This window comes from Candidatus Marinarcus aquaticus (assembly GCF_004116335.1).
Lineage (GTDB): Bacteria > Campylobacterota > Campylobacteria > Campylobacterales > Arcobacteraceae > Marinarcus > Marinarcus aquaticus.
In genome coordinates, this window is sequence record NZ_PDKN01000010.1 from 1 (window position 1) to 99,146 (window position 99,146).

A 99,146-nucleotide genomic window follows, 5' to 3' on the forward strand; every position below is an offset into this window, starting at 1 on the left:
GTGTTACAAAAGATATATTAAACTTTAAAAATACCAATAGGGTTAATAGTGAAGACAAAGTACTTGAATTAAATAGTTTTGATTTTGAATTGTTTTCTGAAACAGGAAATACCAGTAAAAAGATGACAACTAAAATAATACGGTTTAACAATTTTTTATTTGTCTCTATCCCTGCTGAAGTTAATTCAAGATATTATGTAGAGTTATCGAACAGATATCCTAGCTTTTCAGTCTTTCCTTTAGGTTTAGCAGAAGATATTATAGGTTATTTGCCATATTATACTGAATGTGATGAATTTGGATATGAAGTTAATTCATCGATAAATTATAATTGGGATAGTATAATTGATAAAAATTCTTTAAAAAAATATTTTGATACTTTAATTGATTCTATTGATCAAACAATCACATCTAAAAGGCTTAAATGTGCAAATATATGATTATTTAAAAAATGATTTGCAAAGTTTAGGAATAAAAAATGGGGATACTGTTTTAGTAAGAGGAAACTTGGCGAAAGTTGGTAGAATAAAAAAAGATCTTTTTATCAACACTTTATTAGAAACTGTAGGAAAAGAAGGAACTATTGTTACATTAGCTTTTACAAAATCATTTGCATTCTATAAGTTGAACAAACAATATATCTTTGATGTTGATAGTATTCCTACTACAGGTGCCTTGGGAAAAGCATTTTTAGAACATCCATCATCAGTACGTAGTTCTCATCCAACAAACTCCTTCTTAGCTATAGGGAAAATGGCTGACTTTATAATGAAAGACCATAATGAGGAAGAACTATCTTATGCACCTATGAAAAAACTTCTATCATTAAATGCAAAATTACTAAACTTTGGTATTATAAGTGAAAGTCCAGGCTTTACAACGGTACATTTAGTTCAAGAGGAACTGGGATTAACAAAAAAATCTTTGTTGAAAAATTTCTTAAGAGTATATTATAAGGCTTCAACTAACGAAGTAAAACTATTTAAACGAAAAGATTTAGGAGGTTGTAGTGATGGCTTTAGTAAATTTTATAAATACTATATGGATGAGGGAAAATTAACATATGGGAAGCTTGGAAAAGCTGCAGCAATTATGATTAATGCGCAAGATAGTTATAATATTGAATTAGACTTAATGAAAGAGAATCCTTCTTTTCATTTTTGTGATAATCCATTATGTTTCACTTGCAGATGTACATGGAAATATGATTTAAAATATTTACCTAACTATTTGATACTAAAAGTTATAAGTATGTTTAAAAAGGAAAAGAGATAATGATAAAAATACTTACAATATTAGGTGCACGGCCACAATTTATAAAAGCAAGTAGTGTTAGTCGTGAAATAGCAAAACATGATGAAATAAAAGAAGTTATAGTCCATACTGGACAACACTATGATGCGAATATGTCAGATGTTTTTTTTGATGAGATGCATATACCAAAGCCTGACTATTTTTTAGGTATTGGAGGAAAATCTCATGGTGCAATGACGGGGCAGATGATAGAGAAAATAGAAGAAGTAGCACTTAAAGAAAAACCTGACTGGATGCTCGTATATGGTGATACTAACTCTACATTATCAGGTGCTATAGTAGCAAGTAAACTTCATATAAAACTGGCTCATATAGAAGCAGGGTTAAGAAGTTTTAATATGTATATGCCAGAAGAAGTGAATAGAATACTTACCGATAGAGTAAGTTCTATTTTATTTTGTCCGACTGATACAGCAATCGATAACTTAAAAGTTGAAGGTTATGATAAATTTAATTGCGAAATAATTAAATCTGGCGATGTAATGCAAGATGGTGCAATGTTTTATAAAGAGTTTGCAAAAATACCTTCTCTTTTAAATATTAAATCTAATAACTTTATCTTGTGTACAATACACAGAGCTGAAAATACTGATGATATTGCTAAATTAAGTCAAATTATTGATGCATTAAATACGATACATAAACAGCATCAAGTTATTTTACCCCTACATCCAAGAACTAAAAAGATTATTGAAGAAAATTTTATACCTGTAGATTTTTCTATTATAGACCCAGTAGGATATTTGGAAATGGTATGGTTAATTGAACATTGTAGTTTTGTGATGACGGATAGTGGTGGTTTACAAAAAGAGGCTTTTTTCTTTAAAAAGCCATGTATTACCTTAAGGGAAGAGACAGAGTGGATTGAGCTGGTTGAAAATAATTTTAATATTTTGGTTGGTTCAGATAGAAAAAAAATTATTGATGCTGTTCAAAAAGTTGATTCTATGAATTCGAATTATGAATTGAATTTATATGGAAAAGGAAAAGCAAGTGAGAACATTGTAAAGGAACTATTAAAATGATATATATATTATTGCCTGCATATAATGAAGAAGAGTCATTGGATTATCTTCTTCCAAAAATTGATAAAGCTTTTAAAGAGGATATGAAACAGGAGTATCATATTATTGCCTGTGATGATGGTAGTAAAGATAAAACAGGAGAAAAACTAAGATTTTATTCTAATAGCTTACCTTTAACAATTATTACACATAAAATCAATAGAGGCTTGGGGGAGACATCTCGAGATCTTTTTGAAAAAGTTGCAGAATTATCAAATGATGAGGATATTGTTATTAGAATGGATTGTGATGATACACATGAACCAGAGTTTATACCTGGATTATTAGAAAAAATAGAAGAAGGGTATGATGTTGTGATTGCTTCTAGATTTGTTGAAGGTGGAGGGCAAGAAGGATTAGATAGTTACAGAGCTACAATCTCAAGATTTGCCAATTTATTTATGAAATTCTTTTTTCCTATTGATGGATTAAAAGAGTACTCAAGTGGTTTTAGAGCTTATCGGGCATCAACAATTAAACATGCAATTAATACATTTGGAAATCAATTTATACAACTTAAAGGTTTGGGATTTACTGCTACCTTAGAAAAAATAGTAAAGCTTAAGATTATAGGTGCAAAGTTTGGTGAATCACCATTTATATTAAGGTATCAGCAAAAACGAAGCGAATCAAAAATGGTTAGCTCTATAACAACTTTTGGATATGGAACTTTAGCTTTGCTTTATCATTGGCCTTGGGGTGGATGGAGAAGAAGCTATAAAAATATAAAAAAATTGCATGATGAGTAAATAATGTGTGGTATTGTTGGTTTTTTATCCGAACGTGAAGATAAAATAGGTATTCTTAAAAAACAATTAGAAACACTTTATCATAGAGGTCCTGATGATCAAAGAACTTATATTGATAATAAGGTGGCTTTTGGACACTCTAGACTTGCTATCATTGATATAAACCATGCACAACAACCTATGCAAAGTCTTGATGAAAGATATGTTCTTGTTTTTAATGGAGAGATATATAACTATTTAGAACTTAGACAACATCTTGTTTCAAAAGGAATACAATTTAAAACATATTCAGACACAGAAGTGTTGTTGAATATGTATATTGTCTATGGTAAAGAGTGCGTTAATAAGCTTAATGGAATGTTTGCATTTGCAATCTACGATAAGCACAAAAAATCATTGTTTTTAGCACGAGACCATTTTGGAATTAAGCCACTGTATTACACATATAAAGGAAATGATTTTATATTTGCTTCTGAAATAAAAGCTATTTTAAAATATCCAGAAATTAAAAAAGAAGTGGATCAACAATCTTTAAATGAGTATATGACTTTTCAAGTTATGTTAAAAAAGCATACACTCTTTAAAAACATACACTCTTTAGAACCAGGAACATTTCTTTACTTAGAAGAAGGAAAGATAAAAGAGAAAAAAAAGTATTGGGACTTTAATTATAATATTGATGATTCAATAAGCGAAGAAGAATATACAACAGAACTTTTACATTTACTTGAAAACTCGCTAAATATCCAAACGCGTTCAGATGTTCCTGTCGGAGCATATTTAAGTGGTGGAATAGATTCTAGTTTAGTTTCAACTTTGGCATCGAAAAATTATTTTGGCGATTTTCATACTTTTAGTGGAGGGTTTAAGGAGTCTCCTGACTTTGATGAAACACAATATGCAAAAATAGTGCATCAATCAATTCATAGTGTACATCATGAAATTTTTCCTACGTCTAAAGATTTTTTAGATAATTTTGAGAATATTGTGTATCATATGGACTATCCAGAAGCAGGTCCTGGAGTTTTTTCTCAGTATATGGTATCAAAACTTGCATCTGAACATGTAAAAGTTGTACTTGGAGGACAGGGTGGAGATGAGATATTTGGAGGCTATACTAGATATGCAGTAGCATATCTTGAGCAAGCACTTAAGGGAGCTATTTTTGAAACTTCAGAAGAAGGAAAACACTTAGTTACTTTACAATCTATTATTCCTAATATGTCTCAAATGAAAAATTATGTACCACTCTTAAAAGAGCAATTCAAAGAAGGACTTTTTGAACCTATGGATGAGAGATATTATCGTATGATGAATCGTTCTCATAATTTACACAAGATTTATAATCAAGGGTTTTTGTCTACCTTTGAGGAAGGACAACTTCTAGATAAGTTTAAACAAGTTTTTAACCATCCTGATACTAAATCATACTTTAATAAAATGACCCATTTTGATTTAAAGACACTCTTACCTGCTTTATTACACGTAGAAGATAGAATGAGTATGGCAGTGTCAATAGAGTCAAGAGTTCCTATTTTAGATTATAGAATAATAGAGCTTGCATCTAAAATGCCCCCATCAATGAAGTTTTCAGGCGGAAAAACAAAAGCAATGCTTATAAAATCAGTAAAAAATATATTACCAAAAGAGATAATAGAGAGAAAAGATAAAATGGGTTTTCCAACTCCTATAAACAATTGGCTTGCTGGAGACCTAAAAGAGTATGCCCTTGATATACTGACATCTCAAAAAGCAAAACAAAGAGGCTATTTAAATACTCAAGCAATAGAAAAACAGATAAATGAAAGTGGAAAATTTAGCCGTGATCTATGGGGTGCCCTAAATCTTGAGATGTGGCATAGAAAGTATATAGACTGATGATAACTATTAAAACAAACCTCAAAAATACAAACTGGCTTAAATATATAATAGAGCAATTTAAAACTATTAATCTAGTTAATTTTGATATAGAAGTTATAGGCTTTGAAGCGAAAGCAAGATTTGATAATATTATATATTATACAGATACTTATATACAAAACTCTCTAAATATATTTAACTCAAATGAAATCTTGCCAAATGGAAAGATAGAATACATAAAAGAAAATTTATATATTTTGGAAAATACTAATACACAAGACGATAATTTTGAATTAAACTATGATATTTTTTGGAATGCATTCGTTTTTTTATCAAGATATGAAGAGCATTTGAGCGAAAAAAATGGTAAACATATATACAGCTATAGCCTAAATCATCCAAGAGTAGATAAATCAAGTTTTGATATACCAATTGTCAATATACTATTTAATGAGTTAGAGATTTTTTTGAAAAATAATTTTCCAAATTTGGATTTTTGGGACGCAAAAAAGCCAATTATTGACTTGTCTCATGATGTTGACTATATAAATAAAACTTTTCAGTTAAGACTTAAGCAAACAGCATTTAATAGTTTTAATACTATTAAATCAATACTAAAACCAGAAAAATTTTTAAAAAATTTAAAAAAAACAATAAAATTTGCATTTTCAAATCCATCATATTGGTGTTTCGATTATTGGCAAAATTTAGAGAAATCACATAATAAAACTTCGACATTTTATATCTATGTAAAAAATGAATCAAAAAGTTTTAAATCGTGGCTTATAGATCCTTCTTATGATATAAAAACTAATACTAAACTTCAAAATAATCTAAAAGAACTCTATGTAAATGGATTTAAAATAGGATTACATGGAAGTTATGATAGTGCAAAGAATTTTAATAGACTAAAAGAAGAAAAAGAGATACTTGAAAAAACTCTTGGGATTAAAGTGACAAAGACTAGACAACATTGGCTAAACTATTTTGAAGCAATCACTCCAAAGTCTCACAGTAAATTATTTGAGCACGATTCTACCCTTGGATGGAATGATAGGATTGGTTTTAGAAGTGGGTGTGCTAGTTCGTATCATCCTTATGATTTTGAAAATCAAAAAGGATATGGGTATCAAGTCATACCACAGATTATAATGGATTCTAATGTATATGACTATACTGATGATGAAAAAATATTTCAAAAAGCCAAAGATATGCTTACTACATCAAAAGAAGTATCAAAAACTACACATGTATCTATATCTTGGCATCAAAGAGTTTGTAGTAGTGATTATAAGTGGCATAAATTTTATGAGGAGATTTTAGATGATATATAAGTATTTACCATATTTTATGTTCAAGCCATTGTTTGGGGATAGAAAAAAATGGGGACTGAAAGCAGATTTTTCTGATGAAGAGTATATTGAGGCATTAAAAGAGGAAAATGTACAAAAATTTTATCAAGATAATCAAAAAGGAAGTATTGGTACAACTGTGAATCATTTTGGTTTTAAAATTATGGAACAGATTGATTTAACGGATAAAGTAGTTCTTGAAGTTGGTCCTGGAAGTATTGATCACTTGGATTACAATTCAACAAAACCCAAAAAATATATTTTAGCAGATATAAGAAAAGAATTTTTAGAAATATCTCAAAAAAGACTTGAAGAATACTTTATTGAGGATATTGAAACTATAGAAGTGAGTGGTATTAAAATAGGATTAGAAGATAATAATGTCGATATACTTATAACTTTTCATCAGTTAGAACATATTTATGAGCTAGAAGAGTATTTACAGGAGTTAAAACGAATATTAAAGCCAAATGGTATTTTAATAGGTGCTGTTCCTACAGAGGGGGGGGTAGCCTGGGGATTCGGAAGATTTCTAACATCAAGACGATATGTGAAGAAAAATATGGATTTTGATTACGATAAAATCATTTGTTGGGAGCATCCAAATTTTGTAAATAAGATTAAAAAACTACTTGATGAAAATTTTACAAATGTTCAGTCTATAAAAAACCCTTTTGGTATATTGCCAATGGACTTTAACCTATCTTGGTCGTTTATTTACAGGAATGATAAAAAGTGAACATCTATAAACAAGTCTTAAAGCAAAACTTACATAAGCTTTTAAATCTTTACAATACTGATAAGTTTTCTACTACTTATGGTTATGCAGACCGTGAGTTTTGGGGTTGGAAGACAAAAGATTTTGCAAATGCAACTTTACAAGGTGGAGTGCATAGTTTAGCTATTGCTCTTAAACTTGACTTATTCCAAAATAAAGAAGAATCTATTGTTTTAGAGATGATAGATTCAGCTATTATGGCAATTGATAAGATAAAAGATAAAAATGGTTCAGTAATAGAAGCATATCCTAGAGAAAATTCATTTTGTGTGACTGCATTGGTCGCTTTTGATGTACTTTGGGCTATAAGATATCTCGAAAATATCCTAGATAATGAAACTAAGCAAAGATATTTAAAAGTTATAAAGCCACTGATTGAGTTTATTACAAATAATGGTGAAGAACATGCAATTATTTCAAACCATTTAGCAACAGGTGTTGCCGCTATAACTTTATGGAATGAGATGAGTGGTGATGATAGCCCAAGAGATAAAGAGTTACTACAAATCATTTATGATAACCAATCAGATGAAGGATGGTACAAAGAGTATGAAGGGGCAGACCCTGGATATCAAACATTATGTACTTATTATCTATCTTGTGCTTATGAGATAACAAAAGATCATAAACTATTAGAATCACTTAAAAGATCAGCCAACTTTTTAAGTCATTTTATCCATCCGGATGGAACTATTGGTGGACTATATGGCTCAAGAAATACTGAGGTTTTTTATCCTGCAGGTATAATCACTCTTAGTGGTGAGATAAAAGAGTTTGCTATGATGGCAAAATATTTAGAACCAAAAGAACAACATTTACTGCCTCAAAATATAGATATCGGAAACTATATACCTTTATTAAATGCATATGCAGTAGCAGCTTTGAAGTATGATGATGTAAAAGAAAATATAGAAAAAACAAAAATCTACCCTTTTTATATGAAAACTGAAATAAAAGATTTTAAACAAACTGGTATTCACCTTAATTCAAATGAAAACTATTTTGCAATACTTAATTATAAAAAAGGTGGTACGTTAAAAGTATTCAATCTAAATAATTGTAAATTGGATATTGAAGATGGTGGTTTATTTGGAACCTTAAATGACAGTCAAAAGTTTTCTACACAGCAGTTTGATGAAAAGATAGTTTTTAAAGATAATGTCATCCAAGCAAACTTTTATAAAATAAATGAATCTTTACCAAACCCTTTAAATTTCATCATCCTAAGAGTACTATCTTTAACAATTTTTAGATCAGTTTATTTAGGAAACCTATTTAAAAAGTTCATAGTAAATATGCTAATGACAGGAAAAAACAGAATAGATGGAAGTGTCAAAAGAGAGTTTGAATTTTTAGAAGATAAAATTATAATAAAAGAAGAGATAGCTCAACCAAAAAACTGCAAAGAGATAAAACATATCGGTAAATCAAAATCTATTCATATGGCATCTAGTGGATACTTTATATCTCAAAACTTTGAAAATAAAAACACAAAATTAGTGGAGTTTAAAAATGTTTAAGTTAACCCCTAGACTTAAACCTAACTACACTTTTAGTGACTGGATAGCAGCATTAAATATATTTCAAAAAAACCCAATAGACTCTTATGAAAAAGAGTTTGCAAATAAGTTTCAAAATTACTATGGGGTTATGTTTCAACATGGTCGAACAGGACTTTATGCTCTTTTAAAAGTATGGGAGCTTGAAAATGATGAAGTGATATGCCCTGCTTATACATGTGTAGTTGTTCCAAATGCTATAGTGCTTAGTGGAAATATACCAGTGTTCGTAGATAGTAGTAAAGAGAGTTTCAATATGAATTTAGAACTTTTAGAAAAAACTATAACTGAAAAAACAAAAGCCATAGTTGTAACACATATCTTCGGTTATCCTATGGATGTAGTAAAAGTACAAGAGATAGTAAAAAATGCAGAGCAAAAGTACGGACATAAAATATATGTGATACAAGATGCAGCTCATAGTTATGGAGCTAAATGGCAAGAGAAACTTGTGACTAAATATGGTGATGCGGCAATATTTGGCTCAAATATCAGTAAAGTTATCAATTCTATATTTGGTGGTATGGTTAGTACAAACTCTAAAGAAACTTATGAAAAACTAAAGTCTTGGAGAAAAAGCAATTCAAAAGCATCAGGATTTTCAAAATCGATAAAAAGATTTATCTATTTTGTAGCTGTAAATATTGCATTTAACTCTTATGTGTATGGGTTTGTTAATTGGTTGGAACGAATAGGTGCTTTAGATAGATTTGTAAAGTATTTTGAAGAAGATAAAATATATTTTCCTACTGATTGGGATATGATGCCTTCATCCATAGAAGCAAGAGTAGGACGAAATCAGCTCAAAAAATATAACTATATAATGGAAAATAGAATTAAAAATGCTAAAAATTGGATAAATAAACTTCAAGATGAAGAGTGTCAGTTTATGCAAGATATGCAAGGCTCTACTTATAGTCACTGTGTGGCATTAGTTGAAAACAGGGATGAGTGGCTTGAAAAGTATAGAAATGAGGGGATTCAGCTAGGCATACTTATAGAATACTCTATACCATATATGAAAGCGTATGAGAGTTATAAGCGAGGGGAATATCCTGTAAGTTTAGAATACAGTAAAAAATCTATAAATTTTCCAAATTGGGTGTAAAACAAAAAAAAGATAAAATTACGGATAGCTTTAAAGGACAAAAAAGAATGTATCAGAATATTGAGTATTTAAAAATAAAAATTTATGAAAGTTCATCATTTCAAAAGAAAAAATTAGAACTTTTTTTTGAATCGAGAGAGAGTACTTTTCTAGATGAATTTGAACTGTTTCTAAAAGATTATATAATGTATTTAAATAAAAATAATATGACCATAGAGTATGGCATAGATGCTTATTTAAAAATGGTTAATGATATGTTTAAATCACAAGTAAAGTTTATGAGAACAGGTAAATACCCTGTATCTAAAACCAGTGAAGCCATTGATAATGTTTATAATGATAAAAAAGAGATGTTATCTTATATGATAGGACTTGCACTATCTCAATATTTGTGGAGTACTCATTACGAAATGTTTAATCATCTAAAAGATGAGTTAGAGAAAAATAAAAAAAGTATAAAAAACTATTTAGAAATTGGTCCAGGTCATGGATTATTTCTCAAAAATGCAATCGACATCTTAGATAAAGATACAACAATGACTGCTATAGATATATCTCCTATATCTTTAGAAATTTCAAAGTCTATCATTGAGTATTTTTATTCAAGTAAAAATATAGAGTTTATAAATGAAGATATGTTAAAACTTGAGTTAGATTCAAATTGTGATTTTATAGTTATGGGTGAAGTTATTGAGCATGTTGAAACACCAGAACTTTTATTGAAAAAAGTTTCAAGATTATTGAGTCAAAATGGAAAAGCATTTTTATCAACTTGTGTTAATTGTCCTGCAATAGACCATGTGTACCATTTTCATACAGTAGATGAAATACGAAATATGTTTAGTAAATGTGGATTAGAAATAGTTTCCGAAAAAGTTTTGCCTGTTGAAAACTTACCAATGTGTGAAATCGTAGATAAGAAAATAACTATTAATTATTCAGCAATAGTGAAAAGGGCTTAAAATGACTAGATATGAAAAAATCAATATTGGTGATACAGCAGAGATAAAACATACTATTTCAGAAGAGGATATAAAAAAATTTGTTGATTTAAGCGGTGATGATAATAGATTACATATAGATAAAGAGTTTGCAAGTAAAACATCATTTAAAAAACCAGTTGCCCATGGCATGATAGGAGCTTCATTTATATCTACAATAATTGGCACTAAAATACCAGGTGATGGTGCATTATGGTATGCACAAAATTTGGAGTTTTTATTGCCTGTTAGAGTTGGTGATAAGCTTACAATTATGGCAAAAGTATTAAAAAAGATAGATAGACAAAATAGTATTGAGCTCCAAACAGATATATTTAATCAACACAAACAAAAAGTTACTGCAGGTATTGCAAAAGTAAAGATTATAGAAGATGAGAAAAAAGAAGACATAGAAGATCAACAGGTTGAAAAAGTTGCTTTAATAGTAGGTGCAACTGGCGGAATTGGTTTTGAAACTGCAAGAACTTTAGCAAAAGATGGTTTTGAGTTAATCCTTCATTATAACTCCAACAAATCAAAAGCAGAGCAGCTTAAAGTTGAACTTGAGAATCTCACAGATCAAAAAATTATTTTAGTTCAAGCGAACCTTTTAAACGAACAAGAGACAAATGAAATGTTTTTTGAAATAAAACGATACTTCAATTCAATAACTTCGTTTGTAAATGCTTCTACTTTGCATTTTGGAAATATTAAAGTAAACAGTTTAGAATGGAGCGATATGTCTTCTCAAATTGATATAAATATTAAATCAAACTTCAATTTAATAAAAAAAATTATCCCATTTATGGAGGTAAATAGTTATGGTAAAGTTGTTTTTATAACAACTCAAGCAACAGAGCAATTTAATAGCGAATGGTTGCATTATATTACTGCAAAATCTGCTTTAAATGGATTTGCTAAAGCATTGGCTATTGAACTAGCTTCAAAAGGTATTAGGGTAAATTTAGTTTCTCCTGGGATGACAGATACAGAGCTTATTTCTGATATTCCAGAAAAAGTCAAACTTTTAACCTCTGCAAAAACTCCTTTAAAAAGACTTGCAAAACCTCAAGATATAGCAAATACTATAAGCTATTTAGTATCCGAAAAATCTGATTTTTTAACAGGTGAAACCGTTAGAGTCAATGGTGGGCAGGTGATGATATGATGGAGATGAAATATAGTGAAATAATCAAAGAAAATAAAAAATTAGAACAAACAGATAAACATTCATATAAGATAGCTATTCTGTCAAATATTATGGTGCATCAATCAAAAGAGATATGTGAATACACTTTGAGAAAAAATGGCATCAATGCAGAAGTTATTTTAGGAGATTATGACAATATAGTTCAAGATAGTCTTAAATATCAAAAAGTTAATGCCGTTTTAATTTTTTGGGAATTGTGGAATTTTATAGATGGTTTACAGTATAAAATAGAATTATTGAGTGATGAGGAATTTAGTGCAATAATCAATAAAACTAAACAAGAGGTTGATATGGTTTTTAATAACTTGTCAAAAGTATCATTGGTGGTAGTAAATAGATTTTCATCTATAGTATTTAATCATCTTAGTTTAAAGGAAAATAGGTTAAATATTTTAGTAGCAGAACTGAACCAATATTTAGAATTAAAAAAAAATATTAAATTAATAGATATTGATAAAGTTATTGCTTCACTTTCTATTGGTAGATCTATAGATTTACGATACTACTACTCTTCAAAAACACTTTATAGTATTGATTTTTATAAAAAATATTTTGAATATATAAAACCTGTGTTTTTATCTGCAAATGGCAAGACAAAAAAAGCATTAATCTTTGATTGTGATAATACATTATGGAAGGGCATTTTGGGAGAAGATGGATTTGATAAAATCAAAATGTACGAAGAAGTTCAATACTTAGCTGTTCAATTAGCAAAAAGAGGAGTTATAATAGGACTTTGTAGTAAAAATAATCTTCAAGATGTAGATGAAGTCTTAGAAAAACACCCAGATATGATTTTAAGAGATGAACATATTGTCATTAAAAAAATAAATTGGGAAGATAAAGCATCAAATTTAAAAGCAATAGCAAAAGAGCTAAACATTGGACTTGATAGCTTGGTATTTATAGATGATTCTAATTTTGAGGTGAACCTTATAAAAGAAAAATTTCCAATGCTTAATGTCTTTCAAGTACCTAAAAAAGAGTACGAATATGCAATGATGATGAGAACAATAAGTAATCTTTTTTATAATTCAAAAGAGACTAAAGAAGATTTAGAGAAAGTCAAAATGTATAAGGCTCAAGTTGCAAGGACAGAAGTGGAACAAAGCATAGGAAATATAGAAGAGTATCTTAAGTCATTAGAATTACAGATTACAATCTATGTGGATGATTTAAAACTGGTACCAAGAATATCACAAATGACGCAAAAAACAAATCAATTTAATTTAACAACGAAAAGATATACTGAAACAGATATAAAAAATTTCATCAATAGCTCTAAACATATCGTTATAGCTATAGGGGTTAACGATAAGTTTGGTGATAATGGAGTCGTTGGGCTTGTAATAATAGAATATAATGATGATTTTGGTATAATTGACACTTTACTTATGAGCTGTAGGATTTTAGGCCGAAATATAGAGTATAAATTTATGGATACTATTATTGATATTTTGAAAGAAAAAAATATTTCTAAAATAGAAGCACAATATGTGAGAACATTGAAAAATGAGCAAGTAGTAGACTTGTATGATAGGTATGGATTTGAGATAGTAGAAAGAAATGACAAAAATATTAAATATCAACAACATATTAAAGAGTATAAAAAGAGAGATTTAAATTATATAGGAGTGAGAAGTGGAAGCGAAAATTAAACGAGTTATGAGCGAAGTGTTAGGGATTGATGAGACACTAATTACAGATAATACTTCACCCGAAACAATCGAAAGCTGGGATTCATTGAAGCAGATGAACTTAATAGTTGCATTTGAAGAGGAGTTTGATATAGAACTAAGTGATGAAGATATATCTGAAATGCTAAACTATAAATTGATTGTAGAAGTAATTAAAGAGAAATGAGTTATTTTTTTCATACATTAAAACAATACAGTATTAAACAACTATTCAAACGATTGATTGAAGAGTATGTTTGGTGGATTGTTCGAAATTGGCCTGGGTATGAGGGAATGCTACTTCGTTATTGGATTTTGAAATTTTTAGTAAAAAAAATTGATGGAATGTGCTATATAAGTCAAGGATGTACAATAACTAATTGTAGAAATATTATAATTGGTAAAAATTTTGCATGTAATCGCAATGTTATCATAGATGGTACAGGAGGGCTTACAATTGGAAATGATGTAGGATTTGGCCCAAATTGTGTATTGTTAACTCATGAACATACCATGTTTACCTCAAAAGGGTATTTTGTTGATCAAAATTATAAAAGTAAACTTACTAGTATTGGAAACAATGTTTGGATATCATCAAATTGTTTTTTAAAAGCAGGAGTTAAAATAGGAGATAATGTTGTTATTGCAGCTAATTCTCATCTGATAGATGATGCTCCAAACGGTTCAAAATGGATAGGAAATCCAGCAAAAAACTATTATAAAGTTATGAGAGAACATATTAAAAAATGATTTCATATATAGGTCCCCAGTTTACTATTAGGCAATGGGTAACAAGCTTGGTAAACTATAGAAAGAATAGTCAAAACTTAGGAAAAGATTTAGCTAAAGATGGCAACTTAATATTAAAAATAAAACAACGGTATGTGTTGTATGAGATAATTAAAAAATTGAATTTGAATGAAACTTATATATTGCTACCGACTTATACTTGTCATTCCCTGTTGGAGGTTATTAAAGAAACAAAAAATAAGCCTTTATTCTACTCGGTAAAAGATTTTACTGTAGATGGGAACGAAATACATAAATATATTAAGAAATATAACATTTCAATCATGATTGTTTCTGATGTCTTTGGTATTAAAGTAGCAGTCCCTTCAGGGCTTTATTCTGAGGATATAATTTTCATTGGTGATTTTGCTCACCATATTAACTTTATACATAAAGATGATGAAAGAAAGTTTGATGTAGCTATGTATAGTTCATCATTTTATAAGCCAATGATATCTAATGGAATAGGTATAGGAATTGTTTTAAATCAAAAAAAAGTAAATATTGATTCGGTAAGCATATTGAAAAATAACTTTTTTAGTGTTCTAGGTAGTTTTTCCCGTTTATTTTTAATACAACTATTATTAAATTCAAATTTTTTAAAATTTTTTATTAATGATAAAAAAGAAAATTCAAGTATCATTTTTGATGTTAAAGAATGCAAAAAAATCCCATCAGTATATGATTTTTCTTTGTTATTTAATTACAAATTAAATGAAAGAAAAATTCTTAATCATTTAAGTAGAAAAAGACAAAGAATGACTGAGAAATATAAAAATTTAAGTTTTTTGAGACTATATGCAGAGGAAGAAAAATCAACCTATTTTAATGTTTTAGTAAAAAATAAAAAAAGATTTCAAGCATATTTACTCAATAAGAAAATTTTTACTGGAAGTGTTTTTACAGATTATGCTGGAAAAGAGTATGTTGAAAATACGGATGCAAAACAGTTGTCTGATGCAGTAATTAATTTGCCTTTTATAAATGAACATGATGAAGAATATATTTACAATGTAATTAGGAAATATAAAAATGTTTGATTATAAAATATATCAAAATCAAGAATTTTTACAAATTTTAGAAGATGTTTATCAAATTGAAAAAGTAAAAATTTTTGAAGATGAACAGCTAAATAATATTACCACTTTTTATCAATCTAAAAAGAAAAAGGGTAATATCTTTAATATGCCTTTTAATTTTTATTACACTCCACATTTTTCTGAAGAGAATAAAAATGTGTTTTTTGATCAATTGAATAAATTTTCAATTCAAAATAACAGTAATATAGTAATTAAATCTTTAATAAAATATGATGATTTCCATTATGTAAGTCAAAATATGAATAGTATTTTAGATGTTTCGAAAGTTAATTCATATGAAGCTTATTTTAACTCATTAAGAAAAAACTTTAGACAAAACATAAGGACTTCTTACAATAAATTACCTAATGATATTGAATTTAAAATCATTAACAATATTAATGAACTAGAATTATTTTACATTACTCTTTCTGAATTATATATTGATAAACACAAAATGGTTTTTCAACCATTTGATTTGTACCGAAAATTGTTTGAATCTGGTATTGCCAAGTATTTTGTCTATAAAAAAAACAATCAAATTTTATCAGCCATAGTGATTATTGAAGATGAAAATAAAGTACATTATAATTGGGGAATTACTCACAATGATTATTATAAATATTCGCTTAACACATTATTAGTTAATGAAATGATAAAACATTACTTTGATAAAAATATTCAATATGTTGATTTTGGGGCAACACCAAATAGTGATGAAAAACTTTTATATTTTAAATCAAGATGGGGTTGTGAACATTATTCAGTTTATGAATATTACACACTCAATAAACCTTTAGAAATAGATTTAAATAATAGCTATAAGTTGCCTAGAAATATATATTCTAAATTTCCAAAACCATTTTTAAGATGGTTAATGCCAAAGATAGTTCCATGGTTAGTGCATTAGTGTATAGGAATTTGAAATGAAGTTAATAAAAATATTGTTCTTTATATTAGTTCTATTTCTAATTTACTTTAGTATAAAAAATATTGATATAGAATTGTTTTTTAATAATTTTGATCGAGATTTTATTAATGCTTTGTTATTTGCTCAAATTCCAATATTTATTTCATCAATTTTCTTTACTCTCAGGCATATGTTTTTTATTGATAAAGCGTTGAGGTTTTCTATAGCTTTTAACGCTATGCTTTTAAGTGTAGGTTTAAACTATATAGTTCCTGGTAGGATTTCTGAATTAATTAAAGCCACATATATAAGAGATAAGTCTAATATTGGTTTTAGTATAGGTATTGGAGCTGTATTTTTAGAAAGATTTGCAGATTTAATAGTTTTAGCTTCCATAGCACTTGCAGGTTTAACTTTTTTTGCTATGGATATTCAAGGTAACTCATTAATAATTGTTATGTTCTTAATATGTTTGATTGTAGCAGTGATTTATTTTGAAAAAAATATTTTATTTCTTTTAAATAAGTTAGTTCTAAATAAAAAGTTAAATAACTTTTTAAATACTACATATCAACATATAAAGAGTCAAGTTTTTACAAAAAAATTTATTATAGGTCTTATATATACTTTTGTAATATGGTTTTTTTCTTCTTTGACGATATTTGTTTTTTTAAATATAGCAGGAGAAATAAAACTTTCTTCATTAGAAATTCTTATGATTTTACTTGGTGGAGCCATCGGTTTGGCTATACCAGCATTACCAGGTGGTATAGGTACTTTTGAAGCTATAGTAGTAACTATTTTGATAAAATACGGATATGACTTTAACTCTGCACTGGCATTAGCAATAGGTCTTCGAATAAATAATATGCTGTTTGTATTACCTTATGCACTCATTATAGCGTTTAAAAATGGTACAGGGCTTAATAAACTGTATAAAGATTTAAGAAAAAAAGGTTGATAAAATATGAATAAACAAAAAGAATTTTATAATAATAAACTTAGAATTTTAATATATATAGTTCTTTTTTTATTATCAATATTTGCATGGTATCAATATACATATGATTTAGATATAAAAAATGCACTGTGGGGTTCATCTCCATTTGAATTTCTTGAGACCAGAAAATCTTATATTCATGTGTTAGGCTATCCTTCTGGTATTGAAGCAATGGTTGGTTCCTTCTTTATGTATATTTATATATTTTTATATGATATTCTTCATATTGATGGATTGATAGCTGAAAAAATAGTGATTTTTTTTGAAATATTTTCAAAAATCATTGCAGCTTATATTATCGTGAATGTATTATTTAAAGATGAGCAAACTGTAAAAAAAGATACTATTTTTTTTATTTTAGCTCTTTTTTGTATCAGTGGATATGCATTGTATTCTGATTTATCACGATTTGCCAATCCTTTTTTTGTTGGTTTATATTACAATATTGCAGATTCTTTTCGGTTAATTGCAATCGCATTATTTTTAAAAAGAAAGTTTTTATTAGGTGCGGTTATATTATCCTTGTCTTTATTAACACATCCTTTGTATGCCGTGATTGGTGCATTCTTTATTTTCTCTTGTTTTGTATTTGCTTTTAAACATTTTACAAAAAAAGAGTATATTCAAATATTTTTAAGTAGTTTAATATTTATTATAACTTTAGTAGTTGTCTATTTCAATATTTCTTTAAATGATTATCTAGAAGTTACTCAAAAAGTATCAAAAGAAGTATTTATACAATGGTCTCTTTTTAATAATTTCCACTGGTATCCAATAGAATATGGTCTTTTTGGAGTGTATCATTATGAAAGATTTTTGGGATTTATTACAATAAGTCTATTGTTTTTGTATTCTTTATATGCTAAAGAGAAATTGACCTTTATAGATAAACAAGTTTTTATTGGTTGGTTATCTATGATATTTTTGACTATACTAGGAGTATACTTCTCTTGGTCAAAAGAGAGTGTATTTATGATTAAACTTTCTCTAACAAGGGCCAGTTTATTGGCACTTGAAATATCTATACTATATATTGTATATCGATTTGTCTCTGATATATTTAATGTAAATAAAAGCATTATTATAAGAAGTTTGTCTTTTGTACTATTGATCTCTCCTTTTTTAATTAAAGCCCCGTTTTCCTACGGAATTTCTATTTTGCTTATAGTATATCACTCTTTTTATAATCGAAAAAATTTGCAATATAACACTCTTTTTATAATGTTATGGTTATTAATAGTAAGTTCATTTATACTTCTTGTGTATTATAGTAGGGCAGGTTTAATAGATTTAAATTATTATGAAAATTATTTTGGAACATATTTTTTAGTAAAGTTGTTTATTGTAGTTACTATTGTTTTAATTATGGGTAACATCATTAAACTTAAATTACTAAAAGTAATCGGTCTTTTGGGAATGATTTCTTTTATTTCTTTTTTATCCTATGCTTGGCTTAGTTCAAGAGTATTACTGAAAGAAAATATTCAGTTGTATGCTAAAGATTATAAAGCAGTACAATTGTGGGTAAAAAATAATACAAAAAAAGATGCAAAATTTTTATTGGATCCTTCGTTAGGATCAGGATGGCGGTTATATTCTCAACGTGCATCATTTGGGACATATAGAGAATGGACACACAATGCATGGCTATATACCCAAAATTTTGATTATTATGAAGAGGGAATAAAGAAATTTAATGAATATAATGTAAACTTAGAACAGGCACGATATAATATTCAGCCAAGATTACAACACTATAAAAATCTTGAGCAAGACTTACAAACTTATTTTTATAGTTTTGATAAGCTATGGTTTGATAAAGTTGCTCAAAAATATGATTTAGATTATATTGTAATGATAAAAAGTCAAATAAAAAAAGAATTGAATTATAATAATGTTTATGATAATGATTCTTTTATTGTATATAAAATAAAGTAAAGGCAAAAATGTTACAAAACTTTAAGGAAGTATATGTCTTAGCACCACATACAGATGATGGAGAATTAGGTGCAGGTGGTACAATAAGTAAACTCGTAGAAGCTGGAGCAAATGTATATTATTTTGCATTTTCAACTGCAGAGCAATCTGTTCCAGAGGGATTTCCTAAAAATATTTTAAAAAAAGAAGTTATTGAGGCTACTTCTAAATTAGGTATAAAAAAAGAAAATGTCATAATTTATAATTATGAAGTAAGAAAATTAAATTATGTTAGGCAAGAAATTTTAGAAAGTCTTATAAAACATCGACAAGATTTAAAGCCTGATTTAGTTCTAATGCCCTCACTTAATGATATACATCAAGACCATAGTACAATAGCGCAAGAAGGATTAAGAGCCTTTAAAAATACTACAATTTTAGGATATGAACTTATTTGGAACAATCTTACATTCAATACTACATCCTTTATTAAACTTGACAAAAAACATGTACAGATGAAGTGTGATGCACTTAAAGAATATAAATCACAAGGAATTAGGGACTATATGAGTGAAGAGTTTATTTTTTCATTAGCAAAAACGAGAGGAGTACAAATAGGTACACAATATGCTGAAAGTTTTGAGGTAATAAGATGGGTGATTTAATTTTAAAAGAAAATTTTGATTTAGAATCAATTAAGTTGAAAAATGATTTTTATAGTGATAAATATTACGATATAAAAATGTTTGACGACCTTCCTTTAACCACGAAAGATGAATTACTTAAAAACCAAGTAAAGTATCCACCTTATGGAAATTTTAGAGATAATGACATTTTGATTGAACAGATTTACAGAACAAGTGGAACTACTTCTAAACCATTAATGCTTTCATTTTCAAAATACGATATAGAATATATTACTGATATTGGTGCAGATTGTTTTCGGTATTCAGGAATGGGAAGCATTGGTAATAAAGAGATTGTTATTAATTGCTTAAATCTTTCAATGTGGGCGGGAGGTTTTTTTGATGCACAATCGATGATGAAAACGGGAGTGCAGGTTATTAATTTTGGTACAGGAAATACAAATGAACTTATAAAACTCATTCTTGATTTAAGTTTATCATTTAAAGTTTCTCTTCATTGTACCCCTTCTTATTTGCCAATCATTGAAAAAAGGTTTTATAGTGAATTTAAAAAATATCCTAGAGATCTAAATCTTTTTAAATTATATTTAGGAGCTGAAGGTGGCATTCAAAATAATGAATTTAGAAATAATTTAATAAAAAAATGGGATTGTGGAATATATAATGCTAACTATGGTATGAGTGAGATATGTTCTATTATGGCATCTGCGAATGATGAAAATATGTTAAAGTTTTCTGAAAAACTTTTTGAGAGTTATTATGTTGAGTTAAATATTGATAATAGATTAATTAATATTTTAGATGCCAATATTGATGAGCAAGGAGAGTTGGTAATAAGTTCATTCAATAAAGAAAGCCAACCCTTAATTCGATACTCTACAAAAGAAAAAATTAAAATAGTTAAAAAAGAAAATAAAAGTATATTTTTTGAGGTTATAGGTAGAAGTGATGATATGATTGTAGTCAAAGGGATTAATTTTTTTCCTGAGCAATTAAGAAGTGTAATCTCTGAGTTTAAAGAGTTATCTGGACAGTATCAATTACAAATTCATAAAAATAATAATAATGAAATCACTGATGTTAATTTAATTTGTGAGTTAAGTAATGAAGAACATAAATTAGATAATAAAACACTTCGTGATAAATTAATCTATAAGATAAGGAATGAATTAACAGTGAGTGTAGATGTTAACTTTACTTATAAATTTGAGATTTTAGGAAATAAATTAAAACTAATTAATATAGTTAAAGGATAAATATGTATTTATTAAAAGAGTTTGAATTTGAAGCATCAGAAATTGCTAAAATAGTTTCAGGAAAATTAATTGGTGAGGATATTGTTGTCAATTCAATTAAAAGTTTAGGAGAACAAGAAACAGGAAGTATTACAGTATGTTATCCTAAATTTAAAGACAAATTAGTAAGTATCACAGAAAAGTGTCTGGTTTTTTGTACTGCAGATACAGTAGTAGAAAATAGTAAATTATCTTTTATTGTATGTGAAAACCCAAAGTTTTCTTTTTTTGACTTTGTAAATAATTATGTAGTTACAGAAACAAATTACTCAAATTTTGAAATTGTTTCTAAAGTTTCTGATAACTTTCCTGCTGTTGAATTTGGATATAACGTTAAAATAAATAAAAATGTTGTAATCGCTCCAAAGACAAAAATAGGCTCAAATGTAATTATAGGAAATAATGTAGTTATACGAAGCAATGTAACAATAGGAAATAATGTTATTATTAAAGATAATACAATAATTGGTTCAGAAGGTTTTGGTTTTGTCAAATCTGAAAATGAAGTGATACATATACCACAACTAGGTGAGATAAGAATAGATGATAATGTAATTATTGGGTCATGCTGTACTATTGAAAAACCAGCATTAGGGAGTACTATTATTGAACATTCAGTTAAAATTGATGATTTAGTACAAATTGGACATAATCAAGTAATAGGTGAAGGTACAATGATAACTACAGGATTTAAAGCAATTGGTGGAGCAAAAATTGGTAAAAATTGTTTTATAGGTATGGGTGTTACTGTAGTTAATAAAAAAGCTAATATAGGTGATAATTGTTTTATTGGTGCAGGAACAATATTGACAAAGTCAGTAGAAAATAATAGTACAGTTTACAATAAAATAGAAACAATATTTACTCCAAATACACATTTAGATGAAATGTTAACAACACCAAAGAAAATTAAGTAGGAATTAAAATGGCAGGATTATTAGAAAAAATTACAAAAAATCAAAAACCTAAAACAAGTAGATATATTAAAGATTTATTGGAATTAGCAGAAAAGAATCATGGTGTAAATTCTTCAGAGTATAAAGGTATTTATAATCAATATTTTAAAATGCCAGAGATTGAAGATAAATATTTAGTTAATAGAAGGCATTATGAAGCAGAAATGGGAGAAGGTCTACCTAAAGGATTAGAGAGACTATATAAAAGAACAGTTGTAATTGATCTGCTATCAAGTTGTGCAGCTGAGTGTGTATATTGTTTAAGAGGATATTATGAAAGTTTTGCATTAACTAATAAAGATATGGAAGATATAGCAATATATTGTGGCAATGATGAAAATCTAAAAGAAGTCTTAATAACAGGAGGGGATCCTTTAATTTCATTTAAAAAATTAAAAACTTTGATTTCTGAACTGGCAATACATGCTCCAAATATTAAGTTTGTACGAATAGGAACAAGATTACCAGTCCATGATCCTTATAAAATAAATGAAGAATTATTTGTATTTTTCAATTCTATGAGAGAGAGGTTTGTTTTTGAAATTGCCTGTCAAATCAATCATCCTTTTGAAATACAGGAAAAGACAATAGAAGTTTTAAATGATTTGCAAAAAAGTGGTTGTAGAATTTATAGTCAAAATGTCTTACTTAAAGATGTAAATGACAATGTTGACACATTAATTGAGCTATATGATAAATTAAGATATTTAGGAGTTACACCACATTACTTCTTCCATGCAGTTCCTATGAAAGGTACGAATGGGTTTAGAACAACAGTTCAAAAAGGTATAGAACTCATTAAAAAGCTTACAACGAAAGGTGAAATTAGTGGAAGAGCTAAACCCCAATATGCACTAATGACTGATATTGGAAAAGTAACATTATATGAGAATACTATACTTGGTAAAGAAGGAAATTATGTTATTGTAAAGACAGAGTATACATTAGAAGATAGAAAAAAATGGAATCCAAATTATACTTTACCTGATACCGCGTTTGAAAATGAAGATGGAACATTGAGTGTTAAATATTTAGATGCTATAGAAGAGAAATAAATGTCTAAAAAAGTTATTTGGCTGATTAATCATTATGCATTTCCTTTTGAATATGGTTTTCACACTAGACAACACACTATCGCAAAAATGCTTAATGATTTAGGATATAAAGTAATTGTATTTACATCATCTTTTAATCATTTAAAAGTAAAGAGGGTTGAGGTAGAGAATATATATAAAGAAGAAAAACATGATAATATAAAATACATTTGGATTAAAACTCAAGAATATGAAGGAAATGGATTCAAAAGAGTTAGAAATATATATGAGTTTTCAAAAAAGTTAAATAAAATTTATAAAAGTTTTACAGAGAGACCTGATTTTGTTTGGGTATCTTCACCTCACCCTTTTAGTATCTATAATGGGATAAAAATAAAAAAATATTTTCAATGTAAGTTTCTTTTTGAAGAGAGAGATATTTGGCCTTTAACTTTACAAAGTATAAATGGAGTTAGTAAATATAATCCTTTAATAATCTTATTTAGATATCTACAACTCCAAGCATATAAACATAGTGATTTAATAATAACTCCACTGGATAACTTAAAAGAGTTTGTAGAAAAAAGTGGTTATAAAAATAAAACTATAGAATATTTCCCTCAACCTTTTATACCATTTCAAATAGAAAAATTCGATTTAGATTTACCTAGAGATAAGTTTATTGTAGGCTATGTTGGTAGTATAGGGCACTCTAACAGTGTAATGAACCTTGTAAAAGCTGCGCATTTATTAAAAGATAGAGCTGATCTTTATTTTATTATGGTTGGTAGCGGGCCACAACTTGATGAATTAAAAGTATACGTAAATAAGAATTCTATGAATAATATAAAGTTTTTCGGAATGTTAGAAAAAAGAAAGGCTATGTATATTTTATCGCAATCAAATATTCTGTATATTGGAAATCCTAATATAGAACTTTATAAGTATGGTATTGGATCAGTTAAATTAGTTGAATATTTATGGTGTAATAAACCAATTATTAATGCAACTAATATATCAAATGACTTGGTTTCTTTATCAAATAGTGGAATAGTTATAGAGTGTGATAATGAAGAAAAATTGAGAGATGTTATTTTGAAGTTTAAAGACGATAATAAGATATATGAAAATTTTTCAAATAATGGTCAAAAATTTGTTAATCAAAATTTTCTTCAAGAAAAACTTCAAAAAAAATTAAAGTCTATTATGGATAGTTTATGATTTATATTATTTTTTTACTTATATCTTTTACGCTTACATTTTTTATAAAATATTATGCTATAAAAAAATCTTTGATGGCACAAGTAAATGAACGAAGTTCTCATACTGTTCCAACACCTCATGTTGGAGGTATTGCTATTGCAGTTACTTGGTTTATAGGTTTATTTTATTTATATCTTAATTATGAAATAGAAAGTAATCTTTTTTACGCTTTATTAGTAGGGTGTATTATAAGTATAATAAGCTTTTTTGATGATTTATATGAATTGAGTCCAAAGATAAGGCTGACTGTACAAGCTTTGGTTGCAATCTTTGGGCTTTCTTTTTTAGGTGGTTTTGAAACTTTAACTTTTGGTTTGTTCGATATTTCAAATTCTATTGTTACAAATGTTTTTGCTTTTTTTCTTATTGTTTGGTTTATAAACCTTACAAATTTTATTGATGGCATTAATGGATATGTTGGAAGTGAATTTGTCTTTTTATCACTTGCTGGGTTTATTTTATTTGCTGATGCACATTTTTTAGTACTAGGTGTTTCTGTTTTAGGATTTTTGTTTTGGAATTGGAACAAGGCAAAAATTTTTATGGGTGATGTTGGAAGTACACTTCTTGGATACAACGTAGCAATTTTTACCTTATATTATGCCAATAATGAACCGAATAACTTTTGGTTGTGGATTACACTTTTTTCTCTTTTTTGGTTTGATGCAACTATTACATTAATAAGGAGAAAATTGAATAAAGAGAAGCTAAGTCAAGCTCATAAAAAACATGCATATCAAAGGCTTACACAAGCTGGATGGAGCCATTATAAGGTTACAAATTACTCAATTATTATTAATATATGTATATTTAGTGTAGTCTATCTAATATCAAATATATTAATTTCTTTCATATTTGTAATTTTGGTATTATTTTGTACAATGCGTTTTGTTGATTTCAAAAAACCATTTAATTAATGTAAGATACAATGATAGAAATATTAAAAACCCCTTCTCAAATAGTCCAGAATAAAATTACTCTTTGGTTAAACCATCTTTTAGTGTTGTATACATTTTTAATTTCCATTAATAATAATGCAAAAAGTTCACTTTTTTTTGTAATATTAGTGCTTTTTTTATATCGACGTGATTATATTAAATATACAAAAGAAGTTTTTTCAAATAAGATTGTTCAAGCATGTTTATTGTTTTATGCTATAAATGCATTTGGTATGTTATATACTGATAATATTGAGTATGGGAACGATCATATGGATCGTGTCAAATATTTACTTTTTCCATTAATATTCCTCTCTTTTCTCGATATAAGGTTTGTGAAGAGAATTATAGCTGCTTGTATTCTAGGAATGTTTGTTTCTATCAGTTTTTCTTATTTGGTACATCTAGGAATATTTCCATATGAATTGTCAATTGGTAAATATGAAATTTGGAAGACATTTGCATATAGTCCAGCACCATTTCTATCTCATGGAGAACATGGTGTTGGTATAGCTTTAGTAATAGCCTTTCTATTTTATTACATATTAAATATTAAAGATAATTTTGTATGGAATAAAGTCATTGCAACTTCAATGATTTTGATAGCATTGATTAACATGTCATTTATAGCAAGTAGAACAGGGTATATGACACTAATAGGAGTAATTGTAATAACAGTTCTTCTTACGTATAAAGAAAATATTAAATATCTTGTAATATCACTTTTTCTATTTTTTATTGCATGCTTTTTGTTATATTCTTTTTCAACGACAGTTAATCTTAGAGTGGATAGAGCAATAGATAATTTTGAAAAAGGTATGACCTCTAAAAAATTTTATGAGAATGGTTCAACGGCACAGAGAATAGGCTTAACTTTGTATTCAATGGAAGTGATTAAAGAGAATCCTATATTTGGAGTGGGAACAGGTGACCATATGGATGAATTGAGAAAAAGAATACCCGAAGAAGAAAAAAGATTACGCGAAATTTCAAAACCGCATAACTTGTATGTACAAATTCCGATGCAAATAGGAATATTTGGTTCATTAAGTTTTATTTATTTAATCTATATAATTTATAGTTATAAAAATACAACCAGAGAGAAAAAAGATATATTAATAATAATGACTACTGCCGTGCTTGTATTTATGGCTGGTGGTATGTTGTATGGTACATTTGAGTTACCACTTTTTATGGTTATTATCACAGCTATGATAGCAACAAAGACACAAAATATTGAAGTAAAACCTATTGATAGATATTTAATGCTTAAATATTTGGGCTGGATAGTTCTATTTTTGATTATAGGCATTACGCGTTAGTATAACAGTGATATTTTTATTACTTTTTAGTATAATGAAGTTCATAGATTCAAAAAAGGCATTCAGCTAGTGTTTAAAGTCGATAAACGAATACTTAATTTTCTTGTTATTATTTTTCTTACAACCATCACATTTACATGGACATTTTTTATCTTTCATCAAGAGATTATTTGGAGTGTTGTAGGATTTGTTATCTCCTTACGAATCATAGCTTCTGTTCTTATATTTAAAGATTATAGTCTCAGTTGGAGTAAAGTAACCCAACGCACCTTTTTAATCAAGTGTGTGGTTTATTTGGCTGCATTTATTGTTTACTTACCATTTCTATATGGAAAAGTGCGTTTTGCACTTTTAGCCAGTGAGTTTGCATTTTATCTTTTAGCAATCACTTTTTTTATGTATGCGTATCACTATTTTGTAAATCGCTCTCGTGTGAGTAAAACGAAAACAGTTGTGATTTATGGTGCAGGACAAGCAGGAACAAAACTTGAAAATGAATTCCGTAACAGTGAATACAAAGTAAAATATTTTGTAGATGACAGTAAAATTTTACAAAAAAGAAGTATTGATGGTGTGCGTATTGTCTCAAGAAGTCGTTTGAAAAAATACATGGGTAGTGAAAAGTTTGATTTACTCATTGTCGCTATTCCCAGTGCCAGTAAACGACGAGTTCAATACATCTATGAAAAGCTGAGCCCTCATTTTAAAAATGTTAAAATTCTTCCTTCTTTAGATGAAATTTTACGAGATAAAGAGTTTACAACACAATTAAAAGATATCTCTGTAGAAGATCTATTAGCACGACATCCTAAAGATTTAGATAAGAGTTTGATTCAATCCTTTATTAAAGACAAAAAGGTACTTATCACAGGTGCAGGTGGAAGTATTGGCAGTGAAATTTGCAGACAGTGTGCTTCATATGAAGCAAAAGAGTTAATTCTGCTTGATCACAGCGAGTACAATCTCTACTCTATTGCAGAAGAGTTATGTGCATATAAACCCAAACTGGTCATGCAATCAGTAGTCAATAAAGAGTTACTTGATAAGACCTTTGAAAAGTTTAAACCTGATATTGTTATTCATGCTGCAGCTTATAAACATGTGCCTTTGGTTGAAGACAATATCACGGAAGCCATTTTAAATAATATCATTGGAACTAAAAATAGTATTGATTGTGCTATTAAGCATAAGGTACAAAAGTTTGTACTTATCTCTACAGATAAAGCAGTTAGACCCACAAATGTAATGGGTACGACCAAACGTATTTGTGAGCTGTATGCACAAAATGTTGATGCTTGTCATACAGAAATTGTGGCTGTGCGATTTGGTAATGTATTAGGAAGCAGTGGAAGTGTTATTCCTAAATTTAAAGCACAAATTGCATCAGGTGGTCCTATTACAGTAACGCATCCTGATATCACACGATACTTTATGCTCATACCAGAAGCCTGTGAATTGGTACTTCAAGCAGCCAGTATTGCAAAAGGTGGAGAAATCTTTATTTTAGATATGGGTTCACCCATTAAAATTGTGGATTTGGCTAAAAAAATGATTGAACTCAGTGGTAAAGATGAGGTTCAAATTGAGTTTTCTGGATTAAGACCAGGAGAAAAACTCTATGAGGAACTTCTTATAAATGACAGTGATAAAACCACACAGTATGAGTCTATTACTGTTGCAGGTGATACTCCATATGAAATTTCAAAACTCAATCATGATATTTTTGAACTCATTAATACAAAAGATAAACTCTCAAAATTAAAAGAGATAGTCCCAGAGTTTAATCACCAAATCAATTAACTTACTGCTTACAAATAAACTCAAAAAGGGTGTCGATGTACTCATTGACCTCTTTTTGTATCTCACAGCACTCTTTACTCAAAGAAGAGAGTAAAAATCCCACATATGTATTTAAAATACCATTGATTAAATGAGAACTTTTACTTTTTAGTTTTTCTGTATGTATGGCATTGTCTAAAATTGTTTGAAGATGCTCTGTGTTTTTTTCATACCAACGCTCTTGAAATGCAATCAACTCGGAGTTTGTTTTGTAGTATGAGATACCAATAAATATTTTTAGAACCAGTCGGTAATGTTCATATTTATCTTCATAAAGTGATAAAAAAAATATTTTGAGTTTCTCTTTGAAAGTGGCTTGCTTTTCTATACGCACAAGTACATCTTGCATGTATTGTTCTTGTAAAATATACATCAGTTCCACTACAATGTCCTCTTTGCAAGTGAAGTATTCATAGATGGTACCTTTGCCTATATTGGCTGCTTGGGCAAGTCTTGAGATGGATATATCAGTAAGATTGTGTTTTAAAATAAGAGGTAGACACGACAGGGCAATGGCCTGTCGTTTTTTAGCTTTGTCTACGATTGGTGACATGGTTATTCAGATTTCTCTTTACTCAACTTTGAGATTAAGATATAAAAGAGTGGAATGAATAAAATGGCAATAAAGGTTGCCGTTAACATTCCTCCAATAACACCAGTACCAATTGAGTGCTTACTTGCAGCACCTGCACCACTACTAATTGCAAGTGGTAAAACCCCAACGGTAAATGCCAATGAGGTCATAATAATTGGACGAAGTCTCACTTTTGCTGCTTCTAATGCTGCATCCACTAAGTTAAACCCTTCTTTTCGTTTTTGCAGAGCAAACTCGACAATCAAAATGGCATTTTTAGCAGCAAGTCCAGCAAGCACAAGCAGTCCAATTTGGAAGTAGATGTTGTTATCTAAGCTTCGTAAGTTCGTTGCTAAAATTGCCCCAAAGATTGCAAATGGTACGGCTAAAACAACGGAGATTGGGAGCAACCATCTCTCATAGAGGGCACACAGAATTAAGAATAGGAATACAACCCCAAAAATAAACGCTTGTGCTGAACTTCCACCAATTTGTTTCTCTTGATATGCCGTACCTGTCCAACTGATGGTATACCCTTCAGGTAAAATTTCATTGGCAACCTCTTCAATGGCATTCAGTGCATCCCCTGAACTGTATCCCGGAGCTGGTTGTCCAGAGACTTTTGCTGCTTGAAAAAGGTTAAACCTTTCAATAATATCTGCCCCCACCACTTTTTTATAGGTAATAAATGAGTTAATAGGGAGTAACTCTCCATTGCTTGAACGTACAAACACTTTTTGAAAATCATCAATATTGTTTCGGTACTCATCGGTTGCTTGTAGGTTTACTCGATAGGTTCTTCCATACAGTGAGAAGTCATTGACATAGTAACTTCCAAAAGTGGCATTAATGGTGCTGTAAATATCATTGATACTTACCCCTTTTGCTTTGGCTTTTTCAATGTCTACATCCACTTTAAACTGTGGAATGGTGGCAGAAAGTGCTGTTCTGACACCCACAAGTTCTGGTCTTGTTCGAGCCTTTTCCAAAACCTTATTCACCACATTACCTAAATCTTCAATGCTTCCACCTGTACGGTCTTGTACATACATATCAAATCCACCCGTAACACTCATCCCCATAATAGGTGGTGGTACAACGGCAAAAGAGAACCCTTCACTCGTACCCATGAGTTGTTTACTGAACTTTTGCAACAGTGCTTGTGCCTCTTGTTCTGGATTGGGTCGCTCATCCCAATCTTTAAGTTTAATAATTGTTGCAACCGTGTGCGTTCTTTGAGCTGAGGTTGTAAAGTCATAACCTGCAAGCGTAATAATATTTGCTACGTTTGGATCTTTTTCAATGATGGCATTGATCTCTTCAGAAAGCTCCAATGACTTTGATAAAGAGTATCCCGGAGGGTTAAATCCAAAGATGAAAATCGTCCCTTGGTCTTCATCAGGCAAAAGCCCTGTTTTCATCGATTTGAACATATCGTATGAAATAAACAATAAGCCCGCATAAAGCAACACAGAGATTAAAGAGAAGCGTATGGTTTTTTTAACCAAATAGGAGTACCCTTGTGTTGCTTTTGCAAACATTTCATTGAACCATTTGAAAAATCCTTTGGGTTCATGTTTTTTGTTTTTTAAAATCTTTACACAAAGAGCCGGGGTCAGTGTTAATGCTACAAATCCTGAAATCAACACAGAGATAACAATGGTAATAGCAAACTGTCGATACATCTCACCAGAGAGACCTCCCATAAAAGCAACCGGAATGAAAATGGCTCCAAGAACTAAGATAATTGCAATTAAGGCACCTGTAACTTCACGCATGGCAATAAAGGCTGCTTCTTTGGGTTTGTGCCCCTCTTCCATGTGACGTTCGATGTTCTCAATAACAATAATGGCATCATCTACAACGATTCCAATGGCCAGAACCAGACCAAACAGCGTCAGTAAGTTGATACTGAATCCTAAGGCATACATACCTGCAAAGGCACCCACAATTGATATTGGTACAGCAATAAATGGGATAATGGTTGCTCGCCAACTTTGTAAAAACAAGAAGATGATTAAAATTACTAAAATCAAGGCTTCAACGAATGTTTTAACCACTTCTTCAATGGACGCTGAAATAAACTTTGTACTGTCGTATGGAATACTGTATGTCATATCTTCAGGGAAGTTTTTTTGTGCTTCCTTTAAAGCTTCTGAAATGGCATTGGCGGTATCTAGTGCATTCGCACCACTTTGTAAAAAAATACCAATGGGAATAGATGCTGCGTTATTCAGTCGTGTTTGCATACTGTAATCACCTGCTCCTAAGTCGATATTGGCAATGTCTTTGAGTTTTAGGCTACTTCCATCTTCATTGGCTCGAATGACAATATCACCAAACTGTTTAGGGTCTTCGAGTCGTTTAGGTGTTTGAATGGTATACGTATACATTTGCTTATTAGCAATGGGTTCAGCTGCAATTTTACCTGCAGCGTATTGGTTATTTTGCTCTTGAATCGCTGTGATAACATCCGTCGTAGCTAATTCATATTTAGAGAGTTTTAACGGGTCCATCCAAATTCGAATAGAATAATCTTTAGCACCAAAAATTCGAGCATCCCCGACACCTTTTACACGTTTTAATGACTCAACCATATTGAGTAAGGCATAGTTTGATAAATAGATGCTGTCATAGGTATTGTTGGGTGATTGAAGCATAATAAACTGCAAAATACTTGGACTTCTCTCCCCTACCACAACACCCAATCGTTGGACTTGTTCAGGCATTTTTGCCAACGCTGCTTGAACACGGTTATTGACATCAATCTTCGCTGAATCAGGGTCGGTTCCTACTTCAAAGAAGATGTTGATACTTAATCGTCCACTGTCTTCTGCAACTGAGTTCATGTAAAGCATGTTTTTAGCACCATTGATTTGTTCTTCAAGGGGTGCTGCAACAGTCTTAGCAATCGTATCGGCACTTGCTCCTGGGTAAGAGGCACTTACAATAATTTGTGGAGGCAATACTCTTGGATACTGTTCAATGGGAAGATTGAACATGGCAATCAGCCCCGTTAAAAAGATAACAATCGATAAAACTCCTGCAAAAACAGGTCTTTTAATAAAAAATGAAGATATCATAGCTGTTTCGCTTTATTGACTATTTGAACTTTTGTGTCAGGTCTGAGTTTTGCAAGGTTACTTATAACAATTTGTTCATTGGCTTTGATACCATCTTTGATTACTATACCTTTCGTAACTAAATCACCGGTGAGGACAGGTCGTACTTTGGCAATACCGTTGGCATCAATCACATACACAATATTTGCTTGGGCTGTTTTTAAAACCGCATTTTCAGGAACTACAAAAACATCGCCTAAAGAGAGATTGGAGATCTCTACTTTCGTGAAATTCCCTACAATCAGTTCATTATTTGTGTTTTCAAACTTTGCTCTTAAAAGTAAGGTATCCGTTTGAGAATCCAGTTTTGGAGCAATATAATCAATCATTCCACCTGTCACTTTGTGACCACCATTTTCAATAGCAATTTCACTTTTCCCTGCTCGAATTTGAGATAAAAAGCTTGAAATATCATCTTTAGTCAATGAAAATTCAACATGCACAGGATCAATGGCTGTAATGGTTATAAGCAGAGAATTATCATCATTGCTTCCAACTAAATCTCCAATATCACTCTTTTTAATACCTGCAATTCCATCAATAGGAGAGGTGACAGTGGTATACCCGTACTCAATTTTTGCTTGAGTGAGTTTCGCTTTGGCATCTTCATAGGTATAAACATACGCATCATAATCTTGTACACTGATGGCTTTACTCTCTAAAAGGGCTTGGGCTCTTTTATAATCTTTATTGGCTTTGTTATAATTGGCTTGTGCTTGGTCTAAATTGGCTTTGTATGTATCTTGCTCAATGGTATAAAGCAGTTGGCCTTTGTGAACGAATTCACCCTCTTTAAAATGTTTTTTCTTTAAGATACCTTGCACTCGGGCATTCACATCTGCTTCTTCAAAAGGTTTGATTAAAGCTGGGTAACTTTTTGTTGTTGTCACCTTTTCATTTTTGACACTGAAAACCTGTACAGGCAGTCCAGCATTTTGTGCTGTTGCATTTTGCGGTTTTTTTTGTTCATCGCTGCATGCAGTGAACCCTAAAATAAGTGTGGTTGTAATTAATAATTTTGAACCTACTAAAAGGCACTTCTTCTGTGTTATCATTGTACATAATCCTTTAAATTTTCTCCACTGTGATAAAAAATGGTTGCTTTTTTTACTTCTAAATCATACTTGGCAGCTTTTAAAGTACTAATAGCGTCATACTTCTCTGTTAATGCTTCTAAATAAGCTACATTATCAATTAATCCATTTTGGAATTTTGATTTAATCACTTCATAAGCCGTTTGAGCAGCTTCTAAACCTGCTTGAGCCGATTTAATTTTCATTTTTGCAATTTCATATGCTCGATTTGCCAGCTGTAAATCAACATTTGCTCTGTTCTTTTCATACTCATATTGAGATTTCAGACTCAAATATTTTTTGTATTTGGATTCTGTTTTATTCATTGTTTCACCAAATGAGAAGATGTTCCATGTTAAGTTAACTGAAAAAACATTTTGTTCATCTATAGAGCTCTCATAAGCACTGTTTTCATACTTCAAATCATAGTATGTGTAGGTGTCATTAAGAGTGATCGTTGGGAAATAATCCCCTTTTTCAATATCTGCAGCATTGTCTGATGCTTCTACATCATACTCCAACGCTTTGATATCCGCACGATTCATTGTGAGATTGTTCTTAGGTGCTTCTAAAACGGCTCCGGCTTCAATCTTAACAGGTTGACCTGTAATATACTCCAAATTATGTGTGATGGTTTCAAGTTGTAACTCAATTTCATGTAGGTCAACATTGGAACTTTGCACACGTGAAATAATTTTTTGCAGTTCATCTTCTGTTGTACTGCCTACTTCAAAGAATTTTTCCAGTCGTTTGTATTGTGCTTGAAGTTGTTCAATCTCTTTTTGTTTGGCCTCTTGTTGAGCTAACAAGGAGAGATAGTTGTAGTAGTATGTTACCACATCCAAGGCAATTTGGTTTTTGACGGAATTTAAAGTCTGTTCTGAACTCTTGATGTCACTTTGATATTTAAAAAAGGTATTCTCTCTTTTTCCTCCATCAAAAAGTGTCAAGCTCACTTTCCCATATGCTTGAGAACCTTTGTCAGGTACTGAAGCCGTCTCTTTATTGGTTGATGAGTAACTGGCACCTACATCCACACTTGGGTAGTAACTGCTTTTGACTCCTTTATATTCATATTGCAAAGCTTCTAAGTTGTATTGGTAAGCGTTTACCATTCTATTTTGCAGTGATAAATCCAATAATTCGTTTAATGTATGCCCCCACATAAAAAGGGGAGTTAAAAAAATAAAATATATTTTTTTCAATTGCGCTCCTTTATCTTGCTGGAAAGATAACAAAGTTTCTCTTAAAATTGTCTTACTAGAAAGATATATTATTTTAACTTTATTTTTGTTATACTTCTCTTATGGATAAACATTACTTAGAACACTTTTTCGAACGCACGGGCAAACTTAAAGGGTATGAAGTAGCAAATTTCACCCTTCCTTTGACACTGATTTATAAAAATATGTTCAATGAAACGGAGCATCTTCTAAAAACCAAGTTCAATATGATTCACTCTGAATTGGATGTGTTAGCAGCACTTTATTTTAATGGCAAAGTACTCTCTCCAACAGAGCTTTATGCTGCAACTGTATTCTCTTCAGGTGGAATGACAAAAGTGCTTAAAAAGCTTGAAGCTTCAGGTCTAATCAGTCGGGTGCCTTGTGCCAAAGATAAACGTAGTACACTCGTTAAAATTGAGAAACAAGGTGAAGAGTTAGTTGAAGATTCATTGCAAGAGGTGTTGCAAACACGAAAACCAATGTTCGATATTTTAAGCCATAAAGAGCAAGAAGATTTGAAAAAAATTCTTAAAAAGTTAACCTTACATTTAAGCGATAAATAGTATCTTGACACTATTTTAACATAACTAGAAAGTGAAAGATGGTATGATAGGTTTCATATCGTTTTGAAATTCTTTTATTCAAGTATCAATCAAATGAAAAAGAGGTTATATGCATATTGTTATCATTGGTGGAGGAATCGCAGCAGTATACGCTGCTAATCATATCAAAGCACTTGACTCCTCACATGAAATTACACTATTGAGTAATGAAGCGTATGTTCCTTATGATCGTATACATCTGTGTCGTCTTATCAATCACAAATCTACTTTAGACAATATTGCTTTGTCTTTACATCATGAAGTCAAACTTCTTTTAAATCAAGTCGTTACGAATATTGATACTAAAAACAATACCATCAGCAGTAACGAACAAACCATCCATTATGACAAACTCATTCTTGCCACAGGTTCCACTCCTCTTTCATTAATTGATGTAACACAACATAAAAATTGTGCTGTCTTTCGAAGTGCATCTGATGCACAACTTATAAGAGAACACACAAAAGAACAAGAAGTGGTGATTGTGGGAAGTGGATCCATTGCTTTAGAGCTTTTAGAGACTCTAAAAGATATGCAAGAGATTAAAGCTATTACTCTTTTAGTGCGAGCGCATCATCTCTACAGCAAAGAGTTAAGTAAAGAAGCACAAACCATCATTGAAAAAAGCTTTTTGCAAGACCCGCGTGTACGAATACTCTATGATGATGAAATCATCAATTATGATATTGAGTCACAAACCATTAAAGCCATTGAAACTAAAAGAATCAAAATAAACAACCCTTTTGTGGTGTTTGGTATTGGAATTTCTCCTGCTGTAGAGAGCTTTAAACCGTTTGTAGAAGTTGAAAAAGGCATTGTTGTTAATGCTTTTATGCAAAGCAGTCATCAAGATATTTACGCCATTGGAGAGTGTGCACAAGTTAAAGAGTATGACTATATTGCAGGACATGTGAAACAGTGTACCCAACAAGCTCAAATTGCAGTGCAACATATGCTTGATAAAGAGTGTGAACCTTTTAGTTTAGGTGTATCTACAGATATGTTAAAAGTGGGTGAGTTTGATTTAGTAGAAGTGTGCAGTGCAGACTTTGAATCGCCATTTGAAAAAGTGGTTATTCATTCAAAAGAGCACAATCGAGTGGATGAATACTTTCTAAAAGGTAAACAGCTCGTACGATTTATTGGTATCAATTCCAATGTGGACATCGCATATTTAGAAAATATGATGGATTCAAACAGCAGTTTGGATTTGAATTATGTGTATGACAATCGACTCATAGGCGAGCGTGGACGTTTGATTTGCTCGTGTGAACATCTCTATTATCAAGATTTGGTGGATTTGGTGGTGCAAACAGGTGTGGATGGTTTTGAAACCTTTAAAGAGTTCAGCTCTGCTGGAAGAGTGTGTGGTCGTTGTAAAACGATGATTGAAGATGTGATTGCATCTTCGCAAGAACTCATTGATCCTCTTATGCCACGAAAAACAGCTCAACAAATCAAACAAGAAAAAGAGCTTAAAGAGGTTGAACAAAGACTCAATAAATTTAAACGACTGCATCCTTTAAACCAATTGGATGAATCCAATTTAGACGCCGCAATGAAAATGGTGGATGTCGCACAAGATGAACTGAACAGTTGGGTTTCAATGGTCACAGCCAACATGCAACTGCATCCTGCGTTTGAACCGTTGGTCAAACAGAGTGTTAAAACACTCAATAAAGTACCCATTATTTGGTTGGAACTCTCTGATTGCAGTGGTAACAGTGAAGCGTTTATTAAAACCACCAATCCCACTTTGGAGGATTTGATTTTTGACTATATCTCTTTGGATTATCACGAACTGCTTATGAGTGCCAGTGGTAATCAAAGTGAAACGGTTTTAGAAGAGGTGATTCATCAATTTAAAAATGAGTATGTACTTATTGTAGAAGGGGCCATTCCTTTAGGTTTGGATGGAAAGTATCTTCGAATAGGACCTAATGGGGAGACAGGTTTAGCGTTGTTGCAACGATGTGCCAAAGATGCAGCACTGATTTTAGCTGTAGGAAGTTGTGCATTTGATGGTGGAGTCGTAGCTGCAAGTCCCAATCCCACCAATGCCGTAGGCGTTGCACAAGCACTTCACAGAGAGGATGTGATTAATATCACGGGGTGCCCAACGAATCCTGTGAACATTGTAGGAACCCTGCTTTCATATTTGATGTTTGAAGAGCTTCCTAAGCTTGATGAGTTTAATCGACCTTTGTGGGCGTATGAGGGAAGAGTGCATGACAATTGTGAACGACGAGGGCATTATGAGTTGGGAGAGTTTGTCAAACAATGGGGCGATGAAGGGGCTAAAAAAGGGTGGTGCTTGTTTGAGATGGGATGCAAAGGGCCATATGCCCATGTGAATTGTCCTACCATGAAGTTTAACCAAGGTACCAGTTGGCCTGTTCAAGCAGGACATGGATGCATGGGATGTACTGAAAAAGGGTTTTTTGATAAGTTTGCCAATGAACGACCCATACAAGAGGGACAAGAAGCATGAAGAAAATAGTCATTGATCCTATTACAAGAATTGAAGGGCATTTACGAGCAGAAATACAGGTCAATGAAAAAGGCATTGTCCAAGAAGCGTATGTGAGTGGACAACTCTTTCGTGGTATTGAACTGATTTTAAAAAACAGAGACCCAAGAGATGCAGGATTACTTGCAGGAAGAATTTGTGGAGTGTGTACCAATTCACACTTTAGAGGTTCCATTCAAGCTGTTGAAAATGCCTATGAGATAAAAACGCCTAAAAATGCCAGTTTAATACGTGATCTTATGAGCATGGCTCTTTTTATTCAAGACCATGTGGTGCATTTTTACCAATTGCATCTGTTGGATTATGTGGATGTGACCCGTGCTTTACAGGCCAATGCAAAACAGACCAGCAAAGAGGCACACTTGTATTGTAACCGACCTTTTAGAAACTCACACACTCATTATGAAGCGGTATTGCAACGTGTTGAGAATTTTGTACAAGCGGGGCGGTTGGGACCCTTTAGTAATGGTTACTGGGGACACAAAGCGTACAGACTTTCAAGCGAACAAAACCTTTTATTGCTTTCGCACTATTTTGAAGCCTTGAAATTTCAAGTGAAGATTTCTAAAGCCATTGCTATTTTTGGTGGGAAGACGCCTCATCCTCAAAGTTTGGTTGTAGGTGGAGTCACGAGCGTTGCAGATATGTTAAATCCTCAACGACTCAATGACTTTTTGTTTATCATGAAAGAGGCGAGTGATTTTGTCAATCGAGCCTATATTCCTGATATGAAACTTTTGGCCAAAGTCTATAAAAAGCAGATGAAAAGAGGGGAAGGCAGAGCCAATGGCAACTTTCTAAGTGCGGGTGGTTATGACATTGATGAGCAGACACAACTCTTTAGTTCAGGTGTCATCTACGCACACGATTTTGATAACATTGAAGTCTTTGATGCTTCAAAAATCAGTGAAGAGGTCAAACAAGCATGGTACAACAATGAAAATCCCAATCAGGTAGAGTACACCGATTTAAACCCTGATGGCTCTTTAAAAACCACATATCATAATGACAAATACTCTTGGGTAAAAGCACCACGTTATGGTGGCCAGACAATGGAGACGGGACCACTGGCGAGAGTTTTTATAGGTTATGCCAAAGGCAATGAAACCATAACGCATTTTACCCATGAGTTTTTAGAAGCATGCCAGTTAGAGTTAATGGATTTAAGCAGCAGTGTGGGAAGAAACTGTGCCCGAGCGATTGAGACACAAATCATTTGTGAATATATTTTTAAACTCATCTCTAATTTGATTCAAAATGTGAAGTATTATGATACTCAAACATGGCAAGCATATGATATGGATGTGTATTCACAAACAGCTGGAACGACTTTTTTAGAAGTACCTCGTGGCATGCTGATGCATCACGTTCAAATCAAAAATCAACGCATTCAAAACTATCAAGTCATTGCCCCTACGACGTGGAATGCCAGTCCTAAAAATGGGGATGATAAAAGAGCAGCTTATGAAGAGGCACTCGTAGGATTACAATTGCACGATGTGAATCAACCGTTAGAAGTATTACGTGTATTACACTCTTTTGATCCCTGTTTGGCGTGTGCGGTACATGTGATTGATTGCCAAGGAAACAGCATGGCACACTATAAATTAACAACAGGCTAAAACCATGATACTTCTTTTAGGATTGCCTCTTTTAACGGCTCTTTGTGCGTTTGTTTTTAATCACTTATGGCGAAATGTTGTGGTAATATTATGCGTGATTGTGGTCACCTTTTTGTCCATTGATATTTATTTAAATGCAGATATTGTGGCACTCTCTTTCTCTACTTTGATGCATCAGTTTTTCCGTATTTTAGATGTATTGGTTTTACTCTTTTTTTTGGTTGAAGGGGTACGGCATTTGCACATGCCCACGATGATATTGGCAATCATTCAATTGATTTTATACTCCTTTGTTTTATTGATGCCCTCAAATCATGGTATTGATATCATTATGGATGATTTAAGTGCAGTGATGTTTCTTATTATTAATATTGTAGGGGGCTTGATTACTCTGTTTGCTTTAGAGTATATCAAAAGAGAAAAATGCAGTCCAAAAAGAAAAGGGTATTTCATCGCGTTACTTCTGTTTTTTATCGCTGTGATGAATCTGTTGGTGGTGTGCAACTCTTTGGAACTGCTTTTTTTATGTTTTGAACTCACCACACTGTGTTCATACTTATTGATTCAATTTCGGCAAGACAGTGTGAGCAAAGCCAACGCATTACGAGCATTGTGGATGAACCAAGTGGGCGGTATTGCGATTCTATTTTCATTGTTGAGTGCGTTGTATTATTATGAAACACATTTTTTCAATGAACTGTTTGTGCAAGTGGAACCTTCCATGTTACTTCCTATCGCACTGTTGGTGTGTGCAGCGTATGTCAAAGCAGCATCTTTGCCCTTTCACAGTTGGCTTTTAGGTGCCATGGTCGCGCCCACACCAGTGAGTGCTCTTTTACACAGTGCAACGATGGTGAAAATCGCTCCATTTTTTATCTTAAAACTCTCAGTGGTTTTTACCTATGAAATCAGTATGAGTGTGGCACTGTTTGGGGCATTTGTTTTTTTTGCTGCTTCTGTTTTGGCCTTGAGTAAAACGGTTTTTAAAGAGATTTTGGGTCTCTCCACGATTGCTCTTTTAGCACTGATGATGTCGTTGGCCAGTTTGGATTCTGAGGAGGCTAAAGAGGCGGCATTGTGGTTGATGCTCTTTCACAGTATTGCTAAAGCATTGCTTTTTTTACAAGCAGGGGTTTTAGAAAAAATCAATGGCATAAAAGATATCAATGAGTTTGATGAAATGGCGACCAAAACACCGATGGTACTTTTCTATATGGTATTGGGATTTGCCTCTTTAACCCTGCCTCCATTTGCAGCATTTTTAGGAAAATTTATGGCCATTGAGTCTTTGGCTGCATTGATGTTTGAACACATGAGTTATTTGGTTGTGTTGCTCTTTATTCTTTTGGGCAGTGTGGTATTGACACTTCTTTATTTCAAACTTATGAGCAAAGCATTTCTACAAAAAGCCTTTACACATAACGAGTCAAAAAAAATACCTCTGTTGTTTACTTTGCCTTCATTATTGCTTGCATTGATGTTGTTTGCCAGCATGTTTTTGGTTCTGAAACTGCAATTTTTAAGTCAAATACAGATGTGGTTGCCATTAAGTTTGCTTCTTTTAGTGCCTCTTTTGTTGCTGGTGATGAAGTTTAAAAAAGCAACGTATGTGGGAGAGTATAATTGTGCAGAAAGAGAGAGTTTTGTTGTAGGGTGTTATTCATTTGAGATATCAAATAACATTACTCAACTTTTAAGTGCCATTGCCATTGGTTTGATACTCATTACTTTGGTGTTTGGAGTCTTTGCATGATAGAGTCTGTTTTCATACTTTTAGCACCCATCATAGGAGCGTTGCTTTATGGTTTTGAACGCATTGTCAAAGCACGCATGCAAAACAGAATGGGACCACCTTTATTGCAACCTTTTTATGACATGTTTAAATTGATGCAAAAACGCTTGTATTTGATTCATGCACCACATGCTTTGTTCGCTTTACTACACTTTATCACTTTGTGGATGGTGGTGGCCTTTATTATTTTAGGTGACAATCTTTTATATAGTATCTTTTTACATCTGTTGGCCACTATTTTTTTAATCATGGCGGGTTTCAGTGTACGAAGTGCCTACTCTCATATGGGTGCAAATCGAGAGCTTTTAGCACTGTTAGCCTATGAACCCATACTCATTTTAATGGCTGTAGGTTTGTATTTGTATACAGGCAGTTTTAATATCTCGATGATTCGAACGTTTTCAAGCAGTTTGCCTCAGTTGTTGTTGCTCTTTTTGTCTTTGGCTTTAATCATCCCCGTTAAGCTAAAAAAATCACCTTTTGATGCAACTTCTGCACACCAAGAGATTGTGGGTGGTGTGGAGATTGAGTACAGCAGTTGGATGTTTGAATTTTTATACATGGCCAAATGTTTGGAGTATGTTTTTGTTTATTTATTGGTGGCACTTTTTGCGGGTAACTCTTTGAGCTTGGCTCTCCTGTTAGTAGCCACTGTTTTTTTAATGGTAAACTTAGTGGATAACAGTACTGCCAGAGTTAAAATACAAGATTTGATGAAAATGGTGTTGGGATTTGGTCTGATTTTAAGTATTATGAATATTGTAGGACTCTATTTTGTTTAGTTTTAAATGGTTTAAGAAAAAATCCCCTTGGATATTGCACTACAATGCAGGCAGTTGTAATGGGTGCGATATAGAAATACTCGCATGTCTCTCTCCCAAATATGATTTAGAACGCTTTGGAGTGATAAATTGTGGTAACCCTAAACAAGCTGATATTTTTTTAGTCACTGGACCTGTGACCTATCGTTCAAGAGAGCGTTTGATACAACTCTATACCCAAATACCTGAACCCAAAGTGGTGATTGCAGTTGGAAGTTGTGCGTGCACGGGTGGGATATTTAGAAGTATGTACAACGTTGAAGATGGGATTGACAGATATATTCCCGTGGATGTGTATACGCCCGGGTGTGCGAGCAGTCCAGAGTTGATTATGGATGCAGTTATTCAAGCCGTTGATATCTTTGAACACAAAAATCAACAACTGCAAAGTGCGAAAAAATTGTACCGACAACCTGTTTTTGAACAAGGACGTTTTTGTGTAAGTAATGTGGCAAAGAGTTTGAAGGATAAAGATGAATAAAATAGCTGTTGAATTAGATGAACTTTTTAGTATGATAGAGCGTTTTTATGATAAAACAAAACACTCTTTTTTAACCTTAAATGCATTGAGTGTCGATGAAGATACGATTGAAGTACAGTGGATATTTTCACACTATTATGAAAAAGAGCATATCACGCTGTTTTATGCACTCATCAACCCCAATCAAACCATTCCCAGTATTACTTCCCTTATTCCATCTGCTGTGATTTCTCAACGAGAGATTGTAGATATGTTTGGAGTGAAAGTGGAAGATACACAAGCAGGTCTTTATTTGGATGAGGACAGCGTGAAAGCACCTTTACGAGTAGGATATGGGCTATGAAAAAAAATATTCAAATCCCTTTAGGTTCGCAACACATTGCTTTAGTTGAACCTGTGAAGTTTCGTTTTGAGTGTGAAAATGAACGCATTAAAGAAGTGAGCAGTGATGTAGGGTTTGTACACAGAGGAGTCGAACAAGCGTGCGTAAGCAAGTTTAAATTTGATGCCATACCCTATGTGGTTGCACGTGTGTGTGGTTTGTGTGCCATTACGCACTCTTTGGCGTATACTCAAACCATTGAGGAGATGCTTGAAGTAGAACTTAATGATAAGATTCAATACTTACGAACCTTGATGATTGAATTGGACAGAATTCATTCTCATATGCTGTGTCTTGCACATGTGTGTGAAAATGCAGGTTTTGAAGCAATGTTTATGGATATCATGGCCAAACGAGAACCCATTATGACACTTCAAGAGCTCATCAGTGGAAACCGAATACAGTTTGATTATATCTCTATTGGAGGAGTGAACAGAGATATTACTCCTGAAATACAAAAACGAGGTTTAGAGATTTTAGCTGCATTAAAAGAGGAGATTCTACTTTATATTCATGAGTTTCAAAACAACTGGTCATTGTCTTTAAAGTATAAAGGCGTAGGTGTATTAACGTTGGATGAAGCAATGAGTTATAATGCCATTGGTCCCTTAGCTCGTGCAAGCGGATTGGCTACTGATGTGCGAGCAGAGACAAGTCGTTTACCGTATGATAAAATAGGGTATGAGATGGTACTTGAACACACAGGGGATGTGTTTGCAAGAAACCAAGTACGACTCAAAGAGATTTTAAACTCCATTGCTATGTGTGAGAATATTTTTGAGGGCTTACCTCAAGGAGAGATTCAACAAAAAGTCAAAGGCAAACCCAATGGGGAGAGTTTGGTACGTTTGGAAGCACCTCGTGGAGAGTTGATGTATTATGTCAAAGGCAATGCCAAACCGATGTTAGAGCGTGTGCGTATTAAGACACCGACCTTTTCATGTATTCCAGCATTTATGGAAGTATTTAAAGAGGAAGTGTATGCAGATGCTCCTGCGATATTGGCCTCTTTTGATCCTTGTTTATCGTGTACGGCGAAGTAAATAATGCGTTGGTTTTTTGAACGATTTTTAAACCTTTTTAGAAAACCTCAAACGGTGAACTACCCCAAAGAACCGCTTGAAAAAATAAAGAACTCTCGAGGTTTAATTGAGTATGGGGAAGAGCACTGTATTTACTGTTTAAAGTGTGAAAAAGCATGCCCACCCAATGCGATTCTTTTTGTTCCCACAAACCATCCAACCAGTAACGAGCACAATAAAAAATCGCTTACATATGAGTACAATCCTTGGTTGTGTATCTATTGTGGAGAGTGCGTACGAGCTTGTCCTAAACCACAAGAAGCTTTATGGCAAAGCAATAAAAAACCCTCCATTGCATTGGGGCATCAAGAAGTGAATGAAAAATGGTTTGAAATTGAAAAATTAAAGTCAAAATGATGGTGTTTTATAAATAATATCTTTTTTGTTTTTTCCTAATATTAATGGGAGAATACCCAAAATGTTTTTTAAATACAGTACTAAAATGACTTATATTTTTATACCCTACTAAATAAGCAGCCTCGGATATATTTATATCATCTGTTTCTAAAAGTTTTTTTGCTTTATTCAGTCTATACTCTTGTAAAAGTCCATAAACCGTATTGCCAAAAAGTTGCTTGAAACCTTTTTTTAATTTGAATTCATTTATAGCTGATTTATGTGCTAATTCTTTTAATGAAGGAGGATTGTTAATGTTTTCAAAAAGTATCTCTTTTGCTTTATGTAAAGCCTCTATATCCTTTTTATTTAAAAAGTGTAAACTCTTAGATGAAGATTCATTTAGATTATTGATAGTATTATATGTTAGTTCTAATATTTTTGATTCATAATACAAGTCTCTAATGTTCTCTTCTATTAATGTAATTTCACTAAGTTCTTTTAATAAAATATTTTGCTGTAATAAAATTTGGTTACTTAAATTTAAAGATAATTTATTTTCATCTTTAATAAGAGATTCTAATAAGTTATCCTCAAAAACTAAATAATGAAAAATATATTTTTTATTTTTTTGATATAATGCTTTTTCTTTTAAACCATTAAATCTTTGCCCTTTATAATATGTATTTGTGTTTAAATCTAAACTACTTGAATAATTATTAGATTCCATTTTAATATTTGTACTTGTATTAAAAATCAAATAAGAAATATTTTTATTGTATTGTCCTTCTAAAATAGTATCTTCGTGAAAAGTTGCAACACAAGAAGAATAATTTATTCCTGAACCTGTATTAAAAAAATTCAAACTCATATTTCCAAAATCTTCTTCCAAAATAATACTTCCGCTATTTCTTTTTTCATAAGGAGAAAATTCTTTTTCTATTCTATCCCATAATTGACTTGTGCTTATATATGTACCCATTAAATACCTTTAACAAAAATATTAATCCCTAAAAGAAAATATTAATATTGATAACTGTTTTCAATTAAATTATAATTCATCTTAATTTTTCATTAAGGAGACAAGAATGAATATAAAAAAGATATTAAAACTATCAATAATATCTCTTATGGCAAGTCAATATTTATATTCTGAAGAGCTAAAAGAGGATACGAAAGATACAGTCAGTCTACCATCTATCACAATAAATGCGAGAAAAGAAACCGAAGATGCACAAGAACTACCTTTTGGAATTTTTGTAATAGATGGAAAAGAGATCAGAGAAAAAGGTTTTTTCAGTACAGAAGAGATATTGCGAACAACACCAGGTGTAAGTATCAACACTTCAGGTGGAGCAAATGTTTCAAGTGTATCTATTCGTGGTGTAGGAGCACTATATCCACTTAGTATGGATGATGCTTCTGTCGCTGTTAATATGGATGGCTCACCTATAAGCTCTAGGCATTTGTCATTAGCTACTTTTGATATAGAACAAATAGAAATATTAAAAGGTTCACAAGGAACACTTTTTGGAGGGTTAGGTGGTGCAGGAGCAATCAATATTACAACAAAAAAACCTACTCAATATACTGAAGGCTATTTTCAAAGTGAATTTGCAGAAGAGGAACATAAAGTAGATTTAGCAATAGGAGGATCGTTAACTGAATCTTTAAGTACCCGTATTGCAGTACATCAATCATCATATGAATATCCCATTACAAATATTCAAACAGGAGAACCCGTTTCACAACCAAACCTTTTAGGTGTTAGAGGAGGTTTACTCTGGGATATTTCTGATGATACATCAGCTTTATTAACCATAGAACATCAAAAGAGTGAGCATATGGGAGAAAACATCGTTTTACAACCTTATAATGATGACCCTAAGATGGATCTGACCCCAGGTATTTATGATAATAGCTATAAAGAGCTAGACAAACAGTCTCTTCAAATAAAACACATTTTTAATAATAGTCAATTAACATCTATCTCTTCTTATTCTGATGTTTATAATATTTCACCTGTCGTTTTTGATCGTCTTGTTTATCAAGCAATGATGGGTTCTTCTAATGAGTATTGGAGAGAACAAGAATCATCAGATAAAGTATTTACTCAAGATTTAAGACTCTCTTCTTTGCCAGGAGCTGATATTTTTTGGGTAGTAGGAGCCAGTTTTTTAGATTCTGACAGAACATATAATCACTCTCGTATGGGAGGAGCTAATTTTGTAGTATATCCAGGAAATCACCAATTTAGGGATTTTGATACTAAAAGATATGGAGTTTATGCAGAAACTACAATTCCAATAAATGAGAAATGGAAAATTACAGGTGGCATTAGACAAACGTGGGATTATAAAAAATATAAGGCTACTTATACTCAAAATTTTAACAGTGTTCAAGATCATGATGAGCTTAACGATAGCTTTACGACGGGTCGTCTGGGAGTAACTTACGCTTTAGATGAAGACTCAAATCTCTATGCAACTGTTTCAAAAGGGTATAACCCAGGAGGATTTCAAGATTATGGAGAAAATAAAGGAGATGCAAAATTTAAAGCAGGAAGTATTTACTCAGCTGAAGTTGGTATAAAATCAGAACTTTTAAATCATAGATTAAGAATAAACAGTTCAATTTTTTATACCAGTGTAAAAGATAATTATATGATTGATAGTACAGGTGTTTCCTCTTTTGTTGTCAATGCTGATACCAAAAGTATAGGGTATGAATTAGCTCTAAATTGGTTGGTAACTGAAAATTTTAATCTTGCAGGAAATTTTGCTTATACAGAAGCAACGATTAGAGATTATGTCAATAATTCTTTGGGTGGTCCTGTTGATTCAGGAAATGAGGTTCCAGATACTCCTAAAGTTCAGGGTACTATCTCTTTAGCATATAAAAAAGCATTACCAAATATAAACATATTAAATGCTAGTAGTAAATTAAATACCAGATTAGACTATACATATATGTCAAAAAGAGCTGCTGATGTACAAAATCATTATGATTTAGATGCCTATAGTAAAGTTGATATGCATGTTGGTTTAATTTCAGGAGATAAAGAAATTTATATTTATGGTAAAAATATTTTTGATGAATATTATGATTTATATGGATTTTATGATAATGCAACTTCTGTAAAATATGGTGCACCATCAAAAGGACGAATTGTAGGTCTAGGATTTAAATATACTTTCTAAAAAGTAGGCTTCGTGCCTGCTTTAAGTTCATAATCTTTTTAGTTCTTATGCCACATTTTTATAAAGGAAACCAGATATGAAAAAAAGTATCATGTTTTTAACGGCTAAACTTCTTAAAATACCAAGAGAGAAGTTCCTCCTCTCTTAATATTTAGAAAGCGTATTTTAAAGAAAGTATGGCACTTCTAGGTGCCCCAATAGCCACTTGACTATAAAAACCTACATTTGAATAATACTCTTCATCAAAAACATTATCGATATTTAATTGTGCGGATAGATTTTTTGTAAATCTATATTTTGCCATTGCATCCACAATCGTATAAGCCTCTTGATATACTCCACTGTTTTCAGTTGCAGTTTGCCAATTTAACCCAGCTCCTAAACTTAATTTTTCAAGATCATATTTTGTAAATAGTTTAAATGTTTTTCTTGCTTGATTTTGATTGACATCATTTTTATCAGCATCCCTTGCAATAAATTGTGCATATCCTGCACTAAGACTCCAATTTTCTGTAATTTCTCCATTGATTTCTATTTCAAAACCTCTACTTGTCGTTCCTTCAGCTGCCACACTTGCAACAGATGTTGTTCCTGGAACAAAGGCTCCTGTTGGATCATTTTGTGCTAACTTATCTTGTTCAATTCTAAATACTGAAAAACTTGCATCTAACTTGTCATCAAAAAACTCTGCTTTTATTCCCGTTTCATAACTTTTTCCTTCGATTGGATCTAAGAAACTTCCGCTTGAATCTCTTTCATCTTGAGGTTTAAAAATATCAGTATAACTTGCATAAATTGAGTAATCATCGGTTATATCATAGACCAATCCAATATATGGAGTAACAATATTGTCATGTTCATAACTTAAATTAGTTACACGTTCTTCTTTTTCATAATTTGTAATCCTTGCACCTGTAATTAACTTTACACTATCACCAAGTGAAAATCTACCTGCTAAGTATGCGCCTATTTGTTTAGTCTCTGAGTCTAGGTTTAAATCTTTTTTTCCAAAGTTTGGTTCATCAATATTTCCATCCCATTCAAAGAAATTCCCTAAAGAACCAACAGACGCACTGGCTGAATATGCTTTAGCCTTTTGTTTGTTATATAACACACCGGCTAAAACTTCATGCTCTTGTCCTGCAAGTTCAAATGGAATAGAAGCATAAATATCAATATTATCTTGTTCTCTTTCAAAATCACCTAAATAACCACTTCCTGATAATCCTAATCCCGTATTTTTATCTAAGTTTCCAGAAGCATAGGAAAGTTTTAGGTCTGCATTATTGTCTGTTTTCGAATAGCCTGTATATATTTTAATATCATTTTTAAAATAGTGTTCTAATTCAATAAAATAGTTTTTATTTTCAGAAGTCCAATAACTCCATTTAGGAGCGGTTGTTTTAGAAGAATCCCAATTGGTTTTTGTTCCATCTGAAAATTTAGAAGGTAAACCTCCCCACATGCTACCTCTTGGGTCATTATCTTGATAACTTGCTCCTATAGAAAGCTTTGTATTGTCCGTTAAATCTGCTTCAACAATTCCATAAAATACTTTTTTCTCTTTTTCATAATAGTCTTCAAAAGACTCTTTATCTTCTAAACTTGCAGCAAATCTTGCTCTGATTTTTCCATCTTGTGTAAGTGGAGTAGAGATATCAACACTCCCTTTATATTTATTCCAACTGCCACCTTCAATACTTATATTACCCGTTAACTCTTTACTGTTTGCTCTTTTTTTGATTAAATTAATAGCTGCAGAAGGATCACCTGCTCCACTAATCAGACCATTGGCACCTCTTACAATCTCTACTCTATCGTAAATTGTTAAGTCTTGTTGAGATTCCCCTGTACTGTATCCAGAATTCCAACTGGTTGTAATTCCATCAATTTGGTAATTACCGATATTAAAACCTCTTGCAGAAAAAGATTGCCTTTCACTGTCTGATCTATTTACTGATAATCCAGTGACACTATTGACTACATCTGCAATTGATTCTAACCCTCTGTCTTTTATCTGTTCATTTGTTATAACGCTTACAGACTGAGGGGTATGTTTAGGTGATAGATTTAATCTTGTTGCACTCTTCATTGAATCAATGGTATAAGAACCCGTTGATTCAGTATCACTTGAACTAACAATATCCACTGTTCCAAGAGATGTTTTATCTTTTTCATTTTCAGCTGCGAATACTGAACCATGAATTAAGAAGGCTGCACAAAGAGATAAACCAAATATTTTTTTATTTCTTATGTTCACAATATTTCCTTTCTGATAGTAATTATTAAAATTAAAATAAACGAATTATTTCTTAATTATTCTTAGAAGAAAATTGTAAAATATCCGAACATGATAAGGAAATGAAAAGTGGTTTGTAATTGAAAAATTAAAGTCAGAATAATTGTGTTTTATGTATACTAAGCTATACAAAAGGAAAACATCAGATGAGTTCAAAACAGTTTCGGTTTATGTTCTTTTTATATTTTATGATTTTTGGATTGGTGATTACTGTTTGCAGTTCTATTATTGGATATGAACTGCAAATGCAAAGCATTGATGAACAAATAGATAAAAATGCCCAAGAAGTAGCGATGGTCAAAAAAAACATTACGCTTAAACCCATTTTATACAAGATGGATATGTTGCTTATGGCCTTGGCACACAATGAGAGTTTAAAAAATTATATAACCGATAAAAATGATGGTCAAAAAGAGGTTGTTAAGAATCTCTTTTTGACCATAGCGATGACCGATCAATATATTATGCAAGCGCGTTATATTGATGAATCGGGAATGGAGGTTATACGTGTTGATCGTTTGAACCTTTTTGATAAACCTTTTATGGTTGAAGATAAACACCTTCAAGATAAAAGCAGAAGAGATTACTTTACAAGTGTTAAAAATACACATAAAAACGCCATTTGGTACTCCAATATTGATTTGAATATTGAAAACGGAAAAATTCAAGTTCCCTATGTACCGACCATTCGCATTGCAACGCCACTGTATGTATATAATGAATTTAAAGGTATGGTGATTTTAAATCTTTTGGCTAAAGAGATTTTAAACAGTTTGAATAAATCTGCCTCTTTTGAACACTATATCGTGGATAAAGAGGGGAATTATATTTTACATCCCAATGAACGTTACTCATTTTCAAAATATAAAGGTATCAATCGAACACTTTATGATGATTTTCCTACAACAGCAACTCAGATACTCTCACATCAAACCAAAGGAAAAGAGTTTTATACGGTGCCTTTAGAAGATGTGCTAGAGAATAATGATCAAGCAATTTTAGTATTGAAACCTAAAAAAGAGTATGAAAGCAGTTTGATAAAAACCAATCTGAAGACCACTTTTTGGGTACTGCTTTTAAGTATTATCATCAGTATTCCCTTGGCACTGTATGCTTCACTGGTGCCTTCTAAACTTCAAAAAGAGCTGCTCTCCTCTAATAAAGAGTTACAACGTTTTAAAAAAATCATTGATACCCATGTGATTACAGCAACAACACAATTAGACAGCATCATAACTTCTGTGAGTAAAGCGTTTGTGAAAGCTTCAGGGTATCAAAAAGATGAACTTATTGGTGAAAAAATGAATATTATTCGCCATCAACAGACTCCCAAAGAGCTCTTTACACAATTATGGAGTACCATTGAAAAAGGTGAACAGTGGAAGAGTCAGATTAAAAACCGACGTAAAGATGGCAGTGAGTACTGGTTGGAACAAAATATTATTCCTATAAAAGATGAAGAGGGTAATATCGTAGAGTACATGGTCATTGGAGAAGATATCAGTGCCAAAAAAGAGCTGGAATCTCTTTCGATGATTGATCAGTTAACGAAAATATATAATCGAAGAAAACTTGATGAGATACTTGATCATGAGTTTAATCGTGCTATTCGATATGAAAAACCATTAAGCATCATGCTCATTGATATTGACTTTTTTAAAAAAATCAATGATACTTACGGGCATCCTATTGGCGATGAGGTGTTGTATAGTGTGGCTCAAACTTTTAAAAATCATATTCGAAGTACCGATTATGTAGGACGATATGGAGGAGAAGAGTTTATGATTATTTGCCCTGAAACAAAAAAAGAGGATGCCATGATTTTGGCTGAGAAACTTCGAAAAACGATTGAAGAGTATCCTTTTAAAGTGATTAAAAATGTGACTGTGAGTATTGGTGTGAGTGAATATATCGCTGAATTTTCTGTAAATGAGGTCATAGAAAGAGCAGATAAAGCATTGTATAAAGCAAAAGCACAAGGCAGAAACCAAGTCATTTAGTTGTAAATGAAAGTAGTAGTATTTAAAAGATTGTTTGCTATAGTATGTGTATTGAAGGATAAACAATGAAGTTCCTAAAAGAGGAAAAACAACTGGTACGTTTGATACAAGTTGGACCGGCTATTTTTAGTACCATTATTCTGTTGACTTTAATCACTTTTATACTTTGGAACAAAGAACAACAACTTAAAAGAGAGATTGAAACGGTCACTGAAGTCTATTATGAAGATCATAAGCATGAACTCTATAATAAAGTCAATATCATCCATGAACAACTTCAAGAATTTGTACACAATGAAGAAAATGAACTGAATAAAGAGTCTTTAAATCGTGTTTATGATGCTTATACTATAGCAGAAAATATCTACAACAAATACCAAAACACTAAGTCCAAAGATGAGATATTGCAAATCATCATAGAGGCTTTAAGAGGGATTCGTTTTTTTGATCAAAAAGGGTATTTTTTGATTTTTGGTTTGGATGGAAAAATCTATTTAAATGATGCTTTCCCTCAAACAGAAGGTTCCAATATCAAACAATACTCCAAACAGTTTGAAGCCTTAGAAGAAATTTTAAACACAAAAAAAGAAACGTACTACAGTTGGGATTGGTATAAACCTGAAGATCCTCATACCCTTTATAAAAAAAGAGGCTTTTTTAAACGGTTTGAACCTTATAATATCATGTTTGGTACGGGGCATTATATGGATGATTTTGTAAAATCCAATCAAGAAAAGTATCTGGCAGAACTCTCTAAAATACGATACAGTTCCAAAGATGAATACATATTTGTAGTGGATTATACGGGGACAATGTTAACGCATTTTGATTCTCATTTTATAGGAACCAATGCCTTAAATTGGAAAGATCAAAATGGTTTTAAATTCATGAAAGCGATGATTGATTTAGGGAAAAAAAAGAGCGAAGGCTTTGTAAAATATGACGGTGTTGTACGTCCTTCAACGGGCTATAAAACAGAAAAAACCTCGTATATTAAAGTATTTGAACCTTGGCAATGGGTGATTGGTTCAGGGTTTTATAATGAAGCTTTAGAAGAACTGATTTCTGCTAAAAAAACAGAGATAGAAAAAAAGAGTTTAGAAAATATTCAAACAGTTTTCCTCTTTTTAATTTTAACGACAATAGGAGTTTTAATACTTTCATCTATGGTGGCCCGAATTTTAAAAGAGAAGTTTCAACGTTTTAAAAGAAGCTTGGCACATGAGTTGCTTAAAAATGAGAGACAAAATGAGATACTACAAGAGACGTTAACAGAGAAAATAGAGTTAGAGAATGTTATTTTTAACTCCAATATGGTCTCCATTACAGACATAGAAGGAAATATTTTGTATGCCAATGATGCTTTTTGTCAAATCACTGGTTACAGTAAAGAGGAACTCATAGGGCATAATCACAGTATTATGAAATCACCTCAAACTAAAAAAAGTGCACATAAAGCTTTGTGGAATACGATTTTAAATGGTGATATCTGGAGAGGAATCAGTCATAATATAACAAAAGAGGGCAAAGATATTTATTTGAATACCACGATTTCCCCTTTACGAAATAAAAATGGAGAGATAGTAAAATTTATTGCCACGCGGTTTGATATGACGGAAAAGGTTAAAGCCGATTTTGAGTTAAGAAAAAAGGAGAATATCTTAGTTCAACAAAGTAAAATGGCTGCTATGGGAGAGATGTTGGGTGCCATTGCACATCAATGGAGACAACCCCTTTCGGTCATCTCCATTGCTTCAACGGGTGTTAAAATGCAAAAAGAGTTGGATGTGTTAAGCGATGAATTTTTATATGAATCAATGGATTCGATTAATGATTCGGTACAGTATCTTTCTCGAACAATTGATGATTTTAGAAATTTTTACAATCCCAATAAATTAGAATCCAATTTTGATATACAAGATGCTTTGGATAAAACCTTTAATCTTGTTAAAGTGCAGTTTGAAAATAACTGCATTCAAGTCATTAAAGATATTCAAAGTGTAAAACTCTTTGGCTTGCATAATGAACTTTTACAAGTTATTATTAATATTTTAAACAATGCCAAAGATCAGTTGGTGCTTACACAAAGCAGAGACAAATATGTGTTTGTTACGGCCAAAAAAGAGAATGAAAATTTAACAATAACAATTTGCGACAGTGCTGGTGGCATAAACAAAGAGCATCTTTTAAAAATCTTTGATCCCTATTTTACAACCAAAGATGAACATCATGGAACCGGTATTGGACTTTACATGAGTCAAGAAATCATAGAGAAAAACATGGGTGGAAAACTTGAAGCATATAATCAAACCACTGAACATGAAGGCAGAAGCTATTTTGGGGCATGTTTTAAAATTACATTACCAATAAGGTAGTCCTTTTTTTAGTTAAAAAGAGGATATAATATGGCTTTAATTTATGAGGAACACTATGAACGATAAAAAGATTATAGGTCGAAGAGAGATTGTCTCTATTTTAGAGTTGGAACTTGAAGACCTTGATGCCAAAATTGATACGGGTGCAGATTCAAATGCATTGCATTGTGATGATATTTTTGTTGATGATGAAAACTTTGTACACTTTAAACTATTAGATGAAGTACATCCATCGTATCATGGAAAACAGATGAAAATGCCACTGTATAAACTCAAACGAGTAAAGAGTTCAAACGGAGAGACGCAAGAGCGTCCAAGTATTAAAGTCACTGTAGAGTTTTTCGGCAAAAAATACAGAAGTGTGATCTCTTTGACCAATCGAGCAGACATGAAATATCCCATGCTCATTGGAAGACGTTTTTTAAGTAAACGATTTTTAGTGGATGTTTCACAAGATTATTTAACAAAAACATATAAAGGATAATAATGCGAGTCTATATTTTATCAAGAAATAAAAGTTTGTATTCTACCCAACGTTTGGTTGAAGCAGCAGAAGAAAAAGGTTGGGAAGTTCGTGTTATTGACTATTTAAAGTGCAGTATTGAAATCATGAAAAATGAGTTGAAAATCAACTATTTAGGGAAAGAGTTACCCGTACCTGATGCGATTATTCCAAGAATTGGTGCGAGTAGAACGTTTTATGGAGCAGCGATGGTGCGACACTTTGAGATGATGGATGTCTTTACAGTTACAGGAAGTTTGGCCATTAAACGAAGCCGAGATAAACTGCGAAGCCTTCAAATCTTGTCTAAAAATGGTGTGGATATGCCAAAGACCGTTTTTGCTTCAAATAAATCAAATGCCAAAGACGTCATTGAGTTAAGTGGTGGTGCACCGTTGGTTCTAAAAATTTTAGAAGGCACACAAGGGGTTGGAGTGGTTTTAGTTGACAGTGAAAAAGCGGCTAAATCTGTTCTGGATGCTTTTTATGGGATGGATGTAAATTTACTGGTTCAAGAGTACATTGAAGAAGCAGGAGGAGCAGATATTCGAGCTTTTATTGTAGGTGGTGAAGTCGTTGGTGCCATGAAACGACAGGGAGCTGAAGGGGACTTTAGGTCTAATTTACACCAAGGAGGCAGTGCCTCTGCTTATAAACTCAATCGAAAAGAGAAAGCCACGGCATTGGCTGCAGCCAAAGCAATGGGCTTAGGTATTTGTGGGGTGGATATGATCCCATCTAAAAGAGGTCCACTGGTCATGGAAGTGAACTCATCTCCTGGTTTAGAAGGAATTGAGGCATCAACAAAGATTGATATTGCAGGAAAAATTATGGAGTTCATTGAGAAAAATGCCATTGATAAATCGGCTAATGGAACGAAAAAAAGACGACGAATTAAAAAAGATAACATTGGAGCATAAGGGGTAATGACTAAATTGATTATTGGTGGGGTTGAGATTTTAAAAGGAAGTCGTCAAACGCTCAATATTGAGTTACCTAAATTGTATAATACACCAACAAATTTACCCGTGCGTGTGATACGAGGGAAAAAAGATGGCCCCACCGTATTTATCAGTGCCGCCATTCATGGAGATGAACTCAATGGTATTGAAATCATTCGACGTATTCGAAAGCTGAAGATTTTAAGTCGTTTAAAAGGCACACTGATTCTTGTTCCTATTGTCAATGTCTATGGTATCATGACGCTTTCACGCTATTTGCCTGACCGACGGGATTTAAATCGAAGTTTTCCTGGAAGTACACGTGGTTCATTGGCCAGTCGTGTGGCAAAAATTTTTTTTGATGAGATTGTCAGCAAGTGTGATTTGGGAATCGATTTGCACACGGCATCCATTCATAAGTCAAACTTACCACAAGTGCGTACAAACTTGAACAATGAATATACCTTTAATTTGGCCAAAGCCTTTGAAGCACCTGTGGTATTGCACTCAGAGTTACGTGATGGTTCTTTAAGAGCGGTGGCTCAAGACAGAGGTATTCCTATCTTACTTTATGAAGCAGGGGAAGCATTGCGATTTGATGAAACCAGTATTCGAATCGGGGTAAAAGGTATCATCAATGTTTTAAGAGAAAACGGTATGTTGCCTAAAGTGCAAGAGAAAAAGCGACAACGCATCCCTGTAGTTACACGAAGCAGTCAATGGATACGAGCGAGTGAAAGTGGCATGATTCGTACGATTAAAGCTTTGGGAGATACCGTACAAAAAGATGAAATCATTGCTTATATTGACGAACCTTTGGACAATAACACGTATGAAATACGTTCGGTTTTTGATGGTATCATCATTGGCAAATCAGAGATTCCGCTTGTTCAAGAAGGGGATGCCGTTTTTCATATTGCAAAGTTTAAAAACCTCGAAACGGCTGAAAATAAAATAGAATATTTCAGTGAAGATGCGATTGAATACAGTGAGTTTCATGAACTCAATAATGAAGAGATTATTGAATAAAAAAAGAGAGAAGGTATGGAAAAAAATATTGTTTTAACATTGGTTTTATTGGTATCCACGATTATCATGCTCAGTGGTTCAAAATATTTTTTGCGTAAGATTGGAAATACAAAAAGAGTCAATGCAAAAAGAGTTTTTTATATCTCAAAATCGATCAATGTCATTGTCATTGTGGTGGCACTTTTTTTAGCTGCGGCCATTTGGAGTATGAACTTTGATGGTATTTTGATTTTTATCTCCTCTATTTTTGCTGTCATTGGAATTGCTCTGTTTGCTCAATGGTCGATTTTAAGTAACTTAACTTCCAGTATCATTATCTTTTTTACTTTTCCAGCAAGAGTAGGGGAGCGCATTAAAATAGTTGATGGAGATAACTCGATCACAGGAAAAATTGTGGAAATTTCACTCTTTCAAATACACATTGCCAATGAAGAGGGCGATTTGGTCATTTACCCCAATAATCTCTTTATTCAAAAGCCCATTATTAAAATCAATAAAAAGCAAAACAAAGAGGTGAAACCAATCAAAAAGGTGAAAAAAAATGATGACAGCAAAACTTGATAAATTTCACTTAAAGGATATCATGAATGAGGAACACCCTTCAATGTTCACTTTGCATGATGAGTATGATATCCTCATCATGAGATTGCCTTATCGACACGATGATGAATATACTTATGTCAGTCATGCCTTTGTCTTCACGGACGAGTCGTACTATTATTATGATAAAAACAAAGGCTCTTTTGAAGATTTAAAATCCATCAATGGGGTTTATACTTTGTTGAATCGAAAAATCAATCTGACCATGCAAATGACCGATGATATTTATGATAACATCGAAATCATTGAAGATGGATTTTATGAGTCAGAATATCTCAAAGGCTTTAATCATGTCTGGTTTTCATATAAAAACTCTTTAATCAAAATCAATCGAGTTTTAAATAAAACCATCGAACAACTCAAACGGTTTATTCAAAATTATAAACGCGAAGATGACTTCTTACAAATCAATTTCAGTGACCTTTTAGAGCATCTAGAGAGAACCCATCGTACGGCCACACACTCTTTAGAGAAACTCGATGCGTTGTATAACTTCTATGTGAGTACCAGCAATGAAAAAATGAACCGTACTATTTATGTGTTGACCCTTCTTTCAGGTATTTTTCTGCCTTTAAATCTGATTGTAGGATTTTTTGGTATGAACACCACAGGTTTGCCTTTTAGTCAGACAGAAAACGGTACCTTTTCTGTTATTGTTATGTTGGGTTCCATGGGAATTGCTGCTTATTTACTCTTGCTTTTATTAAAACGAAATCAAACTTAAAGGATACGAATGCGTATAGGGGTTTCAGCTTGTTTATTGGGAAATATGTGTCGATATGATGGTGCACATGCTAAAGATGATTTTGTAGTCAATCAACTTCAAAACTATTTTGAGATGGTACCATACTGTCCTGAAGCGATTGTTTTTGGAACACCTCGAGATACAATTCGATTGGTGGAGTTTGAACACCAAATTAAAGTCCTCACCAATAAAGAACAAAATGATGTTACGCAAGTGCTCAGTGATATTTCTCAAAGTTGTGCTTCACAAATTGCCGATGAAAACCTATGTGGTTTTATTTTAAAATCCAAATCTCCCACCTGTGGGTTAGAACGGGTAAAGGTGTATGAACCCAACAGCCATATGTGTGAAAAAAAAGGGGAAGGACTTTTTGCAAAATCGATTAAAGAAAAATACCCCTATTTGCCTTTAGAAGAGGAGGGGCGATTGCAAGATGATTGGCTCAAAGAGAACTTTTTAATGCAAGTGTTTGCTTATAAAGATGTCCATGAGTTTCTGGCAACCTCTCCTTCTTTTAATGAATTGGTGAAATTTCATACAAGTTATAAGTATCTGATTTATGCAAAATCTCATGAAGCGTATAAAAGCATGGGAAACATTGTGGCCAATCATGAAAAAAAGAGTCTAGAAGAGGTGTTGACTTTGTATAAAGAGCATTTCTTAAAAGCCATAAGCATGAAAGGCAGTATTAAAAACACCTATAATGTACTGTTGCATATTTACGGATACTTTAAAAAAGTGATTTCAAAAGATGAGAAAGAGGAGATGCTCAAAGCCATTGATGAGTATAAAATGCAAATCATTCCTCTCATAGCCGTCATTAAAATCATCAATCTTTATACCCAACGATTTGATATGGAGTATCTTAAAACACAGAAATTCTTAAAACCTTATCCCAGTGAACTGGCACTTCGTTCAAGCCTTAAGGCGAATAAGTGAAGCAAATCTTATGGTTCAGACGAGATTTACGTATCACTGACAGTGCACTTTTAGCACACGCAACAGGAGAAGTACTTCCTATTTTTATCTTTGATGAACATATTTTAAAAAATCTTCCCAAAGAGGATAAACGTGTTACGTTTATTTATGAAAGTGTGTTGGCTTTAAAAAAGCAACTGCAAACATTGGGATTGGATTTGGCTATTTTTTATGGTAAGCCTGAAGATATTTTCAGCAAGTTGGTACAACAAGGTTTTGATGAAGTGTTGTGCTCCATTGATTATGATGCCTATGCCATACAACGAGATAAAACCATTGAGTCTATACTTCCAATGCATCGTTTTTTAGACTCTTTTATCCTTGACCCCAAAGAGCACTTCAAAAAAGATGGCACCCCTTATAAAGTATTTACCCCTTTTTACAATGCACTTGAACCACTGCATAGTGCACTTAAATTAGAAGAGTACCAATATTCAAATGCATGCATTAAAGCTTCATTTGATTATGACAACACTCCTTTATTAGAAGAGTTGGGGTTTGTTAAAACCACACTGCCAGCGTTTTTATACCAAAGTGCACATGAACTCTTAGAAGCGTTCTCTTTAAAAATTGCACTTTATGAAAAAGAGCGAGACTTTTTCCATATTGATGCCACTTCAAAACTCTCTGTGCATTTACGTTTTGGCTTGATTTCACCCAAAGAAGTCTTTAATTATGTGAAAACTTTGGCCCCCACTTCAGGTGCCGCTTGTTTTATCAAAGAGCTTTTTTGGAGAGAGTTTTATAACTACATACTCTATCATTTCCCTTACAGTGAATTTGAAAACTTTAACGGGCAAATTTTGAAATGGCCCAACAGTGATCAAGCGTATGAGAAGTGGTGCAATGCACAAACGGGTGTGCCTATTGTGGATGCTGCCATGCGATGCTTAAATGAAACGGGTTGCATGCACAACCGTCTTCGTATGATTGTGGCATCGTTTGCAACGAAAAATTTGCTCATACCTTGGAAACGATGTGAAGCCTATTTTGCACTGAAACTTTTAGATTATGAAGCCTGTTCCAATGTCGGATCTTGGCAGTGGGCCGCAAGTACAGGAGCAGACAGTGTGCCTTATTTCCGACTTTTTAATCCCTATTTGCAATCAAAAAAATTTGACAAAGAGGGGCAATTTATTAAACACTATTTACCTGAACTACAAGAGTGTGATGCAAAGCTTTTTCATATAGAAAATGGTTTAAAACAAAACCTTTTTTTAGAATACCCACCTTTATTGATTGGCATCGCGTATTCTCGTGAGAGAGCACTGCAATTTTATAAAAGAGTAAACACAACAAAGCCCTAGCCAAAAACAATAACAAATATGTTATAATCTTACAAAAATGAAGGGCGGTGCAGATGATTTTGAATAAAATAATTGGTCTATTTTCAAAAGATATTGCAATGGATTTAGGAACAGCCAATATTATTGTGTCAGTAAAAGACAGTGGTATTGTCATCAATGAACCCACTGTCCTTGCAATACAAGAGGATCGATATGGTAAAAGCAGAGTCTTAGCAGTCGGTCAAGAAGCCAAACAGATGTTGGGTAAAACACCAGCTCATATCAGAGCGATACGACCGGTTCAAGATGGCGTGATTGCTGATTTTGAAGCCACAGAGATGATGATTAAATATTTCATCAACAAAGTACATAATCGAAAATCTTTTTTAAAACCACGTGTGGTCATTTGTGTACCCTATGGGGTTACACAAGTAGAGAGAAATGCGGTGAAAGATTCTGCATTTAATGCAGGAGCACGAGAAGTTATTTTAGTAGAAGAACCAATGGCTGCTGCTATTGGTACAGGTATTCCTGTAGGTAACCCCGAAGGACATATTGTGGTGGATATTGGTGCAGGTACCACCGAGGTTGCTGTGACATCATTGGGCGGATTGGTTTTGTGTAAAGCCACTACATCTGCTGGAGATAAGTTTGATCAAGCCATTATTAATTATGTCAAACAAAACTACAATCTCTATATTGGTGAAAAAACAGCTGAACATATTAAAATAGAGATTGGAGCGGCTGTTAAACTTGAAAATGAGCTCAAAATTCAAGTCAAAGGGAGAGATAATTCAGGTTTGCTTTCAACCATTGAGTTAGGAAGTGAAGGGGTTCGAAGTGCCATTAAAGAGCCTCTTAAAGACATCATCAATGTGATTAAAAATGTGTTAGAAAATATGCCTCCTGATTTGGCCGCTGATGCAGTGGATAATGGCGTTATTTTAACAGGGGGAGGCTCATTAATACGTGGATTAGATGAGTATATTTCAAGCATCATTAAACTTCCTGTACGAGTCTCTAAAGAGCCACTTTTAGCTGTTGCATATGGTACAAGTGAAGTGATTAATGATAACGATTTACTCAAATTGATTTTTAACGAATAAAATTCGTTATTTATTTGTCTCATTTGGTTTTTATGGTATAGTTTTTGTATATATTAGAAATGAGGTGAAGAGATGTCAAAAATATTTAAACTTATTTCCATGCTAATAATGTATGTTTTTTTATCAGGTTTCGTCAGCAGTAACAGCGCGCAAGAGGACAGAGATGAAATTTTAAAAATGAAGAAAGAGACATTGGCATTATTAAAAGATAATGTTGAAGCCCAAATGCTTATGAATCGAGCATATGGCTACGCAGTGTTCAGTAACGTTGGAGTCAATGTCATACTCTTTTCAGCAGAAGGGGGGTATGGAGTTGCTCATGATAACCTTACAGGAGAAAACATCTATATGAAGATGGTTTCAGCTGGAGCAGGGTTTGGATTTGGTTTAAAAGATTTTCGAGCAGTATTCATCTTTGAAAATAGAAAAGTTTTTGAAAACTTTGTTAATTATGGATGGGAAGCCAATGCCCAAGCAGATGTTGCAGTCAAAGCTGAAAATAAAGGTGCAGCAGTAAATGCAGCTATTACCATTGCTCCAGGAATTAAATTGTATAAGATCACAAAAAACGGGGTAGCACTGCAAGCGACCATTCAAGGGACAAAATACTGGAAAGATGATCGATTGAACAACGAATAGTTGTGTTAATTTTTTGTTAACGTTTTGTTGTCTCACAATTAACGGTTGAGTGTTATAATTTTTTTATCAATAAGTTATAGGCGTATAACTTACTGTTTAAGATAATTATATTTACGATTTTTCATTCTCTCCCAAATAGGTACTCTCTTTTAGAGGGTACCTATTTTTTTGCTTGTTTTTTATGTGAAAATGACCTAGTTAACCATTGGTTAACCATTGATTGGTTTTTTGTTAAGGCAAACAGATTATAATTTAATTATCAATAAGTAACCAGTCACTTTACTTATTGAAACAGCGACTAACGTAAATTTAGACTCCCTCCTTTAATATAAAAAAGACACCCACCCTCGGGTGTCTTTTTTTTGCTTTTTTTTGATATACTTCCCTAAAAAGAACAATCATGACGCGAACCTTTATCCAAGACTATACCCCACTTCATTTCAAGTTTTATCAAAACGTGGATGACTTTATCGTTGAAGAAGAACCCATTACGTTTACCAATAAAGGGAATTTTCTTATTTTAAAAATACGAAAGAAGAATTTGGGTACGTGGGATTTAATAGAGAAGCTCTCAAAGGGACTTAACATCTATGATCATGAGATAGGTTATGCGGGGCTAAAAGATAAAAATGCAACCACCACACAATACATCTCCATACCAAGAAAATATGCCAAAGATATTAAAAAATTCAGACACAATAAAATTGAGATATTGGAGAGCTTTTTACATAAAACCAAGCTCAATATAGGGGATTTAAAAGGCAATACTTTTACGATTCGATTGCATGAAGTTAAACCAAAAATTGTACCTATGATTGAAAAAAGAGTCAAAGAGATAGCCAAGATAGGATTGCCAAACTTCTTTGGTTTTCAACGATTTGGAAAAGATATTGAACAAAACTTAGAAAAAGCACAAAAAATCATCTATGGTGACTTAAAGATACGAGACAGAAAACTGGAAAAGATGTTGATTTCGGCGTATCAAAGTGATTTCTTTAATAAATGGTTGTCCAAAAGAGTTGAGCTTTCAAAAGAGGAGTTTAAACTGCTGGATGGTGATGTGATGATGCAGTTAGACAATGATAAGCTCTTTACTCCAAAGCAAATAACACCAGAAATCATCAAAGATTTTAAAGCACATAAAATTGTACCAACAGGGTTGTTGTGTGGAAGAAATGTCTTTAAAAGTATGGGAGAAGCCAGAAAGCTTGAAGCGCAGTTTGATGATACCTATATTCAAGAAAAAGGCTTAAGACGACCGGCGATTGTTTTTATTACAAATCAAAGTGTTTCATACAATGAAGAAGAGCAGACGTGTACGTTGAGATTTACTTTGCCTAAAGCAGCTTATGCTACGGTACTAATAGAAAATATACTCAATACCAATATCAAACTATAAAGAGGTGTTAGCAACCTCTTTAATCAACTCTTCAATGGACATTTTAAGTACCTCATTAAGAGCTTGTACGTAACCATAAGGTGTGTTTTCTTTACACTTTAAGCGTCTGTTGATTTGCTTACTTAAAAGTAAATTTCCCTTTTCAATAAGCTCAAAACTCATTGAAAGCATGGCATAGGATTCACCCCTCTCATGCAGATGATACATTTTATTGACCACCGTATTTAAATAGATATCAGGAGTAAGGCGTGAACTGCTCATGCTTTGATGTTTAAACAGTTTAGCTTGAGCAAAGGCTTGTGTGAGTTGCAGTTGTAGCATGGAAGAGGGAAAATCAATCCAACGGTTCTTTGCATACGCATCATATTCATACGCTTTGGTGGTATAAAAGATATTTTTAGTAGCAAATGCTCCATTGATATAAGGCTGATTAATAAAAATGGTTTTATTTATGGTTTTGCTTGTCTTGCTTTGTGTATGAAAGTCAATGGCATAGGTGTTGAATGTAGGACTGTTTTTAACTGAGCATCCTGTCAATAACAACAGTATTAATAATATTGCATAATGTTTCATTTTACTCTCCTGGACCATATTTAATTGGTTTCTCTTTAAAAAGAATATCGCTTGGGCTCTCTTTTAGACTCTCTACGAGCTCTTGGGTTTGAAGCAGTGTTTTATCTAAAGCATCTAAAGCCATGTTGAGTTTTGAAAAGCTTTCATGAGAGATGGCTTTGATATCATAGGTGCCTTTTTGTAACTCAGCAGATAAAACGGTTGAAACCTTTTTCAGTGCTTGCGCAGAGGCTTGTACACTTTGTGCTGAAGAGTTCATGCTTTCAAAAGAGGCACCGCTGGTTTGGCTTAATTCAATAATACTTTGAATCAAACGGTCCAAATGTTCCTCTTTTTTATTAAGATACTGTGTGAAAACTTCAAGATTTTTCATGCTTTTAGCCCCATTTTCAATCATCATTGAGATGTGTTGGAGGTTCTCATCTGCAAAGAGTTTTTTGGTTCGTATTAAAACTTCCGTTAACTCTTTGGTAATATCTTCTGTCGAGTCTTCGAGTGTTGCAATCATAGAGGCTTTAGAAGGAATCACTTTTAAACCCTCTTCATTCGCTTGTAAAGGTTTGGCTTCTTGGTTTCCACCTTTAAGTTCAATATATCGTAAACCCGTTAATCCAAGTGTGCCTAAAACGGCTACATTGTCCTCTTTTATAGGGGTACCTTTATTGATTTTTATCTCAATTTGAATCTGTTCTGAGTTATTGGGATTGATTTTAATATCACTGACCGTACCCACTTCAAACCCTTTATATTTAATAGGGGATTCAATATTTAAACCAGAAACAGACTCTGTAAAAAAGATTGAATAGGTGTCAAATTTTTGTTGTTCAAATCCGTATTTCCCCAACCAAAAAATAAAAGCCAACATCAAAATAAAAAGAGTAATAACAAAAAAACCAATTTTAGAAAAATTTATTTGAGAATCCATGTTTTTTTACTCCTTTTTTTGTGTTAAAAACTCTTTAACAAATGCATCATCGCTTTGCAGTGCTTCTTGAACTGACCCTTCAAATGCAATCGTTTGGTTCAGTAAAACAAATCGATCTAAAACTTGTGTAATTGTATCTAAATCGTGAGTTATTATAACGACAGTTAAATTTAATACCTCTTTGAGCTCTTTGATTAAGGCATTAAACTTTTGTGTACTTGAAGGGTCCAACCCACTGGTGGGTTCATCTAAAAAAAGAATTTTAGGTTGCATTGCTAAAGCCCTTGCTAAAGCCACTCGTTTTTTCATTCCTCCACTGAGTTCAGAAGGGTATAAAAAAGCACTTTTACTTGGAAGACCTACCATATTTAGGTGTGTAAAAGCAATTTTATCAATCAAATCAAGCGGTAAATTGGTGTACTCTTTAAGCATCACGCCAATGTTTTCAATCACGTTTAAAAAAGAGTACAACGCACCAAATTGAAAGAGATAAGAGTACTCTTTTTTAAGTTGTTCCAGTTCATTCAGTGAGAGTTTGGAAACATTTTTATCAAAAATTTCAATCGAGCCTTTTTGAATTTTTTGCAGCATCACAATTTGACGAAGGAGAGTGGTTTTTCCTGAACCACTTCCGCCTAAAATACCAAAAATCTCCCCTTGTTGAATCGAAAAAGAGATGTTATCGTGTACCACATTCTCTTTGAACTTCGTACTTAAGTTATTGACTTTGATGATACTCATGATTAAATCCCAGCTTCGGTTAAAATAACAGAAAAGAGCGCGTTTAAAGCAATCACAACAAAAATAGCATTGACCACGCTGAACGTCGTATAGCGTCCAATACTGGTGGTGTTATTTTGAACTTGAAAGCCACGATAACATCCAATAATAGCAATGGCAATACCAAAAAACATCGATTTAAAAATACCAATTAGTAGATGTTTAAGTGGCACCTCATTGCCCATGCGAAGTACAAACTCATTGTACGTAATATTCAGATCCAAATGTGCGACAACCATACCTGCAAAAACACCAATAACGTCTGCAAAAAAGACCAACAGTGGCAGTGAAACAAACAGAGCTAAGACCCTAGGTAGAGTTAAAAACATCGTGGGTTCAAAGCCCATGGTTTTCATGGCATCAATCTCATCGGTGATTTTCATGGCACCAATTTCTGCAGTGTAGGAACTGGCGGTTCTTCCTGCAATAACAATGGCTGTAACCAGTGGTGCAATTTCGCGAAACATCGTAATACAAACCATCTCCACAATAAAAATATTGGCACCAAACTTTTCAAGTTGCACCGCCCCTTGATAGGCAATGACCAATCCCACCAAAAAAGAGGTCACTGCAATAATCAGCAATGCTTGAATGGCTGAACTGTCTATTTGTTTGAGCGTGGCTTGAAAGCGTATTTTGTGAGGATGGGATAAAGAGTATGATAAAAAGTAAAAAAGTTGTCCGATAAAATGGATAAAATTTAAAGCTCCCTCATACGTCTCATACGCTTTTTTGCCAATGCGCTCTAAAGAGAAGGTATCTAAAAACGGACGACTTTGGTTCTCTTGATAGTAGGTGTGATAAACATTGTAAAGGTTTTCAAATTGGCCTAAATGTTGCATGGAAGTTTTTGCAAATCGCTTTGAAAAACCAATAAGAAATATCATGGCTGAACTGTCCAATGCTTCAATGTGTTCAAAATCCAGTTCTACTGTTGCTTTAGAAGAGAGTTTCAGACGATTAAGCGCCATGATTTGTTCACTTAAGGTTGCATTATTCCAGCATTTAAAAAGTTGCAGTTTGTAGTGGTTTTGTTTTAAGGTTATGAGTTGAAAATGTGAAGTTGAATTTTCCATACCAACCTTTGCATAGGTAAAGCAGTGAAGTTCACTGCTTTAAAAGTTAAAAGGGATTATTTAAATTGAATGTATTCATCCCCAAAATAGATGGTGTCTTTTACGGCAATTGCTTTTGATTCTGCATCAAATGAGAAATCATAAATAGTATCGTGTTCAAAGTCATCCTCCACTTTGATTAAATATCCTTGTGATTCTAACCCATACAGGGCATTCCCACCGTAAGCTAATGCATGGAATTTTGCAAATCGATACTTTTTAGAACCTAAAACATCCAATTCTGTGTTCATTTTAATCAATTGCCCATCAATGGTTGCAATGAAAATATGAGAATCATTGGTGATCACTTCTCGGATTTCATAATCTTTAATAAACAGGTTTCCTGTACCCACAGCGATGATTTTATTATTGGTTGCTGCAACCAATGTATCATTGATAACGTCTAAGTAAATGATGTTATTAAACGTTGAATCTGGATCAACCACAATGTTTTTAACCACTTGATTATTATCTTTACTCACAACGATGACTTTTCCATCCAGTGTTGGGAAAAGAATGATGTTACTCATAAAGTGAGGGTTGGTAATACGAGTGTCATTTACAATCGATTCTTTGTAGTACTCTTTAAAAACAAATCGCTCTTTTTGTAGGTCATACAATGCAATCGAGTTGTTCGCGTATACCAACGCTAAAAGATCGTTTTCCAATGAAGCAGCCACAACAATGTCTCCAATTTCAATCTCTTTTGAATCAATGGCAACTTTGTCTTTATTGTTCGTAGAAAGAATTATCCCATTTGAACTGTTTAAGAACTCATAACCTTCAAGCAGTTTCATACTTGAAACCCCTGACGCAGAGATGTAGGTTTTATCTTCTAAGGTTGCACCACTTCGGTTGATGCTCTCAATATCTGAGCTTAAGCTTGAACTGTTGGCATCAAAACTCTCTGAATCTTCAGGTTCAAAAAACTTTTTACCTGCGCAACCAGTGAATAACAATAAAGCCAATAAAAGTGTAGAAACTATTTTCATTTTGTGTCCTATTTAGTAAGTAAGTAGTGGTTTAATAAAGCAACTAAATCACTCACTTTTGAATCTTGTTTAATCATTTTAAGTGTTTGTCGAGCATCTTCAAATTTACCTTGTTCGGTAAGAATCAGTGCTTTGTTAAAAAGGGCAAACTCTTTAAGTAAAAAATCTTTTTGCATGGCTAAAGAGTTCAGTTTTTCAACATCAGAATTCTTTAATGCCTCTTCATACTCTAAAAGATATTTTAAATATCGTTCATTGACTTGGATATTTTTATTTCCCTCTTTAGCTTGAAGATATAAAGCAACATTATAAAGTTTGTCGTTACTTGATTTCAGTGTTGCTAAGGCCTCTTGGTCATTCACATCATTTAAAATTTTGTTAAATGCAAGATTGGCTTTGGCTTTATTACTTGCTTGAATGGAGTTGTTAATGGTGTAACCAATTGAACCCACAACAATCACTGCCACTGCAGCAATAAGTGCTTTTTTATATTTTTTATAAAATCGCTCAACTTTTACAAAACTCTCGATAAATTTCTCTTCAGAGTCCAACTCTTTTTTGACAAAATCAACGTTATCTTTTAAGCTCATAGATATTGTATCCTCATTTTAAATTCTACACAATGGTACAAAAATTTTTATAAAATCTTACTTTTATGAAAAATTGAATATAATACTACCTTATTTAACAAAAAGGTCAGCCATGAAAAGCATTTTATTCTCTTTTTTTTATGTGGTCGCATTTGTCAGCTTCATTCACGCTAATGAGGTCAATACATTAGAAACCAAATCAGATTTAGACAACGAAACGACACAGACACGATTTGAATCACTCTCAAAACTGACAAAAGTCATAGGCACAGTTGAGAAGTACTATGTAGACGATATCAAATTGCAAGAGATTGTAAATAAAGCTTTAAAAGGTTTAATGCAAGAGTTGGATGCACACTCAACGTATATGGATAAAAAATATTTTAAAGAGATGCAAATTCAAACCAATGGCGAGTTTGGAGGTTTGGGTATCACCGTTGGAATGAGAGATGGAGCTTTAACCGTTATCTCACCAATTGACGATACTCCAGCATATAAAGCAGGTGTAAAAGCGGGTGATATCATCTTAAAAATCGATGACACTTCTACATTGAATATCACTTTAGATGAAGCGGTGGGACTCATGCGAGGAAAGCCAAAAACTCCGATTGAATTAACGCTTGTAAGAAAAGGTGAAAACAAACCAATCCTGATAAAAATCATTCGAGATATCATTAAAATCCAATCGGTTTACTCTAAAACCATTGGGGACGATGTGTTGTATCTACGAGTAACCAGCTTTGATAAAAATGTTGATGTGAATATGCGAAAAGCGATTAATAAAAATAAAACGTTTAAAGGGATTATTTTAGATTTACGAAACAACCCAGGTGGACTTCTTAATCAAGCCATCAGTGTGACAGACTTTTTCGTCAACAGTGGCGTAATTGTTTCTCAAAAAGGGCGAGATGAAAGCAGTGAAGAGAAGTTCTCTGCAACTTCAGCAAATACATTAACCTCAGTTCCATTGGTTGTACTTGTAAATGCAGGAAGTGCCAGTGCCAGTGAGATTGTAAGTGGTGCTTTACAAGACCACAAACGAGCCATCGTAGTGGGTGAAAAAACATTTGGTAAAGGTTCAGTTCAAGTAATTTTACCAATTACAGATGATAAAAGCGAAGGGGTGAAACTCACCATTGCTAAATATTATTTACCAAGTGGACGAACCATCCAAGCAACCGGAATTACACCAGACATCATCGCATATGCTGGAGAAGTTCCACAAGAGAGTGATGCTGAGTTTAAAATCAAAGAAGCAGACTTAAAAAAACATTTAGAAGGTGAGTTAGAAAAAGTCAATCATGATGAAGTAAAAACAAAAGAAGAGAAAAAGAATTCAGACGTTATAACAAAAGAAGAATTGTTTAAAGACAACCAACTCAAAACAGGTGTCGATATTTTAAAATCATTAATTATTATGAAAAAATAGTAGGAGAATAGATGAAAATCAGTGAGATTGTAGCACTTGGTCTTTGGCCAGAATCAAAGAAAACTACAACAAAAAAAGGAATCGATGAACTTGAAGAGTTAGGGTATAACCTCTTTTATATCGGTAAAAATGCAGATCTTTATACGTGTCCGGGTGATGAAGCAAAAGTTTTATTGGTTCGAAGTGATCGATGTTCTGTATTTGATATTCCTTTAAATTTAGAGATTGAAGGAAAAGGTGTTTCTCAAACGGCTATTTCAAACAACGGAGCACAATTTGCAAAAGATGCTGGAATTCGTACAGCCATTCTTTCAGAAAATGTGGATGCTTCTTTAAAGATTGCTCCACGATGTCAAATGATGGAGTTGTGTAAACCCCTTGAAGCAGAAATTGATGGTGATGTGGTTCAGTTTGAGTTGATTTTTAGAAACTACTTAACAGGTTCACTGTATGATGCATGTCAAAATGGAAATGACCCATATGGTTTAGAGCTGACTTCAGATTTACCACAATGGCATAAATTTGAAACACCTATTTTTACGCCAACGACTAAAGGGATTAAAGATGAGCCTTTAAACTCTGCAACAGTGAGAGAGAAATTCCCTGAGATTGTTACGAGCTTAGAAAAACTTTTTAAAGAGTTTACGCAGTTTGCACTTGATAATGGCATTATTATTGTGGACACAAAATTTGAAATTTTTGTAAACTCAAAAGGTGAGTGGGTACTTGGAGATGAGGTATTAACTCCAGAGAGTTCACGATTTATCTCTAAAGAGGATTTTGATGCAGGCAACTATATCTCTATGGACAAACAAATCTTACGAGATTTTGGAAAAGAGCAAAATTGGAAAGAGCAAGCAAAATCGTTAAAAGCAGGTGAGAAGTTAGAGGTAAACGTTCCTCAAACAATCAAAGATAAAATCTTAAGTGGGTACACAACCATACTTAATAGGTTAAGTAAATAATCAAAAAATCACTAAAGGTGTTTTTAGATATAATCCCAAAAAAATTAATTGAAGGTAATAAATGAAAGCAATCGTAAATGTAGCATTAAAGCAAGGTGTATTAGATGACCAAGGAAAAGCAACACATCATGCACTGGACACTTTAGGTTTCAAAGAGGTCGTTAAAGATGTTCGAATCGGAAAACAAATCATTTTAGAACTCAATGCAACGTCTCAAACACAAGCACGAGAAGAAGTTACAAACATGTGTGAAAAACTTCTTGCAAATACAGTGATTGAAGATTATACAATCGAAATTATAGGTTAATCATGAACGTAGCAGTATTACAATTTCCAGGTACCAATTGTGAATATGATACAAAGTATGCATTTGAAAAATTAGGTGCAAACGTTACAATCATTTGGCATAAAGAGACAACAATTCCTGACAATACTGACTTGGTAGTTATTCCAGGTGGGTTTTCATATGGGGATTATTTACGAAGTGGTGCAATTGCACGTTTTGCTAAAATCATGGAAGCCGTACAAACCTTTGCACAAAATGGTGGAAAAGTATTGGGGATTTGTAATGGGTTTCAAATTCTTTTAGAAGCTGGGTTACTACCAGGAGCTATGAAAAGAAATGATTCATTACACTTTATCTCTAAATACAACCATTTAAAAGTGATCAACAATGACAACACTTTTTTACAAAAGCTTGATGTCAATGAGGTGGTTAATATTCCTGTTGCACATCATGATGGAAACTACTTTACAGATGAAGCAGGATTAAAAGCATTAGAAGACAATGGTCAAATTCTTTTAAAATATTGTGATGAAAATGGCAATGAACAAAACCTTAATGGTTCGGTTTCTCAAATTGCGGGTATTTGCAATAAAGAAAAAAATGTTTTTGGTCTTATGCCTCACCCAGAACGAGCAATTGAGTCATTGCTTGGATGTGATGATGGCGTAAAGATGCTTCAAGGTTTTTTTAACTAAATTAAAAAGAGAGTTTAGGCTCTCTTTTATACAATAGGGAAGCTATGAAATATTTACTTCTATTAATACTTCTTTTTAATATTGCTTTGAGTAATGAGCAATTCTTTGATACTGAACAATCCATATTTGAAAGTGAACATCTGCAACAAGAAGAACCACAAAGTAATCTTGAAGATGCTTTGCCTTTAAATGAAGAAGAGGGGACAGAAGAAGAGACTCAAATCAATACTTTTATTGAAGAAACAATTGAAACTACCAACTGGTTTGAAGCCATTCCTTATGAAATTCAACAAGATCATGAAAACAATATCTATGCCAAATTCTTAAATTACCCAGAAAAGATTCATACCTATCAACGCTTTGCAGTTGAGATTGAAGCGCTGATTACAACGACCAATTATACGCATTTAGAGACACGGTTTTTAGGGGCAAAAAATATTGCTTTGATTAACCCTCAATCTCCATGGGAAGCACAAAGTAAAGCCAATACCTTTCATAATCTTTTCTTTTTTAAAGTCTATTCAGCTAATTTTTCTATGCCACGATTTCAAATCATTTTATACAACAATGATGAAATTGTCGATGTTCTTTATTTAGATGCTAAACCCATAGAGTACACAAGCATTGCATTGGGTGATGAACTTTTTACAGATGTCATTGCTGAAGATTTACAAGTGATTTCTTCAAAAACAAAACAGTACAGTAATGATGAATTATTGACCGTACTAGAACTTGAAAGCACCAACGGAAACTTAGAAGATTTTCGATTAAAATATGTGGATGAACAACTCTTAATGAGTTTAGAAGAGAGTTATCCCAAACAAAAACTGATTTATAATGCCATCATACCTATTTATACCAAAGTGCTTAATTTTAAATATTATGATATTCGCACAAAAACATTTAAAATACTCAGTGTTCCCATAAAACTAGAAGAGGAACTTGTCAGTACTCAAACAGATTTAAACCCTAATAACAGCAGTGTGGAGCTTTATAAAAAGACTGCAGCTGGAATTGCCACGATTCTGTTTTTATTGTTGTATATATTTAAACGAAAAAGAGTCTTTATCGTTTTAGGGCTTGTTTGTTTACTTGTTTTTTATATTTTTGCTAAACCCAATAACTCTATAGTCATAGAAGAGGGAACAAAAATCTATATTTTACCAACAAAAAACTCTACAGTATTTCATATCACACAACGAAAGCAGCTTGTAGAAATTTTAACTCAAAAAGGTCCATTCAGTAAAATCTTGTTTGAAATACAGAACAATAATAAAACCATTGGATGGATAAAGGAAAAAAACATTGTCGAAGATTAGAGGAATTTTAACACTCATTCAGTTTACATTGACCGTATCTATTACGATTATATGTATGTATATTTTTAGAAATAATCATCACAAGGTGAGAAAAATTTGGACGGCACTTCAAGTGAAGCTTTTGGGAATCAAACTTGAAATCGTAGGTGAACCAGATACCAATGCAGATATGATTATTTTAAACCACCAATCTCTTTTAGATATCGTGGTGATGGAACACATTCACTCTCGAAATCTTGCATGGGTAGGAAAAAAAGAGATAACAGACTTGTTTTTCTTTGGACACATTATGAAAGCCCCACGTATGATTACTGTTAATCGTGAAGATAAAACAGGTGTTGTAACGCTTTTAAAAGAGGGGAAAGATAGACTTGATGGGGGGAGACCCATTGCGATGTTTCCAGAAGGCACACGAAGTGATGGAACGTACATGAGAAAATTTCGTGCGGGTGCTCGTATTTTAGCAGATAAATATAAACTCAAAGTACAGCCCGTCGTGATGTTCAATACCAGACAAGTATTGGACTCAAAAACCTTGCATGCTACACCAGGAGTGGTGAAAGTAGTATTTTTAGAGACCATGCAAGCGGGAAAAGGAACAGATTGGTTTGACGTCGCTGAAGAGAAGATGCGTACTGTTTTTGAAGAGGAAAAGCCTGCATCATGACTTTGACTTGGCAAACCGTTTTAGCTGTAGGTGTGGGTGGGTTTTTAGGAGCCATTGCTCGCGTTTATGCCAATGCAGCCATTACAAAAGCCGTTCCAGGAGAGTTTCCTGTAGGCATATTGACGGTTAATGTTTTGGGAAGTTTTCTTATTGGAATCTTGTTTGCCCTGTTTTTACACTTCAGTTTTCCTACCGCAATTAAAGCCTTTTTAACTTCAGGTTTTTTAGGTGCACTCACTACGTATTCTACATTTGCTATTGAGAGTTTTCTTCTTTTAGAGAGCTCACTTATACTTGGAATAACCAACATGTTTTTAAACCTTTTTGGTACTGTTTTTGCTGCAGGTATGGGTTATAAAATCGTGACTTTCTTCCTTAAATAGCCCTATATAATCTTTAAGCATTAAGAGGCTATAATCATGAAAAATAATTTGTAGGAGAATGTCATGAGTATGCCTGGTGGTATGGAGTGGGTATTAATTGCACTGGTAGTTTTATTACTTTTTGGTGGTAAAAAAATCCCTGAATTAGCAAAAGGTTTAGGAAGTGGAATTAAAAACTTCAAAAAAGCAGTTAAAGAGGACGATGAAGAGACAGTTGTAAAAACTGAAGAGAAAATCGAAGACAAAAAGAGTGAAACTAAATCTGAGTCAACAAACGAAACTAAAAACGCATAAGTGAGAATCGTTGCAAAGAGTAGTTAAAAATCATATTGAAGAAGTATTAGATTTAAGTATTGTATTGGAAAAACCTAAGGATATCACTTTAGGTCACTATGCAACGCCGGTTGCATTTTCATTGGCCAAAGAGTATCGTAAATCACCAATAGTGATTGCTGATGAGTTAGCTGCTAAATTTGCAGATTCACAGATGTTTGAATCTGTAAGTGCGGTTAAAGGTTTTATTAACTTTAAACTCTCTAATGCGTTTTTGCATAAAGCAGTCAGTGATGCCTTAAGTACGCCCGAAGAGTTTGCTAAAGAGGGCTCTAAAAATGAAAAAATTCTTTTAGAGTACGTGAGTGCCAACCCAACTGGACCACTGCATATTGGACACGCTCGTGGAGCAATATTTGGAGATACGCTCTATCGTGTAGGAAAACATTTAGGGTATGATATCACCAGTGAATACTACATCAACGATGCAGGTGCACAAATGGATCTTTTAGGTCTTTCATTATATCTGGCAGGACGTGAATCAATTTTAAAAGTGGATGTAGAGTATCCCGATCAGTACTATCGGGGGGATTACCTTTATGACATTGCAAAATTGGTTGAAGAAAAGTTCGGAAAAGAGATTTTTGAAGATGCCACACGTATGGATGAATTGGCACAATTTGCAAAAGATGAAGTCCTTGATTTAATCAAAAATGACCTCTTTAAAATTGGTATTGAGTTTGAAAACTTTGTCAGTGAAAAATCTCTGTATGTCAATTGGGAAAGTACCAAAGCCAACTTAGAGAAGAACGGTTCTTTATACACCAAAGATGAAAAAGTTTGGATTAAATCAACCCAACTGGGTGATGACGTTGACCGAGTTGTTGTACGAGAGAACGGGATTCCTACATATTTAGCAGGAGACATTATTTACCATGAAAATAAATTTAATCGACCATACGATAAATTTATTAATATCTGGGGCGCAGACCACCACGGATACATCACTCGGGTAAAAGCTGCTGTTCAATTTTTAGGGTTTGATCCAAACAGATTAGAAATTTTACTTTCTCAAATGGTATCACTTTTAAAAGGGGGAGAACCCTACAAAATGAGTAAACGAGCAGGAAATGTGATCTTGCTTTCTGATATTGCAGATGAGATTGGTGCAGATGCATTACGTTTTGTATTTTTGACCAAAAAGAGTGATACGCATTTAGAGTTTGATTTGGATATGTTAACCAACCAAGACTCTAGTAACCCAATTTTTTATATCAACTATGCCCATGCACGAATCAATCAGCTCTTTAAAAAATCAGAGTTGACATTCCAAAGCATTAAAGATATCACACTTGAGGGTTTAGAAGATGAGAGTGCCAATTTGATGTATGAAGCGTTGTTGTTGCCTTCAATATTGGAGGAAGCATTCAGCAAACGAGACATGCAAAAAATTACAGACTATTTGTACTCATTGGCTTCTTCAGTTCATAAATTTTATAATGAACATAAAATTGTAGGTACACCTAATGAACAAGAGTATCTTAAAGCATTAGCTATGGTCAGTTTAAGCATTAAAACGGGACTGAAGCTGTTAGGAATAACGGCCAAGGAGGTGATGTAATGAAGTGGTTTTTGATTATTTTAGCAATCGTCGTTGCCTTTGCAATTTATAAAGGTGAAATGGGTGGTGCCAGAGATGCTGGTGCCAACTATAATAAACTTTTACGTGGACAATAAATAAAAGAGGGCTTACCCTCTTTTAGGCAGTTCACTTAAGAACTCTTCAATAGAGTATTTTTCTCTGTATTTCTCACTCATTAGATGAATAAACATATCGCCTAAGTCGATTACTGTCCAATCTTCATCTTCATCTGAACGAACAAAATTCTCTCCCAATGGTTTAAGAGCTTCTTTGATGAAAGTCACTAACGAAGCTCCATGTTTAGGGTTCAATGTAGTTGCTACTACAACATAATCAACCAAATAGTCATTCTCTTTTAAGTCAATGACCTCAATGGCTTCCGCTTTTTTTTCATCTAAAACTTGAACAATTTTTTCGATTGTTTTATTCAATGTATTACACCTTTTGTATGATAGTTTTTAAATCGTTTTGTATAACATTTGGAATGGCATTCAAATCCAAATCCTGCTTGATTGAAGTGGAACTGACATCCACATCAATGGGTAAACGTTTGAAGTTTGCATAGAGCAACGGATGGTTGTTTTGTGTCTCTCTGGTTGCTACAACAAACTCAACCATTTGATTTAAGCGTTCAAATTCTGACCATAAATGAAGTTTTTCTAAGTTATCTTCTCCGATGATTAAATAGATTTTCTCACAAGAGTAGTGCTTTTTAAAGTGTTTTACGGTTTCAATGGTGTAGACACTTCGGTTTTGTTTTACTTCATAATCAGAGACTTCAATCTTTGCATCTTTTGAAAAGAGCTTGGTTAATAGTTCCAATCGTGTTGCAGGCGGTAAAAAGAATTCGTGTTTAAATGGGCTTAAAAAAGTGGGCACGATAATTAATTTATCAATGTCTAATTTTTTGAGAGCTTCATTTACAATGGCTTCATGACCTACATGAGGTGGGTCAAAACTGCCACCAAAAATTCCTATTTTCAATTAACTTTACCTTATACATTGTACTTAAATTATATTATAGCAATTTTTAGATAAAATATCGAAAATTTAATACTCATAAAAAGGGAAGAGATGGCTGTAAAAGTTGCAATAAATGGTTTTGGAAGAATTGGTCGATGTGTTGCACGAATTATCTCTAAAAGAGATGATGTGGAACTCGTTGCTATCAATGATACGTCAAGTGTAGAGATGCTTGAATATCTAACAAAATTTGATACGGTACATGGAACATTTGATGGTGAAATCAAAGTAGCAGATGGATACGTAACAATAGGAAAAGTTAAAGCAAAATTGTACAGCACACGAGATGCAAAAGAGTTAACATTCGTCAGCGATTGTGGAGCTGACGTAGTTTTAGAGTGTACAGGAGCTTACCTTACACAAGAGAAAGCACAAGTCTATTTAGATAATGGTGCTAAAAAAGTGGTCATGAGTGCACCAGCCAAAGATGATACACCAACATATGTTATTGGAGTCAATGAGGGTGAATACAAAGGAGAAGCAATTATCTCTAATGCTTCATGTACAACAAACTGCTTAGGACCAGTAGCAAAAATCATTGATGATGCATTTGGAATTGAAAAAGGGTTAATGACCACCATTCACTCGTACACCAATGACCAAAATATCTTAGATGTAAAACACAAATCAGATAAACGAAGAGCTCGAGCGGGTGCTATGAACATGATCCCTACCACAACAGGTGCAGCTAAAGCAATGAGATTAATCATGCCTCAATTGGATGGAAAACTTCACGGACAAAGTGTTCGAGTTCCAACTCCAGATGTTTCTATGGTGGACTTAAACGTTGTAGTAAGCAAAGAGACAACAAAAGAGGAGTTAAATGCACTCTTTGAAGCAAAAGCAAAAGAGCTTGCTGGAATTGTAGCTGTGGATAATGAAATGAAAGTATCGTCAGACATTATTGGAGATACAAACTCAACCATTATTGCAACAGACTTAACGCAAGTAATTGGTGGAAATATGATTAAAGTAATGACATGGTATGACAATGAGTGGGGTTACTCTTCACGACTTGTTGATATGGCTGTGTACGTATCAAACAAATAAGGAACTCAATGAAGCTACAAGAGATTAAAAATATTGATTTAGCAGGAAAAAAAGTATTCATCCGTTGTGATTTTAACGTGCCAATGGATGAGTACAGTAATATTACCGATGACAGACGAATCCGAAGTGCACTCAATACGATTCGATACTGTATTGACAATGATTGTTCAATTATTTTAGCTTCACATTTGGGGCGACCTAAAGAGCCATTTGAGGATAAATACTCACTCAAACCAGTTGCAAAAAGATTGCACACCCTTTTAAAACAAGAGATTATCATGGCTAAAAATGTGGTTCAAGATGACACATTAGAGTTGGCCAAAAACTTACAAGCAGGCGATATTCTTCTTTTAGAAAACCTTCGATACAACAAAGGTGAAACAAAAAATGATGAAGAGTTTGCCGAAAAACTTGCTTCCATGGCAGATGTGTATATCAACGATGCTTTTGGAGTAAGTCACAGAGCACACGCTTCAGTTGAAGGCATCACCAAACATTTTGATGCCAATTCAAAGGCAGCAGGGTTTTTGCTTGCAAAAGAGATTCAATTCTTCCACCACATTGTGCATAATCCAAAACGACCATTTGTATCAATCGTAGGTGGATCAAAAGTCTCTGGAAAACTTGAAGCACTTCATAACCTAGTTCCAAAAGTCGATAAGATTCTTATTGGTGGTGGAATGGCCTTTACGTTCTTAAAAGCATTGGGACATGAAGTAGGAAACTCTTTGGTTGAAGATGATTTGATTCCAGAAGCACTTAAAATCATGGAAGAGGCAAAAAAGCTGGGGGTAAAATTCTACTTACCAGTGGACGTTGTTGCTGCTGAAGCGTTTGATAAAGAGGCATTTGCTAAACCAACCACCACTCAAGAGATTCCTAAAAACTGGATGGGACTTGATATTGGACCTGCAACGGCACTGTTGTTTGCACAAGCTCTTGAAGATGCACACACTATTTTATGGAATGGACCAATGGGTGTGTATGAGATGGATAAATTTGCCAAAGGAAGTGCAAAGATTTCTCACGCCGTAGCTTCATCGTATGCAACTACGGTTGTAGGTGGGGGTGATACGGCTGACTTAGTACGAGTAACAGGTGATGAAGATGAAATGACCTTTATCTCTACAGGTGGTGGAGCATCGCTGGAACTCATTGAAGGAAAAGTATTGCCAGGTGTTAAAGCATTGGTTATTGAGGAGTAAGCATGCCAATTATTGCTGCAAACTTTAAAACCAACCATACGCGAAGCAGTACGGCTAAATATGTCTCACTGGTGAATAACTATTTGAAAACAAACAGTACCAGTGATGTCTATATTTTTCCAACGGCTACTTCACTTGACTATTTTGAAACCGTTGCAAACTTGCATATTGGAGCACAAAATGCTTATGCTACACAAAACGGTTCATTCACAGGTGAAATAGGAACAGAACAACTCGATGAGTTTTACATCAAAACCATTTTAATTGGTCACAGTGAACGACGACACATCTTAGGGGAGACTCAAGAGATGATTGCCCAAAAGTATCAATACTTTAAAGCCTTGGGATACAGAATCATCTACTGTGTGGGAGAGCCTTTAGAGATTAAAGAAAGTGGTTTAGACGCCACTTTACAATACATGCAAACTCAGTTTGAAGGTATTGATTTAAGTTATGAAAACTTAGTTGTAGCCTATGAACCTGTTTGGGCGATTGGTACAGGCGTAACGGCAACCAATGATGATATTGTCAATGTGCATCAAGCACTTAAAAAACAGTGTTCAAAACCACTTTTATACGGTGGCAGTGTCAAATTGGGTAACGTAGAGAGTATTTGTCAACTCGATGGTGTTGATGGGGTATTAATTGGAACAGCCAGTTGGGTTGCTGAAGATTTTATAAAAATTATAGAAAATACAAAGGAGTTATAGGATGTTAATGAAGGGTAAAAAAGGGGTAATTCTTGGGGTTGCTAACAATAAATCAATTGCATATGGAATTGCTAAAGCGTGTGCGGCTCAAGGGGCTGAGATTGCATTTACATATTTAAATGACAGCTTGAAAAAAAGAGTTGAGCCAATCGCTGCTGAGTTTGGAAGTGAAAACTTAGTCTATCCATGTGATGTAAGCAAACCTGAAGAGATCAAAGCACTGAAAGTCTCTTTAGAGAAAGACTTAGGGCAAATTGATTTCATCGTTCACTCAATTGCATTTGCTCCAAAAGAGGGTCTGTCTGGAAGATTCTATGACATCTCTAAAGATGCCTTTGATATTGCTATGGACATCTCTGTATACTCTTTAATCGAAGTAACACGAGAGTTAAAACCATTGTTAAGTGAAAACGCATCGATTTTAACACTTTCATACTATGGTGGAGTAAAATACATCCCGAACTATAACTTAATGGGGGTTGCAAAAGCAGCACTAGAGATGACAACAAAATATTTAGCTGAAGACTTAGGTAAAGATGGATGCCGAGTCAATGCAATCAGTGCAGGACCAATTAAAACGTTAGCAGCAGCTGGGATTGGTGATTTCAGGTTCATGCTTAAATGGAATGAAGCACACTCACCACTTAAAAAGAATGTCACCATTGATGAAGTAGGAAACTCAGGTATGTATCTGCTTTCTGATTTAAGCAGTGCCGTAACAGGTGAGATTCACTACGTGGATTCAGGGTTTAACATCATGGGTATGCCAGCGGTTGAGTTTGATGAGAATGGGAAGCCAACGATTGCTTGGAACGGTACTGATAAATAGATTTATAAAGGTATCTTTTAGCCACTATCTGCGTTAAACAAGAGAATTTAATCACTCATTTACTTCAAGTAAACTCCTGGTTAAATTCTCTTGCTGGCCTTGATATTAACTAAAATCTAAACCACTAAATTTATTTAGAAAAAAAGTTTTAATTTTGAATTCTTGGAATTTAAATTTAAGATTTTAGAAAACATAGGAAAAAAAATGAGTATTAATTTTAAAGAATTAGCAAATAAATATGGTACACCTTATTATGTATATGATTTTGATTATATTACAAATCAATACAATGAATTAAAAACAGCTTTTAAAGCTAGAAAATCATTAATTGCTTATGCTGTAAAAGCAAACTCAAATTTGAGCGTAATAAAACATTTGGCTAATCTTGGTGCAGGCGCAGATTGTGTGTCTATTGGTGAAGTTAAAAGGGCTTTAAAAGTTGGTATTGAACCATATAAAATCATTTTTTCAGGTGTTGGAAAAACAGATGATGAGATTAGACAGGCTTTAGAGTTTGGAATTTTAATGATCAATGTAGAGAGTGCTGCTGAGTTAGACAGAGTTGAAGTTATAGCAAAAGAGCTAGGAAAAGTAGCAAGAATCTCTATTCGAATTAATCCAAACATTGACCCCAAAACACATCCATATATCTCAACAGGTCTGCATGAGAATAAATTTGGTGTAGATATTGACACGGCAAAACGAATGTACATCCAGTGTAAAAACTCTGATAATTTAGAACCAACTGGTATACATTGTCATATAGGTTCGCAATTAACACAGTTACAGCCAATAAAAGAATCAGTACAAATTATTGCTGATTTAGTAAGAAATCTTGCTGCAATTAAAATTGAACTCTCTTTTATAGATATTGGTGGTGGGTTAGGTATCATATATGATGATGAAAAACTTATTGATACAAATGAATATGCTCAAACTGTTTTAGAAACAATGTTTGGTCTTGATATAACTGTTGTTTGTGAACCAGGAAAATTTATTGTTGGGAATTCGGGTACTTTTATAACAAAAGTATTATATGAGAAAGTAAATGGTGAAAAAAGATTTGTTATTGTTGATGGAGCTATGAATGATTTGATTAGACCTTCTTTATACAATGCATACCACAAAAGTGAAGTTTTAAATGATAATAAAGAGTTTAGCGCTTGTAATTTAGTTGGTCCAGTTTGTGAGAGTGGAGATTTTTTTGCAAAAAATGTACAGCTTCCTAAAACACAACACAATGACTTAGTAGCAATTTATAGTGCTGGAGCTTATGGATTTTCAATGAGTTCTAACTATAATACAAGAGGAAGAGTTGCTGAAATTGCTGTTGAAAATGGTGAAGACAGACTTATAAGAAAAAGAGAGACGTTTGAAGATTTAATCACTTTAGAAGAAGAGTTTATTAAATAAGGGTGATGATGAAGGGATATTTTATAGATGTTCAAGGCACACTCATTGATGACATTGAAAGATTACCCATCAATGGTGCTATTGAATTTTTAGAGACAGTAAACACTCAAAATATTCCTTATGTCGTAATTACGAATAACACCAAACATAAAAGCGATGAGTTTCTACAAAGTTTAAAAGAAAAAGGCCTACCCGTACAAACCTATACGGACCCTTTTTCACTTTTAAAAGCCAATTTGCCTGAACACAAAGTCGCTGCTTTTGGAACACAAGAGTTTCTAAATATTGTGCAATCAATGGGATATGAGTTGGAGTATGAACAACCTGAAGCGTTGTTGGTCTCGATTAAAAAAGAGTACACCAATGAAGATTATGCGTTGATGATTGAGTGTGGATTAAAAGCCAACAATCTTGTAGGGATGCATGAAACCTCATTGTATTCTAAAGATGGAAAACGTTATCCTGGTGTAGGTGCTATTATGCAGATGATTAAATTTGCAGTGAATAAAGAGTATAAAGTGGTGGGGAAACCAAGCTTTACTTTTTATGAGAGTGCTCGAGCGATGCTGGGTTTAAAGTTTGATGAAATCACTATCATTTCAGATGATATGATAGGGGATTTAGTGGGAGCAAAAAACTTAAAACTGAAAACTTGTTTGGTCTTAAGTGGAAAAATTAAAGATGAAAATGAAATACTGCATACTTTAAATAAGAGTCAACACCCTGACTTTATCTGTAAAGATATGGCAGAAGTATTAGAACATTTTAAAAAAGGTGAACTATGAATAATGAAGAGGGTTTAAAAGAGTTACGTGATAAACTGGATGCTCTTGATGATAAAATCTTAGATTTAATCAATGAACGAATGGAAGTGGTTCATCAAGTGGGTGTTTTAAAAGCCCACAGTGGTGGCGCAATCTATCGACCTGAACGAGAAAAAGAGATCATCAAACGTTTAGAAAAACGCAACAATGGCTTACTCAATAATGCAGCCATTGAGGCTCTTTTCTTAGAGATATTTGCCATTTCTAGAAATCTTGAGTTACCTGAAAACATCGCTTTTTTAGGACCAGAAGGAAGCTTTACACATCAAGCTGCTGAGATGCGTTTTGGTGCGATGAGTTCTTATATTTCTATTGGTTCCATCAAAGGGGTGTTCAGGGAAGTGAGCACTAAAAAAGCAAAATTTGGGGTTATTCCTATTGAGAACTCTTCAAATGGAATTGTCAGTGACACCATTAATTGTTTGACCAATTACAATCTTAAAATCATTGCAGAGGTGATTTTAGATATTCACCACACCTTAGCAACAACATGCGATAAAGTGAGTGACATAAAAAAGATTTACTCAAAAGACATCGCGTTTGAACAGTGCAGTAAATTTCTAGAGAATTTTGGTTTAGATGAGGTGGAGCATATTCCCATTGAATCAACAACCAAAGCCGCCAAATTGGCTTTAGCTGAACCCAATGCAGCAGCTATTTGCTCTCATGTGGGTGCGAAGATGTACAGTCTGCCTATTTTGTTTGAGAACATTGAAGACAAAGACAATAATAAAACACGATTTTTTATCATCAGTGATTTTGAAAATGCACAAAGTGGCAATGATAAAACATCGATTTTGGCTAAATTACCAAATACTCCTGGAGCATTGGTGGACTTTTTGAGTGATTTTGATAAAGCAGGCATTAACTTAACAAAAATCAAATCACATATCGTGCAAGGAGATTCGATCTTTTTTATCGATTTTGATGGGCATAAAAATGATGAGAATGTACAAACAATATTTAAAAAACATGAAGCAAGTATTAAATTTTTAGGGTCATACGTTAAAGAAGCGGATGACATTTAATTCAAAGGATAATGAAAATGAATTTTAACAGTGTTTTAGATGATGTAAAAATCTACGAAGCAGGAAAACCAATTGAGTTGGTTGTAAGAGAGTATGGCGTTAAAGAGTCAGATATTGTGAAACTGGCTTCCAATGAGAACCCATACGGAACTTCACCAAAAGTTGCAAAACGTATTGCAGAGATTTCAAAAAATATGTTCATGTACCCAGATGATTCTATGTACGAATTAAAAGAGGGATTGGCTTCGAAATTTAAAGTAGCAAGCAACAATATTGTGATTGGTTCTGGAAGTGACCAAGTCATTGAGTTTTGTGTGCATGCTAAATGTACAAAAGATTCGAAAGTTATCATGTCTAAAACCACATTTGCCATGTATGAAATCTATGCCAAACAAACAGGTGCAACCGTATTAAAAACACCGGATGATGAGCACAATTTAGAGCAGTTTTCCAAACTTTATAAAGAAAATGGGGCAGATATTATTTTCTTATGTTTACCCAACAACCCATTAGGTGAGTGTGTGGATAAAGAGGATGTGTATAACTTTTTAAAAGAGGTGAGTGAAGAGACACTGGTCATTGTAGATGGAGCGTATCAAGAGTATGCTGCATTTAAAGATGCTAACAAAGCGATTGATCCAAGTGATTTAATTCACACTTTTCCTAATGCAATCTATTTAGGAACGTTTTCTAAAGCGTATGCACTTGGAGGAATGAGAGTCGGGTATGGAATTGCGAATGCTGAAATCATTAAAATATTGCACAAATTACGACCGCCATTTAATATCTCAACGCTTTCATTGGCTGCAGCCATTGAAGCACTCAAAGATGAGAGTTTTGTACAAGAGTGTATCGCTAAAAATTTTGAAGAGATAGGTGCGTATGAAACCTATGCCAAAGAGAAAGGGTTGGATTATATTCCAAGTTATACCAACTTTATCACTCTGAAATTGCCCGTTGAGTATATCTCAGCGCAAGTTGCTCAAGAGCTTTTAGAAAAAGGAATCATCATTCGAGATTTAACCTCATATGGTTTAAATGCCATTCGAATCACCATTGGAAGAAAAGAGCAAAACAAAAGAGTAATTGCACTGTTAGATGAAGTATTAAACAACTTAAGCAAAGCAAAGGTATTCGACTAAATATCATGAATTTACACGATAAAAAGCTCAAAGAACTCGAAGAGGTATGCGCCAGTATCAGAGAACGTATCATAGATGTGGTCAGTCGTAATGGTGGACATTTTTCATCAACATTGGGAGCTGTAGAACTCACTGTAGGAATGCACTATGTTTTTGATGTAAACCGTGACCCTTTTATTTTCGATGTCTCTCATCAATGTTATCCTCATAAACTCTTAACGGATCGTTGGGAGAGCTTTGAGACAATTCGGCAATTCAATGGTTTAAGTGGCTTTACCAAACCCAAAGAGTCTCATAAAGACTATTTTGTAGCAGGACACAGTTCAACTTCTATTTCCTTAGCTGTGGGTGCAGCAAAAAGCATTGCACTGAAAAAAGAGGATCGAATGCCTGTTGTTATGATTGGCGATGGTTCAATGACAGCAGGAATGGTGTATGAAGCACTCAATGAGTTAGGGGATAGAAAATACCCAATGGTGATTATTTTAAATGACAATGAGATGTCCATTGCTAAACCTATTGGAGCAATCAGTAAACATTTAAGTAAACTATTGGCTGGAAAGCTCTATCAAAATTTCAAAGAGAAAGTGGATCGAATGATTCGAAACCATTTTCCTGAAGGTACCACTTATTTAGCTAAAAAAATTGAAGAGAGTATGAAACTCATCACACCTGGAATTATATTTGAAGAGATGGGTGTTGATTATATAGGCCCTATTGATGGTCATGATTTAGAAGAGGTTATCTCCACATTAAAATTGGCAAAAAGTATGAAAAAACCGGTGATTGTGCATGCTAAAACTGTCAAAGGAAAAGGATACAAAGTTGCTGAAGGGCACCATGAACATTGGCATGGAGTGGGGCCATTTGATGTTGAAAGCGGTGAGTTTATTAAAAAAAGTGCCGCAAAAAGTGCCACGGCAGTCTTTGCAGAGTCTCTTTTAGAGTTAGCACATAAACATGACAACGTGGTAGGAGTAACAGCAGCCATGCCAAGTGGAACAGGTATTGATAAACTCATTGCTGCGTATCCTGAGCGTTTCTGGGACGTTGCCATTGCTGAACAACACGCGGTTACATCAATGGCTGCTATGGCAAAAGAGGGCTTCAAACCTTTTGTAACCATTTATTCAACTTTTTTACAACGAGGGTTTGATCAAATCATTCATGATGTTTGCTTGATGGATTTGCCTGTAGTTTTTGCTATTGACCGAGCGGGTATTGTCGGAAATGACGGAGAGACACATCAAGGGGCATTTGATGTTTCCTTCTTACGATTTATTCCTAACATGATTTTGTGTGCACCACGAGACAATGAAACACTCAAAATGGCGATTGAATATGGGTATGAAGCAAAAAGTCCCTGTGCCATTCGATATCCAAGAGGTGCCTTTGCATCACTTAATTATAAAGCAACCCCGTTTATCACAGGAAAAGCAGAACTTCTCAAAGAGGGGAAAAGTTCTAAACTATTCATTGGTTATGGAGCCGGGGTTTCAAAAGCACTTGAAACAGAAAACCTGCATGCAGATGATATTGCTGTTTTAGATTTGCGTTTTGTGAAACCACTTGATAAAGAGATGCTTTGTTCTTTAGCCAAAAAGTATACCAATTGGTATGTCTTTTCTGACTCTCAAAAACAAGGTGGCGTTGCCAGTGCCATCTTAGAATTGTTAAATGATGAGAAAATATGTGTAGATTTGACCACCTTTGAATATGATGATCATTTTATTCAACATGGGGATACAAAAATGGTTGAAACTTCTCTAGAACTCTTACCATCGCAGTTGGTTAAAAAAATAAAATAATTTTTTTAACCAATGCTATTTTCATGCTATTCTTCTGACTTATATAATTAATAATTACATATTATAATTTAATAACAATTAAGTAACAATCTCTTATAATCAGCTAAATCAGCTTACAGGAGAGAGAGCATGTTACACAATATCAGTACACGAAAAAAACTCTTAATTTTACCGATTCTATTTGTTGTAATACAATTTTTATCGGGAGCCATTTATTCATATTATGATCATTTAGCCGAACAAAAAACGCAAGCAGCTAATGAGACTGAACATTTTATTGCACAAGTATTAAAAGGGCGAATCTCAGTTTATCAATTTTTACGAACACCTACAGATGAAAAAGCCCAAAAAGTGGTCAATGATTTTAACTCTTTGAATGAAAGTGTCGCCAATTTAAAAATACAATTGGAATTGAGTGAAAATAAAAAACTCTGTGATGAGATTATAACAGCAAGTCAAGCTTACATTGGTTATTTCAAAGAGTTTGCTTCAAAAAGAATCGATGAGTTTTCTTTGGGAGAAATAGAAGAGTCAACTGAAGTCAAAAGCATCATTTCAGAAATGGTGCAAATTGGTCTGCAATTGGAAGCAAAACTGGACGAAATTAATACAACCCTTGTACGCGCTAATGAGCAATCCAATGAACAATTAAAAACCATTCTTTCAGTTATAGGGATTACTTCCATTGCACTGTTTGTACTGATCACACTGTTGCTTGCAAATCATATTGTGAATACCTTAAAAAGTTTTCAAAATGGATTGCTTTCATTTTTTAATTATTTGAACCATGTTTCAAAAGAGGTGAAAATGCTGGATGGCAATGGAAAAGATGAGTTTGCTCAAATGTCAAAAGTGGTCAATGAAAATATTGAAAAAACACGTATGGCCATTGAAGAGGATTCTCGTTTAATTGATAATGTAAAAGATATTGTGCAAGAGGTGAAATGTGGTATTTTATATAAACAAATAGAACACGATACTCACAGTGAAAACCTGCATGAACTTAAAGTGATTTTTAATCAAATGCTCTCCATTATGGCAGAGAATATTTGCGGAGACATGAATAAGATTCAAAAAGCATTGGAGGTCTTCCACGACTTAGATTTCAGACATCGTATTCCCAATCCAACGGGTAAAACCTCGCAAGGATTAAATCAGTTGGCTGAAATCATCAATGAGATGCTGATTCAAAATAAAAAGAATGGTTTGATTTTACAGCAAAGTGCCAATAACTTGCTTCGAAATGTGGAGTCATTGAGTTTGGCATCCAATCAAGCTGCAGCAAGTCTGGAAGAGACAGCAGCTGCACTAGAAGAGATTACAAGTAATATTTCAAACAACACTGAAAATGTCGTTCGAATGGCAGACTTTGCCAATAAACTTCAAACATCAGCGAATGAAGGTGAAAAACTTGCGCAAGAGACGACCACTTCAATGGATGATATTAATCAAGAGGTGACAGCGATTCATGAAGCCATTACGGTTATTGATCAAATTGCATTTCAAACCAATATTCTCTCACTTAACGCAGCTGTAGAAGCTGCAACGGCTGGAGAAGCAGGTAAAGGATTTTCTGTGGTTGCTGGAGAGGTTCGAAACTTGGCTTCACGAAGTGCAGAAGCAGCCACTGAGATTAAAAATCTTGTGGAGTCTGCAACACAAAAAGCAAACAATGGTAAAAGCATCGCCGATAAGATGATACATGGGTATCATGATTTAAATCACAACATTTCTGAGACGTTAACACTCATTAAAGATATTGAAAATGCAAGTAAAGAGCAGTACACGGGTATTGAACAAATCAATAATGCTGTTGCAGAGCTTGACCAACAAACGCAATCCAATGCCAATGTTGCATCTGAGACAAAAAATATTGCTATGAGTACACAACGAATTGCCACAGTCATTGTTGATAATGCCAACCAAAAAGAGTTTTTAGGAAAAGAGGATATGGATATAAATATCATAGAGTATGATGACTCCATCGAAGAAGAGGAACAATACAGAGATAAATAAGTCGTTTTTAAAAGATTAAGGCATATAATCATACATGGATGCACTTACATTTGATGATTATATGTTGGCACTTTTGTTAACCTTTCTTGCAGGTATCTCCACAAGTATTGGAGCGGTACTCGCATTTTTCTCAAAAGCGAAGAACTATAAAATTCTTTCGCTTGGATTGGGTTTCTCTGCTGGGGTAATGATTTATGTTTCCTTTGCAGAGATTTTGGTCAAATCCAAAGCAGCTTTTTTGCAAATACATCACAATGAGATAACCGCAGAACTGTTGATGTTATTGTGTTTTTTTGTAGGTATTGGTTTAAGCGCTTTTATTGATGCAGCCATACCTCAAGATGTGAATCCTCATGAACCCAAAAGCAACTCAGAACTCAATGTTTTAAAACCTCATACCCATGCTTCACATGCAGAACACACCCTGAAACGTACAGGGATTTTTACAGCTTTAGCCATTGGTATTCATAACTTTCCAGAAGGGTTTGCTACGTTTACGGCTTCTTTAGAAAATACTACATTGGGACTATCCATTGCCTTGGCTATTGCCATACATAATATTCCAGAGGGAATGTCTATATCTCTGCCTATATATTACTCAACGCAAAGTAAAAAGAAAGCGTTTTGGTATGCCACACTCTCTGGACTTGCTGAACCCATTGGAGCAGTGATTGGATTTTTTATTCTTTTCCCACTCATGCAAGAATCAACTTTGGCCATAACATTTGGTATGGTAGCTGGGATTATGATATACATCTCTTTTGATGAACTTCTCCCTGCCTCACGTATTTATGGTAATGCTCACACGACAATTTTAGGTATAACTTTAGGAATGGCAATTATGGCATTAAGTTTAGTTGCTTTTAAAACGGTTTAAGTTAGACTTTATTGTAAAAGATCTTCAAGGAGTTGACAATGGCACGAGTTGGAAATTCTATTATAAAAGGTATTGAAGTAAAAGAGGTGATTAAAATATTGAACAGAGCTTATGCCGATGAATGGTTGGCTTATTATCAATATTTTGTCGAAGCAAAAGTGGTCAAAGGTATCATGAAAGATGCAGCCATTGCAGAGCTCAATCAACATGCAACGGATGAACTGCGCCATGCCAATATGGTGGCAGATCGTATTCTGCAATTGGGTGGTACACCTCTTTTGCACCCCAAAGAGTGGTTTAAAAAGAGCAATTGCAGTTATGAAGCCCCTAAAGATTTTGATGTCGTTGAGATTTTAAATGATGCGATTAAAGGGGAACAATGTGCAATTAAAACCTACAGTGACATTCTTGAACTCACACATAATAAAGATATTGTTACGTATGATATTGTCAGTCAGATTTTAGCTGATGAGGTCGAACATGAAGAGGACTTACAAGCGCTTCATGATGACGTGACGGAGTTTATTACGGATTTAAAAAAATCACTTAAATGATCAACAAAGTGGATCTTCTCCACTTTGCCAACCATCCAAATATTTTTCAATGAGGTGGAAATCTTCACCACTGTGTTGAGTGAAAGTGATGTACTGATTTTTGGTTTGAATATCAAAGAGTTCATTGATAATACTCATATAACGTAAAGCAAGTTCCCTTCTTTTTTCGATGGTTCGGCCTTCTCTGATATCTAAGTTCATTAGACAAATATCATCTGTGGGATTGGCTCGACCAATTGTTAAGGCGTATTTCTCATACTCTCGAATAGATATAGCAATATGGTCCGTGCCTGTGTCCATAACTTCACTGAAATTTTCTCGTACTTTTTGAGCGAATTGCTCTTTTTTTTTAGAGCTAACGTTTATATTGAGTTCAAATTGTAAATGAGGCATTATGACTCCTTTTTTTAATTATATCAAAGTTTTAAAAAGGGAAGAAGCTTTTCTACACATAAACCCATAGCGGTACTTTCATACCCATGAACCTCTTTGATATAGGGTTTACAAAAACCTTCTACCATGATTGCTCCCGCTTTCCCCATGCACTCACCCGAATGAATATAGTTTTCTAAATCATTTGGTTCAAAAGGGTGAAACAAATAGGTGGTGGAAGAGATATCAATGAGTTGAAGGGTTGTACTCTTATAAATCATGCAAGTAATGACGGAAACACTGTTACCACTTTGAAGGTTTAACATGCGTCTGGCATCCTCTTTATCTTTGGCTTTTCGAAGCAGTTCACCATGGGATGTCACCACAGTATCTGCAACCAATAAAGGCATGTCATCTATTCCATATAAAGAGAAAAGTTCATTGAATTTTCCTAACGTTGCTTCATACACAAAGGATTTGGGTTGGGTGGTGGTAAGCGCATCTTCATCGAAATTGCCTCCTTGTTGTATAAACTCTATGCCGTGCTCTTTTAGAAGCAGGGCTCTTGTTTGAGAGTTGGAACCTAAACGTATCAAACTGCACCTTTGAATTTTTTTTGATTTTAACACATTTTCACTGTATAATACGCCAATGAATAATCGACACGCCATGAGTGGTATACTCATTTTTATCTCTTTTGTAATCACTCAATACAGCTATTTTATTGAACCAGAGCTTTATTTCTACAGCGGAGTCTCTGCTTGGGTTGCACTGTTGTTGCTTTTTCAAGAGATTCGCAATAAAATGCTGCTTTATATCTTGATGGCTTTAACGCTAGTAGGAGTATTGGTCTGTGTGATGAATGATTTTGAAGTGGATATGAAGAGATTTATTACCATCAATCAATATTTGCTTACACTGCTTATTGGAGTGGGTTTTTTACGACTTATTGCTACACCTAAAGAAGAAAAAATCAAAGCTCTACCTAAAGGGGAGCAAAGTTTTTTAAAAACCTATGCCGGGGTTCATCTGTTTGGTTCAGTGATTAATCTCTCTTCTCTTTTACTCGTGGCAGACAGATTGTATAAAAGTGCGCCATTAAGCAAGTTGCAAATTGTATTGTTAACCAGAGCCTTCTCTTCAGATGCTTATTGGTCTCCTTTTTTTGTAGCGTTCGCTGCAGCCATTACTTATGCCCCACAACTCAATACGTTTACCATTATGAGTGTGGGCTTGGTGTTGGCTTTTATTGCTTTTATCATTACTTATGTGGATGTGAAACGAAATAAAGTGTTTAATCTTCAAACATTTGAAGGCTACCCCATACATTTTGAGACGCTTTATTTACCGTTTTTACTTGCGTTGTTTGTTCTTCTTACGCATCACTATTATGCACACATTAAGATCATCATACTCATTGCTTTGTTCAGTGTGCTTTTGACTTTATTGTTACTTCCTTTTAAACATAAAAAAATGCACTGTGTGTTAAGTGCATATATCATCAAAGATTTGCCTCATATGAAAAACGAGTTAGGGCTGTTTTTAGTTGCAGGTAGTTTTGGAGTGGTTGTCAGCTCAATTTTAATGGGATTAAACGTACAATTACCATTTGAAACGTTTGATGGCTTTGCAGCATCAGTTGTACTGTTTGTATTGATTGCATTGTCGTTTATTGGTATTCATCCCATTATATCCATTGCTGTTATTGGTAATTGGATGGGAGAGCTTAATCATACCCTTTTGGCCGTTACTTTTTTAATGTCTTGGTCCACAGCTGTTTCAACTTCCCCTTTTTCAGGGTTAAATTTAACGATGCAGTCACGATATGATTTAAAAGCCATTGATCTGTTTAAAGTCAATATTTTCTATGCACTTAAAATGTATTTAGTATGTGTTGTGATACTTTTTGCATTATCTTCGTATTTAGGGTTATAAAAATTATAATTTTGTCATAATGTTTGAGTATAATACCGTAAGGAATATATGAATGAATCTTTTTTTTATCTTACTGGGCAAAATCGCCCCTTTATATGTTAATATTATCATTGGATACGTACTGGCGCACTACTTTAAACTCAAACGCGACAGTATTGCATTTTTACTGATTTATATTTTAGGACCTTTTGTGGTCTTTTTTGCCACTTTGTCTATTGATATCAATATGCAGTTGGTGTTTTTGCCCCTGTTTGTTTTTATATTTGGAAGCACTATTGCTTTTTGGATTTTGCACCACTATAAAACACATTGGAAAGATGCGAGTTTGAATACCTTAGCCTTTACTTGTGGTACAGGAAATACGGGTTACTTTGGAATTCCATTGGCAATGATTTTGCTGGATCCTCAAAGTGCTAATATCTATATCTTTGCAACGATGGCATCGCTTTTGTATGAAAATACTACGGGATTTTATGTCACTGCAAAAGGCAATTTCACTGCCAAACAATCGTTGGTCAAAGTACTCAGGTTGCCTTTACTGTATGCCTTTATTTTTGGTTTGATGCTCAATGTTGCAGGTGTTCGTACACCTGAAATGATTGTACCATACTTTGAAGGGCTTAAATGGGCGTATGGTATTTTAGGTATGATGATGCTTGGAATGGGCATGAAAGGGTTTAATTTAGAAGAGGACTTTGATAAACGTTACATCAAAGTAGCTTATTTCTATAAATTTTTAGTGTGGCCAGCGAGTGTGTTGTTGATTATTTTTGCAGACAGTACTCTTTTTCAAGCACTCAATGAGGAGATATATAAAGTTCTGTTTTTAATCTCCATTGTACCACTGGCAGGAAACACCGTCACTTTAGCAGTGCTTTTAAAAGCCAAACCAGAAAAAGCAAGTTTCACTGTGTTATTGAGCACAGTGATATCCATTTTTTATATTCCATTGGTGCTTTATTTGTACGGTGGATTTAATTAAAAGAGGAGTTCAATAAGTGTTCAAACGTAGTATTGCCATATTTTTTATACTCATGACAGTAGGGCTCTCGCAAGAGACTCTTGATATTAAAAACTTACCTTTAAGCAGTGCAAGCAGTCAGCTTCAAGACAGCATAGATGCATTAAAAATACTCAATAATCAGCTCAAAGTCAATGATAAAATCAATGAAGAGCTGGTGTATGAGCAGAAAAAAGAGATATTTGAAGATATTTTAGAACTCATCATTAATGAAAAAAATGCACAACTTAAACGTATTGAACTCAAAAGTGAACAAGAAAAACTCTCGTCAAAAATGTCTGCCAATGAGAGTTATGGGTATGATGTTGCTTTTATTCGAGATGAGATAGAGTATACCACCATCAGCAATCAAATTCTTTTTTATGAGGCGATGAATCAAATCATAAAATTACGAAAAGGGTATATTACCAATAATGGGTTACGAAAATATATTCAAAGTGTTAAAAAGCGGATTAAAAATGATACGTTGTTGACTAAGTTTCAAGAGTATTATGAAAAAAGTAAAAACATCGATGCTCCTATTTATGATGATTTAAGATTAAACTATGAAACTTATACAACCGATGTTTTAACTTTTACAGAAGTATTGAACTACCTCTATCATAACAGTAAAAAAATAGAGAAAAGCAACTTTTTAATCAGTCGATTTAACATCAGTTTTTGGGTGAATGCGATTAATGACTATAAACCTATAGAGAATATGAATATTTACTTAAATTACTATTTATCTGTGGATATGGGGCGTATACTCGTTGCAATGTTCTTTTTTATATTGATCAATTCATTGCGTCTTTTTGTCATGCCTATTATCATTACATTTATTAAAAAGAGACAAAAAGGGCACTCTCATAAAGAGAGCAACATACAACTTCAAAACTATTTGACCAACAGTTTTACTAAACCCATTAAGCTTTATTTATTGATCTTCTCTTTTGAACTTTTTATTCAAATTGTGCATAATGGACAGTTTGACCTCATAAAAGCAGAGACTTTTTTTAACATTATATATATCATCAATACGGGTTATTTAATCTATAAACTCTTTGATGAATGGGTCGATATTTATGCAGAGACCTTTTTTGAAAATCATACGACAACTCGAAAAGAAATGGTCAGTTTTATGCTCAATATCTTTAAATTTATTCTGTTTTTAGTGATTACACTCTTTATTTTAACTGAGCTTGATTTTGATGTAAAAGCGATTTTAGCATCACTGGGAATTGGGGGAATTGCGATTGCACTTGCTGCTAAAGAGACTTTAAGTAATCTTTTTTCAAGTGTAAACTTGATGATGGACAACTCTTTTAATCAAGGTGATTGGATAGTAACGGATAAATATGAAGGAACCGTTATAGAGATTAAAATGCGTACGACGACCATTCGTACATTTGATAATGCATTGGTGACCATACCGAACTCAGAATTAGCCAACACATCGATTAAAAACTGGAGTAAACGCGTCTTAGGTCGACGAATTAAGATGAATATTGGTGTGACCTATGAGAGTAATTTAGAAGATATTAAAAATGCGATTAAAGATATTGAACAGATGTTACAAACGCACCCTGAAATTGCGACGAAAAAGAGCGATATCGTCAATGAGCGTATTAAAAACTTGAAGCTTGCAAAAAAAGAGGATTTCTACGGAATCAAACGTGATTTGATGGTCTATTTAGATGAGTTCAATGACTCATCCATAGATATTTTAGTCTACTGTTTTTCTAAAACAACCAACTGGGTAGAGTGGTTGGAAGTCAAAGAGGATGTGCTTTTTAAAATAGCACAGATTATTCGAAATAATAATTTAGAGTTTGCATATCCAACGCAAGTCAATTATATCAAACGTTAGATAAACCATTCTTGTGCACGTTTTACTCGTTGTTCTACCGTTTCAAGCATGGGGTGAGTGTGTTTAAAGGCCTCTACTTGTTGCAGTCGTGGAATCAAGCCTGCTTTGTTGGCTACTTGAATAGAAAGCCCAGGTCTTGCATTGAGCTCTAAAAGCATGGGTCCTTTAAACTTATCAAGCACTAAATCTACCCCAATATAACCCAAGTTAGACATCTCGTAACACCCTGACGCCAATCTTAAAAGTTCATTCCAGTTTTTCAGTTGTAAGTCGCTGAGTTTTTTATGGGTATCGGGGTGATGAGTCACACGTTCATTATCATAAATAGCATCAATACATTGTCCTGTGGCAATATTGACCCCCACACCTAAAGCCCCTTGGTGTAAATTGGCTTTACCATCAGATGAGTGTGTTGACAGACGTACCATTGCCATAACGGGATAACCTTGAAAAACAATGATACGAATATCGGGAATTCCTTCATGTGAATACCCTTCAAAAATCTCATCCATATAAATGAGTTCTTCAATAATTGCTGTGTCAAGATTACCACTTAAAGAGTGCAGGCCTGCTAAGATATTTGAGAGATGATGCTGTATCTCAAAAAGTGTGAGCGTTTGCCCTGAGGGTTTTTTAAATATTTCACCATCATGCTCTGTGATGACAAGAATCCCTTTCCCTCCAGAACCTTTTGAAGGTTTAATAGCAAAGGCCTTGTATTCTTCAATCCACTTTTGTGGATACTTGATTTCATGTTGTGTTGAAAGTGACGTAATTAAAGTGGGTGTGGGAATATGAAATTGAGTGGCACGTTGTTTGGTTTTGAGCTTATCATCAACAATGGGATAATATTTTCGATTGTTAAATCGACCAATATAGTCCGTATTTCGTTGATTCATGCCCAAAATCCCCTTTTGTCTTAAAAGGCGATGTATTCCAAAGTTGATCATTTAAAGTCCATATTTCTGAAACGATACAATTCACTGAGTCGATAACCTGAGTATCGCCCCAACAGTAAAATCAAGGCAATAATCGAGAGATTGATTTCGGGGAAGTTAAACGTAAGGTGTCCTAAGAAAGACCATTGCATCACAATATAAGTTAAAGTTGCAACAATCAAACTTCCTCCACCTTGGATTAAGACCTCTACAGCTCCTTCCTCTTCCCATAGAATTGACATTCTCTCAATGGTCCAAGCAATGATGATAATAGGGAAAAAGGTAACGGTCATACCCGTATTAAATCCTAAATGGTAACCAATGATACTGAGCATTCCAATGATAAAAATAACGATAATAATAATGGCAGAAATTCGAGATACCATTAACAAGTTTAAGTGTGAGAGGTAACTGCGAAGCAGTAAGCCTATGATAACAATCGAGACAAAACTGATGAGACCGGGTAAAAATGAGGTTTGAATAAAGGCTAAAGCAATGAGTACTGGCATAAATGTTCCAGAAGTTTTCAGTCCCACAATGATTCGCATAAACACAACCACCAATGCCCCAGCAGGAAGCAGTAACATCATCTTAAACATGTTTTGCTCTTCTACGGGAAGATTATGCACACTAAAAAGTTCAAACAGTGAATTCTCTTGCGTTTCTTGAAGTTTTATTGCAGGAACCGTTCGTTTGAGCATAGAAAATTTAACACTGGATTCATTGCCTCCTATAACATCTAAAACGACATCACTGTTTTGACTCCAAAGAAGTACTGAAGAGATATCTTCAATATGACCACTTTTAGCACTGTAAAGTTGCCACCCTTTTTTTTCAGAGAAGACTTCTATAAAAGGTTTGAGCTTTTGGTTTCTTCTTGAATCTTCTAAAAATAATCCATATGAGAGTCGATTAGGTACATTAAGATAGGTTAAGAACTGTTGTAAAAGAGCAGTTTTTTTACTGCTGGATAACAGTAAGTTGATGTTTTGATTCTCTTGTTGATTAAGCAGTGATACAAGTTCATTGGTCAAACTGATTTCATCACTTGATTTTTGCGTCGCCTCTTCAATAATACTTTGTGCCGCAACAGCTTGTGAACCTTTCCATGGAATAAGAGGCTTGTTGACTGGTTCAATTACAGGTACCTCATAAAAGGAATCATAAGAAGTGGGTTTGAGTTGTACTCTATAATAGAGTGTTTGCATGCCATTAGCATTTCGTTTGGTCCACTGTGCTCGTTTATTGTTGTTGGGTGTAACATAGTTAAATCCGTATCCAGGTGAACTGCTTTGTTCTTTAATAAGTTCAAATCCTGGAGGATTTTTGGGCACATTAAAATTCACATTAACAGGTTCATTGGAAGCAACAAAATCTATACGTGCTTCAATAAACCAAACATCTTGAGTCTCTCCTTCTAAAAGAGGTGTTTGTGCAATGCTGTTACGTACCAACGTAAGAGCAATTCCCAATACAAACAGTAAAAGGATAAAGATATTAAAGATTTTTTGATTCATTATGGCTCTTTTTTATTAGAAGGTGTTAGGGTATTTTTTTTTGCAACATCTACTACTAACAAATCTTTAAGTGCATTACGACCAATAAGAACAGGATAGGACATATGACTTCGATCGGTTACAGTAAAAAGAGTGTTTTGTACAATTTTACCCATGGTCAATTCAAGTTCCACAACGGCTCTTTTTTGAGCCGTTTTAGTACTTGATTGTACCACTTTAATATATTTAATCAGTTTGGTTTCAACGTGGTATGTTTTATCCTCATAGACAATATCAAACTTTATCCAATCTTTTCCATTTCGTTCAAAAGGTTGAATATTGATTGCATGTATAGATGAGCTTGTTGCACCCGTATCAATTCGTGCGGGCAGATTTATTTTAGGTGGATTTAAATAGATAGTCTCAATTTGTCCAATGACCTGTTTTTTTGTGGGAAGTTGTTGTGAAAGCAGCTCTTTTTTTTGTTTGTTTTGTTGTAATTCATTTTTTGTTAGACTCAAATAATCAGAAATAAGTTTATTATTCTCTTTTTGTGCGGCCTCTAGTTGCGCTACTTTTGTTAATAACAGTTGTGTTTGCCTGCTTTGTTCATCAATTTTTTTTTCAAGAGCAGTATCAAAAATGCTGTGGCAACCTGTTAGAAAAATTAAAGCAAGTAATAGAATATATTTTAACATGGTGTTCCTGTATAAGCTTTCTAGAAAGGTAACAAAATTTCTCTTAGTAACCTCTTATAATATTTTATATATTTCTTAAAATTAGATTATTTATAAGCTAATTTTAAGAAATGGTGTGTCATACTTCAATTATAAAAATTAGGGATTGATTGATTCCGAGAAGATAAACTCTTAGAGTTTAAGCTTCATGCTTGGTCTTCCAAGAAGGTATCCGGTGAAAACTTTTACGTTTTCAATGTGTCATAATTAAAAGGATTTATTATGAGAATTAATACTAACGTTGCATCTTTAAATGCACAAGAATCAGCATCTCTTACTAATAACAGAATGCAAAGTTCTTTAG

At 33.3% G+C, this 99,146-nt stretch carries 91 protein-coding genes; 72 read left to right on the forward strand and 19 right to left on the reverse strand.

Annotated features, from left to right (window positions below; translation table 11 throughout):
- The 26 genes from CRV04_RS12890 to CRV04_RS11610 form a co-directional block, all read left to right on the forward strand.
- The coding region (locus CRV04_RS12890; RefSeq protein ID WP_164969161.1) for a hypothetical protein at positions 1 to 440 on the forward strand (440 nt) is incomplete at its 5' end.
- Entirely contained in the window at positions 427 to 1,275 is an 849-nt protein-coding gene (locus tag CRV04_RS11490) for an AAC(3) family N-acetyltransferase (protein WP_164969162.1), read from the forward strand. The genes CRV04_RS12890 and CRV04_RS11490, both read left to right, overlap by 14 nt.
- Positions 1,275 to 2,339 carry a non-hydrolyzing UDP-N-acetylglucosamine 2-epimerase gene (wecB, locus tag CRV04_RS11495; protein WP_128996999.1) on the forward strand — a complete coding sequence of 355 codons (1,065 nt, stop codon included), beginning with the start codon at positions 1,275 to 1,277 and terminating at the stop codon, positions 2,337 to 2,339. Before CRV04_RS11490 ends, wecB begins: the two co-directional genes overlap by 1 nt.
- Positions 2,336 to 3,127, forward strand: coding sequence for a glycosyltransferase (locus CRV04_RS11500; RefSeq protein WP_128997000.1), 792 nt, complete (start codon positions 2,336 to 2,338; stop codon positions 3,125 to 3,127). Before wecB ends, CRV04_RS11500 begins: the two co-directional genes overlap by 4 nt.
- Positions 3,128 to 3,130: 3 nt before the next feature.
- Entirely contained in the window at positions 3,131 to 5,005 is a 1,875-nt protein-coding gene (gene asnB, locus CRV04_RS11505) for an asparagine synthase (glutamine-hydrolyzing) (RefSeq protein WP_128997001.1), read from the forward strand.
- Entirely contained in the window at positions 5,005 to 6,321 is a 1,317-nt protein-coding gene (locus CRV04_RS11510; RefSeq protein WP_128997002.1) for a DUF7033 domain-containing protein, read from the forward strand. The genes asnB and CRV04_RS11510 overlap by 1 nt, the downstream gene beginning before the upstream one ends.
- Entirely contained in the window at positions 6,311 to 7,078 is a 768-nt protein-coding gene (locus CRV04_RS11515; protein WP_128997003.1) for a class I SAM-dependent methyltransferase, read from the forward strand. Before CRV04_RS11510 ends, CRV04_RS11515 begins: the two co-directional genes overlap by 11 nt.
- A complete protein-coding gene (locus tag CRV04_RS11520; protein ID WP_128997004.1) occupies positions 7,075 to 8,637 on the forward strand; it encodes an ulvan lysase-like protein in 1,563 nt (520 codons plus the stop codon). The genes CRV04_RS11515 and CRV04_RS11520 overlap by 4 nt, the downstream gene beginning before the upstream one ends.
- On the forward strand, positions 8,630 to 9,784 hold the full coding sequence (locus tag CRV04_RS11525) for a DegT/DnrJ/EryC1/StrS family aminotransferase (RefSeq protein ID WP_128997005.1): 1,155 nt from the start codon (positions 8,630 to 8,632) through the stop codon (positions 9,782 to 9,784). Before CRV04_RS11520 ends, CRV04_RS11525 begins: the two co-directional genes overlap by 8 nt.
- Complete coding sequence (locus tag CRV04_RS11530) at positions 9,775 to 10,746, forward strand: class I SAM-dependent methyltransferase (protein ID WP_128997006.1); 972 nt, start codon at positions 9,775 to 9,777, stop codon at positions 10,744 to 10,746. The genes CRV04_RS11525 and CRV04_RS11530 overlap by 10 nt, the downstream gene beginning before the upstream one ends.
- Before the next feature lies 1 nt (position 10,747).
- The gene (locus CRV04_RS11535; RefSeq protein ID WP_128997007.1) at positions 10,748 to 11,932 is read left to right on the forward strand and encodes an SDR family oxidoreductase; all 1,185 of its coding nucleotides are present in this window, start codon (positions 10,748 to 10,750) and stop codon (positions 11,930 to 11,932) included.
- Complete coding sequence (locus CRV04_RS11540; protein ID WP_228126548.1) at positions 11,929 to 13,632, forward strand: HAD-IIIC family phosphatase; 1,704 nt, start codon at positions 11,929 to 11,931, stop codon at positions 13,630 to 13,632. Before CRV04_RS11535 ends, CRV04_RS11540 begins: the two co-directional genes overlap by 4 nt.
- A complete protein-coding gene (locus tag CRV04_RS11545) occupies positions 13,616 to 13,837 on the forward strand; it encodes an acyl carrier protein (protein ID WP_128997008.1) in 222 nt (73 codons plus the stop codon). Before CRV04_RS11540 ends, CRV04_RS11545 begins: the two co-directional genes overlap by 17 nt.
- Positions 13,838 to 13,890: 53 nt before the next feature.
- Positions 13,891 to 14,400, forward strand: coding sequence for an acyltransferase (locus tag CRV04_RS11550; protein ID WP_164969163.1), 510 nt, complete (start codon positions 13,891 to 13,893; stop codon positions 14,398 to 14,400).
- A 47-nt stretch (positions 14,401 to 14,447) separates the two neighbouring features.
- Entirely contained in the window at positions 14,448 to 15,479 is a 1,032-nt protein-coding gene (locus CRV04_RS11555; RefSeq protein WP_228126549.1) for a hypothetical protein, read from the forward strand.
- Positions 15,472 to 16,428: a GNAT family N-acetyltransferase gene (locus tag CRV04_RS11560; protein WP_128997011.1), complete on the forward strand. Its 957-nt coding sequence runs from the start codon at positions 15,472 to 15,474 to the stop codon at positions 16,426 to 16,428. The genes CRV04_RS11555 and CRV04_RS11560 overlap by 8 nt, the downstream gene beginning before the upstream one ends.
- 16 nt (positions 16,429 to 16,444) lie before the next feature.
- A complete protein-coding gene (locus CRV04_RS11565) occupies positions 16,445 to 17,389 on the forward strand; it encodes a lysylphosphatidylglycerol synthase transmembrane domain-containing protein (RefSeq protein WP_128997012.1) in 945 nt (314 codons plus the stop codon).
- 6 nt (positions 17,390 to 17,395) lie between these two features.
- Positions 17,396 to 19,366: a DUF6798 domain-containing protein gene (locus tag CRV04_RS11570; RefSeq protein WP_128997013.1), complete on the forward strand. Its 1,971-nt coding sequence runs from the start codon at positions 17,396 to 17,398 to the stop codon at positions 19,364 to 19,366.
- Positions 19,367 to 19,374: 8 nt separating this feature from the next.
- Positions 19,375 to 20,010 carry a PIG-L deacetylase family protein gene (locus tag CRV04_RS11575; protein WP_128997014.1) on the forward strand — a complete coding sequence of 212 codons (636 nt, stop codon included), beginning with the start codon at positions 19,375 to 19,377 and terminating at the stop codon, positions 20,008 to 20,010.
- Positions 19,998 to 21,248 (forward strand): phenylacetate--CoA ligase family protein, encoded by a 1,251-nt coding sequence (locus CRV04_RS11580; RefSeq protein WP_128997015.1) that lies wholly within the window; start codon positions 19,998 to 20,000, stop codon positions 21,246 to 21,248. The genes CRV04_RS11575 and CRV04_RS11580 overlap by 13 nt, the downstream gene beginning before the upstream one ends.
- 2 nt (positions 21,249 to 21,250) lie before the next feature.
- The gene (locus tag CRV04_RS11585; RefSeq protein WP_128997016.1) at positions 21,251 to 22,204 is read left to right on the forward strand and encodes a DapH/DapD/GlmU-related protein; all 954 of its coding nucleotides are present in this window, start codon (positions 21,251 to 21,253) and stop codon (positions 22,202 to 22,204) included.
- Positions 22,205 to 22,212: 8 nt separating this feature from the next.
- Positions 22,213 to 23,298, forward strand: a complete 1,086-nt coding sequence (locus CRV04_RS11590; protein ID WP_128997017.1) for a hypothetical protein — start codon at positions 22,213 to 22,215, stop codon at positions 23,296 to 23,298.
- Entirely contained in the window at positions 23,299 to 24,498 is a 1,200-nt protein-coding gene (locus tag CRV04_RS11595; RefSeq protein ID WP_128997018.1) for a glycosyltransferase family 4 protein, read from the forward strand. It begins immediately after the preceding gene.
- Positions 24,495 to 25,457 (forward strand): MraY family glycosyltransferase, encoded by a 963-nt coding sequence (locus CRV04_RS11600; protein ID WP_128997019.1) that lies wholly within the window; start codon positions 24,495 to 24,497, stop codon positions 25,455 to 25,457. Before CRV04_RS11595 ends, CRV04_RS11600 begins: the two co-directional genes overlap by 4 nt.
- An 11-nt stretch (positions 25,458 to 25,468) precedes the next feature.
- Positions 25,469 to 26,800, forward strand: a complete 1,332-nt coding sequence (locus tag CRV04_RS11605) for an O-antigen ligase family protein (protein WP_128997020.1) — start codon at positions 25,469 to 25,471, stop codon at positions 26,798 to 26,800.
- A gap of 69 nt (positions 26,801 to 26,869) precedes the next feature.
- Positions 26,870 to 28,600, forward strand: coding sequence for a polysaccharide biosynthesis protein (locus CRV04_RS11610; RefSeq protein WP_128997021.1), 1,731 nt, complete (start codon positions 26,870 to 26,872; stop codon positions 28,598 to 28,600).
- A gap of 1 nt (position 28,601) precedes the next feature.
- Here the strand turns inward: CRV04_RS11610 and CRV04_RS11615 are convergent, their stop codons facing one another.
- Genes CRV04_RS11615 through CRV04_RS11630 form a run of 4 tightly spaced genes read right to left on the reverse strand, consistent with a single transcriptional unit; the run spans position 28,602 to position 34,613 of the window.
- On the reverse strand, positions 28,602 to 29,192 hold the full coding sequence (locus CRV04_RS11615) for a TetR/AcrR family transcriptional regulator (RefSeq protein ID WP_128997022.1): 591 nt from the start codon (positions 29,190 to 29,192) through the stop codon (positions 28,602 to 28,604).
- Between the two features lie 2 nt (positions 29,193 to 29,194).
- Positions 29,195 to 32,296 carry an efflux RND transporter permease subunit gene (locus CRV04_RS11620; RefSeq protein WP_128997023.1) on the reverse strand — a complete coding sequence of 1,034 codons (3,102 nt, stop codon included), beginning with the start codon at positions 32,294 to 32,296 and terminating at the stop codon, positions 29,195 to 29,197.
- The gene (locus CRV04_RS11625; RefSeq protein WP_128997024.1) at positions 32,293 to 33,390 is read right to left on the reverse strand and encodes an efflux RND transporter periplasmic adaptor subunit; all 1,098 of its coding nucleotides are present in this window, start codon (positions 33,388 to 33,390) and stop codon (positions 32,293 to 32,295) included. Before CRV04_RS11625 ends, CRV04_RS11620 begins: the two co-directional genes overlap by 4 nt.
- A complete protein-coding gene (locus CRV04_RS11630; protein ID WP_128997025.1) occupies positions 33,387 to 34,613 on the reverse strand; it encodes a TolC family protein in 1,227 nt (408 codons plus the stop codon). The genes CRV04_RS11625 and CRV04_RS11630 overlap by 4 nt, the downstream gene beginning before the upstream one ends.
- Before the next feature lie 101 nt (positions 34,614 to 34,714).
- Between CRV04_RS11630 and CRV04_RS11635 the strand changes: the two genes are divergently transcribed.
- The 9 genes from CRV04_RS11635 (at position 34,715) to CRV04_RS11675 (ending at position 44,303) form a co-directional block, all read left to right on the forward strand.
- Positions 34,715 to 35,197, forward strand: coding sequence for a MarR family winged helix-turn-helix transcriptional regulator (locus CRV04_RS11635; protein WP_128997026.1), 483 nt, complete (start codon positions 34,715 to 34,717; stop codon positions 35,195 to 35,197).
- A 109-nt stretch (positions 35,198 to 35,306) separates the two neighbouring features.
- Positions 35,307 to 37,727, forward strand: coding sequence for a hydrogenase small subunit (locus tag CRV04_RS11640; protein WP_128997027.1), 2,421 nt, complete (start codon positions 35,307 to 35,309; stop codon positions 37,725 to 37,727).
- On the forward strand, positions 37,724 to 39,388 hold the full coding sequence (locus CRV04_RS11645; RefSeq protein WP_128997028.1) for a nickel-dependent hydrogenase large subunit: 1,665 nt from the start codon (positions 37,724 to 37,726) through the stop codon (positions 39,386 to 39,388). Before CRV04_RS11640 ends, CRV04_RS11645 begins: the two co-directional genes overlap by 4 nt.
- A gap of 4 nt (positions 39,389 to 39,392) precedes the next feature.
- Entirely contained in the window at positions 39,393 to 41,141 is a 1,749-nt protein-coding gene (locus tag CRV04_RS11650) for a proton-conducting transporter transmembrane domain-containing protein (RefSeq protein ID WP_128997029.1), read from the forward strand.
- Positions 41,138 to 41,962, forward strand: coding sequence for an NADH-quinone oxidoreductase subunit H (locus tag CRV04_RS11655; RefSeq protein WP_128997030.1), 825 nt, complete (start codon positions 41,138 to 41,140; stop codon positions 41,960 to 41,962). The genes CRV04_RS11650 and CRV04_RS11655 overlap by 4 nt, the downstream gene beginning before the upstream one ends.
- A complete protein-coding gene (locus tag CRV04_RS11660; RefSeq protein WP_128997031.1) occupies positions 41,955 to 42,482 on the forward strand; it encodes an NADH-quinone oxidoreductase subunit B family protein in 528 nt (175 codons plus the stop codon). Before CRV04_RS11655 ends, CRV04_RS11660 begins: the two co-directional genes overlap by 8 nt.
- Positions 42,475 to 42,825, forward strand: a complete 351-nt coding sequence (locus CRV04_RS11665; protein ID WP_128997032.1) for an NADH-quinone oxidoreductase subunit C — start codon at positions 42,475 to 42,477, stop codon at positions 42,823 to 42,825. The genes CRV04_RS11660 and CRV04_RS11665 overlap by 8 nt, the downstream gene beginning before the upstream one ends.
- Positions 42,822 to 43,907, forward strand: a complete 1,086-nt coding sequence (locus CRV04_RS11670; RefSeq protein ID WP_128997033.1) for a hydrogenase large subunit — start codon at positions 42,822 to 42,824, stop codon at positions 43,905 to 43,907. Before CRV04_RS11665 ends, CRV04_RS11670 begins: the two co-directional genes overlap by 4 nt.
- A 3-nt stretch (positions 43,908 to 43,910) precedes the next feature.
- Positions 43,911 to 44,303, forward strand: coding sequence for a 4Fe-4S dicluster domain-containing protein (locus CRV04_RS11675; protein WP_128997034.1), 393 nt, complete (start codon positions 43,911 to 43,913; stop codon positions 44,301 to 44,303).
- 7 nt (positions 44,304 to 44,310) lie between these two features.
- Here the strand turns inward: CRV04_RS11675 and CRV04_RS11680 are convergent, their stop codons facing one another.
- Positions 44,311 to 45,264: a helix-turn-helix domain-containing protein gene (locus CRV04_RS11680; protein ID WP_128997035.1), complete on the reverse strand. Its 954-nt coding sequence runs from the start codon at positions 45,262 to 45,264 to the stop codon at positions 44,311 to 44,313.
- Positions 45,265 to 45,370: 106 nt separating this feature from the next.
- Here CRV04_RS11680 and CRV04_RS11685 point away from each other — a divergent pair, with 106 nt between their 5' ends.
- A complete protein-coding gene (locus tag CRV04_RS11685) occupies positions 45,371 to 47,482 on the forward strand; it encodes a TonB-dependent receptor (RefSeq protein WP_128997036.1) in 2,112 nt (703 codons plus the stop codon).
- Between the two features lie 151 nt (positions 47,483 to 47,633).
- On the opposite strand, the gene CRV04_RS11690 is transcribed toward CRV04_RS11685, so the two are convergent.
- Entirely contained in the window at positions 47,634 to 49,742 is a 2,109-nt protein-coding gene (locus CRV04_RS11690) for a TonB-dependent siderophore receptor (RefSeq protein WP_228126550.1), read from the reverse strand.
- 185 nt (positions 49,743 to 49,927) lie between these two features.
- On the opposite strand from CRV04_RS11690, the gene CRV04_RS11695 reads away from it, so the two are divergent.
- The 12 genes from CRV04_RS11695 to CRV04_RS11750 all read left to right on the forward strand — a co-directional run bounded on the left by CRV04_RS11695 (position 49,928) and on the right by CRV04_RS11750 (position 63,381).
- Complete coding sequence (locus CRV04_RS11695) at positions 49,928 to 51,781, forward strand: sensor domain-containing diguanylate cyclase (protein ID WP_128997037.1); 1,854 nt, start codon at positions 49,928 to 49,930, stop codon at positions 51,779 to 51,781.
- Positions 51,782 to 51,846: 65 nt separating this feature from the next.
- Positions 51,847 to 54,156, forward strand: coding sequence for a cache domain-containing protein (locus CRV04_RS11700; protein WP_128997038.1), 2,310 nt, complete (start codon positions 51,847 to 51,849; stop codon positions 54,154 to 54,156).
- Between the two features lie 55 nt (positions 54,157 to 54,211).
- Positions 54,212 to 54,640: an ATP-dependent zinc protease family protein gene (locus CRV04_RS11705; protein ID WP_128997039.1), complete on the forward strand. Its 429-nt coding sequence runs from the start codon at positions 54,212 to 54,214 to the stop codon at positions 54,638 to 54,640.
- Positions 54,641 to 54,642: 2 nt separating this feature from the next.
- The gene (rimK, locus tag CRV04_RS11710) at positions 54,643 to 55,578 is read left to right on the forward strand and encodes a 30S ribosomal protein S6--L-glutamate ligase (protein ID WP_128997040.1); all 936 of its coding nucleotides are present in this window, start codon (positions 54,643 to 54,645) and stop codon (positions 55,576 to 55,578) included.
- Positions 55,579 to 55,584: 6 nt separating this feature from the next.
- Complete coding sequence (locus CRV04_RS11715; RefSeq protein ID WP_228126551.1) at positions 55,585 to 56,628, forward strand: succinylglutamate desuccinylase/aspartoacylase family protein; 1,044 nt, start codon at positions 55,585 to 55,587, stop codon at positions 56,626 to 56,628.
- A gap of 15 nt (positions 56,629 to 56,643) precedes the next feature.
- Positions 56,644 to 57,189, forward strand: a complete 546-nt coding sequence (locus CRV04_RS11720; RefSeq protein ID WP_128997041.1) for a mechanosensitive ion channel domain-containing protein — start codon at positions 56,644 to 56,646, stop codon at positions 57,187 to 57,189.
- Complete coding sequence (locus tag CRV04_RS11725) at positions 57,170 to 57,952, forward strand: CorA family divalent cation transporter (protein WP_128997042.1); 783 nt, start codon at positions 57,170 to 57,172, stop codon at positions 57,950 to 57,952. Before CRV04_RS11720 ends, CRV04_RS11725 begins: the two co-directional genes overlap by 20 nt.
- Before the next feature lie 9 nt (positions 57,953 to 57,961).
- Positions 57,962 to 58,912: a YbgA family protein gene (locus CRV04_RS11730; RefSeq protein ID WP_128997043.1), complete on the forward strand. Its 951-nt coding sequence runs from the start codon at positions 57,962 to 57,964 to the stop codon at positions 58,910 to 58,912.
- Positions 58,909 to 60,258 (forward strand): cryptochrome/photolyase family protein, encoded by a 1,350-nt coding sequence (locus CRV04_RS11735; RefSeq protein ID WP_128997044.1) that lies wholly within the window; start codon positions 58,909 to 58,911, stop codon positions 60,256 to 60,258. The genes CRV04_RS11730 and CRV04_RS11735 overlap by 4 nt, the downstream gene beginning before the upstream one ends.
- A gap of 53 nt (positions 60,259 to 60,311) precedes the next feature.
- Positions 60,312 to 61,343, forward strand: a complete 1,032-nt coding sequence (locus CRV04_RS11740) for a rod shape-determining protein (protein ID WP_128997045.1) — start codon at positions 60,312 to 60,314, stop codon at positions 61,341 to 61,343.
- Positions 61,344 to 61,415: 72 nt separating this feature from the next.
- Positions 61,416 to 61,982: a lipid-binding SYLF domain-containing protein gene (locus CRV04_RS11745; protein WP_128997046.1), complete on the forward strand. Its 567-nt coding sequence runs from the start codon at positions 61,416 to 61,418 to the stop codon at positions 61,980 to 61,982.
- 400 nt (positions 61,983 to 62,382) lie between these two features.
- A complete protein-coding gene (locus CRV04_RS11750; protein ID WP_128997047.1) occupies positions 62,383 to 63,381 on the forward strand; it encodes a tRNA pseudouridine(13) synthase TruD in 999 nt (332 codons plus the stop codon).
- Here the strand turns inward: CRV04_RS11750 and CRV04_RS11755 are convergent.
- Genes CRV04_RS11755 through CRV04_RS11780 form a run of 6 tightly spaced genes read right to left on the reverse strand, consistent with a single transcriptional unit; the run spans position 63,376 to position 68,356 of the window.
- Positions 63,376 to 63,954, reverse strand: a complete 579-nt coding sequence (locus CRV04_RS11755) for an ABC-type transport auxiliary lipoprotein family protein (RefSeq protein WP_164969164.1) — start codon at positions 63,952 to 63,954, stop codon at positions 63,376 to 63,378. The genes CRV04_RS11750 and CRV04_RS11755 overlap by 6 nt on opposite strands.
- Position 63,955: 1 nt before the next feature.
- The gene (locus CRV04_RS11760; RefSeq protein WP_128997049.1) at positions 63,956 to 64,879 is read right to left on the reverse strand and encodes an MlaD family protein; all 924 of its coding nucleotides are present in this window, start codon (positions 64,877 to 64,879) and stop codon (positions 63,956 to 63,958) included.
- Between the two features lie 6 nt (positions 64,880 to 64,885).
- A complete protein-coding gene (locus CRV04_RS11765; protein ID WP_128997050.1) occupies positions 64,886 to 65,620 on the reverse strand; it encodes an ABC transporter ATP-binding protein in 735 nt (244 codons plus the stop codon).
- Positions 65,621 to 65,622: 2 nt separating this feature from the next.
- On the reverse strand, positions 65,623 to 66,735 hold the full coding sequence (locus tag CRV04_RS11770) for an MlaE family ABC transporter permease (RefSeq protein WP_128997051.1): 1,113 nt from the start codon (positions 66,733 to 66,735) through the stop codon (positions 65,623 to 65,625).
- 56 nt (positions 66,736 to 66,791) lie between these two features.
- On the reverse strand, positions 66,792 to 67,766 hold the full coding sequence (locus CRV04_RS11775; RefSeq protein WP_128997052.1) for a hypothetical protein: 975 nt from the start codon (positions 67,764 to 67,766) through the stop codon (positions 66,792 to 66,794).
- 8 nt (positions 67,767 to 67,774) lie between these two features.
- Positions 67,775 to 68,356 (reverse strand): YfgM family protein, encoded by a 582-nt coding sequence (locus CRV04_RS11780; protein WP_128997053.1) that lies wholly within the window; start codon positions 68,354 to 68,356, stop codon positions 67,775 to 67,777.
- A gap of 112 nt (positions 68,357 to 68,468) precedes the next feature.
- Here CRV04_RS11780 and CRV04_RS11785 point away from each other — a divergent pair, with 112 nt between their 5' ends.
- The 9 genes from CRV04_RS11785 to argS all read left to right on the forward strand — a co-directional run bounded on the left by CRV04_RS11785 (position 68,469) and on the right by argS (position 75,994).
- On the forward strand, positions 68,469 to 69,785 hold the full coding sequence (locus tag CRV04_RS11785) for a S41 family peptidase (RefSeq protein ID WP_128997054.1): 1,317 nt from the start codon (positions 68,469 to 68,471) through the stop codon (positions 69,783 to 69,785).
- A gap of 11 nt (positions 69,786 to 69,796) precedes the next feature.
- A complete protein-coding gene (locus CRV04_RS11790; protein WP_128997055.1) occupies positions 69,797 to 70,750 on the forward strand; it encodes a phosphoribosylaminoimidazolesuccinocarboxamide synthase in 954 nt (317 codons plus the stop codon).
- A gap of 61 nt (positions 70,751 to 70,811) precedes the next feature.
- Positions 70,812 to 71,057 carry a phosphoribosylformylglycinamidine synthase subunit PurS gene (gene purS, locus CRV04_RS11795; RefSeq protein ID WP_128997056.1) on the forward strand — a complete coding sequence of 82 codons (246 nt, stop codon included), beginning with the start codon at positions 70,812 to 70,814 and terminating at the stop codon, positions 71,055 to 71,057.
- Between the two features lie 2 nt (positions 71,058 to 71,059).
- Positions 71,060 to 71,731 carry a phosphoribosylformylglycinamidine synthase I gene (purQ, locus tag CRV04_RS11800; protein ID WP_128997057.1) on the forward strand — a complete coding sequence of 224 codons (672 nt, stop codon included), beginning with the start codon at positions 71,060 to 71,062 and terminating at the stop codon, positions 71,729 to 71,731.
- A 44-nt stretch (positions 71,732 to 71,775) separates the two neighbouring features.
- The gene (locus CRV04_RS11805; RefSeq protein WP_128997058.1) at positions 71,776 to 73,050 is read left to right on the forward strand and encodes a hypothetical protein; all 1,275 of its coding nucleotides are present in this window, start codon (positions 71,776 to 71,778) and stop codon (positions 73,048 to 73,050) included.
- Positions 73,037 to 73,717, forward strand: coding sequence for a lysophospholipid acyltransferase family protein (locus tag CRV04_RS11810; RefSeq protein ID WP_128997059.1), 681 nt, complete (start codon positions 73,037 to 73,039; stop codon positions 73,715 to 73,717). The genes CRV04_RS11805 and CRV04_RS11810 overlap by 14 nt, the downstream gene beginning before the upstream one ends.
- On the forward strand, positions 73,714 to 74,100 hold the full coding sequence (locus CRV04_RS11815; RefSeq protein ID WP_128997060.1) for a fluoride efflux transporter FluC: 387 nt from the start codon (positions 73,714 to 73,716) through the stop codon (positions 74,098 to 74,100). Before CRV04_RS11810 ends, CRV04_RS11815 begins: the two co-directional genes overlap by 4 nt.
- Positions 74,101 to 74,163: 63 nt before the next feature.
- Positions 74,164 to 74,394, forward strand: a complete 231-nt coding sequence (tatA, locus tag CRV04_RS11820) for a twin-arginine translocase TatA/TatE family subunit (protein ID WP_128997061.1) — start codon at positions 74,164 to 74,166, stop codon at positions 74,392 to 74,394.
- Positions 74,395 to 74,404: 10 nt separating this feature from the next.
- On the forward strand, positions 74,405 to 75,994 hold the full coding sequence (gene argS / locus CRV04_RS11825; protein WP_128997062.1) for an arginine--tRNA ligase: 1,590 nt from the start codon (positions 74,405 to 74,407) through the stop codon (positions 75,992 to 75,994).
- Positions 75,995 to 76,122: 128 nt separating this feature from the next.
- Here the strand turns inward: argS and rsfS are convergent, their stop codons facing one another.
- Both rsfS and nadD read right to left on the reverse strand, forming a co-directional pair.
- The gene (gene rsfS / locus CRV04_RS11830; protein WP_128997063.1) at positions 76,123 to 76,446 is read right to left on the reverse strand and encodes a ribosome silencing factor; all 324 of its coding nucleotides are present in this window, start codon (positions 76,444 to 76,446) and stop codon (positions 76,123 to 76,125) included.
- 4 nt (positions 76,447 to 76,450) lie between these two features.
- Complete coding sequence (gene nadD / locus CRV04_RS11835) at positions 76,451 to 76,999, reverse strand: nicotinate (nicotinamide) nucleotide adenylyltransferase (RefSeq protein WP_128997064.1); 549 nt, start codon at positions 76,997 to 76,999, stop codon at positions 76,451 to 76,453.
- Positions 77,000 to 77,089: 90 nt separating this feature from the next.
- Between nadD and gap the strand changes: the two genes are divergently transcribed.
- The 12 genes from gap to CRV04_RS11895 all read left to right on the forward strand — a co-directional run bounded on the left by gap (position 77,090) and on the right by CRV04_RS11895 (position 90,494).
- Positions 77,090 to 78,088, forward strand: coding sequence for a type I glyceraldehyde-3-phosphate dehydrogenase (gap, locus tag CRV04_RS11840; RefSeq protein ID WP_128997065.1), 999 nt, complete (start codon positions 77,090 to 77,092; stop codon positions 78,086 to 78,088).
- Between the two features lie 8 nt (positions 78,089 to 78,096).
- Positions 78,097 to 79,293, forward strand: a complete 1,197-nt coding sequence (locus tag CRV04_RS11845; RefSeq protein ID WP_128997066.1) for a phosphoglycerate kinase — start codon at positions 78,097 to 78,099, stop codon at positions 79,291 to 79,293.
- Between the two features lie 2 nt (positions 79,294 to 79,295).
- Positions 79,296 to 80,003 (forward strand): triose-phosphate isomerase, encoded by a 708-nt coding sequence (locus CRV04_RS11850; protein WP_128997067.1) that lies wholly within the window; start codon positions 79,296 to 79,298, stop codon positions 80,001 to 80,003.
- Position 80,004: 1 nt separating this feature from the next.
- Entirely contained in the window at positions 80,005 to 80,832 is an 828-nt protein-coding gene (gene fabI, locus CRV04_RS11855) for an enoyl-ACP reductase FabI (protein ID WP_128997068.1), read from the forward strand.
- A 204-nt stretch (positions 80,833 to 81,036) separates the two neighbouring features.
- Positions 81,037 to 82,245, forward strand: coding sequence for a diaminopimelate decarboxylase (gene lysA, locus CRV04_RS11860; RefSeq protein ID WP_128997069.1), 1,209 nt, complete (start codon positions 81,037 to 81,039; stop codon positions 82,243 to 82,245).
- An 8-nt stretch (positions 82,246 to 82,253) separates the two neighbouring features.
- Positions 82,254 to 83,030 carry an HAD-IIA family hydrolase gene (locus CRV04_RS11865; protein ID WP_228126552.1) on the forward strand — a complete coding sequence of 259 codons (777 nt, stop codon included), beginning with the start codon at positions 82,254 to 82,256 and terminating at the stop codon, positions 83,028 to 83,030.
- Positions 83,027 to 84,097: a chorismate mutase gene (pheA, locus tag CRV04_RS11870; protein WP_128997071.1), complete on the forward strand. Its 1,071-nt coding sequence runs from the start codon at positions 83,027 to 83,029 to the stop codon at positions 84,095 to 84,097. The genes CRV04_RS11865 and pheA overlap by 4 nt, the downstream gene beginning before the upstream one ends.
- A 17-nt stretch (positions 84,098 to 84,114) precedes the next feature.
- Positions 84,115 to 85,239: a histidinol-phosphate transaminase gene (gene hisC, locus CRV04_RS11875; RefSeq protein WP_128997072.1), complete on the forward strand. Its 1,125-nt coding sequence runs from the start codon at positions 84,115 to 84,117 to the stop codon at positions 85,237 to 85,239.
- Positions 85,240 to 85,244: 5 nt separating this feature from the next.
- The gene (gene dxs / locus CRV04_RS11880) at positions 85,245 to 87,047 is read left to right on the forward strand and encodes a 1-deoxy-D-xylulose-5-phosphate synthase (protein ID WP_128997073.1); all 1,803 of its coding nucleotides are present in this window, start codon (positions 85,245 to 85,247) and stop codon (positions 87,045 to 87,047) included.
- 129 nt (positions 87,048 to 87,176) lie between these two features.
- Complete coding sequence (locus CRV04_RS11885; protein WP_128997074.1) at positions 87,177 to 89,063, forward strand: methyl-accepting chemotaxis protein; 1,887 nt, start codon at positions 87,177 to 87,179, stop codon at positions 89,061 to 89,063.
- A gap of 34 nt (positions 89,064 to 89,097) precedes the next feature.
- Positions 89,098 to 89,940, forward strand: a complete 843-nt coding sequence (zupT, locus tag CRV04_RS11890) for a zinc transporter ZupT (protein WP_128997075.1) — start codon at positions 89,098 to 89,100, stop codon at positions 89,938 to 89,940.
- Positions 89,941 to 89,978: 38 nt separating this feature from the next.
- Positions 89,979 to 90,494: a ferritin-like domain-containing protein gene (locus CRV04_RS11895; protein WP_128997076.1), complete on the forward strand. Its 516-nt coding sequence runs from the start codon at positions 89,979 to 89,981 to the stop codon at positions 90,492 to 90,494.
- Here the strand turns inward: CRV04_RS11895 and CRV04_RS11900 are convergent, their stop codons facing one another.
- Positions 90,495 to 90,887 (reverse strand): tautomerase, encoded by a 393-nt coding sequence (locus tag CRV04_RS11900; protein WP_128997077.1) that lies wholly within the window; start codon positions 90,885 to 90,887, stop codon positions 90,495 to 90,497.
- Between the two features lie 23 nt (positions 90,888 to 90,910).
- The gene (gene maf, locus CRV04_RS11905) at positions 90,911 to 91,462 is read right to left on the reverse strand and encodes a septum formation inhibitor Maf (protein WP_128997087.1); all 552 of its coding nucleotides are present in this window, start codon (positions 91,460 to 91,462) and stop codon (positions 90,911 to 90,913) included.
- A 55-nt stretch (positions 91,463 to 91,517) separates the two neighbouring features.
- Between maf and CRV04_RS11910 the strand changes: the two genes are divergently transcribed.
- The 3 genes from CRV04_RS11910 to CRV04_RS11920 are packed head-to-tail and all read left to right on the forward strand — an operon-like array spanning position 91,518 to position 95,671.
- Entirely contained in the window at positions 91,518 to 92,801 is a 1,284-nt protein-coding gene (locus CRV04_RS11910) for a tellurium resistance protein TerC (protein ID WP_128997078.1), read from the forward strand.
- A 52-nt stretch (positions 92,802 to 92,853) separates the two neighbouring features.
- Positions 92,854 to 93,783, forward strand: a complete 930-nt coding sequence (locus CRV04_RS11915) for an AEC family transporter (protein ID WP_128997079.1) — start codon at positions 92,854 to 92,856, stop codon at positions 93,781 to 93,783.
- Between the two features lie 16 nt (positions 93,784 to 93,799).
- Positions 93,800 to 95,671 (forward strand): mechanosensitive ion channel family protein, encoded by a 1,872-nt coding sequence (locus CRV04_RS11920; protein ID WP_128997080.1) that lies wholly within the window; start codon positions 93,800 to 93,802, stop codon positions 95,669 to 95,671.
- On the opposite strand, the gene CRV04_RS11925 is transcribed toward CRV04_RS11920, so the two are convergent.
- The 3 genes from CRV04_RS11925 to CRV04_RS11935 are packed head-to-tail and all read right to left on the reverse strand — an operon-like array spanning position 95,668 to position 98,803.
- A complete protein-coding gene (locus tag CRV04_RS11925; protein ID WP_128997081.1) occupies positions 95,668 to 96,621 on the reverse strand; it encodes an alpha-L-glutamate ligase-like protein in 954 nt (317 codons plus the stop codon). The genes CRV04_RS11920 and CRV04_RS11925 overlap by 4 nt on opposite strands.
- Positions 96,618 to 98,126: an inactive transglutaminase family protein gene (locus CRV04_RS11930; protein ID WP_128997082.1), complete on the reverse strand. Its 1,509-nt coding sequence runs from the start codon at positions 98,124 to 98,126 to the stop codon at positions 96,618 to 96,620. Before CRV04_RS11930 ends, CRV04_RS11925 begins: the two co-directional genes overlap by 4 nt.
- Positions 98,126 to 98,803 (reverse strand): ATP-dependent zinc protease family protein, encoded by a 678-nt coding sequence (locus CRV04_RS11935; protein ID WP_128997083.1) that lies wholly within the window; start codon positions 98,801 to 98,803, stop codon positions 98,126 to 98,128. Before CRV04_RS11935 ends, CRV04_RS11930 begins: the two co-directional genes overlap by 1 nt.
- Positions 98,804 to 99,146 lie beyond the last annotated feature (343 nt).

What these genes read in the sequence shown, in the direction of transcription:
- CRV04_RS11600 (WP_128997019.1), top strand. Translation starts at nt 24,495, where the DNA reads ATGATTTATATTATTTTTTTACTTATATCTTTTACGCTTACATTTTTT.
- CRV04_RS11635 (WP_128997026.1), top strand. Translation starts at nt 34,715, where the DNA reads ATGGATAAACATTACTTAGAACACTTTTTCGAACGCACGGGCAAACTT.
- CRV04_RS11895 (WP_128997076.1), top strand. Translation starts at nt 89,979, where the DNA reads ATGGCACGAGTTGGAAATTCTATTATAAAAGGTATTGAAGTAAAAGAG.
- CRV04_RS11645 (WP_128997028.1), top strand. Translation starts at nt 37,724, where the DNA reads ATGAAGAAAATAGTCATTGATCCTATTACAAGAATTGAAGGGCATTTA.
- CRV04_RS11760 (WP_128997049.1), bottom strand. Translation starts at nt 64,879, where the DNA reads ATGGATTCTCAAATAAATTTTTCTAAAATTGGTTTTTTTGTTATTACT.
- CRV04_RS11740 (WP_128997045.1), top strand. Translation starts at nt 60,312, where the DNA reads ATGATTTTGAATAAAATAATTGGTCTATTTTCAAAAGATATTGCAATG.
- CRV04_RS11655 (WP_128997030.1), top strand. Translation starts at nt 41,138, where the DNA reads ATGATAGAGTCTGTTTTCATACTTTTAGCACCCATCATAGGAGCGTTG.
- CRV04_RS11640 (WP_128997027.1), top strand. Translation starts at nt 35,307, where the DNA reads ATGCATATTGTTATCATTGGTGGAGGAATCGCAGCAGTATACGCTGCT.
- CRV04_RS11590 (WP_128997017.1), top strand. Translation starts at nt 22,213, where the DNA reads ATGGCAGGATTATTAGAAAAAATTACAAAAAATCAAAAACCTAAAACA.
- CRV04_RS11515 (WP_128997003.1), top strand. Translation starts at nt 6,311, where the DNA reads ATGATATATAAGTATTTACCATATTTTATGTTCAAGCCATTGTTTGGG.
- tatA (WP_128997061.1), top strand. Translation starts at nt 74,164, where the DNA reads ATGAGTATGCCTGGTGGTATGGAGTGGGTATTAATTGCACTGGTAGTT.
- CRV04_RS11785 (WP_128997054.1), top strand. Translation starts at nt 68,469, where the DNA reads ATGAAAAGCATTTTATTCTCTTTTTTTTATGTGGTCGCATTTGTCAGC.
- CRV04_RS11775 (WP_128997052.1), bottom strand. Translation starts at nt 67,766, where the DNA reads ATGAAAATAGTTTCTACACTTTTATTGGCTTTATTGTTATTCACTGGT.
- CRV04_RS11915 (WP_128997079.1), top strand. Translation starts at nt 92,854, where the DNA reads ATGAATCTTTTTTTTATCTTACTGGGCAAAATCGCCCCTTTATATGTT.
- CRV04_RS11730 (WP_128997043.1), top strand. Translation starts at nt 57,962, where the DNA reads ATGCGTATAGGGGTTTCAGCTTGTTTATTGGGAAATATGTGTCGATAT.
- rimK (WP_128997040.1), top strand. Translation starts at nt 54,643, where the DNA reads ATGCGAGTCTATATTTTATCAAGAAATAAAAGTTTGTATTCTACCCAA.
- CRV04_RS11665 (WP_128997032.1), top strand. Translation starts at nt 42,475, where the DNA reads ATGAATAAAATAGCTGTTGAATTAGATGAACTTTTTAGTATGATAGAG.
- CRV04_RS11620 (WP_128997023.1), bottom strand. Translation starts at nt 32,296, where the DNA reads ATGATATCTTCATTTTTTATTAAAAGACCTGTTTTTGCAGGAGTTTTA.
- CRV04_RS11675 (WP_128997034.1), top strand. Translation starts at nt 43,911, where the DNA reads ATGCGTTGGTTTTTTGAACGATTTTTAAACCTTTTTAGAAAACCTCAA.
- CRV04_RS11560 (WP_128997011.1), top strand. Translation starts at nt 15,472, where the DNA reads ATGTTTGATTATAAAATATATCAAAATCAAGAATTTTTACAAATTTTA.
- CRV04_RS11925 (WP_128997081.1), bottom strand. Translation starts at nt 96,621, where the DNA reads ATGATCAACTTTGGAATACATCGCCTTTTAAGACAAAAGGGGATTTTG.
- CRV04_RS11580 (WP_128997015.1), top strand. Translation starts at nt 19,998, where the DNA reads ATGGGTGATTTAATTTTAAAAGAAAATTTTGATTTAGAATCAATTAAG.
- CRV04_RS11725 (WP_128997042.1), top strand. Translation starts at nt 57,170, where the DNA reads ATGATGACAGCAAAACTTGATAAATTTCACTTAAAGGATATCATGAAT.
- CRV04_RS11670 (WP_128997033.1), top strand. Translation starts at nt 42,822, where the DNA reads ATGAAAAAAAATATTCAAATCCCTTTAGGTTCGCAACACATTGCTTTA.
- CRV04_RS11695 (WP_128997037.1), top strand. Translation starts at nt 49,928, where the DNA reads ATGAGTTCAAAACAGTTTCGGTTTATGTTCTTTTTATATTTTATGATT.
- CRV04_RS11585 (WP_128997016.1), top strand. Translation starts at nt 21,251, where the DNA reads ATGTATTTATTAAAAGAGTTTGAATTTGAAGCATCAGAAATTGCTAAA.
- CRV04_RS11570 (WP_128997013.1), top strand. Translation starts at nt 17,396, where the DNA reads ATGAATAAACAAAAAGAATTTTATAATAATAAACTTAGAATTTTAATA.
- lysA (WP_128997069.1), top strand. Translation starts at nt 81,037, where the DNA reads ATGAGTATTAATTTTAAAGAATTAGCAAATAAATATGGTACACCTTAT.
- CRV04_RS11770 (WP_128997051.1), bottom strand. Translation starts at nt 66,735, where the DNA reads ATGGAAAATTCAACTTCACATTTTCAACTCATAACCTTAAAACAAAAC.
- CRV04_RS11850 (WP_128997067.1), top strand. Translation starts at nt 79,296, where the DNA reads ATGCCAATTATTGCTGCAAACTTTAAAACCAACCATACGCGAAGCAGT.
- CRV04_RS11650 (WP_128997029.1), top strand. Translation starts at nt 39,393, where the DNA reads ATGATACTTCTTTTAGGATTGCCTCTTTTAACGGCTCTTTGTGCGTTT.
- CRV04_RS11805 (WP_128997058.1), top strand. Translation starts at nt 71,776, where the DNA reads ATGAAATATTTACTTCTATTAATACTTCTTTTTAATATTGCTTTGAGT.
- CRV04_RS11525 (WP_128997005.1), top strand. Translation starts at nt 8,630, where the DNA reads ATGTTTAAGTTAACCCCTAGACTTAAACCTAACTACACTTTTAGTGAC.
- CRV04_RS11625 (WP_128997024.1), bottom strand. Translation starts at nt 33,390, where the DNA reads ATGATAACACAGAAGAAGTGCCTTTTAGTAGGTTCAAAATTATTAATT.
- CRV04_RS11780 (WP_128997053.1), bottom strand. Translation starts at nt 68,356, where the DNA reads ATGAGCTTAAAAGATAACGTTGATTTTGTCAAAAAAGAGTTGGACTCT.
- CRV04_RS11745 (WP_128997046.1), top strand. Translation starts at nt 61,416, where the DNA reads ATGTCAAAAATATTTAAACTTATTTCCATGCTAATAATGTATGTTTTT.
- CRV04_RS11540 (WP_228126548.1), top strand. Translation starts at nt 11,929, where the DNA reads ATGATGGAGATGAAATATAGTGAAATAATCAAAGAAAATAAAAAATTA.
- CRV04_RS11765 (WP_128997050.1), bottom strand. Translation starts at nt 65,620, where the DNA reads ATGAGTATCATCAAAGTCAATAACTTAAGTACGAAGTTCAAAGAGAAT.
- CRV04_RS11575 (WP_128997014.1), top strand. Translation starts at nt 19,375, where the DNA reads ATGTTACAAAACTTTAAGGAAGTATATGTCTTAGCACCACATACAGAT.
- gap (WP_128997065.1), top strand. Translation starts at nt 77,090, where the DNA reads ATGGCTGTAAAAGTTGCAATAAATGGTTTTGGAAGAATTGGTCGATGT.
- CRV04_RS11755 (WP_164969164.1), bottom strand. Translation starts at nt 63,954, where the DNA reads ATGAAACATTATGCAATATTATTAATACTGTTGTTATTGACAGGATGC.
- CRV04_RS11615 (WP_128997022.1), bottom strand. Translation starts at nt 29,192, where the DNA reads ATGTCACCAATCGTAGACAAAGCTAAAAAACGACAGGCCATTGCCCTG.
- CRV04_RS11845 (WP_128997066.1), top strand. Translation starts at nt 78,097, where the DNA reads ATGAAGCTACAAGAGATTAAAAATATTGATTTAGCAGGAAAAAAAGTA.
- CRV04_RS11715 (WP_228126551.1), top strand. Translation starts at nt 55,585, where the DNA reads ATGACTAAATTGATTATTGGTGGGGTTGAGATTTTAAAAGGAAGTCGT.
- fabI (WP_128997068.1), top strand. Translation starts at nt 80,005, where the DNA reads ATGTTAATGAAGGGTAAAAAAGGGGTAATTCTTGGGGTTGCTAACAAT.
- CRV04_RS11930 (WP_128997082.1), bottom strand. Translation starts at nt 98,126, where the DNA reads ATGAATCAAAAAATCTTTAATATCTTTATCCTTTTACTGTTTGTATTG.
- CRV04_RS11750 (WP_128997047.1), top strand. Translation starts at nt 62,383, where the DNA reads ATGACGCGAACCTTTATCCAAGACTATACCCCACTTCATTTCAAGTTT.
- purQ (WP_128997057.1), top strand. Translation starts at nt 71,060, where the DNA reads ATGAACGTAGCAGTATTACAATTTCCAGGTACCAATTGTGAATATGAT.
- CRV04_RS11700 (WP_128997038.1), top strand. Translation starts at nt 51,847, where the DNA reads ATGAAGTTCCTAAAAGAGGAAAAACAACTGGTACGTTTGATACAAGTT.
- CRV04_RS11500 (WP_128997000.1), top strand. Translation starts at nt 2,336, where the DNA reads ATGATATATATATTATTGCCTGCATATAATGAAGAAGAGTCATTGGAT.
- CRV04_RS11705 (WP_128997039.1), top strand. Translation starts at nt 54,212, where the DNA reads ATGAACGATAAAAAGATTATAGGTCGAAGAGAGATTGTCTCTATTTTA.
- CRV04_RS11910 (WP_128997078.1), top strand. Translation starts at nt 91,518, where the DNA reads ATGAATAATCGACACGCCATGAGTGGTATACTCATTTTTATCTCTTTT.
- CRV04_RS11790 (WP_128997055.1), top strand. Translation starts at nt 69,797, where the DNA reads ATGAAAATCAGTGAGATTGTAGCACTTGGTCTTTGGCCAGAATCAAAG.
- CRV04_RS11815 (WP_128997060.1), top strand. Translation starts at nt 73,714, where the DNA reads ATGACTTTGACTTGGCAAACCGTTTTAGCTGTAGGTGTGGGTGGGTTT.
- wecB (WP_128996999.1), top strand. Translation starts at nt 1,275, where the DNA reads ATGATAAAAATACTTACAATATTAGGTGCACGGCCACAATTTATAAAA.
- CRV04_RS11680 (WP_128997035.1), bottom strand. Translation starts at nt 45,264, where the DNA reads ATGGGTACATATATAAGCACAAGTCAATTATGGGATAGAATAGAAAAA.
- CRV04_RS11720 (WP_128997041.1), top strand. Translation starts at nt 56,644, where the DNA reads ATGGAAAAAAATATTGTTTTAACATTGGTTTTATTGGTATCCACGATT.
- CRV04_RS11885 (WP_128997074.1), top strand. Translation starts at nt 87,177, where the DNA reads ATGTTACACAATATCAGTACACGAAAAAAACTCTTAATTTTACCGATT.
- CRV04_RS11510 (WP_128997002.1), top strand. Translation starts at nt 5,005, where the DNA reads ATGATAACTATTAAAACAAACCTCAAAAATACAAACTGGCTTAAATAT.
- CRV04_RS11685 (WP_128997036.1), top strand. Translation starts at nt 45,371, where the DNA reads ATGAATATAAAAAAGATATTAAAACTATCAATAATATCTCTTATGGCA.
- CRV04_RS11900 (WP_128997077.1), bottom strand. Translation starts at nt 90,887, where the DNA reads ATGCCTCATTTACAATTTGAACTCAATATAAACGTTAGCTCTAAAAAA.
- CRV04_RS11595 (WP_128997018.1), top strand. Translation starts at nt 23,299, where the DNA reads ATGTCTAAAAAAGTTATTTGGCTGATTAATCATTATGCATTTCCTTTT.
- asnB (WP_128997001.1), top strand. Translation starts at nt 3,131, where the DNA reads ATGTGTGGTATTGTTGGTTTTTTATCCGAACGTGAAGATAAAATAGGT.
- zupT (WP_128997075.1), top strand. Translation starts at nt 89,098, where the DNA reads ATGGATGCACTTACATTTGATGATTATATGTTGGCACTTTTGTTAACC.
- dxs (WP_128997073.1), top strand. Translation starts at nt 85,245, where the DNA reads ATGAATTTACACGATAAAAAGCTCAAAGAACTCGAAGAGGTATGCGCC.
- hisC (WP_128997072.1), top strand. Translation starts at nt 84,115, where the DNA reads ATGAATTTTAACAGTGTTTTAGATGATGTAAAAATCTACGAAGCAGGA.
- CRV04_RS11565 (WP_128997012.1), top strand. Translation starts at nt 16,445, where the DNA reads ATGAAGTTAATAAAAATATTGTTCTTTATATTAGTTCTATTTCTAATT.
- CRV04_RS11935 (WP_128997083.1), bottom strand. Translation starts at nt 98,803, where the DNA reads ATGTTAAAATATATTCTATTACTTGCTTTAATTTTTCTAACAGGTTGC.
- CRV04_RS11535 (WP_128997007.1), top strand. Translation starts at nt 10,748, where the DNA reads ATGACTAGATATGAAAAAATCAATATTGGTGATACAGCAGAGATAAAA.
- CRV04_RS11865 (WP_228126552.1), top strand. Translation starts at nt 82,254, where the DNA reads ATGAAGGGATATTTTATAGATGTTCAAGGCACACTCATTGATGACATT.
- pheA (WP_128997071.1), top strand. Translation starts at nt 83,027, where the DNA reads ATGAATAATGAAGAGGGTTTAAAAGAGTTACGTGATAAACTGGATGCT.
- purS (WP_128997056.1), top strand. Translation starts at nt 70,812, where the DNA reads ATGAAAGCAATCGTAAATGTAGCATTAAAGCAAGGTGTATTAGATGAC.
- CRV04_RS11605 (WP_128997020.1), top strand. Translation starts at nt 25,469, where the DNA reads ATGATAGAAATATTAAAAACCCCTTCTCAAATAGTCCAGAATAAAATT.